Source organism: Pseudarthrobacter sp. NamE5 (assembly GCF_005796225.1).
Lineage (GTDB): Bacteria > Actinomycetota > Actinomycetes > Actinomycetales > Micrococcaceae > Arthrobacter.
In genome coordinates, this window is record NZ_VAHO01000010.1 from 1 (window position 1) to 112,100 (window position 112,100).

The 112,100-nt window shown below is 65.5% G+C and carries 106 protein-coding genes and 3 pseudogenes (1 of these 109 running past the window's edge); 61 read left to right on the forward strand and 48 right to left on the reverse strand.

The window, feature by feature from the left end; all coding sequences use genetic code 11:
• The first annotated feature begins 173 nt into the window (after positions 1 to 173).
• The 6 genes from FDW84_RS12655 to FDW84_RS12680 are packed head-to-tail and all read left to right on the forward strand — an operon-like array spanning position 174 to position 5,625.
• The gene (locus FDW84_RS12655) at positions 174 to 986 is read left to right on the forward strand and encodes a glycosyltransferase family 2 protein (protein WP_138609899.1); all 813 of its coding nucleotides are present in this window, start codon (positions 174 to 176) and stop codon (positions 984 to 986) included.
• Positions 983 to 2,266 (forward strand): lipopolysaccharide biosynthesis protein, encoded by a 1,284-nt coding sequence (locus tag FDW84_RS12660; RefSeq protein ID WP_240721501.1) that lies wholly within the window; start codon positions 983 to 985, stop codon positions 2,264 to 2,266. The genes FDW84_RS12655 and FDW84_RS12660 overlap by 4 nt, the downstream gene beginning before the upstream one ends.
• Positions 2,263 to 4,041 (forward strand): glycosyltransferase, encoded by a 1,779-nt coding sequence (locus tag FDW84_RS12665; RefSeq protein ID WP_138609900.1) that lies wholly within the window; start codon positions 2,263 to 2,265, stop codon positions 4,039 to 4,041. Before FDW84_RS12660 ends, FDW84_RS12665 begins: the two co-directional genes overlap by 4 nt.
• Complete coding sequence (locus FDW84_RS12670; protein ID WP_138609901.1) at positions 4,038 to 4,382, forward strand: hypothetical protein; 345 nt, start codon at positions 4,038 to 4,040, stop codon at positions 4,380 to 4,382. The genes FDW84_RS12665 and FDW84_RS12670 overlap by 4 nt, the downstream gene beginning before the upstream one ends.
• On the forward strand, positions 4,367 to 4,582 hold the full coding sequence (locus FDW84_RS12675) for a hypothetical protein (protein ID WP_138609902.1): 216 nt from the start codon (positions 4,367 to 4,369) through the stop codon (positions 4,580 to 4,582). Before FDW84_RS12670 ends, FDW84_RS12675 begins: the two co-directional genes overlap by 16 nt.
• Positions 4,579 to 5,625: a metallophosphoesterase family protein gene (locus tag FDW84_RS12680; protein WP_138609903.1), complete on the forward strand. Its 1,047-nt coding sequence runs from the start codon at positions 4,579 to 4,581 to the stop codon at positions 5,623 to 5,625. The genes FDW84_RS12675 and FDW84_RS12680 overlap by 4 nt, the downstream gene beginning before the upstream one ends.
• A 93-nt stretch (positions 5,626 to 5,718) precedes the next feature.
• Here the strand turns inward: FDW84_RS12680 and FDW84_RS12685 are convergent, their stop codons facing one another.
• The 3 genes and pseudogenes from FDW84_RS12685 to FDW84_RS12695 form a co-directional block, all read right to left on the reverse strand.
• Positions 5,719 to 6,378, reverse strand: a complete 660-nt coding sequence (locus FDW84_RS12685; protein WP_138609904.1) for a NeuD/PglB/VioB family sugar acetyltransferase — start codon at positions 6,376 to 6,378, stop codon at positions 5,719 to 5,721.
• Between the two features lie 44 nt (positions 6,379 to 6,422).
• Positions 6,423 to 7,013, reverse strand: a pseudogene (locus FDW84_RS12690) (DegT/DnrJ/EryC1/StrS family aminotransferase); the annotation flags it as partial.
• 238 nt (positions 7,014 to 7,251) lie between these two features.
• Positions 7,252 to 9,960: a LuxR family transcriptional regulator gene (locus FDW84_RS12695; protein WP_240721502.1), complete on the reverse strand. Its 2,709-nt coding sequence runs from the start codon at positions 9,958 to 9,960 to the stop codon at positions 7,252 to 7,254.
• A gap of 495 nt (positions 9,961 to 10,455) precedes the next feature.
• On the opposite strand from FDW84_RS12695, the gene rpsF reads away from it, so the two are divergent.
• From rpsF to FDW84_RS12725, 6 genes are all read left to right on the forward strand, one after another.
• Positions 10,456 to 10,761 (forward strand): 30S ribosomal protein S6, encoded by a 306-nt coding sequence (rpsF, locus tag FDW84_RS12700; RefSeq protein WP_138609906.1) that lies wholly within the window; start codon positions 10,456 to 10,458, stop codon positions 10,759 to 10,761.
• Positions 10,762 to 10,836: 75 nt separating this feature from the next.
• On the forward strand, positions 10,837 to 11,409 hold the full coding sequence (locus FDW84_RS12705; protein ID WP_138133575.1) for a single-stranded DNA-binding protein: 573 nt from the start codon (positions 10,837 to 10,839) through the stop codon (positions 11,407 to 11,409).
• Positions 11,410 to 11,535: 126 nt separating this feature from the next.
• Complete coding sequence (gene rpsR / locus FDW84_RS12710) at positions 11,536 to 11,775, forward strand: 30S ribosomal protein S18 (protein WP_003800144.1); 240 nt, start codon at positions 11,536 to 11,538, stop codon at positions 11,773 to 11,775.
• A gap of 17 nt (positions 11,776 to 11,792) precedes the next feature.
• Entirely contained in the window at positions 11,793 to 12,245 is a 453-nt protein-coding gene (gene rplI, locus FDW84_RS12715) for a 50S ribosomal protein L9 (protein ID WP_138609907.1), read from the forward strand.
• 112 nt (positions 12,246 to 12,357) lie between these two features.
• Positions 12,358 to 13,209 (forward strand): PhzF family phenazine biosynthesis protein, encoded by an 852-nt coding sequence (locus FDW84_RS12720; RefSeq protein ID WP_138609908.1) that lies wholly within the window; start codon positions 12,358 to 12,360, stop codon positions 13,207 to 13,209.
• A 91-nt stretch (positions 13,210 to 13,300) separates the two neighbouring features.
• Positions 13,301 to 13,927: an FMN reductase gene (locus FDW84_RS12725; RefSeq protein WP_138610027.1), complete on the forward strand. Its 627-nt coding sequence runs from the start codon at positions 13,301 to 13,303 to the stop codon at positions 13,925 to 13,927.
• 11 nt (positions 13,928 to 13,938) lie between these two features.
• Here the strand turns inward: FDW84_RS12725 and FDW84_RS12730 are convergent, their stop codons facing one another.
• The gene (locus FDW84_RS12730; protein ID WP_138609909.1) at positions 13,939 to 14,508 is read right to left on the reverse strand and encodes a hypothetical protein; all 570 of its coding nucleotides are present in this window, start codon (positions 14,506 to 14,508) and stop codon (positions 13,939 to 13,941) included.
• A gap of 2 nt (positions 14,509 to 14,510) precedes the next feature.
• On the reverse strand, positions 14,511 to 14,786 hold the full coding sequence (locus FDW84_RS12735) for a hypothetical protein (protein ID WP_138609910.1): 276 nt from the start codon (positions 14,784 to 14,786) through the stop codon (positions 14,511 to 14,513).
• A 656-nt stretch (positions 14,787 to 15,442) separates the two neighbouring features.
• On the opposite strand from FDW84_RS12735, the gene dnaB reads away from it, so the two are divergent.
• Positions 15,443 to 16,825: a replicative DNA helicase gene (gene dnaB / locus FDW84_RS12740; RefSeq protein WP_138133581.1), complete on the forward strand. Its 1,383-nt coding sequence runs from the start codon at positions 15,443 to 15,445 to the stop codon at positions 16,823 to 16,825.
• A gap of 34 nt (positions 16,826 to 16,859) precedes the next feature.
• On the opposite strand, the gene FDW84_RS12745 is transcribed toward dnaB, so the two are convergent.
• The 3 genes from FDW84_RS12745 to FDW84_RS12755 all read right to left on the reverse strand — a co-directional run bounded on the left by FDW84_RS12745 (position 16,860) and on the right by FDW84_RS12755 (position 23,209).
• Complete coding sequence (locus tag FDW84_RS12745; protein WP_138609911.1) at positions 16,860 to 17,855, reverse strand: acyl-CoA thioesterase; 996 nt, start codon at positions 17,853 to 17,855, stop codon at positions 16,860 to 16,862.
• A gap of 124 nt (positions 17,856 to 17,979) precedes the next feature.
• Complete coding sequence (locus tag FDW84_RS19935) at positions 17,980 to 22,374, reverse strand: rhamnogalacturonan lyase family protein (protein WP_305775691.1); 4,395 nt, start codon at positions 22,372 to 22,374, stop codon at positions 17,980 to 17,982.
• 400 nt (positions 22,375 to 22,774) lie between these two features.
• Positions 22,775 to 23,209, reverse strand: a complete 435-nt coding sequence (locus FDW84_RS12755) for a DoxX family protein (RefSeq protein ID WP_138609912.1) — start codon at positions 23,207 to 23,209, stop codon at positions 22,775 to 22,777.
• 108 nt (positions 23,210 to 23,317) lie between these two features.
• Between FDW84_RS12755 and FDW84_RS12760 the strand changes: the two genes are divergently transcribed.
• The 3 genes from FDW84_RS12760 to FDW84_RS12770 all read left to right on the forward strand — a co-directional run bounded on the left by FDW84_RS12760 (position 23,318) and on the right by FDW84_RS12770 (position 25,839).
• Positions 23,318 to 24,670, forward strand: a complete 1,353-nt coding sequence (locus tag FDW84_RS12760; RefSeq protein WP_371419168.1) for an MATE family efflux transporter — start codon at positions 23,318 to 23,320, stop codon at positions 24,668 to 24,670.
• A 117-nt stretch (positions 24,671 to 24,787) separates the two neighbouring features.
• Positions 24,788 to 25,378 carry a hypothetical protein gene (locus FDW84_RS12765; RefSeq protein WP_138609913.1) on the forward strand — a complete coding sequence of 197 codons (591 nt, stop codon included), beginning with the start codon at positions 24,788 to 24,790 and terminating at the stop codon, positions 25,376 to 25,378.
• 101 nt (positions 25,379 to 25,479) lie between these two features.
• Positions 25,480 to 25,839 (forward strand): hypothetical protein, encoded by a 360-nt coding sequence (locus FDW84_RS12770; RefSeq protein ID WP_138609914.1) that lies wholly within the window; start codon positions 25,480 to 25,482, stop codon positions 25,837 to 25,839.
• 32 nt (positions 25,840 to 25,871) lie between these two features.
• Here FDW84_RS12770 and FDW84_RS12775 read toward each other — a convergent pair whose 3' ends face one another.
• Positions 25,872 to 26,417 (reverse strand): CGNR zinc finger domain-containing protein, encoded by a 546-nt coding sequence (locus tag FDW84_RS12775; protein ID WP_138609915.1) that lies wholly within the window; start codon positions 26,415 to 26,417, stop codon positions 25,872 to 25,874.
• A gap of 72 nt (positions 26,418 to 26,489) precedes the next feature.
• On the opposite strand from FDW84_RS12775, the gene FDW84_RS12780 reads away from it, so the two are divergent.
• Positions 26,490 to 27,566, forward strand: coding sequence for an EamA family transporter (locus FDW84_RS12780; protein WP_138609916.1), 1,077 nt, complete (start codon positions 26,490 to 26,492; stop codon positions 27,564 to 27,566).
• A gap of 132 nt (positions 27,567 to 27,698) precedes the next feature.
• Here FDW84_RS12780 and FDW84_RS12785 read toward each other — a convergent pair whose 3' ends face one another.
• The gene (locus tag FDW84_RS12785) at positions 27,699 to 27,962 is read right to left on the reverse strand and encodes a WXG100 family type VII secretion target (protein ID WP_138609917.1); all 264 of its coding nucleotides are present in this window, start codon (positions 27,960 to 27,962) and stop codon (positions 27,699 to 27,701) included.
• Positions 27,963 to 28,198: 236 nt separating this feature from the next.
• Between FDW84_RS12785 and FDW84_RS12790 the strand changes: the two genes are divergently transcribed.
• A complete protein-coding gene (locus FDW84_RS12790) occupies positions 28,199 to 28,471 on the forward strand; it encodes a DUF2277 domain-containing protein (RefSeq protein WP_138609918.1) in 273 nt (90 codons plus the stop codon).
• Between the two features lie 9 nt (positions 28,472 to 28,480).
• Here FDW84_RS12790 and FDW84_RS12795 read toward each other — a convergent pair whose 3' ends face one another.
• The 6 genes from FDW84_RS12795 to FDW84_RS12820 all read right to left on the reverse strand — a co-directional run bounded on the left by FDW84_RS12795 (position 28,481) and on the right by FDW84_RS12820 (position 33,917).
• Positions 28,481 to 30,763, reverse strand: coding sequence for a heavy metal translocating P-type ATPase (locus tag FDW84_RS12795; RefSeq protein ID WP_138609919.1), 2,283 nt, complete (start codon positions 30,761 to 30,763; stop codon positions 28,481 to 28,483).
• A 26-nt stretch (positions 30,764 to 30,789) separates the two neighbouring features.
• The gene (locus FDW84_RS12800) at positions 30,790 to 31,029 is read right to left on the reverse strand and encodes a heavy-metal-associated domain-containing protein (RefSeq protein WP_138609920.1); all 240 of its coding nucleotides are present in this window, start codon (positions 31,027 to 31,029) and stop codon (positions 30,790 to 30,792) included.
• Between the two features lie 58 nt (positions 31,030 to 31,087).
• Positions 31,088 to 31,438, reverse strand: a complete 351-nt coding sequence (locus FDW84_RS12805; RefSeq protein WP_138609921.1) for a metal-sensitive transcriptional regulator — start codon at positions 31,436 to 31,438, stop codon at positions 31,088 to 31,090.
• A 287-nt stretch (positions 31,439 to 31,725) separates the two neighbouring features.
• The gene (locus FDW84_RS12810; protein WP_138609922.1) at positions 31,726 to 32,241 is read right to left on the reverse strand and encodes a universal stress protein; all 516 of its coding nucleotides are present in this window, start codon (positions 32,239 to 32,241) and stop codon (positions 31,726 to 31,728) included.
• A gap of 47 nt (positions 32,242 to 32,288) precedes the next feature.
• Entirely contained in the window at positions 32,289 to 33,038 is a 750-nt protein-coding gene (locus FDW84_RS12815) for a class F sortase (protein WP_138609923.1), read from the reverse strand.
• Between the two features lie 141 nt (positions 33,039 to 33,179).
• Entirely contained in the window at positions 33,180 to 33,917 is a 738-nt protein-coding gene (locus FDW84_RS12820; protein WP_240721503.1) for a hypothetical protein, read from the reverse strand.
• A gap of 295 nt (positions 33,918 to 34,212) precedes the next feature.
• Between FDW84_RS12820 and FDW84_RS12825 the strand changes: the two genes are divergently transcribed.
• The 3 genes from FDW84_RS12825 (at position 34,213) to FDW84_RS12835 (ending at position 35,887) form a co-directional block, all read left to right on the forward strand.
• Positions 34,213 to 34,413, forward strand: coding sequence for a hypothetical protein (locus FDW84_RS12825; protein ID WP_138609924.1), 201 nt, complete (start codon positions 34,213 to 34,215; stop codon positions 34,411 to 34,413).
• A gap of 87 nt (positions 34,414 to 34,500) precedes the next feature.
• Positions 34,501 to 35,607, forward strand: coding sequence for a WD40/YVTN/BNR-like repeat-containing protein (locus FDW84_RS12830; protein WP_138609925.1), 1,107 nt, complete (start codon positions 34,501 to 34,503; stop codon positions 35,605 to 35,607).
• Complete coding sequence (locus FDW84_RS12835) at positions 35,600 to 35,887, forward strand: MoaD/ThiS family protein (protein ID WP_138609926.1); 288 nt, start codon at positions 35,600 to 35,602, stop codon at positions 35,885 to 35,887. The genes FDW84_RS12830 and FDW84_RS12835 overlap by 8 nt, the downstream gene beginning before the upstream one ends.
• A 92-nt stretch (positions 35,888 to 35,979) precedes the next feature.
• On the opposite strand, the gene FDW84_RS12840 is transcribed toward FDW84_RS12835, so the two are convergent.
• The 6 genes from FDW84_RS12840 to FDW84_RS12865 form a co-directional block, all read right to left on the reverse strand.
• Positions 35,980 to 36,216 (reverse strand): hypothetical protein, encoded by a 237-nt coding sequence (locus FDW84_RS12840; RefSeq protein ID WP_138609927.1) that lies wholly within the window; start codon positions 36,214 to 36,216, stop codon positions 35,980 to 35,982.
• 123 nt (positions 36,217 to 36,339) lie between these two features.
• On the reverse strand, positions 36,340 to 37,569 hold the full coding sequence (locus FDW84_RS12845) for a pyridoxal phosphate-dependent aminotransferase (RefSeq protein WP_138609928.1): 1,230 nt from the start codon (positions 37,567 to 37,569) through the stop codon (positions 36,340 to 36,342).
• A gap of 51 nt (positions 37,570 to 37,620) precedes the next feature.
• Complete coding sequence (locus FDW84_RS20060; RefSeq protein ID WP_371419170.1) at positions 37,621 to 37,722, reverse strand: helix-turn-helix domain-containing protein; 102 nt, start codon at positions 37,720 to 37,722, stop codon at positions 37,621 to 37,623.
• Between the two features lie 48 nt (positions 37,723 to 37,770).
• A complete protein-coding gene (locus FDW84_RS12855) occupies positions 37,771 to 38,097 on the reverse strand; it encodes a DUF2975 domain-containing protein (RefSeq protein WP_240721504.1) in 327 nt (108 codons plus the stop codon).
• 204 nt (positions 38,098 to 38,301) lie between these two features.
• On the reverse strand, positions 38,302 to 39,996 hold the full coding sequence (locus tag FDW84_RS12860; RefSeq protein ID WP_138609929.1) for an alpha-amylase family protein: 1,695 nt from the start codon (positions 39,994 to 39,996) through the stop codon (positions 38,302 to 38,304).
• Positions 39,993 to 41,033 carry a TIGR03885 family FMN-dependent LLM class oxidoreductase gene (locus FDW84_RS12865; RefSeq protein WP_138609930.1) on the reverse strand — a complete coding sequence of 347 codons (1,041 nt, stop codon included), beginning with the start codon at positions 41,031 to 41,033 and terminating at the stop codon, positions 39,993 to 39,995. The genes FDW84_RS12860 and FDW84_RS12865 overlap by 4 nt, the downstream gene beginning before the upstream one ends.
• 178 nt (positions 41,034 to 41,211) lie before the next feature.
• Between FDW84_RS12865 and FDW84_RS12870 the strand changes: the two genes are divergently transcribed.
• Entirely contained in the window at positions 41,212 to 42,135 is a 924-nt protein-coding gene (locus FDW84_RS12870) for an AEC family transporter (RefSeq protein ID WP_138609931.1), read from the forward strand.
• A 67-nt stretch (positions 42,136 to 42,202) separates the two neighbouring features.
• Positions 42,203 to 43,279, forward strand: a complete 1,077-nt coding sequence (locus tag FDW84_RS12875) for an ATP-dependent DNA ligase (RefSeq protein ID WP_138609932.1) — start codon at positions 42,203 to 42,205, stop codon at positions 43,277 to 43,279.
• A 29-nt stretch (positions 43,280 to 43,308) separates the two neighbouring features.
• Here FDW84_RS12875 and FDW84_RS12880 read toward each other — a convergent pair whose 3' ends face one another.
• The 4 genes from FDW84_RS12880 to FDW84_RS12895 are packed head-to-tail and all read right to left on the reverse strand — an operon-like array spanning position 43,309 to position 48,270.
• Positions 43,309 to 44,928 carry an ATP-binding cassette domain-containing protein gene (locus FDW84_RS12880; protein WP_371419169.1) on the reverse strand — a complete coding sequence of 540 codons (1,620 nt, stop codon included), beginning with the start codon at positions 44,926 to 44,928 and terminating at the stop codon, positions 43,309 to 43,311.
• On the reverse strand, positions 44,925 to 45,755 hold the full coding sequence (locus FDW84_RS12885) for an ABC transporter permease (RefSeq protein WP_138609933.1): 831 nt from the start codon (positions 45,753 to 45,755) through the stop codon (positions 44,925 to 44,927). The genes FDW84_RS12880 and FDW84_RS12885 overlap by 4 nt, the downstream gene beginning before the upstream one ends.
• Positions 45,748 to 46,689, reverse strand: a complete 942-nt coding sequence (locus tag FDW84_RS12890; protein ID WP_138609934.1) for an ABC transporter permease — start codon at positions 46,687 to 46,689, stop codon at positions 45,748 to 45,750. Before FDW84_RS12890 ends, FDW84_RS12885 begins: the two co-directional genes overlap by 8 nt.
• Positions 46,690 to 46,713: 24 nt before the next feature.
• On the reverse strand, positions 46,714 to 48,270 hold the full coding sequence (locus FDW84_RS12895; protein WP_138609935.1) for an ABC transporter substrate-binding protein: 1,557 nt from the start codon (positions 48,268 to 48,270) through the stop codon (positions 46,714 to 46,716).
• Positions 48,271 to 48,528: 258 nt separating this feature from the next.
• Between FDW84_RS12895 and FDW84_RS12900 the strand changes: the two genes are divergently transcribed.
• The 5 genes from FDW84_RS12900 (at position 48,529) to FDW84_RS12920 (ending at position 52,925) form a co-directional block, all read left to right on the forward strand.
• Positions 48,529 to 48,843 carry an MmcQ/YjbR family DNA-binding protein gene (locus FDW84_RS12900; RefSeq protein ID WP_138609936.1) on the forward strand — a complete coding sequence of 105 codons (315 nt, stop codon included), beginning with the start codon at positions 48,529 to 48,531 and terminating at the stop codon, positions 48,841 to 48,843.
• A 207-nt stretch (positions 48,844 to 49,050) separates the two neighbouring features.
• Positions 49,051 to 50,220: a Re/Si-specific NAD(P)(+) transhydrogenase subunit alpha gene (locus tag FDW84_RS12905; RefSeq protein WP_138609937.1), complete on the forward strand. Its 1,170-nt coding sequence runs from the start codon at positions 49,051 to 49,053 to the stop codon at positions 50,218 to 50,220.
• On the forward strand, positions 50,220 to 50,540 hold the full coding sequence (locus tag FDW84_RS12910; RefSeq protein ID WP_138609938.1) for an NAD(P) transhydrogenase subunit alpha part 2: 321 nt from the start codon (positions 50,220 to 50,222) through the stop codon (positions 50,538 to 50,540). The genes FDW84_RS12905 and FDW84_RS12910 overlap by 1 nt, the downstream gene beginning before the upstream one ends.
• A complete protein-coding gene (locus FDW84_RS12915) occupies positions 50,537 to 51,910 on the forward strand; it encodes an NAD(P)(+) transhydrogenase (Re/Si-specific) subunit beta (protein ID WP_138609939.1) in 1,374 nt (457 codons plus the stop codon). The genes FDW84_RS12910 and FDW84_RS12915 overlap by 4 nt, the downstream gene beginning before the upstream one ends.
• 94 nt (positions 51,911 to 52,004) lie before the next feature.
• Positions 52,005 to 52,925, forward strand: a complete 921-nt coding sequence (locus FDW84_RS12920; RefSeq protein WP_138609940.1) for a diacylglycerol/lipid kinase family protein — start codon at positions 52,005 to 52,007, stop codon at positions 52,923 to 52,925.
• Here FDW84_RS12920 and FDW84_RS12925 read toward each other — a convergent pair.
• The 6 genes and pseudogenes from FDW84_RS12925 to FDW84_RS19755 form a co-directional block, all read right to left on the reverse strand.
• A complete protein-coding gene (locus FDW84_RS12925) occupies positions 52,909 to 53,655 on the reverse strand; it encodes a maleate cis-trans isomerase family protein (RefSeq protein ID WP_138609941.1) in 747 nt (248 codons plus the stop codon). The genes FDW84_RS12920 and FDW84_RS12925 overlap by 17 nt on opposite strands.
• An 8-nt stretch (positions 53,656 to 53,663) precedes the next feature.
• Positions 53,664 to 55,091, reverse strand: a complete 1,428-nt coding sequence (locus FDW84_RS12930; RefSeq protein WP_138609942.1) for an amidohydrolase family protein — start codon at positions 55,089 to 55,091, stop codon at positions 53,664 to 53,666.
• Between the two features lie 33 nt (positions 55,092 to 55,124).
• Positions 55,125 to 55,925 (reverse strand): aspartate/glutamate racemase family protein, encoded by an 801-nt coding sequence (locus FDW84_RS12935; protein ID WP_138609943.1) that lies wholly within the window; start codon positions 55,923 to 55,925, stop codon positions 55,125 to 55,127.
• Positions 55,925 to 56,605 (reverse strand): GntR family transcriptional regulator, encoded by a 681-nt coding sequence (locus tag FDW84_RS12940; protein ID WP_138609944.1) that lies wholly within the window; start codon positions 56,603 to 56,605, stop codon positions 55,925 to 55,927. The genes FDW84_RS12935 and FDW84_RS12940 overlap by 1 nt, the downstream gene beginning before the upstream one ends.
• A gap of 79 nt (positions 56,606 to 56,684) precedes the next feature.
• Positions 56,685 to 58,037, reverse strand: a complete 1,353-nt coding sequence (locus FDW84_RS12945) for an MFS transporter (RefSeq protein ID WP_138609945.1) — start codon at positions 58,035 to 58,037, stop codon at positions 56,685 to 56,687.
• Positions 58,038 to 58,335: 298 nt separating this feature from the next.
• A pseudogene (locus tag FDW84_RS19755) lies at positions 58,336 to 58,742 on the reverse strand (amino acid-binding protein); the annotation flags it as partial.
• A 161-nt stretch (positions 58,743 to 58,903) separates the two neighbouring features.
• Between FDW84_RS19755 and FDW84_RS12955 the strand changes: the two are divergent.
• Positions 58,904 to 59,967: pseudogene (locus tag FDW84_RS12955) on the forward strand (FUSC family protein).
• A gap of 82 nt (positions 59,968 to 60,049) precedes the next feature.
• Here the strand turns inward: FDW84_RS12955 and FDW84_RS12960 are convergent.
• A complete protein-coding gene (locus FDW84_RS12960; protein WP_138609946.1) occupies positions 60,050 to 60,601 on the reverse strand; it encodes a TetR/AcrR family transcriptional regulator in 552 nt (183 codons plus the stop codon).
• Positions 60,602 to 60,672: 71 nt separating this feature from the next.
• Between FDW84_RS12960 and FDW84_RS12965 the strand changes: the two genes are divergently transcribed.
• Positions 60,673 to 61,728, forward strand: coding sequence for an FAD-dependent monooxygenase (locus tag FDW84_RS12965; protein WP_138609947.1), 1,056 nt, complete (start codon positions 60,673 to 60,675; stop codon positions 61,726 to 61,728).
• 188 nt (positions 61,729 to 61,916) lie between these two features.
• Here FDW84_RS12965 and FDW84_RS12970 read toward each other — a convergent pair whose 3' ends face one another.
• The gene (locus FDW84_RS12970; RefSeq protein WP_138609948.1) at positions 61,917 to 62,420 is read right to left on the reverse strand and encodes a GNAT family N-acetyltransferase; all 504 of its coding nucleotides are present in this window, start codon (positions 62,418 to 62,420) and stop codon (positions 61,917 to 61,919) included.
• 153 nt (positions 62,421 to 62,573) lie between these two features.
• Between FDW84_RS12970 and FDW84_RS12975 the strand changes: the two genes are divergently transcribed.
• The 3 genes from FDW84_RS12975 (at position 62,574) to FDW84_RS12985 (ending at position 64,404) form a co-directional block, all read left to right on the forward strand.
• On the forward strand, positions 62,574 to 63,083 hold the full coding sequence (locus FDW84_RS12975) for a MarR family winged helix-turn-helix transcriptional regulator (RefSeq protein WP_138609949.1): 510 nt from the start codon (positions 62,574 to 62,576) through the stop codon (positions 63,081 to 63,083).
• 194 nt (positions 63,084 to 63,277) lie between these two features.
• On the forward strand, positions 63,278 to 63,481 hold the full coding sequence (locus FDW84_RS12980; RefSeq protein ID WP_138609950.1) for a hypothetical protein: 204 nt from the start codon (positions 63,278 to 63,280) through the stop codon (positions 63,479 to 63,481).
• Positions 63,478 to 64,404, forward strand: a complete 927-nt coding sequence (locus tag FDW84_RS12985; protein WP_138609951.1) for a serine/threonine-protein kinase — start codon at positions 63,478 to 63,480, stop codon at positions 64,402 to 64,404. The genes FDW84_RS12980 and FDW84_RS12985 overlap by 4 nt, the downstream gene beginning before the upstream one ends.
• On the opposite strand, the gene FDW84_RS12990 is transcribed toward FDW84_RS12985, so the two are convergent.
• Positions 64,401 to 65,078, reverse strand: a complete 678-nt coding sequence (locus FDW84_RS12990) for a histidine phosphatase family protein (protein WP_138609952.1) — start codon at positions 65,076 to 65,078, stop codon at positions 64,401 to 64,403. The genes FDW84_RS12985 and FDW84_RS12990 overlap by 4 nt on opposite strands.
• Positions 65,079 to 65,188: 110 nt before the next feature.
• Complete coding sequence (purB, locus tag FDW84_RS12995; RefSeq protein ID WP_138609953.1) at positions 65,189 to 66,631, reverse strand: adenylosuccinate lyase; 1,443 nt, start codon at positions 66,629 to 66,631, stop codon at positions 65,189 to 65,191.
• A 183-nt stretch (positions 66,632 to 66,814) separates the two neighbouring features.
• Here purB and FDW84_RS13000 point away from each other — a divergent pair, with 183 nt between their 5' ends.
• Both FDW84_RS13000 and FDW84_RS13005 read left to right on the forward strand, forming a co-directional pair.
• Positions 66,815 to 67,117, forward strand: a complete 303-nt coding sequence (locus FDW84_RS13000; protein WP_138609954.1) for a hypothetical protein — start codon at positions 66,815 to 66,817, stop codon at positions 67,115 to 67,117.
• On the forward strand, positions 67,117 to 68,490 hold the full coding sequence (locus FDW84_RS13005) for an alpha/beta hydrolase (RefSeq protein ID WP_138609955.1): 1,374 nt from the start codon (positions 67,117 to 67,119) through the stop codon (positions 68,488 to 68,490). The genes FDW84_RS13000 and FDW84_RS13005 overlap by 1 nt, the downstream gene beginning before the upstream one ends.
• Before the next feature lie 101 nt (positions 68,491 to 68,591).
• Here FDW84_RS13005 and FDW84_RS13010 read toward each other — a convergent pair whose 3' ends face one another.
• Positions 68,592 to 69,017, reverse strand: a complete 426-nt coding sequence (locus FDW84_RS13010; RefSeq protein WP_138609956.1) for a phage holin family protein — start codon at positions 69,015 to 69,017, stop codon at positions 68,592 to 68,594.
• Positions 69,018 to 69,272: 255 nt separating this feature from the next.
• Here FDW84_RS13010 and FDW84_RS13015 point away from each other — a divergent pair, with 255 nt between their 5' ends.
• From FDW84_RS13015 to FDW84_RS13045, 7 genes are all read left to right on the forward strand, one after another.
• Positions 69,273 to 70,643, forward strand: coding sequence for a pectate lyase family protein (locus tag FDW84_RS13015; protein ID WP_138609957.1), 1,371 nt, complete (start codon positions 69,273 to 69,275; stop codon positions 70,641 to 70,643).
• A complete protein-coding gene (locus FDW84_RS13020) occupies positions 70,643 to 72,556 on the forward strand; it encodes a pectinesterase family protein (protein ID WP_138609958.1) in 1,914 nt (637 codons plus the stop codon). Before FDW84_RS13015 ends, FDW84_RS13020 begins: the two co-directional genes overlap by 1 nt.
• A 144-nt stretch (positions 72,557 to 72,700) precedes the next feature.
• Positions 72,701 to 73,819 carry a histidinol-phosphate transaminase gene (locus FDW84_RS13025; RefSeq protein ID WP_138609959.1) on the forward strand — a complete coding sequence of 373 codons (1,119 nt, stop codon included), beginning with the start codon at positions 72,701 to 72,703 and terminating at the stop codon, positions 73,817 to 73,819.
• A 150-nt stretch (positions 73,820 to 73,969) separates the two neighbouring features.
• Positions 73,970 to 75,220, forward strand: a complete 1,251-nt coding sequence (pdhA, locus tag FDW84_RS13030; RefSeq protein ID WP_138609960.1) for a pyruvate dehydrogenase (acetyl-transferring) E1 component subunit alpha — start codon at positions 73,970 to 73,972, stop codon at positions 75,218 to 75,220.
• Complete coding sequence (locus FDW84_RS13035) at positions 75,220 to 76,200, forward strand: alpha-ketoacid dehydrogenase subunit beta (protein WP_138609961.1); 981 nt, start codon at positions 75,220 to 75,222, stop codon at positions 76,198 to 76,200. Before pdhA ends, FDW84_RS13035 begins: the two co-directional genes overlap by 1 nt.
• A 22-nt stretch (positions 76,201 to 76,222) precedes the next feature.
• A complete protein-coding gene (locus FDW84_RS13040) occupies positions 76,223 to 77,755 on the forward strand; it encodes a dihydrolipoamide acetyltransferase family protein (RefSeq protein WP_138609962.1) in 1,533 nt (510 codons plus the stop codon).
• Between the two features lie 26 nt (positions 77,756 to 77,781).
• Complete coding sequence (locus tag FDW84_RS13045) at positions 77,782 to 78,399, forward strand: phosphatase PAP2 family protein (RefSeq protein WP_138609963.1); 618 nt, start codon at positions 77,782 to 77,784, stop codon at positions 78,397 to 78,399.
• Positions 78,400 to 78,441: 42 nt separating this feature from the next.
• Here FDW84_RS13045 and FDW84_RS13050 read toward each other — a convergent pair whose 3' ends face one another.
• From FDW84_RS13050 to FDW84_RS13075, 6 genes are all read right to left on the reverse strand, one after another.
• A complete protein-coding gene (locus tag FDW84_RS13050; protein WP_138609964.1) occupies positions 78,442 to 78,783 on the reverse strand; it encodes a hypothetical protein in 342 nt (113 codons plus the stop codon).
• 155 nt (positions 78,784 to 78,938) lie between these two features.
• Positions 78,939 to 79,367, reverse strand: a complete 429-nt coding sequence (locus FDW84_RS13055) for a universal stress protein (protein ID WP_138609965.1) — start codon at positions 79,365 to 79,367, stop codon at positions 78,939 to 78,941.
• A gap of 44 nt (positions 79,368 to 79,411) precedes the next feature.
• A complete protein-coding gene (locus FDW84_RS13060; RefSeq protein ID WP_138609966.1) occupies positions 79,412 to 80,704 on the reverse strand; it encodes an aminotransferase-like domain-containing protein in 1,293 nt (430 codons plus the stop codon).
• A 47-nt stretch (positions 80,705 to 80,751) separates the two neighbouring features.
• Positions 80,752 to 81,447 carry a GerMN domain-containing protein gene (locus tag FDW84_RS19760; RefSeq protein ID WP_240721505.1) on the reverse strand — a complete coding sequence of 232 codons (696 nt, stop codon included), beginning with the start codon at positions 81,445 to 81,447 and terminating at the stop codon, positions 80,752 to 80,754.
• 263 nt (positions 81,448 to 81,710) lie between these two features.
• Complete coding sequence (gene ligD / locus FDW84_RS13070; RefSeq protein WP_138609967.1) at positions 81,711 to 82,955, reverse strand: non-homologous end-joining DNA ligase; 1,245 nt, start codon at positions 82,953 to 82,955, stop codon at positions 81,711 to 81,713.
• A gap of 116 nt (positions 82,956 to 83,071) precedes the next feature.
• Positions 83,072 to 83,629: an NAD(P)H-dependent oxidoreductase gene (locus FDW84_RS13075; RefSeq protein WP_138609968.1), complete on the reverse strand. Its 558-nt coding sequence runs from the start codon at positions 83,627 to 83,629 to the stop codon at positions 83,072 to 83,074.
• A 126-nt stretch (positions 83,630 to 83,755) separates the two neighbouring features.
• On the opposite strand from FDW84_RS13075, the gene FDW84_RS13080 reads away from it, so the two are divergent.
• The 6 genes from FDW84_RS13080 (at position 83,756) to FDW84_RS13105 (ending at position 91,973) form a co-directional block, all read left to right on the forward strand.
• Complete coding sequence (locus tag FDW84_RS13080) at positions 83,756 to 84,370, forward strand: TetR/AcrR family transcriptional regulator (RefSeq protein WP_138609969.1); 615 nt, start codon at positions 83,756 to 83,758, stop codon at positions 84,368 to 84,370.
• A gap of 355 nt (positions 84,371 to 84,725) precedes the next feature.
• Positions 84,726 to 85,709, forward strand: coding sequence for an ABC transporter permease (locus tag FDW84_RS13085; protein ID WP_138133637.1), 984 nt, complete (start codon positions 84,726 to 84,728; stop codon positions 85,707 to 85,709).
• Between the two features lie 2 nt (positions 85,710 to 85,711).
• Complete coding sequence (locus FDW84_RS13090; protein ID WP_171046779.1) at positions 85,712 to 86,701, forward strand: ABC transporter permease; 990 nt, start codon at positions 85,712 to 85,714, stop codon at positions 86,699 to 86,701.
• The gene (locus FDW84_RS13095; protein WP_138609970.1) at positions 86,698 to 88,932 is read left to right on the forward strand and encodes an ABC transporter ATP-binding protein; all 2,235 of its coding nucleotides are present in this window, start codon (positions 86,698 to 86,700) and stop codon (positions 88,930 to 88,932) included. Before FDW84_RS13090 ends, FDW84_RS13095 begins: the two co-directional genes overlap by 4 nt.
• Before the next feature lie 52 nt (positions 88,933 to 88,984).
• A complete protein-coding gene (locus FDW84_RS13100) occupies positions 88,985 to 90,703 on the forward strand; it encodes an ABC transporter family substrate-binding protein (RefSeq protein WP_138609971.1) in 1,719 nt (572 codons plus the stop codon).
• Positions 90,704 to 90,884: 181 nt separating this feature from the next.
• Complete coding sequence (locus FDW84_RS13105; protein WP_138609972.1) at positions 90,885 to 91,973, forward strand: Gfo/Idh/MocA family protein; 1,089 nt, start codon at positions 90,885 to 90,887, stop codon at positions 91,971 to 91,973.
• Here the strand turns inward: FDW84_RS13105 and ald are convergent.
• Complete coding sequence (ald, locus tag FDW84_RS13110) at positions 91,970 to 93,088, reverse strand: alanine dehydrogenase (RefSeq protein WP_138609973.1); 1,119 nt, start codon at positions 93,086 to 93,088, stop codon at positions 91,970 to 91,972. The two genes, FDW84_RS13105 and ald, sit on opposite strands and share 4 nt — an antisense overlap.
• A 234-nt stretch (positions 93,089 to 93,322) precedes the next feature.
• On the opposite strand from ald, the gene FDW84_RS13115 reads away from it, so the two are divergent.
• Complete coding sequence (locus FDW84_RS13115; protein ID WP_138609974.1) at positions 93,323 to 94,543, forward strand: PucR family transcriptional regulator; 1,221 nt, start codon at positions 93,323 to 93,325, stop codon at positions 94,541 to 94,543.
• Positions 94,544 to 94,568: 25 nt separating this feature from the next.
• Here FDW84_RS13115 and FDW84_RS13120 read toward each other — a convergent pair whose 3' ends face one another.
• Entirely contained in the window at positions 94,569 to 94,976 is a 408-nt protein-coding gene (locus tag FDW84_RS13120) for a helix-turn-helix domain-containing protein (RefSeq protein WP_138609975.1), read from the reverse strand.
• A gap of 50 nt (positions 94,977 to 95,026) precedes the next feature.
• Between FDW84_RS13120 and FDW84_RS13125 the strand changes: the two genes are divergently transcribed.
• Positions 95,027 to 95,827 (forward strand): alpha/beta fold hydrolase, encoded by an 801-nt coding sequence (locus tag FDW84_RS13125; protein ID WP_138609976.1) that lies wholly within the window; start codon positions 95,027 to 95,029, stop codon positions 95,825 to 95,827.
• A gap of 6 nt (positions 95,828 to 95,833) precedes the next feature.
• Here FDW84_RS13125 and ptsP read toward each other — a convergent pair whose 3' ends face one another.
• Positions 95,834 to 97,519: a phosphoenolpyruvate--protein phosphotransferase gene (gene ptsP, locus FDW84_RS13130; protein ID WP_138609977.1), complete on the reverse strand. Its 1,686-nt coding sequence runs from the start codon at positions 97,517 to 97,519 to the stop codon at positions 95,834 to 95,836.
• 160 nt (positions 97,520 to 97,679) lie between these two features.
• Here ptsP and FDW84_RS13135 point away from each other — a divergent pair, with 160 nt between their 5' ends.
• The 7 genes from FDW84_RS13135 (at position 97,680) to FDW84_RS13165 (ending at position 105,738) form a co-directional block, all read left to right on the forward strand.
• Positions 97,680 to 98,408, forward strand: a complete 729-nt coding sequence (locus FDW84_RS13135; protein ID WP_138609978.1) for a TetR/AcrR family transcriptional regulator — start codon at positions 97,680 to 97,682, stop codon at positions 98,406 to 98,408.
• 79 nt (positions 98,409 to 98,487) lie between these two features.
• Complete coding sequence (locus tag FDW84_RS13140; RefSeq protein ID WP_138609979.1) at positions 98,488 to 100,596, forward strand: PTS mannitol transporter subunit IICBA; 2,109 nt, start codon at positions 98,488 to 98,490, stop codon at positions 100,594 to 100,596.
• Entirely contained in the window at positions 100,596 to 101,759 is a 1,164-nt protein-coding gene (locus FDW84_RS13145) for a mannitol-1-phosphate 5-dehydrogenase (RefSeq protein WP_138609980.1), read from the forward strand. Before FDW84_RS13140 ends, FDW84_RS13145 begins: the two co-directional genes overlap by 1 nt.
• A gap of 219 nt (positions 101,760 to 101,978) precedes the next feature.
• Positions 101,979 to 102,929 carry a siderophore ABC transporter substrate-binding protein gene (locus FDW84_RS13150; protein WP_138609981.1) on the forward strand — a complete coding sequence of 317 codons (951 nt, stop codon included), beginning with the start codon at positions 101,979 to 101,981 and terminating at the stop codon, positions 102,927 to 102,929.
• A gap of 22 nt (positions 102,930 to 102,951) precedes the next feature.
• Positions 102,952 to 103,959, forward strand: a complete 1,008-nt coding sequence (locus tag FDW84_RS13155; protein WP_138609982.1) for an ABC transporter permease — start codon at positions 102,952 to 102,954, stop codon at positions 103,957 to 103,959.
• Positions 103,952 to 104,980: an iron chelate uptake ABC transporter family permease subunit gene (locus FDW84_RS13160; RefSeq protein ID WP_138609983.1), complete on the forward strand. Its 1,029-nt coding sequence runs from the start codon at positions 103,952 to 103,954 to the stop codon at positions 104,978 to 104,980. The genes FDW84_RS13155 and FDW84_RS13160 overlap by 8 nt, the downstream gene beginning before the upstream one ends.
• Positions 104,977 to 105,738 (forward strand): iron ABC transporter ATP-binding protein, encoded by a 762-nt coding sequence (locus tag FDW84_RS13165; protein WP_138609984.1) that lies wholly within the window; start codon positions 104,977 to 104,979, stop codon positions 105,736 to 105,738. The genes FDW84_RS13160 and FDW84_RS13165 overlap by 4 nt, the downstream gene beginning before the upstream one ends.
• 155 nt (positions 105,739 to 105,893) lie before the next feature.
• On the opposite strand, the gene FDW84_RS13170 is transcribed toward FDW84_RS13165, so the two are convergent.
• Both FDW84_RS13170 and rraA read right to left on the reverse strand, forming a co-directional pair.
• The gene (locus FDW84_RS13170; RefSeq protein ID WP_138609985.1) at positions 105,894 to 107,333 is read right to left on the reverse strand and encodes a sugar porter family MFS transporter; all 1,440 of its coding nucleotides are present in this window, start codon (positions 107,331 to 107,333) and stop codon (positions 105,894 to 105,896) included.
• A gap of 218 nt (positions 107,334 to 107,551) precedes the next feature.
• On the reverse strand, positions 107,552 to 108,049 hold the full coding sequence (rraA, locus tag FDW84_RS13175; RefSeq protein ID WP_138609986.1) for a ribonuclease E activity regulator RraA: 498 nt from the start codon (positions 108,047 to 108,049) through the stop codon (positions 107,552 to 107,554).
• Positions 108,050 to 108,172: 123 nt separating this feature from the next.
• Here rraA and FDW84_RS13180 point away from each other — a divergent pair, with 123 nt between their 5' ends.
• The 4 genes from FDW84_RS13180 to FDW84_RS13195 form a co-directional block, all read left to right on the forward strand.
• On the forward strand, positions 108,173 to 109,459 hold the full coding sequence (locus FDW84_RS13180; protein ID WP_138610034.1) for an MFS transporter: 1,287 nt from the start codon (positions 108,173 to 108,175) through the stop codon (positions 109,457 to 109,459).
• Positions 109,460 to 109,598: 139 nt separating this feature from the next.
• Positions 109,599 to 110,207: a TetR/AcrR family transcriptional regulator gene (locus tag FDW84_RS13185; protein WP_138610035.1), complete on the forward strand. Its 609-nt coding sequence runs from the start codon at positions 109,599 to 109,601 to the stop codon at positions 110,205 to 110,207.
• A 278-nt stretch (positions 110,208 to 110,485) separates the two neighbouring features.
• Positions 110,486 to 111,685: an NAD(P)-dependent malic enzyme gene (locus FDW84_RS13190; RefSeq protein WP_138609987.1), complete on the forward strand. Its 1,200-nt coding sequence runs from the start codon at positions 110,486 to 110,488 to the stop codon at positions 111,683 to 111,685.
• A gap of 95 nt (positions 111,686 to 111,780) precedes the next feature.
• Positions 111,781 to 112,100 carry the 5' portion of a DUF456 domain-containing protein gene (locus FDW84_RS13195; protein ID WP_138609988.1) on the forward strand. Its footprint extends 184 nt past the window's final position, so 320 of the gene's 504 nt are visible here — the first part of the coding sequence; it begins with the start codon at positions 111,781 to 111,783; its stop codon lies beyond the right edge, outside the window.

Consider the following 112,100-nt stretch of genomic DNA (forward strand, 5'->3'; position numbering starts at 1 on the left):
TCACTTTGCAGCGAAGGGGCTTGTGCTGGACAAAGCGTTGAACGGACGTCCGTGCCACCTGCTGCAAGTGCCGTCCGCATATTCGGCGGACGAGGCGTCGGATGATATTGTCCGGCACCTTGAAGAGCTGCTGCCGTCAGTCCTGGACGACCAGGCCTGAGGGGTGAGAGACAGTGACTCACAGCCCTGCCCAAGTCACCGCCGTCGTTCCCGCCCGCAACGCGGAGCACTTGCTTCCGGGCTGCCTGGACGCCCTGCGTCGGACCGGCGTTGCCGAGATCATCGTGGTGGACGGTTTGTCCACGGACCGGACAGTCGAGATCGCACGGGCGGCCGGTGCCCGGGTCCTGAGTGACGAGGGTCGCGGCCTGCCCTGGGCCCGGACTTTAGGGGTTCGAAACAGCAACACCCCTTGGGTCGTGCTCGTCGACGCGGACGTCGTCTTCGCACCCACCGGGGTGGCGGACCTGCTCGCGGAGCTGGTGGAGGACGGCTACGACGCCCTCCAGGCCGGCCTGGAAAGTGTCGCTGGTCCGGGTTACTGGGGACAGGCGCTCGCCCATCACCACCGCACCGGACGGAGCCGCAACTGGTTCGGGCTCGTAGCAACTATCGTCGACCGTGAACTTATGTTGAGTCTGGGTTTCGACGACTCGTTCAAGTCCGGCGAGGATATCGAGCTGCGCTGGCGGATGCGGAACGCAGGGCTGCGAACGGGGGTGTCACGGCGCGTCGCGGTTGAACATCGCTTCGCCGCCGACGACTTCGACTTTGCACTGGACCAGTTCATGATGGACGGAACGGGACTGGGCAAGATGATCCGCAAGCACGGCTGGCGTGGTGCGAGGCTCGCGCTGCTTCCCGCCGCCGCGGCAGTCCGGGGTAGCGCCCTGAGCCTCGTCAAGGGCCAACCCCGGTGGTTGCGTTACTACGCGGCCTTCTGCTGGTACAACTACGCGGGCGTGGTCAAGGGCATCTCCTCGTGAGTATTGTCAGAGGAAAACCCCCCCTGGACGGCATGCCCGTCCGGCACTCCGCCCTGCGCAGCTCATTCGGCCTCATTCTGGCCAAGGGCGCCCAGACGGGATCGGGTTTCGCCTTCTGGGTGGTGGCCGCGCACGCGGCGACCGACCGTGAGGTCGGGCTCACCACGGCAGCGGTCTCGGCAGTTTTGATCTGTGCACAGCTGGCGGTGCTGGGCGCCGGGTCGGCAGTGATCGTTTCAGTGGGGCGGGGTGAACCTCCCGCCCGCGTGCTGGACGCGGCGCTCGCCATTGTGGCTGTAGCCAGCACGGCTCTTGCCCTCGGGTACCTCGTGCTGGAGGCGGTCGTGGCCCCGGAGACGGCATCGGTATCGGTGCTCTTTTGGCTCATGTTCATTTTTGCCGCCGTCACCGGGACACTGGGCACCGTGCTGGACCAGGCGCTCGTGGCGCTAGGGCGCGGTGCCAGTGCGACCCTGCGGTACACGCTGGGCGGCCTGGTTTCACTTGGGGCTGTGGCAGTGGTGGCTTGGCAGGTGCACCGTTCGTCGGCGGACGTGCTGATGGCGTGCTGGACCGTCGGCACGGCCCTGACGTGCTTGGTCGGTATGATTCAGCTGAGAAGGCTCGTCGGCTACCGGCCTCGTCCGTCACTGCATCCGGCACGCGGCCGTCCGCTGCTGGCACTGGGCATTCCAAACCAGCTCCTCACCCTCACCGAGCGCGCCCCCGGGCTGCTGTTGCCGCCCCTGCTCGCGCATATGGTGGCACCGGAAGCCGCTGCCTACTGGTATCCGGCCTGGATGATGGCGTGGGCTGCCTACACAGCGCCCATGCTGATGGGCATTGTTCAGTTCTCCGAGGGTGTCCGGGAGCCTGCCCGCCTCGTCTCGACTACGTGGGCGACTCTCCGCTGGTCGCTCGCGATAGGAGGCCTGGCTGCCGCCGTCCTTATCGTCTTCGCCCGCCCGCTGCTCCATCTGCTGGGGCACCGGTACGCCGAGGCATCAACAGACGCGCTCCGGTGGCTGGCCGCCGGCGTGGTTGCCTATGCGGTGCTCCAGGCCTACAACGCTGTGTGCCGGGCCCGTGGCCACTACGTTGAGGCCATCACGGTGGGCGTGGTTCTTGCAATTGCCCTCTGCGGCTCAGCACTGTCCGCCGCCGAAAGGGGTGCCAGCGCCATGGCCCTGACGTGGCTGGTAGTGCTCTCAATCGGAGCCCTGGCGGTCGGCCTTCGGCTGGTCACAGTCCTACGGCGCGTTAAACAGGAGGTAACATGACCAGCACACTTGATACGCCCAACCGCACAGAGCGGCGCTGGAAGACCCGTGACCTGTGGCTCTCGCTCGCGGGCCTCGTGTCGCTGGCCCTTGCCGTGGGGGCCGCCGCCTCTGTGGTCCTGCCCGTAAGCAGCGATCTGGGACTTGCGGCTGTACTCCCTTACCCGTACTGGGTGGGGGTCCTGCTGCTGAACGCCACCTTCTTCGTGGCGCTGCGGGGGGACGCCACGGGTCCAGCGAGCCGCCCTGTCATGATGTGGCTCCTCGCGGTGCAAGTGATCGTGCTTTTTGGGGTCGCAGCGCTCGTGACAGATGTCCCTCGCGGTGAGGTGGCTTTCCGTCACCTGGGCATTGCCGACGCCCTCAGTGACATGCAGCGGGTCGATCCGAATATCGACGCGTACTTCAACTGGCCGGGCTTCTTCGCCCTTTTGGCGACGGTGCTTGAGGCAACCGGTCTCGACCCGGTGACCGTTGCTCTGTGGGCACCTGTGTTCAATGTGGGTCTGTGGCTCGCTGCCGTGGCCGTGATCACCGGTTATCTGACCCGGGATCCGCGGCGGCGTTGGCTCGTTTTGTGGCTCTTCTGCCTCGGCAACTGGCAGGACCAGGACTACCTGTCCCCGCAGGCCTTCGGCGTCTTCCTGTACTTTGTCGTGGTTGCGATGCTCGTCGGTCCGTTGGCCGCCCGGTCCGACAAGTTCCCCGGTTTGCGACGTGCCGCCCTGGCTGCCTGGTGGCGGGGGCGGTCACCGGCCGAGCCCCGCCCCGGGCACCGGGTGGGCGCTCTCGCCGTGGTCCTCTTGCTCATCCCGGTCATCACCGCGAGCCACCAGCTGACGCCCTTCATGCTGCTCATTGTCATTACCACTCTCACCCTGAGCGGACGTGTGTGGCCCAGCCGCCTGCCCCTGATCGCCGGCGTCGTGCTGGTGCTCTGGCTTGTCTACCCCGCGAGTACTTACTTGGCCGGGCACCCGCCCATTGAGGACGCAGGACTGCAGATTGCGGCTGAGGCGAACGTCGTCGAGCGTGTGAGCGGGACTGCCGGGCATCTGCTCGTGGTGCAGCTTCGGGTCGTTCTCACAGTTGTGCTGTGGGTGCTTGCCGCTGTGGGGGCGGTGCTCGCCTGGCGCAGAGGGCGCCTCGACATGAGGGTGGTCCTCCTCGCCGTTTCCCCACTGCTGCTCTTCCCCGCACAGGCGTACGGCGGCGAAATGCTGATCCGCGTTTCTTTGTTCGCGCTGCCCTTCATCGCCTTGCTGGCCTGCTCGGTCCTGCTTCCGGGAGACGGCAGCACACAACCGTCTCCGCGGGCGGCGGGAGGCCTTGCGCTCACCTGTTTCCTGCTGGCCGTGCTGACAGTGACCGGCCGGTTCGGAAACGCCCAGTATGACGTCTTCACCGACAGTGAGATGGATGCAGTCGCCACCGTGGAGCGTCTCGCGCCTCCTGGCTCGACAATCCTCTCTGCTGCCCATCCGACGCCCTGGCGCAGCGATTCCTACCTCGAACACCGGTACCGGACGATGGATGATCTGTGCCAGGAGGACTTCACGACGGCGACGTGCGGTCCGATCGTCTACAACTACGCTGCGCAGAACCCGAACGGCGCCCACTTGCTCTTCATGCGGTCGACAGAGGCGAGTGTGGTGCTACAGGGTGACAGCAGCACCCAAGGATTCGCAGAGTTTGAGGAGTGGCTTAGCATGCAGAACGGCGTGGAGCTTGTATTCAGTAACACGGATGCACGCATCTATCGGGTGACGCCATGAGGAGTGTCAGTCGGCCCACCGCCGCGGTCGGCCTCGCGGCCGTCGCGCTGGCGCTGGTAACGCTCTTGGGGCTGCCGACACCGCTGCAGGCAGTGGCGGTGACAGTCGTCCTGGTGCTGCTCCCGGGGCACGCGCTTGCCCGGCTCACCCAGGTGACCGACCTCCCGCTCGCCGCGCTTCTCGTGCCGGCGCTCGGCCTCGCCGCGCTGACGGCTGTGTCCACGACGATGTTCTACCTCGCCGTGTGGTCGTGGCAGGCGTGCGTCCTCACGATGAGTCTTATCACCGTGCTTGCGTGCGTCGCACGCGTACGTCAGGAGGCAAAATGGCAATTGAGTTGATCGACATTGCGGGACTGTTAATGGCTGCCGTCCTGCTCGTCACCCTCGTTACCCTTGAGGTCCGGCATGCCGGGCCGGACCTAGGGCAAGCCACCCGCCCAAGGCACTTCGGCCAAGCTGCGGGCCGCATTGCCGTCGCCGTCTTATGGATAGTGTGCCTGCTCCTCTTCCTTCCACGCCTGCTGGAGCTGCTCACGTGAACCGGGCAGTGCGGTGGTTGCTCCTCAGTGATCTCCACCTCGGCATCTCAGAGGAGGACCCGCGGCGCCCCGGCAAAGTGCTGCCTGGGTTCCTTCGCCGCGAGGTGCTTGCAGCCTCCGGTTCGCAGCAGCATGTCGTTTTCGTCGGGGACACCTTTGAACTTGTCAGTCTGGGGGAGGACGAGAGCTTGGCCCGGCTCGAGTCCATCCTCACCCGGCACCCCATGACGCTCCAAGCTTTGAAGGCGTGCGCGGCGGGGGGTGTGCAGCTGCACTTTGTATGCGGTAACCACGACGTGGAACTGGCCCGGCCCTCGGTTGCCGCCCGCCTGTCGGCGCTGCTGTCACCCGCCGGGCCCAGCCAGGTCCGGGTGCACCCCTGGTTCCTGCACGTGCCCCAGGTGCTCGTGGCCGAGCACGGGCACCAACACCACGCGCTGCACCGGATACCCGAGGTCCTCCGCACAGCAATCAACGGCACGGACGGGCTTGATAAGCCACCGCTTGCCGCGTGGCACAGCTATCCGCCGAAACCACGTCTGAGCCGTGCCGGGGCCCTTGCGCGGGCCTGCCTGGCGTCGGAGCGCGCGGAACGTCGCGTCCGAAAACTGGGGTATGACGAGCTGTTGCAGACCGAGTCGCTGCGGCTCGCGCTCGACGGGGCGGCAGTCCGGGACCTGGCACGCCTGTCCCGGTTCCGGACCGTGTCGGCGCTCCCGGTCGCAGCGTCACGCATGTTGTTAGGAGCTGCCGGGCTCAGAGCCACCGGTGAGGACGCCCCTCCGGCAGCGGGCCGGGTTGCACGTACCCTTGAGGCATATGGTTCCGGCGTTGCCTGGTACATCTCGGGCCACACCCACAGGGCCCTCGAGTCGGAAATCCCTGCTTCGCCCACCAGATACGTCAACACCGGCACGTGGTCTTCGGACGTCCGTGGTGGCGGCCCTGACCAGGCCGACCGCGGCGCATTTCCGTATGCGGTGGTTGAGGTTGCCCCCAGCGGCGCTGTCACCGGTGGTCTGCGGTACTGGCGTGCGGACTGAGCAGTACGGCGTGCGACGTGGCCGGCGTGGCGGCGCTGCACCTCCCGCGATACGGATCGGAGGGGGCCCGGCATCCAGTTGAAACGGGCGCCCTCATCGTCCATTCCCCAGGCCGAACGCGTCCGGGTCGATTGGGTGGGCCGGGACGCCTACCCAGGTCTCGCCGTCGGGGACATTGCTCAGTACGGCGGCACCCATGCCGACGGTGGCGTACTCCCCCACCGATGTCCGTTCCCTGACGCTGGAGTTCATGCCCAGATAGGCCCCCCGCCCGATCCGTACCCCTCCGCCCACGGACACCCCGGCGGCGAACGTGGCGAAGTCCGCCACGTCGTCGTCGTGGGTGAAGGTCACTGAAGGCATGGCCACCACATGGGACCCCAAGGTGACCGAGGCCGTCAGGGTTACGTTCCGCAGAAGGATGCTGCCGCGCCCGATCCTGCACCCCTCGGGGGGCTGCACGGTGGGGTCTATTGCCGTGGCGTAGCGGGCCTCGTGCAGGCCCATGACTGTCAGGCGCTCCACCACCGCCTCCCTCGCCCTTCCGGACGCGATACATACGAGGACAAATGCGTGTGTGTACTTGGGGGCATCATCGATGCTGCCAAGGACCGGCGCGCCATCTACTGTGACGCCCGCCATTTCCTTGTCGTCATCGAGCAGGCCCACGACGTCATACTGGCCACTGCCGCGCACCATGGCCAGGACCTCGCGGGCCAGGCCGGTCGCTGCGATGAGGATGAGTTCACTCACGGCCGCGCTCCCGCGGCCGCACGGATGCACGTCATAACCCGCTCCATCCCGCCTTCACCCGTGGTGAGGATTTTGCCCTCGTGGAACGACCACACGGCCGCGTCCGCCCAGGTGCCCACAGGCCTGTCTCTGTAGCGGGAACCTATGGCGCAGGCGGCGTCTTCGATGATGGTGATCCCGTGCCGGTCGCACAGCTCGCGGATCGGGTCCAGGTCAACCGGGACGCCGCCCTGATCCACCACGATCACAGCCCGCGTGTCCGGCGTGAGCGCTGCCCGGATAGTTTCCGCGGTCACGTTGCCCGTGGCCGGGTCAACATCGCAGAACACCGGACGTGCACCGACATACGTCACTGCATTGGCGGTGGCAATAAAAGCAAGGGAAGGCACGACGACGTCGTCCCCGGCGCCGATGCCGGCCACCACCAGGGCGAGGTGCAGCGCAGTGGTGCAGCTGGACGTCGCTACGGCGTGAGGAACCTCCTGCGCGGCGCTGAAGTCCGCTTCGAACTGCTTGACCTTCGCTCCCTGGGTTATCCAGCCGGAGGCAAGCACCTCTGCAAGGGCCCTTGCCTCCTCCTCACCGAGCCAGGGCTTCAAAACGCTGATCCGGGCGAGGGCTGCTTCCGTGCTCACCGGGCACCCACTTTCCTTGTCATGACGATGAGTCCCGCCCAGCGCGTTGGGACCCGGCAACTGGTGCCTCGACCATGATTACCCCTTCCGCATGTGCCCACTGTGCTCAGGCTGTGATGCAAAATTACTCCGGCGAAGCTGGCTATGGCGGGGAAAGCCAAGTCTCTGTGGGCGCGTGGACTGAACAGTGTGGAAACTGCGGGTACCTGCGGTGATGGCGCAATTGACCCAGGCTCGCCTAGAGGACGGGCATGACGTATGGCTCGCGCGCCGTAGCTTCCTTACCTGCTGCCAGGGCGGTCAGCTGGGCGCGTGATTCCACGCCCAGTTTTCGGTAGATGGCAGTGAGGCGCACTTCCACGGTCCGGACGGACACGTAAAGCTTGGCTGCGATTTCCTTGTTCCGCATCCCTCGCGCCACCATTTTTGCCAGTGCCCATTCATGGTCAGCGAGCATGAGCACGGCGGGGTTGCCAGCGGCGGGCATGGGCTCCACTCGCTCGTCCAGCAGCAGGGAATCCACTTGCTGGGTCCAGGCATCGGCTCCGGCTTCGTCGAACATCACTTTCGCGCGCAGCAGCCCGTCCCGGGCTTCGCGCAGCCGGCCGAATGCACCCAGGCGTTCCGCGTAGCAGAGGGTTGTCCGGGCCCTTTCCAGCACGGCCTGGCGTGAGATCCTGCCCTCCAGCGCCTGGTTGAACAGCTGCAGGGACTGTTCACCGTCGGCCAGCATGGCCCGGCTACGGGCAACAGCGGACATGAGCCAGGGTGAGCGCAGGCCCACCGAACGGCTCTCTAAACGGGCAAGCGCCTGGGTGGCTTCCTGGTGCCGTCCCAGCCGAACGAGAACCTCCACCAGGTCCGCCTCGCATCGCAGCAGGGTGGGGTTGCGGAAGACCATGCCGATCTCAGCAGCCCGGGACAACTGCGCGAATGACTCCGCGAGGTTGCCGCGTATGAGAGCAAAGTGCCCTTGGTACGCGGCCAGTTGGGCAGCGATAGCCGGATGGCTTTCAGGGCCGGAGGAATGCTGCGCCTCCGCCACATGTACGCGTGCCAGCGCTTCGTCACCCAAAGCGTGCGCCCGCCACACCCGGAACATGTGCCGCATCCCGCGATGGTATTTCGTCTCCGGCTCAGAAAGTTCCAAGTCTTCTATGAGTTTGATTGCCTGCCGGACATTACCGGCGCGGATCTCGTTGTCCACCGCAAGGAAGGCTGCGGTTTCCCGCCAGATGGTGTTGTTCGCGTCACTGGAGTTGCCGACCATGGTGAACGCCTCCCGGGCGAGCTCATGGTGTTCCGCATAGCTCAGGGAGCGGCCCTGGACCAGGAGCGCCGCCACCGTGTCACTTCCGCCAGCCTCGTGGTTACGGCCCACCTGTTCCGTGTTTCCGCCGATGGCCTCAATGAGTAGCCTGGCGCGTCCCATAATCTCCAGGCAGTCCAGGGACGCGGAATTTCGGAACTTCTCGCTGTACTGCAGCAGGTTGACTGCGTCCTCCAGCTCCCAGCGCTCTGCGTAGTAGAGGGAACCGATGGCCAGCAGCCTTGAGGCGAATCCGCGATCGTGCTGGCCGAAATCCCTCACCAGGCGCAGCACCAGGCTGGAGCGTACCGAGGCTCCCTGGATGAACTGGATCTGGAAGGCAAGTCCGGTCAGGCGAAGGACCAGGGCAGGGTTATTCGTTAACCGCTGTGCCCAGGCCAGGTAGCGCTTTGCGTAGACAAACTCACCCCTGTTGAACAGCAGTTCAGCCAAGGTGGCGAGACGGACGGCAGTACCGGCCTCCCAAGGGTTGATGGTAAGGGCACGTTCAATGTATTCGACGGCGAAGGTGATTGCCCCGGTGCGGATGAGGTCAACGGCGAGCTGGAGGAGCCCGAACGGCGTCTGCCGCTCTAACGCGGTAAAGCTGAGGTGCCACCGCCGGGCATAGCGGTCGGTGGTACCGGCCGCTTCCGCGATAGCCCGGTGGTTGGCCGTACGCAGTGACGGCGTCATCGCCGCGAAGATGTAACCGCGGAGCAGCTGGTCCTGGATCCGAACATGTGATCCGGCCCTGCTGACCAACCCGGCGGCCAGGAGTTCATCAATCCCGGGCCACAGCTGGTCGCAAATCTTTTCCAGCGTCGCGATGTCGCTCCGGTAGGACAACGAGAGGAGGTCCAGCACGCGGCGGGCGTCCTGGGTCAGCCCTCCTACTGTCGCAGCGAACTCGGATTTGAAGCTGCCCTTGCAGGGCAGTGGCACCGGAAGTGCATATTTCCCTTCCGCCTGCCGTTGAAGCAGGCAGGTGTAGAGCTCGACGGCGGCGAGCGGGTTGCCTTTGGTCGCGGCGGCAACCGTATGGACGGCGGCTGTAGCGGTCTGGGGTGCCGGGATTGACTCGAGCATCCGGACGGTGTCGTTGTAGCTCAAGGGCCTCAGTTGAAGGGTTGGCAGGCCCGTGAACCTGCCGTCATGAGCTTCTTCACGCATGCTGACGATCAGCGCGGTGTCGGTTCGGGAAAGGCGGCGCGCCAGGTATCCGATCACCGCTTGGCTGCTGGGATCCAGCTGGTCAGCGTCGTCAATGACAATGACCATCCTTGAAGACGAGCGCTGTTGCAGGCCGCTGAGGAGCATCGCGGAGGCCGTGGGGACGTCGATGGCGCTGGCGGAATGACGAAGCAGCTCGTCGGCAAAGCGGTTGAGGGCGGGAACCTCGATTCCGCTCAGGAGTGCTGTCAGGCCGGAGAACGGCCAGTCGGATTCTGATGCGCTTGCCCGCAGGAAGACATTCGGGTAGTCGGAGAGCCTTGGGATCTCAGACAACAGCGATGTTTTTCCCACCCCACGCATGCCTACAACGGCAAGTGAGGACTCCTTGGGCCCCCGGATCACGGAAAGGATCCGCTCCAGCTCCCTGCTTCGGCCAACTAACGACATGTGGTCCCCATCCATCGAAGAAGGAGACCTGTATCCCTTTGTCAAGTGCCGGTCCGCTTAGCGCGTCCGTAACGGTACCCAGCCGTTGCTTGCCAATATAGCTTCGATCCACAACGCGCACCAGAGACATCTGGGGTTCGAATATCCCGTGGAGCATGGAAGTTCCTCGTTGCATTCACCCCAGTCATTGCGGGCAGCCGCCGCCCAGCCGCACTGATGCTGCTGATGCGGCCAGTCCTTCAGGGGTCCTGGGTACGGTCCCGGTCCGGCTGCATGCTATCGGGCGGGCAGTTTTCCACATACAACCCCATGCTCTACCCGCCCGCAACGGTGGCGGTTTAGGCTCGAAGTCAAGCGCGAATCGCCTATCCGGTCCATATGCACTAAGATATTGAAGTCTGTGCTGCGTCCTGCCTCCGTTCCGTCGGCGGGGCTTCGCACGGTATCGCAAATGAACCTCCTGTTACGGAAATGCCGTAACCGCTTAGCCCAAAGGAGGTGGGTTCACATATGCGTCCTTACGAATTGATGGTAATCATCGACCCCGAGGTCGAAGAGCGTACCGTTGAGCCGTCGCTTCAGAAGTTCCTGAACGTCATCACCAACGATGGTGGAACCATCGAAAAGGTTGACATCTGGGGCCGTCGCCGTCTGGCTTACGACATCAAGAAGAAGTCTGAAGGTATCTACGCCGTGGTGAACTTCACCGCCAAGCCGGAAACCGCCAAGGAACTTGACCGCCAGCTGTCTCTTAACGAGACCATCATGCGCACCAAGATCATCCGCCCTGAAGAGCAGAAGGTTGTTGCTGAGTAATTTCAGCACCGAACTTCATTCTTTACCCCGCAGGAAACGCACTCTTCACCCAAGGCTCGAACAAGGAGGCAGTAGATGGCAGGCGAAACCACCATTACGGTCATCGGTAATCTCACCAATGACCCGGAATTGCGGTTCACACCGTCCGGTTCGGCAGTAGCGAACTTCACCATCGCTTCCACCCCGCGCACCTTTGACCGTCAGTCGAATGAGTGGAAGGACGGGGAAACCCTGTTCCTCCGCGCTGCCGTCTGGCGTGAAGCAGCCGAGAACGTCGCCGAGTCCCTCACCAAGGGCATGCGCGTGATTGTCACCGGCCGCCTGAAGAGCCGTTCCTACGAAACCAAAGAAGGCGAAAAGCGCACCGTCATCGAGCTTGAGGTCGACGAAATCGGCCCAAGCCTGCGCTATGCCAACGCCAAGGTCAACCGTACCCAGCGCTCCGGCGGGGGTCAGGGCGGCTTCGGCGGCGGCAACAGCGGCGGCGGCTTCGGGGGAGGCAACCCTGGTGGAAACCAGGGCGGCAACTCCGGCGGAGGATGGGGCGGCGGCAACCAGCAGGCTGCACAGGACGATCCCTGGGCAACGCCCGGAGTGTCCAACGCAGGCGGCTGGGGCAACGGCCCGGATTCTGAACCACCCTTCTAAAACACTAATTAAGGCCCGACGCCGGGACCGCAGCGGTTGCCTTTGGCACCTGTGCGGATGCCGCCGTCGGACCACCACCATCCCGTGGATTACGATCCACGGGCTCCCTAGAATAGGAGCTCCACGATGGCTAAGGCTGAACTCCGTAAGCCCAAACCAAAGTCCAACCCCTTGAAGGCCGCTGACATCACTGTCATCGACTACAAGGACGTAGCATTGCTGCGCAAGTTCATCTCCGACCGCGGCAAGATCCGCGCCCGTCGCGTTACTGGCGTTACGGTGCAGGAACAGCGCAAGATCGCCCAGGCGATCAAGAACGCCCGCGAAGTTGCCCTGCTGCCTTACTCCGGCGCTGGCCGCGGCTAAGGAAGGGATTAACTAACATGGCAAAGCTCATTCTGACCCACGAAGTAACCGGTCTCGGTGCTGCTGGCGACGTTGTTGAGGTCAAGGACGGTTACGCACGTAACTACCTGCTGCCCCGCAACTTCGCCCTGACCTGGACGAAGGGCGGCGAAAAGCAGGTTGAGTCCATCAAGGCTGCCCGCACTGCCCGCGAGCACGCTTCCCTGGAAGATGCTCAGAAGCAGGCTGCCGCACTGCAGTCCAAGCCCGTCAAGCTTGTTGTCAAGGCCGGCGAAACCGGACGCCTGTTCGGCACCGTCAAGCAGGGCGACGTTGCTGCTGCCGTTGAGGCCGCTGGCCTCGGCAGCATCGACAAGCGCAAGGTTGAACTGCCCGTGCACATCAAGTCCGTTGGTTCATACCAGGCAAACGTCCGTCTGCACGAGGATGTTGCTGCTGTCATCGAACTCGACGTCATAGCAAGCAAGTAGTCTTTAGGCCAACAGCCCTGACTGCACGGGAGACCCCCGCCGCCGGACACCGGCAGCGGGGGTTTTTTGTGCGCCGCGTGCTGCCAGTCACTGGCGGTGATAGCCTGCACCGGTGACTTCCGAAGCCCCCCGCAGCCGCCCCTTCCACCAGGTCGATGTCTTCTCCAGTGAGCCGTACCGCGGCAACCCGCTTGCCGTCGTCGTGGATGGCGAGGGGATGACTGCCGAGCAGATGCAGCAGTTCGCCAACTGGACCAATCTGTCCGAAACCACCTTCCTTTTGCCCCCGACGGATTCCCGCGCCGACTACCGGGTCAGGATCTTCACCGGCAATGAAGAGTTTCCCTTCGCGGGCCACCCCACACTGGGTTCGGCACACACCTGGCTCGAGTCCGGCGGCATGCCCCAGTCCGATGGCTTTCTTGTGCAGGAGTGCGCTGCCGGCCTTGTCCGGGTGAAGTCTGACGACGGCCGGCTGGCCTTCGCGGCACCGCCACTGACGCGCTTTGGTCCCGTGGATGAAAGCCTAAGGCGCCAAATTGGGGCGTCCCTGGGGCTGCCTGATGCCGAGCTGCTGGACGCCTCATGGTTGGTAAATGGCCCCGAATGGATCGGTGTGCTGCTTCGTTCCGCCCAACAGGTCAGGGCGCTCAAGCCCGATTTCGTGGCCATGGGGAGCCTGAAGCTCGGTGTCATAGGCCCCGAACAAGGGCCCGCTGGCACCGATTTCGAAGTCCGCACCTTCATCCCAGGCGATGCCGCCCTGGAAGATCCTGTCACCGGCAGCTTCAACGCCGGTGCAGCGCAGTGGCTGATCGGCAGCGGACGAGCGCCCAAGCAGTATGTTGCTGCCCAGGGAACCATGCTGGGCAGGGCGGGCCGGGTACACATCAGCGCCGAGGGCGGGGACATTTGGATAGGCGGTGACTCGACCACCTGCATCCGCGGGTCGGTGCTGGTGTAGTCGGGCCGGGAATACCCGCGGCCTCCCAACAGTTCAGCTAATACATGCATATGCATGTAGCATGAGATTGAACGAGCCACAGGAGAATGTCATGGAAGCCCGCCGCATCACCGTCCTATCCGCCGGACTCGGCGTACCGTCCTCGAGCCGCCTGCTGGCTGACCAGCTGGCTGCCTCGGCCGAGCGGCAGCTGCGCGACGCCGGCTTCAGCGTGAGCGTGGATGTGGTGGAACTTCGTGACCTGGCCGTGGACATTGCGAACAATTTCGTGACCGGCTACGCTGCACCCCGCCTGGCCGAGGTGATTGCCAGCCTGGAGGCCTCGGACGGCATCATCGCGGTCTCGCCGGTCTTCAGCGCATCCTACAGCGGGCTGTTCAAGTCGTTCATCGACGTCCTTGATCCCAAGTCGCTGGAGGGGAAGGCCGTCCTGCTGGGCGCCACCGGCGGCACGGACCGGCACCAAATGGTTTTGGACTACGCCATGCGCCCGCTGTTCAGCTACCTCCGCACCAGGATGACTGCCACGGCCGTCTTTGCCGGGCCCCAGGACTGGGGGACCACGGACGACGGCGATTCGTCGCTTGCAGAGCGGATTGACCGGGCTGCCGGAGAGTTCAGCCGCCTCCTCGAGGGCCCTCAGCCGGGCCGCAAGCCCGCCCCCATGGAATCCCTGCCGTTCGAGCAGCTGCTGGCCGGGATTTCCGGGAACGGCTGACGGTTTCAGACCTAGTCGTCCAGCAGCTCGATGAATTCCCTGGCCTGCTTCATGGAAATATCAGAGTGCCGGGTGAGCGCAGTGGCGGCAGCCTCCCTGTCCCCGTTGCGCGCCAGGGTGCGGATCCGGCCGTAGATTTCGTCGTTCAGCATGTTGCTGCTGACCTCACGGGTCACATCACCTTTGCTGGCGATGGCGCGGTAGCGGTACGGGAACCGCTGGGGGACATCGTCTTCGTCATCGGCTTCTGCGGGAGGAGCCTCCGGGCCCCGATAGGGCTGGGGGTGTGCTGCCAGGGCTCCGACGGCGTCGCGTGAGGCGCGCAGCCCGTCGCCGGTGACTTCGTAGTACAGCTTGATGGCCGCCATGGCCTGGCCTTGCGCGATGAGTGCATAGAGACGGCGGTGTTCCTCTTCCGAGAGCTTCGCGGCCGCCGCGCGGGCGAGGTCGGCCTGGTTAGCGGCCGGTGTTGGAGGCACCGAGTCGGCAGTTGCCTGTCGCCGGGCCACCGCCCGTGCCGCGACGATGACTCCAGCAGCCACGGCCAGCAGGATGAGGACAGGGACCACAAGCGATTCCATTTTTAAGGCCGTTCTCTGTACTTCCTGGCCGTAGCCAGGTCTGATTGCATCGCCTGGACGTTTTGGCTTGGCCGCGTCTTGGCCTCCAGCCGGGTCCGTGCAGCCATAGCGGCCTGGACCTGGGCGGCGTAATGCCGGGCCGAGCGGTCGGCCAGGTCACGCTGGTATTTTTCGGCATCGGACACGCCTGAACTGCGCGGGCTGAGGGCGGTGGCCAGCCCCCAGATGAGCGCCACCAAAACGATTGCCGGCAGCAGCACCAGCAGCAGTTCGCCCATATATAGAGCTTATGCCAGATCCCGTTTATCCACAGCAATATGCATGCCTCGGCATAGGGGCGGGGTTCGCGGGCAGTGCGGTCCGCTGCCGGCATATTCCGGTGGTGGCCCACCTGTGAATGAGCTGGGTCACGGCTCCTTGGGACGGCACCACGTGACCTTGGCGCCCCCATGGCCTGTGGATGAAATTCTGTGGAAGAAATATTTACTCCACATGCTTGGGTCAGTGTTTCCGCAGGTCAGACGACTAGAGCCAGACAAACTTTTTTTCTTTCCACAGCCTTTCCCACAGGCTGTGCACAAGCTATGCCGCCTACTGCACAGGTTGTCCACAGGCGGGCCGGCATGCTGGCTTGGTGGCTGGAGCGAGGGGGGCTAGCGTAGCGGGGTGCCTGTTATTCAGGGTTCCCAAGATCCCGGACCGGTGCTGAAACGGCACTCCCACGGAACTGCGGGAACCCGAACAAAGGCCTGCTGTGGAAAAGCTGTGGATGGTGGGGATAACTCTCGGTGTTCCAGCCAGGCACGGCCGGCGCCCTGCAGTGTCTGAGCCCGCTGGTACACCTGAAGAGGCAGCGGGGCACGGCTTGCGGGCAACGCCACAGCAGGATGGTTAAGTACCGGGCGGGTCCCGGATCACAGGGAGGACGGCAGCTTTGTCAATCGCGCATCTGGACCCGGTCGAGGCAACCCGAGGATCGGATGCGAGCCGGAAGCCGCCGCAGGACATCGCCGCGGAGCAGTCCGTCCTGGGCGGCATGATGCTGTCAAAGGACGCAATCGCGGACGTTGTTGAGATCCTCCGCGGCCAGGACTTCTACCGTCCCGCCCACGAGACGATTTACGAAGCCATCATCGACCTCTATGGCCGGGGTGAGCCCGCTGACGCCGTTACAGTCTCCGATGAACTGACGAAACGCGCCGAGATCAACAGGATTGGCGGGCCGGCCTACCTGCACGAGCTGATCCAGACCGTCCCCACAGCGGCCAACGCCGGGTACTACGCCGAGATCGTGGCCGAGCGCGCCGTCCTGCGCCGCCTGGTCAATGCCGGCACCAAGATCGTCCAGCTGGGATACGGCTCGGACGGCGAGGTGGAGGACCTGGTGAACCAGGCCCAGGCTGAGGTCTACGCGGTGGCCGAGCGGCGGACCGCCGAGGATTACGTGGTCCTCAAGGACGTCATGGAGTCCACGGTGGACGAGATCGAGGCGTCCGGCCACCGGGGTGAGGGCATGACCGGCGTTCCCACAGGTTTTTATGAGCTTGACGAGCTGACGCACGGGCTTCACCCGGGCCAGATGATTGTCATTGCTGCCCGCCCCGCTGTGGGTAAATCCACGTTCGCCCTGGACTTTGCCCGCTCCGCCGCCATCAAGAACAACCTGTCCACGGTGATGTTCTCGCTGGAAATGGGCCGCAATGAAATCGCCATGCGCCTTCTTTCCGCAGAGGCGACCATCGGCCTGCAGGACCTGCGCAAGGGAACCATCAAGGACGAGCAGTGGTCCAAGATTGCCACCACCATGGGCCGGATGAACGATGCCCCACTGTTCATCGACGACAGCCCCAACATGTCGTTGATGGAAATCCGCGCCAAGTGCCGCCGCCTGAAGCAGCAGCATGACCTCAAGCTCGTCATCCTCGACTATCTTCAGCTGATGAGCTCCGGTAAGAAGGTGGAGTCGCGCCAGCAGGAAGTCTCCGAGTTTTCGCGTGCGCTGAAACTGTTGGCAAAGGAGCTGCAGGTGCCGGTCATTGCGCTGTCACAGCTGAACCGCGGCTCGGAACAGCGCCAGGACAAGCGGCCCATGGTCTCGGACCTTCGTGAATCCGGTTCCATCGAGCAGGACGCTGACATGGTCATCCTGCTCCACCGCGAGGACGTGTACGACAAGGAGTCACCGCGGGCCGGTGAAGCCGACATCCTCGTGGCCAAGCACCGTAACGGCCCCACCAAGGACATCGTGGTGGCCTTCCAGGGCCACTACTCCCGGTTTGCCAACATGGCGGCTGACGCCGGCGGGGGCGGCTTCTAGCCAGGCCGTCCATGCCGGGGCCAGGTGGCGAGCTTCAGCCGGCAGCGGGGGCTGGGTCCGAAACCTGTTCCAGCAGATGGTTGGGCAGGCGGTTGCCCGGGGCAGTCCCCCGGATCTCCAGCAGCTCCCTGGCATGGGCGTGCAGCTGCTTGTCCTCCTCGCTGACCGGCACCCAGGCGGGGACAGGCACGGAGTTGCCCTCGTCGTCGCGCGCCACCATGACCGTCAGGCAGTAGGTGGTGAGGTTCAGCTCGCGGCTCTTGGGGTCCCCCGAGCGGACGTGCACGGCAATGTGCATGCCCTTGCTGCCCGTGTAGACCAAACGTGCCTCCACCTCAACCACGTGGCCGATCAGCAGCGGCCGGTAGAACCGGACTCCGCCGGAGAACACTGCCACGGTATCCATCCCGCAGTAGCGGGTGGCGCACACGTAGGCGGCCTCATCGATCCACTTCATTACGATTCCGCCGTGCACTTTACCGCCCCAGTTCACGTCAGTGGGCGCGGCCATGAAGCGCAAAACCACCCGCTCGGCCGTGCCGGCGTCGGTATATTCCTGCCGGTTCATGGCTTCCACAATCTGCTCGCGGACCTTGATCCGGGCCAGGGCATGGTCCCGTTGTTCGATTTCCCCGGCGCTTACCGGCTCGAACTGCTTGACCGGGATCGGCTTCCCGTCCTCGCCCACCGCCACGAAAATGACCATGCACTGGCTCCGCATGGTTGCGGGGCCGCCCTTGGGATCCCCCGAGGAAACCACGGTCCGGATATGCATCGAGGAGCGTCCGGTGTAGACGATGGTGGCCTCAACCTCCACCATGTCGCCGCTGTTGACGGGATCAGCAAAATGGATGTTCCCCACGTAGGCGGTGACGCAGTATGACTTCGCCCAGCCAACTGCTGCCGCATACGCCGCCTTGTCCACCCACTCCAGCACCGTTCCGGCATCCACGGAGCCGCTGTGGCCCACGTCCGTGGGGGCGGCCAGGAAGCGAAGGGTCACGGAATTGGTGGCATGGGTCTCGGTCATGCTGCGATCATACTGAGGCGCAGTGTTACCGGCGGGTTGGAGTCAAGCAAGGCCGGCACGTTCCTGCCAACGCCACTGCCCCGCCCGCCGGGCGGCGGACGGGGCAGTGGAACCATCAGCGGTGTTAGCCGGCGGTGCTGTAAACGATGTCCGGCTGGCCCGGCAGCTCCATTCCTTCCCCGATATAGAAGCCGGGGTGCGGCGGCTGGTTGTACGAGATGTTCTCGCGTGCAACGGAGAGGCGGTACACCGGATCATGCATCAATGTCCGCAGCCGGACCTCGGTGCCGGCAGTGGTGGTGTAGATCCGCAGCTCGGTGCTGTCGGCCGAGGGCCATGCGATCTCCTCGCGCCAGTCACCCAGGAGGTCCGCCTGGATGGCCGGGGTCCCCTTGGTGCTGTTGTTGGACTTGGCACCCGTGGCGGTCAACAGGCGATCGGTGGATCCGGTGTTCCAGTTCCACTTGCCGATACTGGGTGTGCCGGAGTTCGTGGCAGGGTTCCAGTCGTGGTCCACGATTTCCCGCAGCAGGTCGCCGTCCCACCAGGCGAGGAAGTTGGCTGCCGGGATGGTGTTGGCGATCAGCTCGCCCTTGGCTGAACGAACTTGACCAACCGTGGAGTTCCAGGCGGCGTCGCCGCCGATGGCCCAACCTTCGGCGCCCGCGTGGCGGGGGTCGATGTCGCCGGCAGCTGCGCGCCCCGTGTCTTTGGCGGCCGGGATGCTCCAGATCACTTCACCGGTCCGTGAGTCGCGGAAAGTTGCGCCCCTGTTGCCGCTCGACCCCATATCCTCGTGCGCGGCGAAGGTCTCCAACCCTGGGCGGGAAGGATCCAGGTCGCTCGTGTGGATGGCGTCACCGTGGCCAAGGCCGGTGTTGTACAGCGGTTTGCCATTGTCATCGATGGTCATGGAGCCGAAGACGAACTCGTCCTTGCCGTCGGCGTCCACATCCGCTACTGACAGGTTGTGGTTGCCCTGGCCGCGGTACTGCGGGCCGGCAGCATCGGAATCGAAGATCCAGCGCTTGGTGATCTTGCCGCCCGCCAGGTCGTACGTGGCCAGCACGGTCCGGGTGTAATAGCCGCGGCTGAACATCATGGAGGGCCGTTCGCCGTCGAGGTAAGCAACGGCCCCCAGGAAGCGGTCCACACGGTTGCCGTACGTATCGCCCCAGGCCCCGACATCGCCGCGGGGCGGGTCATAGGCCACCGTGTCCATGACGGTGCCGGTGGCCCCGTGGAAGACCGTCAGGTACTCGGGGCCCGTCAGCACGTACCCGCTGCTGTTGCGGTGGTCGGCACCGGCGTTCCCGATTACCGTTCCCGCACCGTCCCGGGTGCCGTCCGCCGTCTTCAGAGCCACCTCAGCCTTGCCGTCACCGTCGAAGTCGTAGGCAAGCAGTTGCGTGTAGTGGGCACCGGCCCGGATGTTCGGGCCCATGTTGATGCGCCAGAGTTTGGTGCCGTCCATCTTGTAGGCATCGACATAGACCGTTCCCGTGTAGCCGGCCTGGGAGTTGTCCTTGGAATTGGACGGGGACCACAGCTGAAGGATCTCATAGCTGCCGTCGCCGTCGAGGTCGGCAACGCTGGAGTCGCCTGCAGAGTAGCTGTACGGCTGCCCGTCCTTCGTGTAGTCGTCCGCGGGCTTGTCCAGCTTGATGGACAGGTAATCCTGCGCCATCGGCGTGAACTCGGAGGTGGAGTGTTCGCCGCCGTTGCCCACGGTCTTGATGACGTACTTCGAGGACTGTGTTCCTGCGGGATCCAGGAACGTGGTGCTGCTGCGGATCGGCTCCTCGGTGAGCTGGACGCCGTCGCGGATCACGTGGAAGCCGATCTGTTCGGGGTCAAGGCCCAGCATCCGCCAGCTCACGCGGACTCCGCCGTCAGTGAGCAGGGCAACAGGAGCGCGGTCCAGCCGCTCCATCTGCCGGTTCACCACATTGACTTTTTCGGTTCCCACAACCGGGGAAGGTGCGGACTCGCCGCCCTTGTTTACCGTGGTGACCCGGTAGTAGTACTTGATAGTGGTCAGAACGGTGTAGTCCGTGTAGTTCACCTCGGCGGCGCGGCCCACAAAGTCGAAGGGTCCATCAGGAGAGGTGGAGCGATAGACGTGGTACGCGGCGGCGCCGGCCACCTTCTGCCACTTGAGGGTGACGCTAGTCTTTTCCACAGCCTTGACGTCCACCTTGCCTGTGGCTGCCGGGACCGGAGTGTCCGGGTCAACCAGGGCTGTTTCCACAGTGTTGGAGGGAACTGATTCAAGCCCGGTGTTGTCCAGGGCGGTGACGAAGTACTTGTATTTCAGGCCTGCGTACGCGGTGGCATCCCGGAAGGACGGAGCCGTGACGTTTTCCCCGATCAGCTGCGGCTCAGCCTCGTAGGAAGCTTGGCGGAACACCTTGTAGCCGGCGGCGTCGGTCACGGGGTCCCAGGCGAGGTCCACCGTGGGAGGTTCGGCTCCTGCATCCACAGAGACGGTGTGCAGGTTGGTGGGGCCGACCAGCAGCGGGGTAACCTCCAGGCCGTTGAGGCGCTGGCCGGAGCCGCTGATGGCCAGGTTCAGCTGTCCGTCAGAGACCAGGACCTGGTTGATGATCTTGGTGGCCGAGGATGCCCTGCTCGAGGTCACCTGGCCGTAGGGCGTACCCTCTGCGGCTACGTCCGTCCGGGTGGAGCCGATCCAGTCGCTGTGGTAGGTCTTCAGGGCGTAGGTGCCGTTGGGCACGTCGAGCTGGAATTCGAAGCTGGAGCCGCTGAGGACAAAGTCGCGCAGCAGGTTACTGGTTACGGCCCCGCGGTCCCGGTCGCTGAGCACCGAGACGTCCTTGAAGCCGAAGCCGCGTTCAGGAGTGTAGGGCATGGTCCGGTTGACCTCGGTGTAGCCGGCCTCCAGCGGCGCTCCCACCGGCCCGAAGTCAAACTTGTACTTGGCCTGTTTCGTGGTCACCGTGAGAGTGTCGCTGGGTTCCGAGAGGCCCTTGCCGTTCATGGCAGCCACCCGGACGTGGTAAGCAGTGCCTTCGGCGAGTCCGCTGAGGTTGGTGGTTGGCACGGTGGCGGTAGTGGTGAGTTTGTAGGCGCTGTCCGGTTCCGCAGCCAGCTTCCGGTACACCTTGTAAATGTCGGCGCCTTCAACAGGCTGCCACTTGAGCAGGGCGCCCGCGTTGGAGACGCTACCGGCCACCAGGTTCTGGGGCTTCGCAGGAACGGACGGCGGCGGCGCGATTTCCTTGACGCGCGATGCCAGCGGAACGCTGAGCTGCTTCACTCCGCTGGCAACGAGGCGGGCAATCTGGATTGCGCCGTATTCCTGGAAGTGGGTGTTATCGACGGTGCCCGCAGGACGGTTGGGGTAGACGCCTGCATCGACGTGGAGGAAGACAGACTTGGTATCCTCCGGGCCGATCTGGTCGTAGTAGGCCCGGCTTGACGCCGAGAGGTCCACCAGGGCCACGTTCTCTTCGGCCGCCAGTTCCTGCATCTTTGCCACGTACTCAGGGAAGCTGACGCGGAACTTGCCGGTGGCCTCGTCGAAGTCACGGCGCCCCACGGGGGTCACCAGGATCGGGACGGCGCTGCGCTGGCGGGCGCCGTGGACATACGTCCGAAGGTACTCCTTGTAGTCCGCGGGGGAGGCGTAGCGGTCGTCCACACCGACGGTCGCGTCGTTGTGGCCGAACTGGACCATCAGGTAGTCGCCGGGGTTAATAACCCGCAGAATTTCATCCAGCCGTCCCTGGGTGATGAAGTTTTTGGAGCTGCGGCCTCCGATGGCGTGGTTCTTGAAGGAGACGCTGCCCTCGAAGTAGCGGTCGATCATCTGGCCCCAGCCGGCCTGGGGTGCAAATCCGGGGTCGTAGGTCTGCACGGTGGAGTCACCCGCGAGGTAGACGCCGGGGTCCGTAGTGGCAGCCCGGGGAGCCCTTGCAGCGATCACCAGCGAGTTGATCTTTGCGGCCGTCCCGGTGAAATCCAGATTGAGCTGGCCGTCCACAAGGGAGATGGGGAACTCCATTTCCAGGTACTGCCCCGCAGGCCGGTCCGTGAGCTGGACCTTGGCCATCTTCTCCGCGGTGATGGCAATGTTGGTGGCTTCCGTGGCGTCACCGGCGATCAGCTTGACCGTGTAGTCGCCGTTCGGCAGGTCCACCAGGAAGGTGCTGCCCTGGGCCTGGACAAAGTCGGAGCGAAGGGAGTCTCCGGTGCCCCGGTCAACGCCGGAGGTGACAGCGGTATCCGTGAAGCCGAATTTTCCAGTCGGGGAATACTGCGTGCCGGCGCTTACCGCGGTGTACCCGTCCGCTGTGGCGCCCGGACCAAAGTCGAACTTGAAACCACTTCCCACCGGCGGCAGTGCCGTGTCGGCGTGGACCGGGGGCAGCCCGGCCAGTGCGATGGCAGCGGAGGCGGCCACGGCGGTGGCGGCTTTGGCTCCGGAGTGGACGAAGCTCCGCCGGGGTGGCTGGCCCTCCGGTTGAACAGGGATAGCTTGCGGTGGTCTGGTCACGGACATCTCCTTCGATGAGCGGTGGCAAGGCAGCCCGGCCATGGCTTGGAACGTTTCAACAAAGGCGCTCGCTTCCCCTGCGTGCGCGTTGGTGTGGCATTCCCGGGAGAGACCCGTGTGAACCTGAGACCTGGATGCGGTGATGCAGCTCGCACTGCACTAGAGATGGTTTATCAGCAGCGCCGCCCGGTTGGCAAGCGTTTTCCCAACTTTCCCGAACTTCGCCCGAATGACTGGAACTCGTCCGGGAGACCCTAGCGGGACGGCGCCTGGACGACGTTCCGGCGAGCTGGCGAAACCAACGACGGCAGCCCGGGCCGGTGCTCGCACCTTCGGTGCCGGTTAAACAGCGACGGCGGCCGGGCACCGAGACGCCAGGCCGCCGTCGAGCAGTAATTGGCTAGGCCAGCGCCGCCAGCTTGGAGTTGCGGCGGCCAAAAAGGGCGCGGTCCACGGACAGGCGGCCGGCGCCGGTAAGGGCCAGGGCGAAGGCCGCAGCGGCGAGAAGCAGCACCAGCTCGTAGCCGCCATTGGCGGCGAAGACGCCGGCGGAGGCGTGCACCAGGAGCAGGGCTCCCAGCATGTCCACGGCCAGGAGGGCGGCGACCACCCGGGTCAGGATCCCCAGGATCAGGGCGATGCCCCCGGCCAGTTCCAGCACGGCAACCGCAGGTGCCGCTATTTCTGCTGCCGGCACACCCATCTTGGCGAACGACGCCTGGGTGCCCGCGATGGTCCATTCGTTGAACTTCTGCCAGCCGTGGGCTGCGAAGAGGAAGCCCAGGACGATCCGTAGGACGGTGATGGCGGTGGTGGTAAGTCGTGATTGGTTCATCGTTCAAGTCTCGCGGATAAATAGTTGAAGAGTCAACTATCAGCGTCACAATGTGTCCCTTGTCATGCGCAGGCGGCTGCCGGCAAGAGGGCGGCTAGGCTGGGCATCGTGCCCCACTTGCCTGTCCCCGCTGCTGCTGCGCCCGCCAAGGGACATGGCCGCGAAATCCTCCGGCTGGCCATCCCTGCCTTTGGTGCGCTGGTGGCTGAACCGCTGTTCCTCCTGGCTGACTCGGCCATAGTGGGCCACCTTGGCGTTGCGCAACTGGCCGGCGTCGGGCTGGCGTCCGCCGTGCTGCACACCGCCGTCGGCCTGATGGTCTTCCTGGCCTACTCCACAACACCTGCCGTTGCCCGCGCCGTCGGTGACGGCCAGCTGGGCAAGGCGCTCGCGGCAGGGCGCGACGGCGTGTGGCTGGCCCTGCTGCTCGGCCTGGTTCTGGCGGCGGCCGGCTTCGTGGCAGCCGAGCCCCTGATCGGTCTCCTGGGAGCGGAGGGCGAAGTGCGGACCTTTGCCGTCGACTATCTCCGCTGGTCCACGCCCGGGCTGGTGGCCATCCTCCTCATTTTCGCCGGCACCGGGCTCCTTCGCGGGCTCCAGGACGCCCGCACTCCGCTGGTGGTGGCCACAGCCGGCTTTGGTCTTAATATCGTCCTGAATCTGTGGCTGGTCTACGGTCTCGGGTGGTCTGTCACAGGTTCGGCGGTGGGTACCAGTGTGGCCCAGTGGGTGATGGCCGGCGTCTACCTAATCATTGTGAGGCGCAACGCTGCCGGGTACGGCGTGGGCTTGCTTCCCAGCGTGCGGGGCATGCGCAGCATGGCGCGGGTGGGGTCATGGCTGATGCTGCGCACCCTCAGCCTCCGGATTGCCATCCTGGCCACAGTGCTGGTGGCCACCGCGCAGGGGGCCGTCAACCTTGCCGCCCACCAGCTGGCGATGACGATTTTTTCCTTCCTGGCCTTCGCCCTGGACGCCTTGGCCATCGCGGCCCAGGCGCTGATCGGCAAGGAGTTGGGGGCTTCCAACCCAGTCAAGGCCAAGGTCCTGACCCGGACCATGATCCGGTGGGGAGTGGGCTTCGGTGCAGTCACGGGTGCCCTCCTGGCGCTGGCCGCCCCGTGGGCCGGTGCGCTCTTCACCTCCGATCCCGAGGTGCAGCGGGTCCTGGCCCTTGCCCTGTGGATCCTCGCCGCAGGCCAGCCCATCGCCGGCTTTGTCTTCGTGCTGGACGGCGTTTTGATTGGCGCGGGGGACGCAAAGTACCTTGCCCTGGCCGGGGTGATCAACCTCGCAGCCTATGTGCCGTTGCTGGCAGCCGTGGCACTCTCGAATGCCTCGGGCGGGCCCGGGCTCGGCTGGCTGTGGGCGGTCTTTGCCCTTGGCTACATGGCCGCCCGCGCCGTGACCCTTGGCCTCCGTGCCCGATCCGACCGTTGGATGGTGCTGGGCTCTGCGTAGGGCCAGCCGGGCGGGACCCCCGCAGCACCGTGCGCCACGACCCGGCGGGGGCTGGGCAGGAACAGCGGGGGCAGGAACCAAGTTCTGCCAGGCACACGCCGCCACTAAACTGGATTGGTGACGCAACCAAGGACACCAGCAGGAACTGCTTTCGATTCCGGCCCCCGGCCTGACCTCTGGAAGCCGGTCCTGCTGCGCGCCGTGGCAGCCCTGCTGTTCGGCGCCGTAACCATCTTCTGGGCTGCTCCATCGGTGGAGGTCATGGGCTGGGCCGGCGGGCTCTACCTGCTGGCCACCGGCGTGCTCCTGCTCCGGGGCATTCCGGCAACTGGATTCCAGCGGGACGCCGCGCCGGGCAAGATGCTGTCCGCTGCGGGCGCGGTGCTTGCCGGGGCTGGGCTGTCTGCGGTGCTGCTGCACGGGGACCTGCTGTTCGGCGTGGTCGCGGCTGTGGGCCTGGGTGTTGCGGGGGCGCTGGAGCTTTTCTGTGGACTGACGCAGCGCGGCCGGCATGTGCTGGCCCGGGATTGGATTACCTCCGGAGCCATAGGCCTTGGCACTGCTGCCATCCTGCCGTTTTTCATCCATCTGGGGGCGCACGCCCTGCTGGGAGTGGTCGGCGGAGGAGCAATTATCACGGGTGTCCTGTGGGTCCTCTCGGGCCTGACGCTGCGGCACGATGCCCCAAGGACCGCGCAGAAGCCGTAAACTAGGAGAGCGCGGTTCTACTCCTTGTAGAAAATTGGCCGGGCAAACACCGCAACACGTAAACCAGGACGGCCCCGTGCCGCCTGCAGGGAGGAATTACCGTGGCAGACCAGCATCCAGGAAAACCGCGCGATCTGCGGACCTCGGTGAAGGGCCCGCTGATGTTCTCCGCGTTCTTTGCCGTGATCGCCTTTGTGGCCGTCCTGATCTTCGCTTCCGGGGGCAGTGCACGTGCGCCCCGTTTCGACCTGGCTTTCACCTCCGCCGGCATTGCGTTCATCGTCACCCTCGTGATTGCCGCGATGCTGTCCATGAGCTACAAGGACAACGCTGAACACCTGGGCAAAGGATCCGGCGTGAACCTCAGTTCAGCGCGGAAACCGACCCACGGGTTCGGGCCCGCCGGCCATCAGGACCCGCCTTCCCCGGCCGACGGTCCGGATGCCCGGAGCGGTCACTAGCCCCGCCGCATCACGCGCCGGACCTGCCGGCCCTACCCGGCGGCCGCCTGGCGTGCGCGGTACGCAGCGACGTGCGCCCGGTTGGCGCAGTTGCCGGTGTCGCAGTACCGCTTCGACCGGTTCCGGCTGAGGTCAAGCACCGCTGCGTTGCAGTCCTCAGCCTCACAGGTGCGCATCCGGTCCATCTCCTTGCCGCGGATCACGTCGGCCAGTGCCATCGCAGCTTCCGTGCTCATCCTGTGGACCAGGGGAGCTTCCGGTGTGGTGGCGTGCAGGTGCCAGTCCCACTGGTCGTGCTTGACCAGTTGCGGCAGCGCCCGTGCCTCGCGCAGCAGGCGGTTCACCGTTTGGACGGCGGCATCTTCATCCGCCGTCCATAGTTCCGCGAGCTGTTGGCGCAGCTGACGCACGCTTGCCAGCTCCTCCCCGTCCCGGGTGCGGGAACCGCTGAAACCTTCGGCCGCCAGGAAATGGTCCAGGTCTTCCGGAGTGGCAAGCGCCTCGCTTCCGTTCGCGGCTGAATTGACCAGGTTCACCACAGTGCGCAGCGCCACCTCGGTGTCAGGGGCAAAAACCATCTTGACTCCTTACAGTGCCGTCGCGTACTGTCATGATCATAATCCCACTTTACTCCTGACAGGAGGCGATCAATGTCCGCTGCCGCCAACAGCACGCCCAGCCAGGCGCCCGCGCGCAGGAGCAGCTTCCTCGCCTCCGGCCTGGGGGTGGCCCTGTTCTCCTCCGCCGTCTTCGGCCTGTCTGGATCGTTCGCCAAGTCGCTGCTCGAAACAGGATGGTCTCCGGGAGCGGCGGTCACTGCCCGGCTTACCGGGGCCGCCCTGATCCTCGCCGTGCCGGCGCTGCCCGCCCTGAAAGGACGCTGGCACCAGCTCCGGAACAACTGGATGACCATCGTGCTGTTCGGCCTGATAGGGGTGGCAGCCTGCCAGTTGTTCTACTTCAACGCCGTGGCCAGGCTCTCCGTTGGCGTGGCGCTCCTGCTTGAGTACCTCGCCCCCGTGATCATCGTGCTGTGGCTGTGGGCCGCGAGCCGGAAACGGCCCCGGGCGCTGACCTTCGGTGGAACCCTGCTCTCGCTGGGCGGCCTGGTCCTGGTCCTGGACCTCACCGGCGCCGTCACTGTGGATCTGGTGGGGGTCCTGTGGGGCGTTGCCGCCGCAGTGTGCCTCGCCATGTATTTCTTCATAACCGCCAAGGAGAACGACACCCTGCCGCCCATCGTGCTGGCCTCCGGCGGGCTGCTGGTGGGTGCCGCAGTGATGTGGCTTGCCGCAGCCACGGGGCTGCTGCCAATGGCGTTCAGCACCGCGGACACCAGGCTGGGTCCCTGGGTTGCACCATGGTGGGTTTCCCTGGCCGGGCTGGTGGTCCTGGCAACGGTACTGGCCTACGTGTCCGGGATAATGGCCGCCCGGGCGCTGGGTTCCAAGGTTGCATCCTTTGTGTCATTGACCGAGGTCCTGTTCGCCGTGATCTGGGCTTGGCTCCTGCTCGGTGAGCTGCCGGGGGCCATCCAGCTCCTCGGCGGCGTACTGATTGTAGGCGGAGTAATCCTGGTGCGCCTCGATGAACTGCGGGGGCCGGCGGCCGTGACTGAAGAAGGGGCCGCTGCAGACACGGGCAAGTCGCCGGGGGCAGGCAAGGCGGCGGCACTTCCGGCGGCGTCACCGCTGGAGCACGCGAACGACGTCGAACCCGTACCTTAAGTGGGACTGGCCGCCGTTCGTGCCGCAGCAGCGGAAGAGGGCAGTAATTAATCGGGAAGGGGACCGGACACCATGCGGGTGTCCGGTCCCCTTCCCTGCACGGGCACTGCCAGGGCTGTGCAAGCCGTAAGGTCAGCGGGACGCGTTGTCCTGCTCCTCGGCGTTCTTCCTCGCCTGCGTGCCGGCTTCCTTCAGTGCTTCTGCAACTTTGGTCAGCATGGCGGTGTGGGTGCCGGACCACTCATTGCGGAACTTGTCTGCGTCCGGCCCCTCCCAGTTCGTGCTGCTCAGGGCCTTGGTGAGAGTGGACTTCTGCGTCTCGATTTCGGACGCACCTGCCTGAAGCTTGCTGCCCAGCTGACGAAGCTGCTGAACGTCTGCACCCCAAATAGCCATCAGTTTCTCCTTGTGTGGTCATTGGAACCGAACCAGATCGGCGCCCCCAGCGGTCCCCGGCTGATCCGGAAGATCCATTGCCTAAACCTACCCGGCCTTCAAGGACACCGTCGATGGGCACCACTGCCCATGGCGAACTCCCCAAGGACGGCGCCCCCATGGACAGGGTGCCGGACCAGTGCTGCAACCTGCAGGAGGGGGTCGATCCCAGGCGGTCCAGAGCCTAGCATTGCACTATGTGCCGGAACATCCGAACCCTCCACAACTTCGAACCGCACGCCACCTCCGAGGAAGTGCACGCCGCCGCACTGCAGTACGTGCGCAAGATCAGCGGCAGCACCAAGCCGTCCAAGGCGAACCAGGAAGCCTTTGATGAAGCAGTCCACGAGATCGCCCACATCACCCAGCACCTCCTGGACTCCCTGGTCACGCAGGCCCCGCCCAAGGACCGGGAATCCGAGGCGGCCAAGGCCAAGGCGCGGGCAGCTATGCGGTACGGCGCAGCCTGACGCCTCCGCCTACCTGCCGGCGGGCTGCTTTCCGAAACTCCGCAGCCTGAGCGAGTTGGCAACCACGAGGACCGAGCTGGCGGCCATGGCGGCGCCTGCGATCATCGGGTTGAGCAGGCCGAGGGCGGCCACCGGGATGCCCACGGCGTTGTAGAAGAACGCCCAGAAGAGGTTTGTTTTGATGGTGGCCAAGGTCCGGCGGGACAGTTCGATGGCCTGCGCCACCTGGGCGAGGTCGTTGCCCATTACGGTCAGGTCGGCCGCTTCGATGGCAACGTCCGTACCGGAACCCATGGCAATTCCCAGATCCGCCTGCGCCAGGGCGGCAGCATCGTTCACGCCGTCGCCCGCCATGGCCACGATGGCTCCCCCTGCCTGCAGCCTTCGCACAGCCTCGACTTTCCCCTCCGGCAGGACCCCGGCATAGACGTCATCCTTGGCAATGCCGACGGCGGCCGCCACCTGCGCTGCCACGGCAGCGTTGTCGCCTGTGAGCAGGACGGGGCGCAGGCCCAGCCGCTTCAGGCGTTCAACGGCGGCGGCGGAACCTTCCTTGACGGTGTCGCGGAGGCTGATGATGCCGGCAACGGCGCCGTCCACGGCAACCCAGATGGCAGTGGCTCCTGTGGCTTCCGCCAAGGCGAGCTCCTGCTGTTGCCCGTTTGTCAGGATGATGCCGTTCTCCTGCAGCCAGCCCGTGCGCCCTGCCGTGACGTGCCTGCCCTCAACGGTCCCCGAGACGCCGCCGCCCGGCGCTGACCGGAAGCCCTGTACGGCCGGAAGCGGGCCGTCGTCGTCCGTTTTATCCGCTGCCGCAGCAGCAATGGCGTGCGCCACCGGATGCTCCGACGCCGCTTCCACGGCACCTGCCAGCCGCAGCACCTCCCGCTCCCGGAACCCGTTGAAGGCGGCTGTAGCGTCAACCGCGAGGATGCCGGTGGTCACCGTACCTGTCTTGTCCAGGAGGATGGTGTCAACGGTCCGGGTGTCCTCCAGGACCTGCGGTCCCTTGATGAGGATGCCCAGCTGGGCACCGCGTCCGGTTCCCGTCAGCAGGCCCACCGGAGTGGCGAGTCCGAGCGCGCAGGGGCAGGCAATGACCAGGACGGCGACGGCCGCCGTGAATGCCGGGCGCAGGTCACCGCTGCCCAGGTCCGGTCCCGCGAAAAGAAGCCACAGCACGAACGTCAGCGCTGCGATGGCGAGGACCACCGGAACGAAGACGGCGCTGATGCGGTCCGCCAGCCGTGCGATGGGTGCTTTGCCGGTCTGGGCCTGGGACACCAGCCGTGCGATCTGGGCCAGCGTTGTATCGGAACCCACCCGGGTGGCACGCACCAGGAGGCGGCCCGAGGTGTTGATGGTGGCGCCGGTGACTTGGCTGCCCGGGCCTACTTCCACCGGCACAGATTCGCCGGTTACCAGGGAGGCGTCCACGGCGGAATTGCCGTCCGTCACCACGCCGTCGGTGGCGATCTTCTCCCCGGGGCGCACCACCAGGACATCGCCCACCTGGAGTTGGCCGGCGGGGATCCGCTGTTCGCTGCCGTGCCGCAAAATGGTGGCATCATTGGCGCCCAGGTGGAGCAGGGCCTGCAGGGCGTCGCCGGCTTTCTGCTTGGCGTTGGCTTCCAGGTACCGGCCCAGGAGCAGGAAAGTGGTGACGACAGCGGCCACCTCAAAGTAAAGGCCGCCCGTCTCCATACCCTCCATGCCGGGGTGCTCCGTCATGCGGGGATCTGCGAGCAGCTGCCAGCCGGAGAACAGGTACGCGGCAGCAACGCCTATGGATACCAGGGTGTCCATGGTGGATGCCAGGTGCCGGGCGTTGATGGCGGCTGCGCGGTGGAACGGCCAGGCGGCCCAGGTGACCACCGGCAGTGCCAGCAGTGCCGCCGCCCAGCCCCAGTGCGGGAACTGTGCTGCGGGGACCATGGAGATAAGGAAGACGGGCACGGTCAGTAGTGCCGCCAGGATCAGCCGGGGGCGGAGCTGCGCTGCTCCATGGGCATCAGCATCTTCAGCGGCTCCGGCACCGGCTGGCGGCTCCGGAGTGCGGACCGCAGCCTTGTAGCCCGCAGCGTTGACGGTATCCACCAGCTGCTGGTCTGTGATGCCGGCGGGAACTGTTACGGAGGCTGACTCCAACGGAAGGTTTACCGAAGCGTGGACGCCGTCGATCTTGCCGAGTTTTTTCTCCACCCTGTTGACGCAGGAGGCGCAGGTCATGCCTTCAATGTCCAGTTCCACCACCCGGATTCCGGGATCGTGGAGAAGTTCCTGTTTGCTCATCGGGCTCCCCGAATACAATGCCGGTGCTAGGCCCGATTGGCGACGACCAGGTAGCCGGCCTCGGCCACGGCCTCGCCGATTTCCGAGGGTGACAGTTCCTTGCTGGAAGTGATGGTCACGGTGGAGATGCCTCCGGCGTTCAGGTCCACGTCCACTGCTTCGACCCCCGTCAGGGCCTCGAGTTCTTCGGTGACGGCCGATACGCAGTGTCCGCAGGTCATCCCGGAAACGCTGACGGTAGTGGTGGTGGGGGAGGTGGTGCTCATGGCTTGCTCCTTGCTGGCTTGCGGGGGGTAATCGGCTGATGGTGGGTGGACGGTCGGTTCAGCGGAGCAGGCGGCCGATGGCATCGGCTGCTTCCTTGACCTTCGCGTCGATTGTTTCGGCGCGGACCGCAGGGTCAGGTTCAGAAGCGGCGCCCACGACGCAGTGGCCGATGTGCTCTTCCACCAGGCCGAGGCTTACCGCGTGCAGGGCTTTGGTGACGGCGGATACCTGCGTGAGGATGTCGATGCAGTATTTGTCCTCGTCCACCATGCGCGCGATGCCCCGGACCTGGCCCTCGATGCGCTTGAGCCGGCGGAGGTAGGCCTCCTTGTTTCCGGCGTAACCGTGCTGCGCCAGGTTTGACGCCCCGTGCGGGGCGGGAACAGCCTCTTCTTCTGTCGTACTCATATATCGAGAATATACCCCCCGTGGGTATACCGCAACGACCCCTAGGGGGTATCAGCATCCAGTGCACCCCCCGCGTGGTTCCAGGACACAAAAAAGCTCCGGAGTGCGTTATTGGGGGATACGCACTCCGGAGCAGTTCTTGGGCAGGTTCCGGCTTCCATCTGCTGTAACCGGCCTGCTTGAATCAGCTTAGTGGCTGGCAAAGCCGTCCGCCACCCTGCGGAATAACTACTTTCGCTTTACTTTCCATGGCCATATTCAGGGGTTGGACAGCCCGGCGGCGCGGATCACGGCCGGTCCTCATGGGCTGGCCTCCGGTAAGGGACCACCAGGACCGGACGGCTCTGGTGATGGGTCAACCATCCCGCCAATGAACCGTTCAGCACCTCTGCCAGCCGGTGCGAAAACCCCCGTTCGCTGGTACCCACTATGATCATGGGCGCGTTGGTTTCCTCAGCGAGCTGCGCAAGGGCCCGTGCCGGATCTCCCGCAAGCGTCCGCAGTGTCCATTCCACGCCCGCTGTTCCTGCGGGCACTTTCGCCACCGCAGCTTCTATGACTGCGCTGAGCTCCGCTGTCAGCCCGCGGATTTCCTTGTCATCATCCGGGTGCAGGGAGAGCCGGTGGGCCGACCGGGCCGGATCCCAATCCACGAGGTAACTGGCCTCGTAGACGTAGGCGCAAAGCAAGGGGGCGCCCATCCGTGCGGCAAGGGTTGCTGCCGTCTGCAGCACCTCAGGGTGCTGCCTGGGGGTGACGCCCACCAGGAGTGGGGGCGTGCCACTGAATCCTTTTGACGTCATAGCTCATTGTCCTCTTCAGGGAAGTCCATTAGACAGGTCCCGCGGCGCTAGCTAACGGCGGGTGAAGCGGTGACAACCACATTCTTTCCCCATGGGTCCTCTGTGTAGCAGCTGATCAGGACCAGCCGGTTAGGCAGCATCTCCCAAATGGGGCTTTCCTTCAGGCTCGATTTCAGGTAGGTGGTGACGCTGTCCACCTGGTACTCGATGGTGCCGGCCGCGGTATCCACCTCGAAGCGCTCTCCCACTGCGGCCGCCGAGCTCAAGTGGTTGAACGGCGCCTCAGCACCGTCCCAGCTGTGGCCTATCACGTAGGTGGTGTTCTCTGAGCCATCGCCGGGGCTGCCGAAGGCGGTGAGCCAGTAACCGTCCTTGGTAGCAGGCGGCACGATGGTCTGGCTGGCCCGTGCGGTGTTGTCCAGTTCCAGGGGGTGGACCGGAACGTGGAAGTCGGCGGACGGATACCGGATCCGGAGCGGTGCTGCCGCCTGGGGCAGGGCGGGCTCCGGCAGGGCACCGGGAGGAGGGCCGGCAGTTGCGGCAGCGGCCAGGGCCGTGTCCGTTTTCGCCAAAACGGGCTGTGCTGACGGAGCTGCAAGGTCAGCGGGCTCGATGGTGCGCGCTGATTCCACCGCTGACCGGCCAGCAGGCGACTGCGGCTGGTGGAACAGGGGCGCCCCGAAGGTGATGGACAGGAAGGCCAGCACGCCACAGAGGAGGATGGCCACGTCTCCCCGGTTCCAGCGCCGTCGGGGATGTTCAGCTTCTGCCGCGTGCCGGCTGAGTGACTCGGCCATGGTGCTCCTTCCAGGTTTGCGGTGCAAAGGAAGGAAGGCGCCCCGCCGGGCACTGGCGGGACGCCTTCCTTGTCAAGGGGCTGTGGTTGCGCGGTGCCTTGGAGGCAAGGGCCACGAGCCGGGCTTTGCTGACAACCGGGGTTATTCGGCGGTCATGAAGGGGCGCGACTTGCGGCGGACTGCCACTGCAGCTCCGGCAGCCGCAAGTGCTCCGAGGCCCGCCAGCCAGGACGGGGCGCTTTCAGAACCACCGACGGCGGTCTGCGCGTTGTAGCCCTGATTGGTACCCCGGCTTGTGGCTGCCGGGGCAGTGGAAGAACGTTCCGGTGCCTGCTGCTTGGCGGTAGTCCGTGGTGCAGGAGCAGCGGCCGGTGCCTTGCTTGTGGGGGCGCCGGCTTCGGGAAGCTTGGCAGGCGGGACGACGGCGGCAGGAACTTCTGCCGGTTGCCCCACCACCGGGGTGACAGCAGGTGTGTCCACCTCCGGCACTTCAACGGTTGCGGGGGGTTCCTCCTCAGCCGGAGGCTCCTCGACGGGCGGATCCACCGGCGGATCCACGGGCGGGTCCACGGGCGGTTGCTCGACCGGCACGTCCACCTCCGGCAGTGTCTCGCCTGGCGGCAGCTGCGCGCATTTATCGACGTAGAGAAGCTTGCCCGCGTCGGTCCAGTTCTTGCCCGGCGTTTTCGATGTCGGCGGAATGATGTCCAGCGGGTGCTGGTCGTGACCGTTCAAGCCGTTGATGTTGAATTCCATCGCCTTCCAGCTGCTTCCGTCGCTGTGGCAGACAATGACTGTTTCAGACGCTGCCAGTGCAGGTGCCGTGAGGCCGATCAGCCCCAGCCCCACCACCCCCAGCGTGGCGAAGGTTCGTTTCATGATTTCTCCCCAGTTCCTTGTGTGCAGCGGGCCGTGGTGGGAAGGGGCCAGCGGTTGCGCCGATTGCCCCAACAGCACGGTCAGCTTGCTTGAGTTTTTAGGCTAGGCAGGCGCGATGGGGGCGGTCCTGAGTAGGGGATACTCGTTTTTTCCCGCTCCTGGCTGGGCGGGTTACTTGCGGGTACCCACATTGTGGCGATACCACCTGCACTGGCTACTTGCGGGCAGGCGATGTACCTTGTCCGCGGACCCGCCCCGGCCTAACGTTGGAGCAAACGAAAGGTGCGTGGAAGCCATGGAAATTTTCATGTGGTGGCTGGACCTGGACCTGGCCAGCAAGGAATGGCTGCGGGAGAACCTCCGTGCCGAGGAGCTGCCCCTTTTCGTGCTCCAGGGAATTGCGGAAGCGGGTGGACCGCATCCGGACAAGCCCACAGGGATCCTTACCGACGCCGACTGGGATTTCATCGAAACCCAATCCGAGTTCGTCGACTGACGCACCTTCCGGGCCTGGTTCCCGCACTCCGGCGTTCCCCCACATTGGTGAAGAAAACCGTTGCGGGCCGCCCGGGCCGGTGGTTGCATGGTGGGCATGGCAACCGCAGAGAGTTTTGTCTTGGCGATCGGCACGAAAAAAGGCCTGTGGCTGGCCACCAGCCCGGACAGGCGCCAATGGTCCTTCAGCGGCCCCCACTTCCTCATGAGCGAGGTCCCCAGCGTCGGGATCGACACCAGGGACGGCCGCACCCGGATCATGGTGGGGGTCCGCAGTGAGCATTGGGGGCCCACCGTTGCCCATACCGATGATTTTGGCGCCACCTGGTCCGAGCCCGAGCAGGGTGCCATCCGTTTCCCGGAGGACACCGGAGCGGCTGTGGAGCGAATCTGGCAGATTCACCCGGACGGGGAGTCCCGTCCCGGAGTGGTGTGGGCGGGCGCGGAACCCATTTCAGTCTGGAAATCCACCGACGGCGGTGAGCACTTCGAGCTGAACCGCGGGCTCTGGGACCATCCGCACCGCAGTGAATGGGGCGCCGGCTACGGCGGCGCAGCAGCCCACTCGATTGTGGTCCATCCGGCGGGGGACACGGTTCACGTGGCCATGAGTACCGGGGGCGTTTACCGGTCCCTCGATGGCGGCACCTCCTGGGAGCCGCGCAACCGCGGCATTTCCGCGTATTTCATGCCGGACCCCAACCCCGAGTTCGGCCAGTGCGTGCACAAAATTGCAGCGGACGCCGCCGTCGAAGGCCGCCTCTATGCCCAAAACCACCATGGGGTCTACCGCACGGATGACAACGCGGACACCTGGAACTCCATTGCCGAGGGCCTGCCGGCCGACTTCGGCTTTGTCATGCTGACCCACCCCCGCCGGGAGGGTACGGCCTGGGTGGTCCCGCTGAAGGCTGACGGAGAACGTATCCCGCCGGGCGGTGAGCTCGCCGTCCACCGCACTGATGACGCCGGGTCAACGTGGAGGAGGCTGGACTCCGGCCTGCCCACCGGGGAGTACAACAGCGTGCTGCGCGATGCTGCCTCCGTGGACGCAGCCGAGCCGGCAGGAGTGTATTTCGGAACGCGCGGCGGGACTGTCTACGCAAGCGCGGATGAGGGTGAGACCTTCCAGGAGGTGGTCGCCCACCTTCCGGATGTGCTCTGCGTGCGGGCAGCAGTGGTCACAGATGCCTGACATCACGGTGGTGCTTCCCAATGTCCTGCAACCCCTGGCCGGCGGGCAGTCCGTCCTGACTGCGCCCGCTGAGGGGCCGGTAACCGTGGGAAAGCTGCTGGATTCAGTGACCTCGGACTTCGCAGTGCTCGCCCGGCGGCTCCGTGACGAGACAGGTGCTTTGCGACGCTTCGTGAACGTCTACGTGGACGGGGACGAAGTGCGACGGCTGCAGGGGCTGGACACCGAGGTTGCCCCAGGCCAGGAGGTGCTGGTCATCCAGTCCGTGGCTGGAGGTTAGCCTGAACGGCAGGGGCCGAGGCTTCGGCACGGCGGGTAGCCCTTACTGGCTACACCCGCCATAGTCGCTTCCAGCCATGGGGAACTCAGCGTTCAGGCCAACCGCCAGACGCTGCATTCGTCCGTATTGATCGCCTTGCGCAGGCCGGTGGGCCGGTCCAGGATCCACACGACGCCGATGCCCGGGGCTGTCTCCTGGACACTGCCGCGGCGGATCACCACGTCGTCGTAGGATGGCCCGACGGAGAGGCGGGCTTCTATCTCGTCGCCGCGGTGGAGCTGGTCCAGGGCGCGGACTCTGGTTACATGAGGTGTCGCTTTCTGCTTCATGGGGGGCTCCTGGCTGGGGCTGGTGCCGGCTCTTGCCTGCAGAATCAAGTGTGCCTACGCAATGTTGCGCCGGGGTTTCCTCACGGTTAGGTGCCGGTTAGTTCTTCGCGCCGGAGCTGTTTCCTAGGGCAGCTCCAGGCTGGCGCGGTAGGACGCCAGGAACGTGGAGATCCTCCGCACCGCCTCGCGGATGTCCAGCGCGGTGGGAAGGATGACGAACCGGAAGTGGTCCGGCGCCGGCCAGTTGAAGGCCGAACCGTGCGAGACGAGGATTTTCTGGTCCTGCAGCAGGTCAAGGACAAACTGCTCGTCGCTGCTGATGGGGTAGAGCTCGGGATCCAGCCGTGGAAACAGGTACATGGCTCCGGCCGCGGGCACGCACGTTACGCCGGGGATGGCCGTCAGCAGTTGGTGGGCAAGGTCCCGCTGTTCCCGCAGCCTGCCGCCGGGACTCACCAGCGCCTCGATGCTCTGGTAGCCGCCCAGGCACGTCTGGATGGCGTGCTGGGCGGGGACGTTGGCGCACAGGCGCAGGGACGCAAGCAGTTCCAGCCCCTCCCGGTACGCGGCGGTGGCGGTGAGCGGGCCGGTGACTGCCACCCAGCCGGCCCGGTAGCCCGGCATCCGGTAGGCCTTGGACAGCCCGCTGAATGTAAGGCAGCAGACATCCTCCGCCACAGAGGCAGTGTGTATGTGTTTGGCGTCCTCGTACAGCACCTTTTCGTAGATCTCGTCCGAGAACAACACCAGGTGGTGCTTGCGTGCCAGCTCCGCGAACTGCTCCAGGATGTGGCGCGGGTAGACGGCCCCGGTGGGGTTGTTGGGGTTGATGATCACAATCCCCTTGGTGCGGCTGGTGATCTTCGCTTCCACGTCGGCCATGTCCGGCCACCAGTTCTCCGCCTCGTCGCAGAGGTAGTGCACGGGCTTGCCGCCGGTCAGGGTGATGGCCGCCGTCCAGAGCGGGTAATCGGGTGCCGGCACCAGGATCTCGTCGCCGTTTTCCATGAACGCCTGGAGGCACATCGAGATGAGTTCGCTGACGCCGTTGCCGATGAAGATGTCCTCCACGCCGATCTGCATCAGGCCGCGGGTCTGGTAGTACTGCGAGATGGCGGTGCGGGCGGTGAAGATGCCCTTCGAATCGCTGTAGCCCTGCGCTCCGCGCAGGTGGTGGATCATGTCCACCACCACGGACTCCGGTGCTTCCAGCCCGAACGGCGCGGTGTCCCCCAAGTTCATCTTGAGGATCCGGTGCCCCTCGGCCTCCATGTTCTTGGCGGCCTGGAGGATGGGTCCGCGGAGTTCGTAACGCACGTTCTGGAGTTTGCTGGAGTGCTGCATGGGGCGCATGGTTGATTTTTTCACAAACGCAGCACGCGCGCCGGTGGTTCGTCGACTGCCTTACGGCTTCTCCGCCCCTTCGGCGCCAGTGCTTTCGGCGGAAGCGCGGTCGGGGACCCACTCGAGGAGGTCCCCCGCCTGGCAGTCCAGGACCCGGCACATTGCGTCCAAGGTGCTAAATTCCGACGCGCTCGGCGAACTCCCCCACGCTCATCTTGCGCTTGGCGAGTTCCGCAGCAGATCCCGCATCACCACAATCAGGAGGACCAACACCGCACCGATCAGCGTGATGCCGATCAACACCGAAGGGGTCCCGGGATCGCGCAGTTCAGGGGTGAAGTAGATGTACGCGACGAGGGAGGCTGCCATGACCGCCAGCAGCAGCCATGCCAGGACGAACGTCCACGTGATCACGTCGACCCACCGCAGCGAGGCCGGGGTGAAGATCCGGTGGCGCTGGACGAGGGTCAGCAACCGCCAGACGCACACGATCACCACCTGCAGGCACAGGGCCTCCAGCTCCCAGAACAGCAGCATAGGCCACCGCCAGGGGTCGAATGCAGGCCCCTCACGTGGTGAAGAGAAACTCGCCGGGAAATGACATGACCTGGGCGACCAGCAGTCCCAGGAACACCATGACCAGCAGGACCCGCAGGGGGATGACCAATCGATACGCGATAAGCATTGAACCATAGTCGGTTCATATCTATCGAAAGTCGATATAGCATACAAGCCCCAGCGTCAGGGGGTTGGCCGGTCACCTTTTCGGTGCAGGCGGAACCAGCGGTGCCCGTACCGTCCCAGCTCCAGGGAGAAGCCGCCGTTGGGCTCCAAGGCGATATTGTCGCCGTCGAACAGGTCCAGCAGCATGGCATCCGTGTAGGCCTGGGGCGGACTGTCCTCCCCGCCTACCCTTGCGCTGACCTTCACCGTGTCCTCGCCAAAGTTGTGCAGCAAAACCATCGTGCCGCCGTCGGAACTGCAGGTATGGGCAAGCACCGCGGGCTCGGGCTGGGCGATCACGGCAAATTCACCCCAGCCCAGCTCAGGTGCCTCCCGGTAACGCGCGATCAGCGCGGCCATGAAGGTAAACAGCGATTCTGGGTCCCGCTTCCCGGCCGCGGCGTTGACGTGCTCGGGCCCGTACTCGCCGCGCACCAGGGGCGCCACCAGCTCTGCGGCATTGGCATTGGAGAACCCAGCGTTCTTTTCGCTGTTCCACTGCATGGGCGTGCGGACCGCGGCGCGGCTTTTTTGCCGGAGGTCCTCGCCCATGCCGATCTCCTCTCCATAGAAGAGCACGGGTGTCCCGGGTAGGGAGAACATTAGGGAGTACACCATCCGGAGGTGCTCCGGGTCGCCGCCGAGCATTGGCGGCAGCCGGCGGCGCAGCCCCCGCCCGTAAATTTGCATGTCCTCCTCCGGGCCGAACGCCGCGAACACTTCCTGGCGCTCGCCGTCGGTGAGCTTGTCCAGCGTCAGCTCGTCGTGGTTGCGCACGAACATGGCCCACTGGTTGTCCGGGTGGATCGGCGGCCGGCTCTTCAGCGTCTCCACCAGTGGCCGGGCATCCTGCCGCGCCAGCGACAGGTAAATGTGCTGCATCGACATAAAGTCGAACTGCATGTTCAGCTCGTTGCCCTCCGGCCCGCCGAAGTACTCCAGCTGCTCCTTGTACGGCAGGTTCACCTCGCCCAGCAGCACCGCGCTGCCGTTGCGCCGGCTGACGAAGCTGCGCAGCGCACAGAGGTAGGCATGCGGATCCGGGTTGGCGGCCTCGTCCTTGGGCTGGCCCCGGGTTTCCAGGAAGAACGGCACCGCGTCCAGCCGGAACCCGTCCAGGCCCAGCTCCAGCCACAGTCCCATGGCCTTGGCAATCTGGTCGCGGACCTGCGGGTTGGTGACGTTCAGGTCCGGCTGGTGCTTGGCGAACATGTGCAGGTACCACTCGCCCGTGGCCTCGTCCCGGGTCCACAGCGAGTCCTCCTCGCCCGGGAACACCACCTCGGACGACGTGTCCGGGGGAGTGTCGCTCCGCCACACGTAATAGTCCCGGTACTTGTTGTCAGTGGATTTCCGGGCCTCCACGAACCAGGGGTGCCTGTCCGAGGTGTGGTTCACCACGAAGTCCGCGATCACCCGCATGCCCCGGTCCCGGGCGGCGCGGATGAACTCCACCAGGTCTCCGAGCGTCCCCAGCCGGGGGTCCACCGTGAAAAAGTTGGTCACGTCGTAGCCGTCGTCGCGGTCCGGCGACGGATAAAACGGCATCAGCCAGATGCAGGTCACGCCGAGGGCGGCGAGGTAGTCCACCCGCTGGGTGAGGCCGGCGAAGTCACCGGTGCCGTCGCCGTCGTCGTCAAAGAACGTCTCCACGTCCAGGCAGTAGATGACCGCATTCTTCCACCACAGGTCCGACGTTTCGGCAAGCCTCATGCTGAAGCGTCCGACGCCGGCTCGGCAGCGGAGGCAACCAGCTGCGGTTCGGCGGGGGCGCCTGCGGAGGTTGTGCCGGGGGTGCGGAGCTGCGGGAGGACCTCCGCGGCGAACGCGTCGATAAAGGGAGCCTGTTCCTGTCCCACGAAGTGCAGGTAGAGCTCGTCAAAGCCCAGCTCGGCATATTCCGACAGCCACTCCACGTGCTGTTCCAGGCTGGCCGAAATATTGACCGTTGTGCGGACCTGTTCTTCGGTCACGTGTTCGCCCACGAGGTCGAAGTGTTTAGCGGTGGGAAGATCCCAGGGGATGGGAGGCTGGTAGGTGTTGGTCCGCCACTGGTCCAGGGCGACGGCAACCGCTTCCTGTTCGCTCCCGGCCCAGGACAGGTGGACCTGCAGGATGGCCTTGCCGCGGCCTCCGTTGTCCCGGTAGGCGGCCAGCATGTCCCGCAGCTTGTCCGTCGGCTGGTTAACGGTCGCCAGGCCGTCCGCCCAGGCCGCGGCCCGCCGCGCCGTAGCAACGCTGACGGCGGGAGCGATCAGCGGCGGCGGGGTTTCCGGGACATCCCAAAGCCGCGCCTGCTCAACCGTCACCAGCCCGCGGTGGGTGACTTCCTCGCCGCGGTGCAGGCGCCGGATCACGTCCACGCATTCCTCCAGCCGGTGCTGCCGGATGTCCTTGGCAGGCCACCCGTCACCCGTGATGTGCTCGTTCATGTTCTCGCCGCTGCCCGGCGCGAACCAAAAGCGGTCCGGGAACATGCTGGCGAGTGTGGCGGAAGCGTGGGCGATGATGGCCGGGTGGTAGCGCTGGCCCGGCGCCGTGACCACGCCGAAGCGGAGGTCGGTGGTGGCCAGCGCGGCCCCCAGCCAGGACCAGGCGAATCCGGAGTGGCCCTGCCGGGCAGACCAGGGCTCAATATGGTCCGAGCACATGGCGGCATCGAACCCTGCCTGTTCCGCGTGCTGGACGTCCTTGAGCAGTTGGGCGGGGCTGATCTGTTCGTGTGAGGCGTGAAAGCCGACGGTAACCATCGTTAACCTCTACCGTCCCGGGTGGTGAGGTGTCGAGGGGTTTGCCTTTAACGCGGCGCCAAGGCGGGCAGCCGTGCATCGACCCAACAACTTGTCAGATAAGTTTGAGACTTGTAATACTGCGCTTCCGGAACTTCTTGCTCCTGCGCAGGCGGCGGAAGGGAAGGAAGTACCAATTGTGGGCGGTGTGCTGATCGGGCTGGCGGTGATCGGCGTCGTCATTGCCGTGGGATACATCGCCGCACGGTGCGGACTGGGCGGGGAGCCGACGGTTTCCGCGCTGACCCGCACCGCGTTCTTCATCACCAACCCGGTGCTGCTGTTCACGGTGGTGCTGGAGTCAGACCTCAGCGTGGTGTTTTCCGCCTACGTGCCGCTTGCCCTGATCACAGCGGCCGCCACCGCCTTGCTGTATGTGCTGGCCAGCAGGCTGTGGTTCCGGCGACCCCTGGCTGAAACCGCCATCGGGGCCATGGCCAGCTCCTACGTCAATGCCAACAACATCGGCATCCCCATCACGCTCTACGCCCTGGGCGATGCGACCCCGGTGGCCCCGGTGCTGCTGGTCCAGCTCCTGCTGTTCGCCCCGCTGGTCCTCACCCTGCTGGACCTGTCCGGGACCAGGAAGTTTTCCCCCCGGCTGTTGGTCACGCAGCCGTTCCGGAACCCCATGATCATCGCCTCCCTGCTGGGCGTGATCCTCGCAGCGTTCAACGTGGAACTTCCGGATCCGGTGATGGCGCCGCTGACACTCCTGGGCGGAGCCGCCGTCCCGGTGGTGCTGCTGGCCTTCGGTATGTCCCTGCATGGAACGCGGATGCTGCAAAGCGGCGGGCATACCGCTGAAATTCTTACCGCCACCGCACTCAAGTCAGCGGTGATGCCGGCAGTGGCGTTCGTTGTCGGTCGCTTTCTCTTCAACCTGGACCAGCACATGCTCCTGGGGGTGGTGCTCATGGCAGCCCTTCCGTCGGCCCAGAACGTATTTCTGTTCGCCGGCAAGTACGGGCGGGGTGTTGCGGTGGCCCGGGAAACCATCTTGCTGTCGACCGCGGCGGCTGCCCCGGCGCTGATCCTGATCGTCTGGCTGTTGGCGGGCTGAGCTCTTCTGGCGGGCTGTGCCGCGCCGGTCTACCGCCGGGGGCCGTGGCCGGGCAAGAATGGGCAGCATGGAACTTCCCGTGATGCCCCCCGTCCCGCCCATGCTCGCCAAGGCCGTCAGCGGCATCCCGGAAGGCGACCTCAGTTATGAGCCGAAGTGGGACGGGTTCCGGTCCATCATCTTCCGTGACGGCGACGAGGTCGAGATCGGCAGCCGCAATGAAAAGCCGATGACCCGCTACTTTCCTGAGCTCGTCGAGGCGCTGAAGGAAAACCTGCCGCCCCGGTGCGTGGTGGACGGTGAAATCATCCTGGTCGGGTCTTCCGGGGACCGGCTGGATTTTGACGCCCTTCAGCAGCGCATCCACCCCGCCGCGAGCCGGGTGAAGCTGCTGGCTGCCCAAACGCCGGCCAGCTTTGTGGCCTTCGACCTGCTCGCCCTGGGCGACGACGACTACACGGGCAGGCCTTTTACCGAGCGGCGTGCTGCCTTGGAGAAGGCGCTCGCGGCCAGCAAGGCCCCGGTGCATCTCACCGCCGCCACCACGGACAAGGACACGGCCGAACAGTGGTTCCAGCAGTTCGAGGGCGCGGGCCTGGACGGCATTGTGGCCAAGCGCCTGGAGGGCAGGTACGAGCCGGACAAGCGGGTGATGTTTAAGACCAAGCACGAGCGGACGGCCGACTGCGTGGTGGCCGGCTACCGGCTGCACAAGAGCGGGCCGGATGCCATAGGTTCGCTGCTGCTGGGCCTCTACAAGGACGACGGCGGCCTGGCCAGCGTGGGCGTGATCGGCGCCTTCCCCATGAAGCGGCGGAAGGAACTGTTCCAACAGCTCCAGCAGCTGGTCACAGATTTCGACGACCACCCGTGGGCCTGGGCCAAGCAGGAGGAAGGCGAACGGACCCCGCGCAATGCCGAGGGCAGCCGCTGGAGCGCCGGCAAGGATCTGTCCTTCGTGCCGCTGCACCCGGAACTCGTGGTGGAGGTCCGCTACGACCATATGGAAGGCGACCGGTTCCGGCATACCGCCCAGTTCAACCGCTGGCGGCCGGACCGGGACCCTGAGTCATGCACCTACGCCCAGCTGGAGGAACCGGTCAACTTCGACCTGGCGTCAGTGCTGGAGACCGGCCGGCCGTAGCGGGCGGTGCTGCCGGGGGGGGCGGGCTCCTAAGGCTTGGCTGCCTCCAGCACCGTCCACAGCCCGTCTGCGCGGCAGGGGATGGAAGCCGACACCAGCGCCTGGCTGTGCTCGTGCTGCGGTGCCGCGAAGAAGTCTTTGGTCTCTGCCACCTCCACCACCTGCCCTTCGAGCAGGACGGCCACCCTGTCGCACATGTACCTGACCACGTCCATGTCATGGGAGATGACGATCAGGGACAGGTTGCGTTCGCGCTGCAGCCGCAGCAGCAGGTTCAGGATGGTGCGCTGCGTGAGGGCATCCAGTGCCGAGGTTGCTTCGTCGCAGATCAGGACCTGGGGTTCCAGCAGCAGGGCGCGGGCAATCGTCGCCCGCTGCAGCTGGCCGCCGGAGCATTGGCCGGGCCTTTTATCCAGCAGTGACGGGTCCAGCTCCACCTCCTGCATCGCTGCCGCGATCCTTGCGGCACGCTCCCCAGGCGAAAGTTCCCGGTGCGGGAGCAGCGGCGCCTGCAGGCTGGTGCGGAGTGTCATCCTCGGGTCGAAGGCGCTGTGCGGTTCCTGGAACACCAGCTGCACGGCGGTGGCTTCACGCGGCCCGGCGGCATCGAGCTGCCGGGCAATGGAACCGGTGCTTGCAGCTTCCAAGCCAACAATGGCCTTGGCGAGGGTGCTCTTGCCGGAGCCGGACTGGCCGAGCACCCCCAGGATTTCACCCCGCCGCAGGGCCAGTGAAACGTCGTGTAGTGCAGCATGCCCCAGTTTCCGCCGCGGGCCGAAATGCTTGCCCACACGGTCCAGCACCAGGATGTCGCGTTCCCTGGAAGGGGGACGGCGGCGGGACTCCGGTGCCAGGCGTGCGGCAGCCAGCAGCTGGCGGCTGTAGTCCGTCTTTGGCCGGGTGAGCAGCTCACCCACCGGGGCCGCCTCCACGATGGAACCCGAGTTCATCACCAGCACCCGGTCCGCGTAGGCCGCGACGGAGGCAATGTTGTGGGTGATGTAGAGGATGCCCAGCCCGCGTTCCTTGCGTTCCCTGTCCAGCAGTTGCAGGATCTGGCGTTCCAGCACCTTGTCCAGTGCCGACGTCGGTTCATCAGCCAGCAGCATCCCGGGCTGCCCGGCCAGCGCCACGGCCGTCATGGCGCGCTGGGCCATGCCGCCGGACAGCTGGTGCGGGTAGGCGCGGATTCCCTTGCCCGGATCGGCGAAGCCCACCTCCTCAAGGAGCTCCAGGGCCTTGGTGCGCGCCTTGCCGCCCCGCAGGCCCGCGTGGAGGCGCAGGGGCTCCTTCAGGTGCTGTTCGATGGTCCGGTTCGGATTGAACATCCGCTTGGGCTGCTGGAACAGCATCCCCAGCCTGCCGCCGCGGATGGAGTTGAGCTGGTGCTCGGGGGCCTGGACCAGGTCTAGGCCGTTCAAGGTTATGGAGCCGCCAGTAATGTCCAGGCCGGGCGGCAGCAGGCGAAGGCAGGACATTGCGGTCAGCGTCTTGCCGGAGCCGGAACTGCCCACCAGCGCAACGAACTCCCCCGGGTCGACGGACAGGGAGACGCCGGAGAGCAGGCGCTTCCCGGGAGCCCCACCACCTGCACTTGCCTGCCGCACCTCCAGCCCTTCCAAAACCAGGCGCGTTCCCACTGGGCTCACTTGTCCGCCGCCTGGGGCATCAGAAGCGGCGCCGCCGCAATGTGGGCTGCGCGCTGGCCGATCAGGGTGACGCAGAGGGCCACGGTGAAAATCACCAGGCCGGGGGCGAGGATCCCCATGGGCGCGCGGTCCGCAAAGGGCTGTGCCGCCGCCAGCATGGAGCCCCAGTCGGACTGCGGCGGCTGGACGCCGAGGCCCAGGTACGAGAGGGCCCCCACGCTGATGAGCAGGTGCCCGAAGCGCAGCGTTGCCTGGCCGAGGATGGGCGCGGCGAGGTGGGGCAGGACGTGCCGGAACACAATGAATGACGGCGGGCAGCCTACCACCCGCGCAGCGTCCACGAAGCCCCGGGCGGAGACGTCATAGGCCAGGGTCCGGGCCAGCCGGGCGAAAGGCGTCCAGCCGGTGACCACGAGGGCGAGCAGCAGCGGACCGAAGCCGGTGCCAAGCGCCGCAACGATAAACAGGGCAACCACCATTTCCGGCAACGCAAGCAGGACGTCGTTGCTGCGGGTCAGGAATTCGTCCACCCACCCGCGCCGCCTGGCGCTGAGGATGCCGATGGCCACGCCCAGAAGGCAGGTCAGGAGGGTGGCCAGCGCGGCTACGGACATGGAAAACCGGCCGCCTTCGAGGATCCGGCTCAGGGTGTCCCTGCCCAGGTTGTCCGTGCCCAGCCAGTGCGCGGCCGAGGGCGGAGCCAACCGTTCGGCCAGGTTCTGCTCGGCCGGCGGATAAGGCGAGATCCATGGGGCCAGCAGCACGGCCAGCACTATCAGGGCAAGGACAGCAGCGGCCAGGGTGGTCACTGTGAAGCGGTTACGCAAGGGTTCCTCCTACTGTCCTGCTGAGGAACCGGTGGACGAAGTCGGCAAGCGTGGTCACGCCGACGGCGAGTGCCACCACAACCACCACCCCGCCCTGGGCCAGCGGAATATCGCTGTTGACGACGGCGTCGAACAGGAGCCTGCCCATGCCGGGAACGGCGAAGATTACTTCCACGATGACCGATCCGCCCAGCAGCCCCGCGAACCACACGGCAAACAGGGTGGACAGCGGCACCAGACCGTTCGGTACCACGTGCCGGAGGATGGCCTGGCCCTGGCTGAGCCCCCTGGCCCGCGCGGCCGGGACGTGCTCGGCGGCGGCCGCGTCAATGATCCCCGCCCGCACAGCTGACGTGAAGAAGCTGATGGGCCGCAGGGCCAGGGTCAGGGCCGGCAGCACAGCGGAGGAGAGGTCATTCCAGCCCGCCGTTGGCAGGATGGAGAGCTTCAGTGCGAAAACCAGCACCAGCACTGGTGCCACCCAGTATTCCGGCATGGCAATCAGGGCCTGGGTTATGGCTGTGATGGCTTTGTCGGCTGTGCTGCCGGGCCGCAGCCCCGAGATGATTCCGAGGGGGAGCGAGAGTGCCGCCGCCAGTCCCAGGGACATGAGGACCAGGCTGAGCGTGACCGAAAGGGCCGGCAGCACCTGCTCCGCCACCGGGGTGCGACTGACGAAGGACAGGCCCATGTCGCCGCTGAAAAAGTCCGCGAGCCACCGAAAGTACTGCACCGCCAGTGGATCGTCCAAACCCAGGCTTTCGCTGAGGCCCTGCACTGCTGAATCGTCGATGGCGTCACCCGCCACCCGGGAGCGGATAATCTTCCGGACGGGGTCGCCGGGCGTGAAGTATGGGATCAGGAAGACCGCAAAGGAGGACACCAAAACGGCGGCCACCAGGGTGGCCGTCCGTTTGGTGATGAACTGCAGCATATGCGGCTGGTTTTGCGGCGCGGACTAGGAGGCGGCCTTGGCCGTCTTCGCGGTCAGGACGTAGCGGGACAGCGGGTCCTGGACATAGCCGAGGACGTTCGTGCGGGTGGCATCCGTGGCCTGTTCGTTCACCAGCCAGGCGTTGACCGCCTGGTCCTGCAGGATCTGGCCTGCCGCGGCGTACAGCTTGTAGCGCTCGCCGGTGTCCAGGGTCTTGGCCGCTTCGGCGATGATCCGGTCGTATTCGGGGTCGCAGAAGTGGCTCAGGTTGTAGGTGCCCTTGCAGGTGTAGTCGGCGGTGAGGAACCCGATGGGGTCGGCGATGTCGATCAGCCGGTTGCGCTGGCTGAGCAGCATGTCGTAGTTTCCGGCCAGGACGTCAGGCTCCGCGGAGGCGTATTCCTTGGACGTGATGGTGACGGGAATGCCGATGGTCTTCAGGTTTTCCTGCACGACGGCCGCAACGTCCGCGAACTCCGCGCGCTCCACGATGGCGATGATCTCCAGCGGGCGGTCCGCGGTGTAGCCGGCGCCGGCCAGCAGCTTGCGGGCTTCCTCGAGGTCCTGCACCTGCTGGTCCTGCTTGTCCCCCGCCCAGGGCTCGGACGGCGCGAACGGCCCGGTTGCCGGCAGGGCTGCGCCTTCGTAGACGCTGGCAGCCAGGGCATCGAGGTCCAGCGCCTCGCGGATGGCCTTGCGGATGTCAACGTTGTCCAGCGGGGCGCGCCCGTTGTTCATGTACATGGTGGCAGTGCGGGGCGAATCGGCACCCAGCACGCTGACGCCGTCGGCAGCTTTGAGTGCCGCGAGGCTGGCAACCGGGATGGACAGCGAAATGTCTGCTTCGCCGGTCTGCACCTGGGCGGCCCGGGTGGCGCCGTTGGTGATGAAGCGGATTTCTGCCCCCGCAAGCTGGACCTCTCCACCCCAGTAGTTCTCGTTGCGGTCCAGGGTCAGGGACTGCTTTGCCTTCTCCGAGACGGGAGTGAAGGGCCCGGTGCAGTGCCCGAACGGGTCCAGGCCTTCAGGCTTGTAGGCGGCCGGCGCCAGGATGCCGGTGTTGACGCTGGCCAGGCGGTACGGGACCAGCGGGTTTTCCGCCGGAGTGCTGACGCGGACGGTCTGGGCGTCCACGGCGGTGATGCTGCTGATCATGGTGCGGTTAAAGGCCCGGGCGGGGACCTTGGCGTCCAGGACGTGGTTCAGGGCTGACACGACTGACTCTGCAGTGAGGTCTTTGCCGTCCTGGAATTTGACGCCTTGGCGGATACTGAAGTCCCAGTCCAGGGGCGAGGTCTGCTTCCACTCGGTGGCGAGTGAGGGCAGGACCTTGCCTTCGGCCTGGTTGAAGGTGGTCAGCGTCTCCAGGCACCCGGACAGGGAAAGGATGTAGGCGGCATCGGACTCGACGGCCCAGTTTGCCACCGGCGCCCGGAAGTTATCCACTACGATCCGCTGGCTGGTGTCGGCCACGGCGGTGGGCTGCACGGCCTGGGTCTGGGTGCCGCTGAAGCCGCAGCCGGCCAGGGTAAGGGTGGCCAGTGCTGCCACAAGGACGCGGGGCCGGAGGAACGAGCGCACAAAAAACCACCTTGCAGGGCTGCCTCGGGGAAGGCAGGAATAAAAGAAGGGAACAACTTAGGATAGCCTTCCCTTGCTGCAAACCGTGAATCGATGAAGCGCCTGCTCGGGCCCGGAAGCGCGGTCCATGGTGCCCCGGCCAGACCGGGACGCCTGCCGCCGGTGCGCACGCCCAGGGCTACCTGCGCAGGGACAGCCTCTGCGGATCCAGCCGGAACTTCGTTGCGCAGCGCGGTACAAGGCGGTCAGACTGTGGCCATGGCCACGGAAGACGACGTCCGCAGGATCGCACTCGCACTGCCCGGCGTCACCGAACGGCCCAGCTGGGGCCAGCCCGCCTGGTTCGCCAAAACATTGATTGCCCGGATCTGGGAACCAGGCGTCCTCACCGTCAAAACCCAGGAGCGGGAGGCACTGGCGGGAATTGAACCGGCTACCTACTTCTGGACCCCGCACCACGAACGTTCTCCCCAACTGGTGCTGGTCCGGCTGGACCGGATCGACGAAAAGCTGCTGGCGGAACTGCTGGAGGATTCCTACCTGATCGCCGGCGGGCGAACGGGCAAGCCATAGCCCCGGAGGTGCTGGGAGCCTTCGTCGGTGAGACCCCAAGATTACCGTTCTGCATCCAAGCACGCCGCCCTACTCCCACAGCAACGGTGTGGGCCATAGACTCTAGCCAATTACGTGCAGCAGTGACGCTCCGCGGCTCCTGATCCAACGGATCCAGGCCCTGCCGGGGCGGCGCTGCCGCACCCGTGCTGCGAGGGGAGTCGGCGGGTGGAACTGGGCATTCCGCGGGAACGCCGTGAGGGTGAACGGCGGGTCGCCGCCACCCCGGAAACGGTGAAGCAACTGGTGGCCCTTGGCGTAGAGGTGCTCCTGGAGGCAGGCGCCGGTGCTGCTGCCGGACATCCGGACTCCGTCTACCGCCAGGCCGGAGCAAACATCGTTGAGGAACTGGACCTGGCGCAACTGGATGTCCTCGCCCACGTCCGGCCCCTCGACCCGGACACCGCCGCCTCCCTGAAAAGGGGCGCCGTCTCGGCAGGCCTGGCGTCGCCGTCGTCCGAACTGCCAACCGTGCAGGCGCTCGCCGATGCCGGCGTCACCGCCTTCGCCCTTGAACTGGTGCCCCGCATCTCCCGGGCGCAGTCCATGGACGCCCTCAGCTCCCAGGCACTGGTGGCCGGCTACCGCTGCGTCCTCGAAGCGGCCATCCGCCTGCCCCGGTTCTTCCCGCTGTACATGACTGCCGCGGGGACGGTGCCGCCCGCGCGGGTCCTGGTGCTGGGCGCGGGCGTGGCGGGCCTGCAGGCCATCGGCACCGCTAAACGGCTGGGTGCGCGCGTCTTCGCCAACGACATCCGTCCCGCCTCCGCTGACGAGGTGGCCTCCATGGGCGGCACCTTTATCCGGCTGGACCTCGAAACAGCGGAAGCGGCCGGCGGCTATGCCCGCCAGCTCAGCTCCGACGCCGGCACCCGCCAGCGCCAGCTGCTCGCACCGCACGTGGCCCAGGCGGACGTTTTGATTACGACGGCGGCTGTCCCCGGCAGGCGCGCCCCGCTCCTGGTCACCACGGAGATGGTGCAGGGCATGCGGCCCGGGTCTGTGGTGGTGGATCTCGCCGCAGAGTCCGGCGGCAACGTGGAGGCAGTGGTTCCCGGCCGGGACATTCCCGTGCCCACCGCGGATGGCTCCGGTTTGGTCACCCTCGTAGGCCTGAAGGACGCCCCCTCCGCCATGGCGTCCGACGCTTCCCGTCTGTATGCCAAGAATGTCGCCAACCTGTTGGCCCTGATGATCCGGGACGGCGCCCTGGCACCTGATTTCGATGACGAAGTCCTCGCGGGCGCGTGCCTGACACATGACGGGACGGTACGGCACCAGCCGACGGCGGAGCTGCTGGCCGAGCGGGCCGGCAGCCGGCGGGAAGGAGTGCTCTGATGGACGGGATGAGCCTGCTGACCATCACGGTCCTGGCGGTATTTGTCGGCTTCGAGGTGGTGTCCAAGGTCTCCAGCACCCTGCACACGCCGCTGATGTCCGGCGCGAACGCCATTCACGGGATCATCCTGGTGGGGGCCATAATTGTGGCCGGCCAGGCAGGAGACCCGTGGGTGCTCGCGGTGGCCCTCCTCGCCGTCGTCCTCGCCACCGCAAACCTGGTGGGCGGCTTCGTGGTGACGGACCGGATGCTGCACATGTTCCACGCCCGGAAAGAGGTAGGGCGCAACCCATCCGCCGGGGAGGTGGAAGGGAAATGACCCTCCTGGACCCCGTCTGGACCGCGCTCCTGTACCTCGTTGCCGCCGTCTGCTTCATCCTTGCGCTGCGCGGGCTCAGCTCCCCGCGGACCGCCCGAAGGGGCAACCTCATCGGCGCACTCGGCGCGCTGATCGCCGTCGTCACGGTCTTCCTGTCCGCCCGGCTCGAAAACATCCCGTGGATCCTTGGTGCCATTGCCCTGGGGTCAGCCGTGGCTGCCCCGGTGGCGCGGCGGGTCAAAATGACGCAGATGCCGCAGCTGGTGGCGCTGTTCAACGGGGTAGGCGGTGGCGCCGCTGCCCTGGTGGCGCTCCTGGAACTCAGCCACGCGGACAATCCCTGGGTGCGGCTGGCCATCGTGTTCACGCTCCTGGTGGGTGCCGTTTCGTTCGCCGGTTCCGGGGTCACGTTCGCCAAGCTCCAGGAACTGATGACCACCCGCCCGGTGGTGTTTCCCGGTCTTCCCGTGGTGATGGCGGCGGTGCTGCTCGCCGCGGTGGCGGCCGCCGCCGTCGTCATTGCCAGCGGGTACCTGCCGCTCGCGGCGGTGCTGCTCCTGCTCGGCCTGGCCGCAGGCATCCTGCTGGTACTGCCCGTGGGCGGCGCCGACGTTCCCATCGTGATCTCGCTGCTGAACGCCTTCACCGGCCTGGCTGTGGCAGCCTCCGGCGTGGTGCTCGGCAACGTGCTGCTGGTGGTGGCCGGCACTCTGGTGGGTGCCTCCGGCACCATCCTCACCCGTGCCATGGCGGCCGCCATGGGCCGCAGTGTCACCGGCATCCTTTTCGGCGCGTTCAGGGGAGGTTCGACGGCGGGATCCACTGCGGTGAGTGAGCGTCCGGTGCGTTCCTCCAGCGCCGAGGACGTTGCCGTGCTTCTTGGCTACGCCCAGCGCGTGATCATTGTCCCCGGCTACGGCCTGGCCGTCGCCCAGGGCCAGCACACGGCCGCGGAACTCGCCCAGGCCCTGGAAAGCCGCGGCATCGAGGTGGACTTCGCCATCCATCCCGTCGCCGGCCGGATGCCAGGACATATGAACGTGCTCCTGGCCGAGGCCAACGTGCCCTATGAGTCGCTTAAGGAGATGGGTGAGATCAACCCGGAGTTCAAGACCGCCGATGTGGCGCTTGTGGTGGGCGCGAACGACGTCGTGAACCCTGCGGCCAAGACCTCCTCCGGGTCCCCCATCTACGGGATGCCCATCCTGGAGGTGGCGGAGGCGCGGCAGGTGGTCTTCCTGAAGCGTTCGATGCGTCCGGGGTTTGCCGGGATCGAGAACGACCTGCTGTACGAGCCGCAGACGTCCCTGCTGTTCGGTGACGCCAAGGACTCCCTGGCCCAGGTGCTGGGGGCGGTCAAGTCGCTTTAGCTGCTCCTCTTCCAACCCACTTGCTTCGAACCCCGCCCGCGGCAGGCTAGTCTTTTTTCAAAAGCAGCCTTTCTATCCGCCACTGAAGGACGCCATGACTGCCAACAGCTTTACTGCCCCCCAGCGCGCAGCCATCATCATCAATCCGGCCAAGACGGTGGACATCGACGTGAAGGAGCTTGCAGCCCGTCACGCCGCTGAAAACGGGTGGGGTGAGACGCTGTGGTTCGAGACGACGCTCGAGGATCCTGGCGTCGGCCAGGCCAAGGAAGCTCTGGCCCAGGGAGCCGACATCGTCATCGCCGGCGGCGGTGACGGCACGGTCCGCTGCGTGGCTGAGGTGCTGGCCGGGGGCGATGTCCCGATGGGCCTGCTGCCGCTGGGCACCGGAAATCTGCTGGCCCGCAACCTCGGCATGGACATCACGGACTTCGACGCCGCCATGGCCGGAGCCCTGGCAGGGACCGAGCGGAAGATCGACGTGGTCCGTGCACGCCGGAGCGATCCGGACCTGGAGCAGCTGTTCCTGGTCATGGCCGGGGTGGGGTACGACGCCACGATCATGGCCGACACCAATCAAGAGCTGAAGCACAAAGTTGGCTGGCTGGCCTACGTGGACGCCGGCATCCGCAACCTGCCGGGCAAACCGGTCAAGGCCACTGTGGTGATCGATGGCAGGAGGGCCGTGCAGCGCGGGGTCCGCAGCGTGATGGTGGGGAACTGCGGCAAGGTGCAGGGCGGCCTGGAGATCTTCCCCGAGGCCAAGATGGACGACGGCCTGCTGGATGTGGCCGTCCTGGCCCCTCACCACGGAAGGCTTGGCTGGCTCTCCGTGCTTGCCGGGATGATCGGCAAGGGCCGGGGCAAGGACACCGCCGTCGAGTTCTTCCAGGGCAAGACCGTGGAGATCATCCTGGAGCACAAGGACGACTACCAGCTGGACGGGGACCACGAGGGCCAGGGCAAGCACGTCCTGATGACCCTGGACCCCTCGGCGCTTACCCTGCGGATGTAGCTTTCTGCGCCAGCAGCCGGCCCCACTGCCCGTCCAGCAGCGGGGCGCCGGCCAACTTCAGGGAATGCCACAGCGTCACTGCCACCGAATCCAGCACCGGAACTCCGGTGCTTTCCTCGATCTCGGCCGTGATGTTGGCACCGTAGAGGTTGGTGCAGAGGTAAACCAGGGCGTCCGGGGCCAGGGCAACCAGTTCGCGGGATCCCGGCCGCATTTCGTCGTCGGTCACCCGGGCAAAGGACTCGTTGTCACTGAGGCCCAGGGCCCGGTGGTCAACCGTCTTGATCCCTTCCCGCTCATAAGACGCAATCACCTGATGGTTGACGTCCTCGGTGTACGGCGTGAACAGGCCGACCCGCTCGGTGCCGAAAGCCCGGAAGGCCGCAAGGTAGGCCAAGGTGGAAGTGGTGGCGGGGATTCCGGTGGCACCGGTGATCTCCCGGACCAGGTCCTGGTCATGCTCCGCTCCCAGCCAGGAGCCGGAGGTGCCGTTCCAAGCGATGACATCGACATCCGCGGTAGCCAGCAGCCGGGCGGCCTCGCGCATGGCCGCCGGATCGAATTGCCGGTCCGAGGAATCGTCCAAGGCGATCCTGGTGACGGGAATGCGGGTGAAATGGACGGTCACGTCCGTCCTGTCACCCAGAATCCGGTAAGTCTGGGGTTCCAGGCAGGTGTTGGAGGACGGGACGATCATGCCGATCCGGGTAGGACGGGTTGCTGATGGCATCGGTGCTCCTAAAGGGCTGCGGCGCGGGCCGCACCGGTGGGAAGGGTGGACTGGTGGTCACGGAAGCCGTTGCGGGCCACAAAGCGACCGGCAGCGCCCGGATCGTGGAAGCCCTGGCCGTCAAGCACCACCCGGCCAGAGGAGACGACGACGGCGGGCCAGCCGGTCAAGGCCTTTCCGTCAAAGGGTGAGAAGTCAGTTCCCATGTGCAGGGCGGCGCCGTCCACAATGCGCTCCTCGGCAGGATCGAAAATGACCAGGTCGGCGTCGTAACCTTCGGCGATGCACCCCTTGCCGGGAATGGCATTGATCCGCGCCGGGCCTGCCGAGAACGCCTCCACGAAGTCCTCAACGCTGGCGCCGGCGGAGGACATGGCAGTGAAGGTGACGGGCATCCTTGTTTCCACCCCGGGCAGGCCGTGCGGCATGGCCCGGACGTCATCAGTGCGCTCGCGTTTCTGGGACAGGTCATAGCAGGAGTGGTCGGAGGACATGGCGTGGATCGCGCCTGACGCCAGCCGGTCCTTTAGCGCGGCCACAGTTTCCGCATCACGCATGGGCGGGCAGCAGGCGAACCACTCCGGGAACTTCGAGCCGTAGACGGAATCATCCAGGGTGACATAGTGCGGGCAGGTTTCCGAGTAGGCGTCCAGCCCCCGTTCCCGGGCCTCGGTGACCAAATCCACGGCGCCCGGGGTCGACTGGTGGACAAAGTAGACCGGAGCGCCGGTGTATTCGGCCATGGCCAGTGTGTCCTTGACCGAGACCTCCTCAGCCAGTCCGGGCCGGGTACGGTGCAGGTGTTCGATGCCGATCCGGCCGTCCTGGGCGTGCTGCTCGGTGCAGTCGGTGATGATGGGGTCGTGTTCCGCGTGGATGTAGGTCAGCCCGTCCAGCCGGACCATCTCGCGCATGACCTTGAGGATGGTGTCCCCGTCCGCCATGGTGGTGCCACGGTTGGTGGTGTACATCTTCACGGAGCGCACGCCTTCGGCGGCAAGCTGCTCGAGCTGCCACGGCACTGTTTCGTCCCAGCTGATCACGGCTCCGTGGAGGGCAACATCGCACCTGGATTGCGCGGCCAGTTCCTTTTTGTGCAGGACGGCGACGAGCGGAGTTTCTTGGGCATCACGGGGAATGCCGAAGTCGATGATGGTGGTGGTGCCGCCCCACAGGGCTGCGATGGAGGTGGTGCGGTAATCGTCCAGGGTGCGAAAGCGGCCGGTCACCTGGGCAACATGGCAGTGGCCGTCCACGCCGCCGGGAACCACCAGCCGGCCCTCGGCGTCGATAGTCCGGGCGGCGGGGGGAGCGGCTTCCGAGGTGTCGACGAGTCCGGCGATCAGGCCGTCCTGGACCACGATGTGGGCATTCTGGCGGCCGAAGCTGTTAACCACGGTGGCGTTGGCAATGACAAGGTCTGGCTGGCGGGACATCGGTGTCCTCCTTCTGAAGTGAAGCTTGCTGGTCTAGGCCGAGGGAGCTGTGGCTGCGCCGGCGTATGTGGCGCTCGCCTGTGCGGCGGTAAGGGCGGCGTCGAGGTTTTCACTGAGACCTTGGCGGCCTTTGACGGGTGGCGCAGCAAAGGCGCCTGCGCGGTGCAATCCGGACTGCAGCCCCACCACAGCCTCGGCCATTCGGATGCCGGCGGAGATGCCGTCCACCACCGGCACGGGGATCTGTCCGGTGACTTCCCGGGCCAGCCCTGCGAGCGGCGCTCCTGCCAGGATGACGACGTCGGCTCCGTCCTCCGCCACGGCCTCCCGGCTGAGTGCCAGGAGGGTTTCCCTGAAGTCCTGCTGGACGGAGCCGATGCTGTTAAGGGACTCGTTGATGGACCTGATTGAGGCAAGCCTTCCGGCCAGGCCGAACCGCTCCACGCAGTCGCGGTACCAGGGCTTGATGCGGTCCGAGATGGCAATGATGGAGAACCGGTGGCCCAGCACGGCGGCGGCGCAGAGTGCGGCCTCGGTGATGCCGACGACGGGAACTTCCGCCAGTTCTTTCAGTGCCGGCATGCCTGGGTCGCCGAAGGCTGCCACCACTACCCCGTCTACGGGCTCCGCGCCGTGGCGGGTGTACTCGGCAATAAGTTCTGCCACGGCCCCGGCTGCGATGAGTGATTCGAAACGGGTCTCGATGTACTCCACGCCGTGGGCCGCGGTGCGGACCACCAGTTCCGTCCCGGGACCTGCGGAGCGGAGGGCCTCGGATTCAATCAGGGCGGTGACATCGTCGCTGATGTTGGGGTTAATGACCAGGAGTCGCATTATTTCTTCCGGTGGAGTTGGGGTTCAGTTTTCTGGAAGTCTTCCGGGAACTGCTCGCGGTATTTGCCGATGTGGGAAGCCGACTGTGCCGCTGCACGGTCTGGGTCGCCACTGGCGATTGCGGCATACAGTTCGCGGTGTTCCCGGATGAGCTCCGGCAGGTCGCTGACGTGGCGGAACAGCCAGTGCATGCGGCCCTGCAGTGGTTCCAGGGCTGACTTCAAAAAGTTGTTGTCAGCGATGCGGGTGATGGCATCGTGGAATTCGCTGTTGGCCCGGTGCGCCTCCATAACGGCGCCCTTGGTGAGGAAGGTTTCGGCGCTGTCCAGGAGGCCCTCCAGGTAGGCAAGGTCCTTTTTGGTGGCCCGTTTCGAGGCAAGCCTGCAGGCCAGTACCTCAAGTGACTGGCGGACATCGAAGAGGTCCTCCACGTCCTTGGGGCTAAGCGTGCTCACTTCGGCGCCGCGTGCCCCGCGGTCACTGATGAGCCCCTCCTGGCGGAGCATGCGCAGGGCTTCCCGGACCGGTAGCCTGGAGACGGAGAATTCCGCAGCCAGGTCGCGTTCCACCAGCCGCGTGCCGGGAGCGTAGTGTCCTTCGAAGATCCGGGTGCGGAGCGTGTCCCGGACAGTTTCCCGGAGGGGGCGTTCCTTGTCCTGGGTTTCTTCTGCGGTCAGCATGGTGCTCCATTCGGATACTTGGTGTGACACGGATCCCGGCAGCGGGGGCGCGGATTGCATGTTGCCTTGGATGGCTAGCTTAGACAGGTAGCCGCTTGTTGTAGTTCAGCGTCAGGACGGAGGCGCCCATCACCACTGCGGAGCCCACGAAGTACAGCAAGGCCCAGGTGTAGGAGCCCGTTGCGCCCACAATGAGTCCGACGGCAATGGGGGTGACGAACCCTGAGATGTTGCCGCTGAAGTTCATGGCACCGCCCAGCACTCCCGCGTTGGTGCGTCCACCCAGGATGGAGGGGATGCTCCAGAACAGGCCAACCCAGCGCAGGAAGAACATGACCAGCGAGAGCAGCACTACTGCGGTGGTGGGGTCCGGGACCACCGTGACACCCACGAGCCCGCCCACCACCACTGCACTCGAAATGCCCAGGAGGGTACGCATGACGCGGTTGGCCGAGGCGCCGGAGGCGCGCCATTTGTCGGCGATTGTGCCGCCAATGATTTCACCCACGAAGCCTGCCCCGAAGATCACGAACGTTGACCAGCCTATGGTTTTCAGGTCGAAGCCCTTGGCCTGGGCCAGGTAGAGCGGGCCCCAGGTCAGCAGGCCGTAGAACACGCCGTTGAATCCCAGCCAACCGAAGCACATGGCCCAGAAGGAACGGAATTTGAGGTAGGGGAGCAGCGCCCGCTTGCCGTGGCTGCCATCGAGCCTGGCTTCGGCGTCCTCGGCCGCATGAGACGCTTCGATGTAGGCAGCCTCGGCCTCGTTGACGCCGCGGTGTTCCCGTGGGTTGTCGCGAACGTACCACCAGACAGCCAGGCCCATCAGGACGGTGGCGGCGCCGGCGATGACAAAGGCCATGCGCCAACTGCCGGTGGAGGCAATCAGGCCTGCGATGATGATGCCGCCGAGCCCGGCGCCAAGGGGAGCGCCGGCGTCAAGGATGGTGGCACCGCGGCCGCGCTCGGACTTGTGCATCCAGATGGCGTTGAGCTTTCCGCCCGCCGGCATCACGCCGGCCTCGGTGACGCCGATGCCCATGCGGGCGATGAACATGCTGAGGAAGCCGCCGGCCATGCCGGAGGCGGCCGTGGCTGCACCCCAGCCCACGCATGACGCGGTCATGACCTTGCGGGGTCCGAACCTGTCGATCAGCCAGCCGACCGGGATCTGCATGAGTGCATACGTCCAGAAGAAGGCAGAGAGGAGGAGGCCCACCAGTTCGGGGGCAAGATTGAACTCCTGCTGGATGATGGGGAGGGCCACCGAAATGGATCCGCGGTCGATGTAATTGACGGCAACCAGCACCAGCAGCAGGAGGAACAGTTTCCAGCGGACCGCGGTGCGCCGTTGCACGCCGTCCTTCCGGGACGTTTCGTCGGTGGAGGTGCCTTTAGCTGACGCCGTTGTTTCGGTTTTTGGGATGGACACAGCTTCTCCTTCACGGGGAAGTTTACGGATAGGGGGAATTGCCAAGGGGTGGGCGGCCCGGCCTGCAGGGGCACGGACCGCGGGAATGAAAGAAGGGGCATGCAGCCAGCGATCCGGAGCGCCGGATATGCAAGTTTGGGATCCCAATTTGGGATCCCAAAATCAAAGGTAGGAGTGACACACGCCACTGTCAAGGCTTTTCGCTGTTCCGGCCGTGCAGCCCACCTAAATTCGAATTGTGACTGCCCCTTCCCAACCAGGTAGCAGTAGATGTCGTTATTCGGGCTGAAAACGACATTCACTGCGACCTTGTTGGGCAGGGCACCGCCAGCCTGTGCGCCAGGATCTCGGCGAGCTCGGCCAGCCGGTGTGCGCGCTGATTCCGCAGGGGTGAACGGTTCGCCGGGGCGGGCAAAGGTGATGGGGCCGTGCCATGCGGTGGGAATCTTCGGGCGGGTGCCGCCGTTGTCCGCCTCCATCGAAGCCTCGCCGGGAGCCAGGATCCGCGCCTGTGGTGGGCCAGACGTGCGGACTGGTGCCGCCGCCGTCGTGCAGGGCATCGAGAAGCCCGCGCTCGCCAACGTCGCCCGGGGCCGAAAGGACGAGCTCGTCCAGCACCCCGCCTGCTACCGGATGGACATGGATGCTCAGGATGTTGATCTCAGTACGGGCCAGGCCCGGGTGGCCGCGTTCGGTGCGGCGCGCTTCTTGGCTCAAGCATCAGCCGGAGCTGTTTCGGCAGTATTGCGTGCCGGTTCCATTCACGGGGACGTCAAGGCAGGCTTCGGAAGCCTGCAACGTAGGATTTAGCAGGAACGTCAGCGCGGCCGCCCGCCAGAAGTCCCCCCGCCCCAGGAAGGCGTCCCGTGAAGATGCTCGCTGAGATGTTCAGTATGGCCCCGGCCAACCTGGACCACCATCCGGCCCTGAGGTGCGCGGTGGGTGTGTTCGTGCCGCTCTTTACCCTTGTGCTGCTGGGCCGGCTGGACCTCGCCATCTTCGCGTCCTTCGGCGCATTCACGGGAATCTACGGCCGCGGCGAAACGCACGGCGTCCGCTTCGCACTGCAGCTGCGGGCCGGCCTGCTGATGCTGCTGGTCATCTTCCTCGCCACGCTCGCCGCCCGCGCCGGCTCCGCCTCGGGGCTGGACGCACCCGGCAGCACCTGCATCCTGGTCTTGGCCACCACGCTCGTGGCGGGCGGCTGTTCGGTGGCCATTTCGTGGTTGCGCCTGCGGCCGGCGGGATCCCTGTTCCATATCTTCGCCTTTGCGGCCATCGCCTCCATTCCCAACCAGCCCCCGTTGTGGGAGGCCATGCTGGTAGCCGTCCTCACCACGGGCTTCAGTCTCCTGGTCGGGTTCTCCTCACGGGTGCTTCCCGGCCGCCGGACACCATGGTCCGGCCCCTGCAGATCCGGCGCACCCCGGCGGAAAAGCGAGCCGCGTGGCTTGAGGGCGCCGGCTATTTGATGGCCGCCGGGCTGGCAGGGGCCCTGGCTACGTGGGCGGGGGAGTTGCTGGGATTCGGCCACAACTACTGGGCCATGGTGGCGGCCGTGGTGCCCCTGGTAGGCCATACCACGCGGCACCGCGTCCACCGCGGCATGCAGAGGATCGTCGGCACCATCCTTGGTTTGGTGGTCATGGCGGGGATCCTGCTGCTGGACCTGCAGCCCTGGCAAACCGTGCTGGTCATGGCGCTGTGCCAGTTCGGCGCCGAGCTGTTCATCATCAGGCAGTACCTGTTAGCCCAAGTCTTCGTTACGCCCCTGGCGTTGATCTCCACGCTCCTCGTGGTCCCGTCTTCTCACGGAATCCTGCTCCGGGACCGCATCATTGAGACGGTGATCGGGGCCGCCGTCGGCATCGCGGTGGTGCTGGCACCTGAGGCATGGCGCCGTTTCCGAGCGCGTACGACGCCGGCCTGATCAGCCAACGCACCTATACGGTCCAGCGAATGCGACGCCGCCCGCGCACGCCAGCTGGGCGAGCTGAACTGACGGCGGGTGGTCAGGAGGCAGGATCAGGGCCCAGCAGCCGCCGGACTGCCGCGGCGATGGCTGCTGTGTCAGGCTGCTCGTCCCGCCTTACGGTGAGCAGGTGGAGCATCAGGCCGTCGCCGTAGTCCGCAACGTCCCGTGCCCGTGCAGCTGCGTCCGGCATGCCCATGGCGGCCAGGGTATGCTCCAGGCCGCCCACCAGCAGGTGATGGCCGGCAGTCACAGCCTCCGGCCGGTCCAGCGAAAGCGCCATCCGGGCCCGGGTGATGCCTGCGTGCTTCCCGGCCAGAACGAGTACCATCGCGGCCAGCTGACCTGACAGCTCCGCGATGTCTGCCGGCGGGCCGGCAGGAGCGGTGTTCCGGAGGAGTTCGGCGTCCAGTTCCAGCAGGCGGTCCAGCACCGCATCCACGAGGGCGGTGCGGTTCCGGTAGTAGTTCGACGTCGTCCCCTCGGCGAAGCCGGCCGCGGCGTCGACCGCCCGGTGGGTCAGGCCCTTCATCCCCTTGCCTGCCACCAGGCCCAGGGCGGCATCCAGCAGTTGGGCTCGGCGGTCGGGCATGCAGCCAGTCTAGTGACCAGTTCTCCTGCACTCTCATTCCATTCCACTACAAAAGTAGTAAAATCGATCCCATGACGAAGATTTCAATCGTCGGTGGGGGAATTGCAGGACTTGCCCTGGCCGCCTGCCTGGATCCGAACCGCTTCGAGGTGACCGTCATCGAGAAGCGGCCTGAACTGCCCGCCGTCGGAAATGCGCTGGGAATGTGGCCGCACGCTCAACGGGCGCTGGAGCGGATCGGCATCCTCGATGAGGCGCGTGCTGTCAGCCCGGTGCTCGGCACCGGAGCGGTCCGCAACGCCAAGGGTGATCCCTGGATAAGCGTCCACGCCGGCGAGATGTTCGGCATCTCCCGGGTTGACTTGATGCGCCTGCTGGACGCCGCTGTGCCACAGAGCGTCCGGCGGGTTACGGTCCGCGCACGCGAACTGCCCTCCGGCGGGGGATTGGTGGTTGGCGCTGATGGCGTCCACAGCGTTGTCCGCCGTGAGGCCTGGGGCGCCGCCACAGCTGCCCGCCTAACCCCATACCTTGCCATCCGCGGGATTCTTCCCTTCCCTGTCAGCCAGGACGAAGTGGGAGAGTACTGGGGGCGCGGCGACCTGTTCGGCATGGCGGCTGCCCGGGGCGGGTCGTTCTGGTACGCCAGCTACCGGTCCGGGCTTGGGCCCTACGGCATTGATGAAGCGTCGGTCCTGGAACAGGCCCGGGAGCGCTACGGAGGCTATGCGCCCGCCGTCCGTCGGGCTCTGGCCGCAGCCACTCCCGGGGAGTGCCTGGTCCAGCGGCTGTGGACGGTTCCGCGGCTCGGCTCCTATGTCCGCGGCCGCGTTGTGCTCGTCGGCGATGCCGCCCACGCCATGTTGCCAAGCTTGGGCCGTGGCGCCTGTGAGTCGTTGGTGGACGCAGTGACGCTGGCCGACCTCCTTAACATGCTGCCCGAAGACCAGGCCCTATGGGCCTATGACCGGCAGCGGCGCTGGCGGACGCGGGCCCTGAGTTTGGCGTCCTCGGCCATGCTGCAAGTCTCCATGACAGAGCACGCCCAGCCCCTCCGTGACCGCCTGCTCAACCTGACCCGACGGCGGAACACGCCCGCCGCCGTCGGGAGCGGTACTGCTGCCTGAGCAGTGCCGCAGTCAGCGAACCGGGGCAGATGGCAGCTTGCTGTCCTCGCCCGATGCGGAAGCGCCGGCAGGCGGGGGAACGGCGGCGGTAGATGTTGGCCACGGGGTTGGTAATGTCCTGCTTCTGCAACTCAGAGGACTTGGACACCGAGAGGTACGTCCCCGGGTTTCCACTGTGACGGGGGCACCTACGCCATGGCGGTGTGGGCGGCGCTGCGGGCATTGATGCTTTTGGCGTAGCAGTAGGAGTTCCTAACCCCGATGTAGGGCCCGAAGTTCGGTACCGCCTCAAAGCCGGAGTTCTGGTAAAAGTTCCGTCCGTCCGGCTGGGCCGATCCTGCCTCCGCCTTGATCCGCGTGATGCCCTGCTTGAAGGCTTCGGCCTCCAGGGCGGCCAGGATCGAACTCGCCACGCCTGAACCGCGGGTGTACGGAAGGACGTACAGCCGCTTGATTTCAGCGGTGGTGGCGTCAATCATCCGCAGGCCGCCGCATCCCACGGGCTGGCCCGATCCCTTGTCATAGGCCACGAGGAACACCGCGCAGTCAGCGCCCGACGGCGGCGGGCCGGGTTCGTGGTTCGGCGTTCCGAAACGGGCGTCAAGTTCGGCCTGTTGGGCCCGGCGCAGATCCGCGCCAACAGGGTGGGACCAGGGCACTTGCCGGATGTTCAGCCGCGGGTTGGTCTGCATTCTGCCTCGATTCGCCGAAGGGTTATGCAGACTTAGGCTAGGAGGAAGCGGTTACGCCGGTGTTTCCAGCCGGTTAGGACCTCGATAACCTCAAGGAGTGGCTTTTGCCAACTCACTTGGCTGTCTAGTTATTAGCTGGTCTAGGATGATCCCATGGGTTCTACGGGTAATGAAGGCTCCGGCTATTGGTACGGGCCGGACGGTCAACTGGATTACAGTGCTGCGGTACTGAAATCCCTGCGCGACTACCGGACTGCCGAAACGGCGGTGCGGCGTTCCACCCGTGACTCCATGGGCATGGGTGAGACGGATATCCTCGCCCTCCGCTATCTTTTGCGGGTCGAGGCGTCCGGCAAGGCGGTGGTACCCAAGGACATAAGCCAATTCTTGGGGATTACAAGCGCTTCCACAACCTCGCTCATTGACCGCCTGGTGGCCAGCGGCCACGTCCGGCGTGAGGCCCATCCAACTGACCGCCGCTCCGTGGTGGTAGTGCCCACTGTTGAGTCCGACCGGGAGGTCCGTGTCACGCTGGGTTCCATGCATCGGCAGATGATGGCAGTGGCCGAGTCCCTCACCGCGGATGAAGCCCGGGTCGTCATCGAGTTCCTTGAGCGGATGACGGAAGCGCTTCAGCATGGCCATCATGAAAAAAGTAACTAGCCGGACTAGCTAGACGCACTAGCAATATGTATGCTTACGATTAATCCCGTAATTTCCTGACCTTCGGAGTCGTGAGCATGTTGATGACCTTCACTGAGCTTTTTCCTTCCGGGTCGCCGGAGTGTGCCACTTTCAACAGCCCCCGGCGCGCCACCGGCACCGTTAGCAGCCCGGCTGTCCACTGCGGAACAACCATGGAACTGGTTACTCCCGCTGTTGGCCCTGCCGCCGTCGATTACACCTTCGGGCCCGAGGAAACCACCGTTCAGCTTCCGCCTGTATGGCGCTGCGGATGCGGCTTCCAGCTCGACGCCTGGATTCAGTCCCCCTACGCTCACGGGCCGCAGGGTGGAGCGGCTGAGCAGGGCGCCCGACATTTCATGGCGCTCTCCGCATGACCTCGTCCAACCCCGCGACCCTGCAAGGGCCTGCCGACCTCACTCAGCCCAAGACCGTCGTGGCCGGCCGGTACCAGCTTAGGGACCGCCTGGGCCGCGGCTCACTTGCCGAGGTTTTCCGCGCCGTGGACCTCGATGGGGGACCGGATGTGGCGGTCAAAGTGGCTGTGGGTGACTCCGCGAAGCACTTTAGCCGGATCAGCAAGGAAGCCGCGGTCCTGGCGGCCCTGCAGCACCCTTCCATCGTCAGGTTCATCGGCCATGGGGTTGTGCCGGGCGGTACGGCGCTCGCAGGACGTCCCTTCCTGGTGGAGGAGATGGCCCTTGGGGGAACCCTCTCCGAGGCCGTCCGCACCACCGCGTACCGGCCCGCCGTTGTGGCAGCCTGGGCCCAGGGGCTCTTTGACGCGCTGGCCCACCTTCACAGGCAGGGGCTGGTCCATCGCGACATCAAGCCGGCCAACCTGATGCTGAGCGGCCTGCGCCGGAGCCCTGTGCGCATTATTGATTTCGGCATTGTGGCCCCTGCCGGTGCAGCTCCAGAGCCCGGAATCTCGTCCGGGACGGTGCACTACATGAGTCCGGAACAGGCATCTGGGGGACCTGCACGTCCGTCCTGGGACGTGTATGCCATGGGTTTGGTCCTCCTGGAACTCCTCACCGGAACCAAGGCGTTCCCCGGCACGGCGATAGAGTCACTCGTGGCCCGGACCCTGCGGAGCCCGCACGTTCCGGACTCCCTGGGGCCGGGCTGGTGTTCCTTCCTCCACTCATTGACGGCGATGGACAGCGCAGCGCGCCCGACGGCGGCGGAGGCCGCGGGCATGGCCGCGCAGCTTGTCCCCGCAGCGGCAGAAGAGGCGTTCAGTCCCTGCCGTAAGATGGCAGTTTTTCCGGCGCGCAGGATCCGGCAGCTTATTTAAGCCCCTTTGACGTCCCTGCCGGTAGGGTCTTCCGCCGTTGGATCGGCAAGAGCGAGCCCGCCCACGGGGCTCCCATCCCAGTGAATCAGTTTCCACCCGCTGTCCGGATCGCCTTCCAAGGCCACGATTCCGGTGTTCGCCAGCACATGCCGCGCGGCGAATTCATGGTCAGCGTCCTCAGCGCGGCGTCCGGCCCAGGTACGGATGGCCGCACCGTGGCTGACCACCGCGGCCGCCTCGTGTGGCCCGTCAAGCGCACGGTCCACAACCCGGCGGATCGCAGCGTCAAAGCGTTCAAAAAAGGTATGCCCGTCCGGACCTGCCGGCATTCTTTGGTCAAGGTCCCCGGCGGCCCAGGAAAAAACCGTTCCCATGTACCGCTTGTGGGCTTCGTGGTCGATCAATTTTTCCAGCGCCCCGGCCTCGATCTCGTGCAGGCCATCAAGCACCTCCACCTCCAGCCCGTGCACGCGGGCAAGCGGCGCCGCCGTGATTTGAGTCCTGATCAGCGTGGACGCATACAGGGCACCGATGGGCTCTTCGGCAAGCGACCGGGCCATGGCCTCTGCCTGCCGTTCACCCAGCTCCGTTAGCCCCGGCCCCGGATGCGCCGTATCCAGCTGGCCGAGCACGTTACCGGGGGTCTGTCCGTGGCGGATGAGCAGCAACTTCATGCTTCCAGTTTCCCACCCCATGGACCGGGGGTGGCCCCGGGAAAGACGAAGGCGCCGGACCCACCCGGGCCCGGCGCCGCCGTCGTAATTTCCTTGCTGTACCGCGCGGACTACTTGAGGTGGTCCACCAGCTGGTCCGCGATGCCCGTGTACTTGCCAGGTGTCAGCGCGAGCAGCCGTGCCTCGGCCTCGGGCGAAAGGCCGAGGCTCTGCACGAACTCCTGCATGCGGGCCGCATCGACGCGCTGGCCGCGGGTGAGGTCCTTGAGGCGTTCGTAGGGATTTTCCATGCCTTCGACGCCGGCGATCGCCTCGGCGCGCATGACCATCTGGATCGCTTCGCCCAGCACCTCCCAGTTGGTGTCCAGGTCTCCGGCCAGGACGTCCTCCGCAACGTCAAGGCGCTCCAGGCCCTTGGAGACGTTGGAAATCGCCAGCAGTGAGTGGCCGAAGGCCACCCCGATGTTGCGCTGGCTGGAGGAGTCCGTGAGGTCCCGCTGCCAACGGGAGGTGACGAGGGTGGCGCCCAGGGTGTCCAGCAAGCCGTTGGAGATCTCCAGGTTTGCCTCCGCGTTCTCGAAGCGGATCGGGTTGACCTTGTGCGGCATGGTGGAGGAGCCGGTGGCGCCGGCAACAGGGATCTGCGCGAAGTAGCCGATGGATATGTAGCTCCAGATGTCCGTGCAGACGTTGTGCAGGATGCGGTTGAACCGGGCGACGTCGGCGTACAGCTCCGCTTGCCAGTCGTGGCTCTCGATCTGGGTGGTCAGGGGGTTCCAGGTCAGTCCCAGCCCTTCCACGAAGGACTTGGACACCTGCTGCCAGTCGGCGCCGGGAACGGAAGCAACGTGTGCGGCATAGGTGCCGGTGGCTCCGTTGATCTTGCCCAGGTACTCGGTCTTATCGATCCGGTCCAGCTGGCGGGTCAGGCGGTGCGCGATCACCGCAAGCTCTTTGCCGAGCGTGGTGGGTGTGGCGGGCTGGCCGTGTGTGCGGGACAGCATGGGGACTGCCCGGTTTTCGCTGGCCATCGTGCTGATTTGGGCCACCAGGCTGCGTGCTGCGGGCAGCCACACGTCCTCCACAGCACCCTTGATGCCCAGCGCGTAGGACAGGTTGTTGATGTCTTCGGACGTGCAGCCGAAGTGCACCATGGCGGTGAGGTTTTCGATGCCGATCGCAGGAAGGCGGCGGCCAATGTAGTACTCAACGGCTTTGACGTCGTGGACTGTGACGGCCTCGATGTCGGCCAGCTCGGCCACTGAACCGGCGTCGAATTCGGTGACGACTGCGCGCAGCTGGTCCTGCTGCTCCTGCGTCAGCCTACCGGCGCCCGGGAGCACATTGTTGCTGGTCAGGTGGATGAGCCATTCAACTTCCACTGCCACCCGGTCCCGGTTGAGCGCAGCTTCGGACAGGTAATCCACCAGGGGCGCCACGGCGGACTGGTAACGGCCGTCCAGGGGTCCCAGCGCGATTTTATCCGGGGACGCGGCGAGGGCCAAACGTCCTGAGGGCGTACGGGTGTCAGCTGTGGCGGCAGTTTCAGGCATGTGCTGATTCTTTCACGAACTCCACCGCGCCCTTAAGCGGCAACCCTTCAGGTTACTTGTCCACATAGCCGACGGCGGTCCTTCAGCCCAGGGAGGCCCCTCCGTACCGTCGTGGAAAGGGTATGCGGCAGCAGGGAAGGGAAGGGGTGCAGTGGGAACGGTGAAGGCGGGGTGGAAGCGGCCATGAGCGTCGAGCTTGCAGGCCCGGATCTGCGCAGCGACATGCTGCGCGCCGCCCAGGTGGACCGGCTGGCCGCTCGGGTCGCCGGCTGCATGGCCAGTGCAGAGGAGGTCTTGGCAGGCTTCACAGAGATACAGCTGCTTCGGTGGGAATCACCGGCTGGGCGGGCCTATCGGGACGCTGTGTCACTGCAGGCTGCCGCCCTTCAGCGCTGCCTTGAATCGCTGGGCGCAGCAAGGCTTGCCGTGGAACGGCACAGCCAGGAAACCCTGGCGGCCGGGTGCTCCTACAATGGCATGTCCTGATGGCCGAGGTTACGCCGTCAGGCAGCGGAGGTTCGCTGAGGCTCTCGGGCCCGGCACAGGATGGTCCGCTCATGGTCCGGGGTGGCGTGGGCGGCATCAGCTTTCAGCTGGAAGAGCTGACGGGCGGCGCAGAAAAGCTGGACCAGCTGGCAGGAAAACTCTCAACTGTTGAGGTCGAGGTCCGCCGGATCTGGGAGGACCTGATTCCTTTCCACGACCTCCCCAGGTGGACCGGATCGGTTGCTCTGGGCGCGGTGGGCGAGTCGGAGCGGAACCTCAGGGCGGTGCGGACAGAGCTGGAGGGGATCAGTGGCAGGGTCCGGGCCTGCAGGCAGGAGTATGAGAGGGCCGAATTTCTGGCCGGCGCCGCCAGGTCCATGGGGCTGGTCAGTCTTGAGGATATCCGCAACTCCTGGTCCAACTTGATGATCACCGGCCGCCCGGACGAGAAGTTTGCGGAAACTCTGGTTGCCCGGTTGGGCATGGAAGCGTCGGATATCAAACGGTTGACACAGCAGGAGCGCTGGGGTTCGAAAGGGCCGGACAAGGCGGGAGTGCCCGCGCCATGTCCCCTCGTACTGCGCCGCGAGGAAACGGTACGTGTTGACCTGGATGCCTCCCCTGCCGGGCTGTTGGAGCGCATCCGGCGGATAGATGCACGCGGTGCGGGTTTCATCGAGGTCATCGAGGTACACAACGGGGCGGACAACGCGTTTGTTGTCGTCATCCCGGGTACGCAGCCTGCCCTCCTCGGTGCGGGCGGGGAGAACCCCTTTGACGAGGCCGGCATAGCGGAAGCAATGTTCAACGGGTCAAGGGAATTGACTCCGGCTGTCCTGCAGGCACTCCGGGAAGCCGGCGCGGAGCAGGGGGACCCCGTGGTGGCAGTGGGTTACAGCCAGGGCGGCATCCATGCTGTGAACCTGGCTGCGGACCCGCGACTGCTGTCCGAGTATGACCTGCGGTACGTTCTGACGGCAGGTTCGCCGGTGGCCGGGGTCGACCCGGCCCCGGGAGTCCAGCTGCTGCACCTGGAGCATCGGGCGGACTGGGTGCCCGGCGGTGACGGTGCGCCCAATCCCGAGACCAGGGACCGGATAACAGTCTCCACCACCAACACGCTGAAGACCGTGGAGGGGGAGGGAGGGCTTGGAATGGGCCACGGGCTCGCCAACTACCAGGACGCCGCACGGCGGGTGTCAGCCAGCGATGATCCATCCCTGGTTGCCTCCACCGGGGCGCTGGCCGCCGTGTTGGGAGCAGGCGGCACCGCGACGGCTACGAGGTTTTCCCTGGCCCGGACACATCCTGCCGCCCCGGTCCCCGCGCAACCTGATCCCCGCAGGCTCGAGCGGGGACATGCGGGGCGGTAGGGAGTCCGGCGTCGGGCGAGGGGCGGTTTGGTTGGGGTGCCGGTAAGGAAGTGCTGCTAGGGAAGCGCCGATAGGACGGGCGGCTGGGCCTTGAAGCGCAGCTACCGGCGGACTCCGGTGAGCCGGCCGGCCACCAGCGAGATCAGGGTGATGATGATGGCCCCGAGTACCGCCGTCCAGAAGAAGGAATCGATGGAAAAGCGCACCGGAGTGAACGTGCTGATCCACGCCGTCAGGTACAGCATGGCGGCGCTGATGACGATCGTGAAGAGACCCAGTGTGAGAATCGTGATCGGCAGTGAGAGGAGGCTGACCAAGGGGCGGATAAAGGCATTGACCAACCCGAAGATCAGGCCGATGAACAGATAGGCCAGAATGCTCCCTGCCACATCTGTTCCCTGCGAGACACCGCTCCGTGCAACCGCATCTGTTGTTGCCGCAGTGGAGATCTCCAGGCCTGGCAGGATCCAGCTGGCAATCCACAGGGCCAGTCCATTGATGAGGACCCGGCCAATGAATAAGCGCATGGGCCTATGTTTGCACACCCATTTGGGCCGCGCGGCAGGACAGTTGGCCAGCAGGATTTTTCGGCGCCCGTGCCGGGCTAAGCAGCTGATGAAGGCACCGTCACGGCAGCGTGACAGCCAGCGCGGTGGAAATGTCAAAGATCAACAAAACCCTTGACAGCCGGAAAGCGGTTTCTCATAGTAGAGAAATCGCTTTCTTATGTGTCGTGCTGACGGCACCGAAGCGTGGTTCATTCCAATGGAGGAAGAGAGATCATGCGTCACCCAAAGCCATCAACGTCGGTATCCATCGCAGCGGCGGTTGCGCTGCTGCTCGCGGCACCCGCCCCATCGTTCGCGTCACCGCCACCTCAGGCCGATCCGACAGCCCAGACGGTCCGCCAGCCGCTCGAACGCCAGGTGCTGCCCGCCAACGACGGCTGGGCAGCCGCCGGGCCGGGAACCACCGGCGGAGCGGGCGCAACTGATGATCGTGTTTACGACGTTTCAAACCGGAGCGAACTGCTGGCAGCTTTTGCCAGCGCAGGCTCAGAGCCGAAAATCATCCGGATCCACGGCGACATCCAGGCCAACGTCGGCGCAGATGACGCTCCCCTCAGCTGTGAGGACTACGCCAGCGGTACCGGATATTCCCTGGCACAGTACCTGCACGATTTCGATCCCACCCGTTATGGGACAGCCAAGGAGCCTGAGGGCCCCCAGGAAACTGCCCGGCGGCTGGCGGCTGCAAAGCAGGCTTCCACCATCCGCTGGGACATCCCCAGCAACACCACCATCGTGGGGGCCGGCCCGGACAGCAGCATTACGGGAGCAGCCCTGCGGATCAACCGGGCGCAGAACGTGATTTTCCGGAACCTGACCGTGCGCGACGCAGCCGACTGCTTCCCGTCCTGGGACCCCACGGACGGCGCCACCGGCAACTGGAACAGCGAGTACGATCTGCTGCAGATCATCAACGGCTCCACCAACGTCTGGGTGGACCACTCACACTTCACTGATGCCCCCAACCTGGACAGCGCACAGCCCAGCTACTTCGGCCGGCCCTACCAGGTCCATGACGGCGCCGTCGACGTCACGAACGGCTCCGACCTGGTCACCTTGTCCTACAACCGCTTCTCTGAGCACGACAAACTGCTCCTGATCGGATCCACCGATTCCACCAACCGGGGTGACGTCGGCAAACTGCGGGTGACCATCCACCACAACGTGTTCGAGAACGTGGGGCAGCGGGCACCCCGGGTGCGCTACGGCCAGGTGGACGTCTACAACAACCACTTCAAGACCGCTGCCGGCTCAGAGGTGCCTTACGGCTACACCTTCGGCGCCGGCGTGGAATCACACCTGCACGCGGAGGCAAACGCCTTCACGATCCCTGCCGAGATCCCGGTGTCATCGCTGATCGCCCATTTCAAGGGCAAGGTCATCACCACCACCGCGAACGCGGTCAACGGCAAGATTACGGATCTCAGGGCGGAGTACAACGCAGTTGCTCCCGCTGACCGGCAATTGGCCCCGGACAACACCTGGACCCCCGCGCTGCGGACCCACGTGAACGCCGCCCAGGCCGTTCCCGCCCTCCTGGCGGACGCCGTCGGACCCATCTTTACGGCTGGGGGACACCGCTGATGCGCCGTTTCACACCCAGCCGCCGTTCACTCCTGGCGGCGGTGGCCGCCGGTGCAGTCACAGCCGCTGCTGGACTCGCGGGCCCGGGAGCGGCTGCTTCGCACGCGACGGCCCGTCCCGTTGTTGCCCCACGCCCGGGCCGTCCCAAGCCGGTGATATTCGTCGTGGGCGATTCGACATCCTCCGCCTACCAGCACTCGGAACGTCCCCGCGCCGGCTGGGGGCAGGCACTGCCGCTGCTGCTGGGGCCACAGGCCGCTGTGTTCGACTACGCCTGGTCCGGCGCCTCTTCCAAGAGCTTTGCCGACGCCGGCCTGTTGGATGAGGTGCTGGACATGCTGCAGCCCGGCGATTACCTGCTCATCTCCTTTGGGCACAATGATGAGAAAGTCCAGGATCCGGCAAGGGGCACCGATCCGCAGACCACCTTCAAGGAGTATCTGCAGAAGTACATCGGCGGTGCTGCAGAGCGCGGTGCGCGGCCCGTGCTGGTGACGCCTGTGGAGCGCCGCCGGTTCAGCGCCCTGGGTGTTGCCCAGGATTCCCACGGCGCTTACCCGCAAGCGGTCCGTGAGCTGGCGGCAGCCACGGGAACACCGCTGGTGGATCTCACCGTATTGTCGAAGGACCTCTGGCAACAGCTTGGTGCGGAAGGAACCAAATCCCACTTTCTCTACGCAGCGCCGGGCCAGTATCCGCAGTACCCGGAAGGGGTTGCCGACAACACCCATTTCCAGGCCGAAGGTGCCCTGGCAGTCGCGCGGCTGGTGGCCCGCGAACTGCAGGCCCACCAGACAGTGCCGCCGGGGTACTTCCAGTTCCTAGATGCAGGGCTGGACGCGCTCAACGGGATTCACTGGCCCAGCGAACGGCCGGTGGACAAGCCCCTGGTCCTGGAAGTCGGGTCAGGCTCGGCATTCGCTACGGTTCAGGCGGCAGTGGATGCCGTGCCGGCCGGGAGCACCCGGCGCACCCAGATACGCATAGCCCCCGGAACCTACCGGGGAACCATCAGGGTGCCGGCAAACAAGCCGAGAATCTCCTTTATCGGGCTGGGTGAAAAACCCGAGGACGTCGTGCTGGTCTACAACAACGCCTCGGGTACAGCCAAGCCGGACGGCACCGGAACCTTCGGCACGGGCGGAAGTGCCAGCGTAAGGATTGACGGGCCGGATTTCATGGCCTCCAACCTCACTTTCAGCAATGACTTCGACGAGGCTGCGAACCAGGATATGAGGAACCGGCAGGCGGTGGCTCTCTTCCTCGCCGGGGACCGCGCCGTCCTGCGCAACGTCCGCTGCCTCGGCAACCAGGACACCCTGCTGATCGACTCCCCGGCCCGCGGGGTGCAGTCACGCTTCTTCTTCCGTGACTGCTACGTGGAGGGGGATGTGGATTTCATCTTCGGCCGGGGAACGGCAGTCTTTTCCGGCTGCGAGATCAGGTCCCTGGACCGCGGCTCGGCCACGAACAACGGCTACGTCTCGGCCGGCAGCCTGAACGTCCAGATCAAACACGGCTACCTGTTCACACGTTGCCGGTTCGTCTCGGCTGCCGCGGCCGGCTCCGTGCACCTGGGCCGTCCCTGGCACCCCAGCGGCGATGTTGACGCCATTGCCCAGGTGCTGGTCCGGGACTCCTGGCTGGGTGCCCACATCTCCGGCGCTCCCTGGACTGACATGAGCGGCTTCTCCTGGCAGGAGGCGCGCTTCCATGAGTTCAACAACAACGGTCCGGGATCCCGCATCACCGCCACCCGGCCGCAGCTCGACCCCGCCCTCGCTGGGGAGTTCACGCTGGAGGAATACCTGCGTGGCACGGACGGCTGGGCTCCGCAGCTGGCGGGTACCAGGGCAGACAGCACCCAGGAGATGGCGGGGACGGCCGTGGCGGCAGGAACAGTCACCCGCTGACCTGTGCTGAAGTTGGGGCGGCCTGCCGGACGCGTCCTGTCCACTTTTGTGCCGGACAGGACGTGCCGGCAGCCCCAATCCCCGCGGAGCACCCCCTGAACGCCCCTTCTTCCCTCCCACGGCGGGAGAAGTAGGCTGGTTTGCATGACCTCATCTGAGACCGTGACGGGGGGTATCCAGCCCCGCCCTGTGGTGGCCCGTTTACCGCGCTATGCTGCCGGCAGGCCGCCCGCCGCCGTTGCCGGCCTGACCAGTTACAAGCTGTCTTCCAATGAGAACCCGCTGCCTCCGCTTCCGGCAGTTGTCGAGGCCATTGCCCAGCAGACCGATTTCAACCGCTATCCGGACCCGCTCAGCAGCGGGCTCCGCGCCGAGCTGTCAGGATTCCTGGGTGTTCCCGCGGACGACATCGTCACCGGGGCAGGCAGTCTGGGTGCGCTGAACCAGCTCCTGGCAACCTTCGCCGGGCGGAACGACGACGGCACGGCCGACGAGGTGATCTACGCCTGGCGCTCCTTTGAGGCCTACCCCATCAGCGTTGGCCTCGCCGGTGCCGACAGCGTGCGGATACCCGTCACCGCCGATGGGCGGCATGACCTCCCGGCGATGGCCGCCGCCGTAACTCCACGTACCAGGATGATCCTCCTCTGCACCCCCAACAATCCCACCGGCCCGGTCCTCCGAACAGCCGAAACCGAGGAGTTCATCAGGGTCGTGCCGCCGCATGTGGTGGTGGTGATCGACGAGGCCTACCAGGAGTTCGTGCGGGCGGAAGGCGCAGTGGACGGCATTGCCATGTACCGGAAGTATCCCAACGTGGTGGTGCTCCGGACCTTCTCCAAGGCACACGGCCTCGCCGGTCTCCGGGTGGGCTACAGCGTGTCCAATCCTGGGCTCACGCAACATCTCCGGGTTGCCGCAACGCCGTTTGCCGTGTCCCAGATCGCCGAAAAGGCCGCAACCGTTTCGCTGCAGAACTACCCCCAGGTTGTAGAAAGAGTACAAAGACTGGTGGAGGAGCGCGATCGCGTTGTGGCGGGGCTGCACAGCCTTGGGTGGGCCGTTCCCGATGCCCAGGGAAACTTCGTGTGGCTGGACCTGGGTGCCGAGAGTGCCGATTTTGCAGCGCTGGCAGGGGCCAGGGGACTGTCGGTCAGGGCGTTCCCCGGCGAAGGCGTCAGGGTGAGCATTGGCGAGGAACAGGCGAATACCAGATTCCTCCAGCTGTGTGTGGACTATACAAGGGCGCCGCGGCGTTCCTAGCGGTTAACAAGTAGCTCGCCCGCTACCTACTGAAGATAAAGTTAGGATCAGTACAGCAATATATATGCCGCGCCGGGAATTCATTCCTCTTAAGGCATATATCCCAGCGACATTTGCACTGCATCCGCATGCGGCAAGCAAGGAGACGGTATGGGTACACATCTGCCTTCCACCGAGTTCGACGGAACAGCGGAAGACGACCAGCGCGAGGCTGATGCCGAGGCGGTCATGGGCCAGCCTCCGGCGGAGATGGTCCAACTCCTGGGTCCGGACGGAAAGCTCGGTTTTGATCCCGTTTTCACCGAATACGCTGAGAAACTTACGCCGGAAGCGCTCCGCGGCTTGTATTCGGATATGGCGGCAATCCGTCGGTTCGATGTCGAAGCCACGGCCCTGCAGCGCCAGGGCCAGCTCGCGCTCTGGGTGCCGCTGACCGGCCAGGAAGCTGCGCAGATCGGCTCGGGCCGCGCAAGCCAGCCACAGGACTACATCTTCCCCACCTATCGCGAGCACGGTGTCGCATTGACCCGCAACGTGGACCTCGCGGAACTCCTCCGCCAGTTCCGCGGAGTGTCGAACGGGGGCTGGAACCCCCAGGAAACCAACTTCCACCTTTACACCCTGGTCCTCGCTGCCCAAACGCTCCACGCGGTGGGTTACGCCATGGGGATCCAGCGCGACCAGAAGCTGTCAGCCGCGGAAAAGCCCGGGCAAGGGCAAGGCAAGGAGAGCGCAGGCAAGGAAGCCGCCGTCATCGCATACTTCGGTGACGGCGCCAGCTCCGAGGGCGACGTCCACGAGTCCATGGTGTTCGCCTCGTCCTACAACGCCCCGGTGGTGTTCTTCTGCCAGAACAACCACTGGGCCATTTCGGTGCCCACCAACGTCCAGACCCGTGTACCGCTGTCCAATCGGGCCAAGGGGTACGGCTTCCCCGGCATCCGCGTTGACGGGAACGATGTCATTGCTGTGCATGCCGTTACGGAATGGGCGCTGGAACACGCCCGCCAGGGCAAGGGCCCGGTCCTGATCGAGGCCTTCACCTACCGCGTTGGCGCGCACACCACCGCAGACGATCCCACCAAGTACCGCCGGTCAGCGGAAGAGGACGCCTGGCGGGCCAAGGACCCGCTGCTGCGCCTTGAGAAGTACCTGCGCTCCGAAGGCCTGGCGGACGACGCGTTCTTCGCGAAGGTGAAGTCCGACGGCGATGAACTCGCCGCTTACGTCCGGCGCACCACGCACGACCTCGAAACCCCGGACATCCGCTCCGCCTTCGCCAACACCTACGCCGAAGCGCACCCGCTGGTTGCGGAGGAACTGGCATGGTTTGAGGAGTACACCGCAGGATTTGCCGGGGCCGAAGAGCCGGCCGGCCAGGCAGCAAAGGCGGGCCACTGATGACCACGATGACCATTGCGAAGGCCATTAATGAAGGCCTTCGTGCCACGCTCAGCGGCAATCCCAAATCCCTCCTGATGGGGGAGGACATCGGCCCGCTGGGGGGCGTGTACCGGGTGACGGACGGACTGATCGGCGAGTTCGGTCCGGACAGGGTGGTGGACACGCCGCTGGCGGAATCGGGGATCATCGGCACCGCCATTGGCCTGGCGCTGCGTGGGTACCGGCCGGTCTGCGAAATCCAGTTCGACGGGTTTGTCTTCCCCGGCTTCAACCAGATCACCACGCAGCTGGCCAAAATGCACGCCCGCAGCAACGGCAACCTGACGGTCCCGGTGGTCATCCGCATCCCCTACGGTGGCGGCATCGGCTCGGTGGAGCACCACTCGGAATCTCCTGAAGCACTCTTCGCACATACCGCCGGGCTCCGTATCATCACCCCGTCCAACGCCCACGACGCCTACTGGATGGTGCAGCAGGCCGTGGACTGCCTGGACCCCGTGATCATCTTCGAACCCAAGCGCCGCTACTGGCTTAAGGGTGAAGTGGATGTCACTGCACCGGGCGTTGCCGATGACCCTTTCAAGGCCCATGTGCTCCGCAGCGGAACCGACGCTACCGTTTTGGCGTACGGTCCGCTGGTTCCCGTTGCCCTCGCGGCCGCCAACGCCGCGGAAGAGGATGGGCACAGCGTGGAAGTCATTGACCTGCGGTCCATCTCGCCGCTGGACTTTGACACGGTCACAGCATCGGTGCAGAAGACGGGGCGGCTGATCGTGGCCCACGAGGCACCGACATTTGGCGGCATCGGCGGCGAGATCGCTGCACGGATCAGCGAACGCGCCTTCCATTCCCTCGAAGCGCCGGTGATCCGCGTGGGCGGATTCCACATGCCCTACCCCGTGGCCAAGGTGGAGGAAGACTACCTCCCGGATATTGACCGCATCCTTGAGGCGCTGGACCGCTCGCTTTCCTACTGAGGCTTTCCCAACCGAGGACACCATGACTCTGAACAAGTTCAACCTGCCGGACGTCGGCGAGGGCCTGACCGAGGCGGAAATCGTTTCCTGGAAGGTAAAGCCGGGCGACGCCGTCGCCGTCAATGACGTCCTTTGCGAGATCGAAACGGCTAAATCGCTCGTGGAGCTGCCTTCCCCCTTCGCCGGGACTGTCACGGAGCTGCTCGTTCCCGAAGGGGTGACCATCGACGTCGGCACGGCCATCATCAGCGTGAGTGATAACGTCGCCGGCGACCCCACGCCTGCGGACACCCGCGCTCCTGAGACTCCCGTGCAGCCGCTTTACGGAAAGCTTCCGGAGACCGGCGGCGGCACAACAGACGGTGCCTCCGCCGCGGAAAGTTCCCTGGCCGGCGGTCCGTTGGTGGGCTCCGGTCCCAAGGCAGACGCCGTTAAGCGGCGGCCGCGGATTTCGAGGGGAACAACTATCGGCGGCGCCGCGGGCGACCTGTCCGTCAACGCGCCGGAGGTGGAGCCTGTCCAGCCCCGGACGCCAGCGGAAGTGTCTGCAGCGCCGGGGATGCCGGCAGGAGACACACAGGCCCCCGCGGAAACCGCAAGCGCAGCCCCGGTGGATAACCGTCCCACGCTCGGCGGCACCATCACAGGGCTGGTCAATCGGGTCCTGGCCAAGCCTCCGGTCCGCAAGATTGCCCGGGACCTGGGGATCGACCTGGCAGACGTGGTGGCCACCGGACTCCGCGGCGAGGTGACGCGGGAGGACCTGGTCAGCTACCAGGCGCAGCGGGACGCGGAACTGGACAAGGCGGACGGATTCTGGGGCAAGGCGGGCAAGCCGCAGGACCAGCGGAATGAGCGGATTCCCGTCAAGGGTGTCCGCAAGGCCACGGCCAAGGCCATGGTGGATTCCGCGTTCTCGGCACCGCACGTGAGCATCTTCGTGGACGTGGATGCCAGCCGCACCATGGAGTTCGTCAAGCGGCTCAAGGCGTCACGTGACTTCGAAGGCATCAAGGTGTCGCCGCTGCTCATCCTGGCTAAGGCCGTGATCTGGGCCGCTGCCCGGAACCCCAGCGTCAATGCCACCTGGGTGGACAATGCGGACGGAACCGACGGCGCTGAGATCCATGTCAAGCACTACATGAACCTGGGCATCGCCGCAGCCACTCCGCGGGGCCTTATGGTGCCCAACATCAAAAACGCCCAGGACCTGTCCCTGAAGGAGCTGGCCCAGGCCCTCAACAACCTGGCCGTCACCGCCCGCGCCGGCAAGACCAAGCCCGCTGAGATGCAGGGCGGCACGCTGACCATCACCAATATCGGTGCCTTGGGCATTGATACCGGCACCCCCATCATCAATCCCGGTGAGGTTGCCATCGTTGCCTTCGGCACCATCAAGCAGAAGCCGTGGGTCCTGGACGGGGAAGTAATTCCGCGGTGGATCACCACCCTCGGCGGCTCCTTCGACCACCGCGTGGTGGACGGTGACCTGTCCGCCCGCTTCATGGCCGACGTCGCAGCCATCCTTGAGGAGCCGGCGCTCCTCCTCGACTAGTGCGGGGGCTCAGGGGAAGACTGGACGTGAGAACCAACAGCAGCACCATCAGGGTGAAGAACAGGACCGCCAGGTGGCTGAGTGAGGTGTTGCAGCCCCCTGTGGTGGTAAGCATCCAGCTGCTCATCAGCCCCCTGACGCAGCCGGGCTTCCCGGAGACCGTGGGCTACGGTGCGCTGGCGGCCCTGTTCGTGTGCGTGCTTCCGCTGTTCCTGCTGCTCGTGCTGGTGCGGCTCGGAAAAGTGACGGACCACCATGTCAGCGACAAGCGACAACGCGCTCCCGTGCTGCTGATGGCGCTTGCTTCCATCCTGGCCGGCCTCGTGGTGCTGGGGGCGGCGGGCGCGCCGGAGAGTGTGGTGGCCATGGTGCTTGCCGTGGTGGCGGGAGTGGTGGTCGTAGCGGGGGTGAGCCCGTTTTGGAAAATCAGCGGGCATGCTGCCGCGATGTCCTCATCAACGGTTATCGCCGTCCTCATGCTCGGGCCGGCCTGGTCTCCGTTGCTGCTCCTGATACCGGCTGTTTGCTGGTCGCGCGTAGTGCTGCGTGCGCATTCGGTAGCCCAGGTGATCGCCGGCTCGCTCTTCGGCGGCATTGTCATGGCGGGAATCTGGTGGGTGCTGCAGGGCTGGATGGTGGTTTAGGCCGGAGGCACCCGCACCGCTGTAAAGCTGCGTATTCCCGATCTAATACGCTGAGTACGGGTTGGCTGTCAGCATCTCCAAAGTGGCCGGGTCGGCGGTAGCGCCCAAAACCACTGCGGCTCCCGCCATCAGCACGCCCATCGCCGTTGCCATACCTGCCCAGGCGGTCAGGAGCTTCCAGTCCTCCCGCAGCACGCTGCCCACGGTCTCGGGAAGCTTGATGCCGGGTGCGATGAGGTTGGGCGCGCTGTCGACGCTGCCATCGTCCAGCCAGGCCACTACCTGGTCATTGTCCCGGTCGACCCGCATGGAGCAGATGTGGTTGCCGTGGCGGGCCAGGAGGATGTCGTGGCCTGCAAGGTGGCGGCGCTGGAGAGTGATCAATGGTGCCCCTTGATGGTGGTGGATGCTGAGTGTCCGCGCCGTTGGGGCCGTATTCAATCTTATCTTCGTGCGCAGGGCGAAAGCCCTGGAAAGGCCGTGAGAACAGACACCCCCACAGCGACGTGCGCCACCAGGGGGAATGTCCGCGGTAACTGTTAGTCGGCGTCGTAGGTGTTGGCGATGTAAACGTCGCAGGGAGCATTGTGGGCAACACTGTTGGCGACGCTGCCCAGCACCCTGCCGATGCCGTGCATCCTGCGGTTTCCCACCACGATGATCCGGGCTTCCGTCCGCAGCGCTTCCTTGATCAGCGCATCCGCCGGCCTGCCGCGGGCGGCGGAGTAGGTGATCTTGATGTCCCTGCCCAGCGAATCCGCGACCGTACGGGCAACATGCTCGGCGGCATCGGCGTCGGACACTATCCACTGGTCGCTGCCGCTGCCGAAGACCTCCGTGCGGTCGCTGTCGAAGGCCGACACCACATGGAGGGAGACGCCCAGGGCGGCTGCGAGATCCCGTGCCGCTTCCGCTGCCTTCTTTGCCGTGGCGCTGCCGTCCACGCCGACAAGTACCGTGCCGCTCATCCCTGCTCCCTTTGCTTGGTCCTATGGCACTGTTCAGGCCTACGCTACAGTGCGGCGATGGCTTCCTGAAGCACCGGCGCAAGGCGGCGAACCCCTTCGGCAATGGCCTCGGGCGGCACCGCGCTGAAGGCAAGGCGCAGCTTGTTGGACGGCTCGTCCGACGGCGTGAAGGCGGCTCCCGGAATAAACACCACCCCCGCCTCGATCGCCTTATGCAGTAGGGGATACGTGTCCACACCTTCCGGGAGCGTCACCCAGACGAAAAAGCCGCCTTCCGGGCTGGTCCAGGTGGTCCCTGCCGGCATATGTTCCGCCAGGGCTGCAAGCATGGCCCTACACCGCTCGGCGTACAGGCTGCGGTACGTCTCGATCTGGCCCTTCCAGTCGTACTCGCGCAGATACGCAGAGATGAGCATCTGGTTGAACGCCGGCGGGCACAGAGTCACCGATTCCGCTGCGAGGTAATACCGGCGCTGCAGGTGTTCGGGAACCAGGGCCCAGCCGATGCGCAGCCCTGGCGCGAAGATCTTGGAAAAGGAGCCCATGTAGATCACGTCGCCCGGGTTGCCGGCCCGAAGCGGCGGAAGGGGCTCCCCGCTGTACCGGAGCAGCCCGTACGGGTTGTCTTCGACCACCAGGATATTAGCGTTGCGGCATATGTCTACAACCTGCTGGCGCCGGTTTTTGGCGAGGGTTATTCCTGAGGGGTTGTTGAAGTTGGGAATGGTGTAGAGAAACTTGATGCTTTTACCGGCCAGCTGGAGGGCTGCGATCTTTGCCTCCAGGAGCTCGGGGACCAGGCCCGACTGGTCCATTTCCACACTTACCACCTGGACCTGGTACGCCTCGAACGTGTTCAACGCGCCCACGTAGGTTGGGTCTTCAACCAGCACCACATCGCCAGGGTTGCAGAAGACCTTGGTGGCCACGTCCTGGGCGGACTGCGAACCGGCGGTGATCACCACGTTCCGGGGCAGGGCATCATGGATGCCTTCCGCGGCCATCACTTCACAGGTCTGGTTCCGCAGCTCTTCCGAACCTTGGCCGCTGCTGTACTGCAGCGCAGTAAGCCCGTCCTCCGCGATGATCCTGGCCGCGGTGGCGGCAAGCCGGTCCAGCGGGAGGGACTGCAGGTAGGGACTCCCGCCCGCCAGTGAGACGAGCCCCGGGCGCATGGAGATGTCAAAAACATCCCGCACCGCTGACTGGCGGATGTTTGCGGCGCGTTCAGAGAACAGCTCGTCGTGGCGGTGGGCGGAAGTAGCCGCCCGCTCGATGGCATCAATGGCTTCGGCCGGCAGCGTCCCTGCTGCGGCGTCCAGTGTTTCGTGGCTCACATCATCAGGATACAGCGGAGAGTTGTCTTCAAAGCAACATCCGTTGACTAGCCCAGCGTCAACGCCTCCGTCAGGGTACGCCCGTTGACGTAGATTTCTGCGCGGATGGCACCGACTGAGGCCAAGGCTGTCTGGGTCAGCTGGGCTTCCATCCGTGGAACATCGCAAGTGCCCCCGGGCCTCAGGACGCCCGTCAGGTATACCGTCACCGTGGTGCCGTCGAAGCTCCCGGCGAGGAACTTCAGCCGTGATTCGGACAAGGCGTTGTAGGCCGTTGCACCCCCTGCGGAGTGAACCGCTTGCTGCGGCGCGTTCAAAAGTGCTCCGATGGCTGCGGCAAGCGGCTCCTCGCCCGCCCTGCTCTCCTGGGCGAATCCCACCAGGCTGTCGTTGCAGCCAAACCGCACGCCGTGCTTGCCGCCGTCGTCCAGCAACACGTAGTAAGCCGTTACCGTGGCCGCCGCGATCCTGTCGCCGGTTGCGGGGCCGGGGCTACCGGCTGCCGGCGACTGCGGCGCCGGGTCCGAGGGGGACGGTTCGGTAGCCGGAAGGGAACCCCCTTGCCCGCTTGGGGCGGGAGTGCCTGTGCCATGAGCGTCCGCATCATCGGGATTATCGCGATCTCCCGCTCCGTCCGGCGGGGACGGTGGAGCGGAGGTTCCAGGCGGGGCTGCGTTTTGAGGCTGCGGTACCGGGGTCAGGGACGGCGGCGCGGCGGCCGGCGTACTTCCAGTGATGGCCATGGGAGCGGAAGAAGCCGGCGCTGGTCCGCGGACGTCCTGGATTGAGCACCCGCCGAGGCACAGCGGAAGCGCCAGGCTGGCTGCCGCCGCCCGCCGCGCTGCCCTGCCTTTTTCTGAACTCGACCCTGCCCGCATGCCTGCACCGCAATCCTGTTTCCGGTCCGGTGGATTAACGTTACGGCCCGCCGCAACTGGGCGAAAATGCCGGGACAATACCGGTTGGGACAAGAGTTGGTCACGGCGGGAACCCGTGCGCGGGGACGTCAGGGCGCCGGTTGCCCCGGCCACTCCCTGCCAGCCCACGGGTCGTAGTCGGCAACCAGTTCCTCCTGTGGGGGCCGGTCCGGCTCGGGGACGTGCTGCAGGTTCACGCGGACCCGGTACCAGAGCGAGCTTGATCCGCGCATCCCGTCCACCAGGACGTCGGCGGGGTGCAGGGCCGGAACCAGGTCCGCGTGCCGGGACTTCCATTCGTCCAAGGCGGCCAGCGCCTCGGATTTGGTCTTGGTGCGGGCCACCTCGATGAGCGGCATCACGGACTGGCGGCGGCCCGACCCATCACCCCCGCGGGGAGGTTTCTCGGCGGGGCCGAGTTCGGCTGCCAGCGCCAGCAGGCCTTCCAGCGTGCCGGCCGCGTCGTCAATCCCCTCGTGGGGGTCGCCCATGTCAGCGAACCGCCCGGGCACAGTGCGGACGGTGAACTCCTCCGGGCGGGCTGAACGCACCTCGTCCCAGGTGAGCGGCATGGACACGCGGGCATCCGGCAGGGGGCGGACCGAGTACGCAGACGCCACGGTGCGGTCTTTCGCGTTCTGGTTGAAGTCGACAAACACGCTCTCGCCGCGTTCCTCCTTCCACCACCGTGCCGTGGCCAGGCCCGGAGCGCGGTTTTCCACCTCCCGGGCAAGGGTTTCGGCTGCGAGCCGCACATCGCGGAAGGACCACCGGGGTGCGATTCGCACCAGGATGTGAAGACCCCGCGAGCCGCTGGTCTTCGGCCAGCCCACCAGCCCCACGTCATCCAGGACTTCGCGCGCCACATGGGCGACATCCACGATCTGGGACCAGTCCACCCCCGGCATCGGATCAAGGTCCACCCGAAGCTCGTCCGGGTGCTCAAGGTCCTCCGCACGCACGGGGTGGGGGTTGAGGTCGAGGCAGCCAAGGTTCACGACCCATGCAAGTCCTGCGGCATCCCGGATAACCGCCTCTTCAGCTGAAGTCCCCGATGCATAGCGGAGAGTGGCCGTATCAATGAAGTCCGGATGGTTCTCGGGGACCCGCTTCTGGAAGAACGGTTCGGCGTCGATGCCTTTCGGAAAACGCTTGAGCACCATGGGCCGGCCGCCTGCGCCGCGCAGCGCGCCGTCCGCCACTGACACGTAGTAGCGCACCAGGTCCAGTTTCGTAAGCCCCGGCCCCGGGAACAGCACCTTGTCCGGACTGGAGATGCGTACCTCTGCTCCCGATATCTCCAGGATCTCTGCCGGCGCCTTCGAGGGGTTCATTCCGCCACGCTAGCAACGATCGGACCGCGCAGCCAGAACCAAAGGGGCGGCCCGATAGGCAGCAATGCCCCGGCCCACCTTGGGCGCCGGGGCACTGACGTCAGGGAGTGCGGTGGCTATGCCGCCGGCTGGGAGGCAGCGAGGGCGTCGAACACGCCCTTGATCTGCTCCACGACCTCAGCGTCGTCCTTGGGGTGGATTTCGGCAAAACGCACCATGGAACCCGGAACGGCCAGCTTGACGTCTTCCAGCACCTGGGCACCGGCGATGCCTGCAGCCTTGCGGGCCTCGTCCTGGGCCCAGACGCCGCCGTACTGGCCGAAGGCGGTTCCGACGACGGCCGTCGGCTTTCCGGCGAGGGCTCCGGCGCCGAAGGGGCGGGACAGCCAGTCGATGGCGTTCTTCAGTGCTGCGGGGACGGTGCCGTTGTGCTCGGGGGTGACCAGCAGGACAGTATCAGCCTCGCTGGCCGCGGCGCGCAGAGCGGCGGCGGCGGGGGGAACCTGGCCTTCGACGTCGATGTCCTCGTTGTAGAAGGGAATGTTGCCGAGGCTTTCGTGAATGACGACGTCCACCTGATCGGGTGCATTGAGCTGGATCGCTTCGGCGAGCTTCTGGTTGGTGGATTCTGCCCGGAGGCTGCCGACGAGGGTGAGGACAGTGCTCTTGGTCATGGGAACTCCTTGTGTTGGGTCCGCGGGAGGAGCCGCGGAGGGTTCGAGAGCTGAGGCAATTGCTGCCTTCACCAGGGTAAACGGACTGTGGTCCGCTTCTTATTCCCAAGGGCTAGACTGGGGAATGTGAGCTTAATCCCACCGGGACCGGGACCGGGATCGGCGCAGCGGCTTGGGGCTGAACGCAGCGACGCCCTGCGGAACCGTGAGCGCCTGCTGTCTGCCGCCCGTGAACTAATCAGTGAATGTGGGGCGGAAGGCCTGACGATGGATCGGTTGGCCGAGCAGGCGGGAGTGGGCAAGGGCACCGTCTTCCGCCGGTTTGGCAGCCGCGCAGGGCTGATGCAGACGCTCCTTAGCGAGTCGGAAGCTGAGTTCCAGGCCCGCTTCATGTTCGGACCGCCGCCCCTGGGGCCGGGCGCTCCGGGCCTGGAACGCCTCATTGCCTTCGGCGCCGGTCGCATTGGCTACGTCATGGAGTATGGGGACCTCGCCCTTGCCGCCGACAGTGCTTCCCGTGGGCTGGCCGAAGTTCCCGCTGCGGCTCTCTGGCAGCGCCATATTGAGGTCCTGCTGCGGGAGGAGGGTTTTGAGCCGGAACCCTGGCTCATGGCCGGTTCCCTGGCATCCACCCTTGACCCGGCCCGGCTGTTAAGGCTGGCCCGGGGCCACGGCGTGACGGTTGACCGGCTGGTTGCATCCTGGACGGATCTTGTCACGCGGGTTGTCGGGGCCGCGTAGATTACGTCAGCCGCTACCGTACGTCCAGTCAAATCAACTTCACAGAACTATTCATAACGATCTGATACGGCCGCCCGCTTTTCCGGGCATTCTCCCGCAAATTCGGGTGCGGCTTGTGATAGTTTCCTCTGGAATGTGACCCGCGACATAGTCCACCCGGATTGCCTGCCAAGGCCGCGGGAAGCCAGCCACCCGCTGGCAGAGGACCCAATGAAGCGGCACAACCCCCGCTGATCCGGGGATAACGGAAGGATTCAGCACGTTGATTGTTGATATGCCCAACACCCAGACACACCAATGCAACGCGCAGTTTCCCTCCCCCCGGCATATGGCGGCGAAACGGAAATAACCCTCCATGCTCAGGTATCTCGCCAAGCGCGGCATTACGTATATTTTCATGATTTTCCTGACCACCTCGGCGGGATACTTTCTGGCTGTCAGTTCCCTGAAACCGGCTCTGTTGGAACAGGAGCGAATTCCCCGCCCCACTCCGGAGCAGGTAGCCAACTCCATGCGCCTGAAGGGCCTCGACCCGGACCTCAGCCCCTGGGAACGCTATGTCGAATGGCTTACGGCGATCGTCACCCGCTGGGACTGGGGCCGCAGCCCCAACGGTGCCTACATCAATGCTGAATTTGGCGACCGCGTCTGGATCTCCACCAGGCTCTTCCTTGCCTCGATCATCCTGACCCTCGTCATCGGGGTTGCACTGGGCGTCTACTCGGCCGCACGCCAGTACAAGTTCCAGGACCGGGCCATCACCTCGTATAGCTACCTCGCCTATATCGTGCCCGCGCCCATCGCCTACTTCCTGGTGCAGTTGGGCGCCATCAGCATCAACGAGACCGTGGGGGAGCGGATTTTCTTCGTCACCGGCATCTCCACACCGGGCATCCAGCCGGGCTGGGCCCAGTTCGTGGACATGTTGGCGCATTACGCGGTTCCCACCGTCGCCATCACCCTCGTGGGGTGGGGCTCCTACCAGATCGCCCAGCGCCAGTACCTCCTGGACAACGTCAACGCGGATTTCGTCCGGACGGCCAGGGCAAAAGGGCTTACCCGGAACCAGGCTATTTCCCGGCATGCACTGCGGGTCTCGTTCATTCCGGTAGCCCAAAGCATCGCCTTCACCATCCCGGCCATCTTCGCCGGCGGTTTCTTCGCGGAGAAGATCTTCGCGTGGCCCGGCGTGGGGTCGTGGAGCATCGACGCCATCTCGCTGCAGGACGTCAACGCCGCCACCGCCACGCTGGCCTACGGTTCGGTCATTTTCGCCCTCGGCGCCATCCTGGCGGACTTTGCGACTACCCTTGTTGACCCGAGAGTGCGGGTGCAGTAACCGTGACCAACCTTAATGCCGTCGACCCGGCCGCCGTTGCCCAGGACGCACATCTGGAGGGTGCCGACGTCGTCATCGGCAAAAACACCATCATTTTCCGCCGCTTCATGCGGAACAGGACGGCCGTGGCGGGCCTGGCCATCTTCCTTGCCTTGACCCTTTTCTCCTTCATCGGCGGCTATTTCACGCCGTGGGACAAGGAAACCATCGACCCCTTCAACATCGGCATGCCACCGTCGGCTGAGCACTACCTCGGCACGTCCCAGGCGGGTATTGACCTCTATGCAATGACGGTGGAAGGCACCAGGATCTCCATCCTGATCGGACTCATCGTAGGGCTGGTCTCGGTCCTTGTTGCCGCTGTCTACGGCTGCACCATGGCCTACTTCGGCGGCAAGGTGGACAAGGTGATGCTCTTCATCCTTGAAGCGCTCATCATGATGCCGGCCCTCCTGGTGGTTGCTGTGGCCACCAGCGGCGGAGGGGAAGGGCTCAAGCGGGACCTGCCCTCATGGCTGCTGCTGATCATCGTGCTGTTGGTCTTCAGCTGGATGGGCACCGCCAGGCTGATCCGTTCACTGTCCATGTCCCTGATGCAGCGGGACTTCGTCAAGGCAGCCCAGTACATGGGCATCCCGGCCCGCAGGATCGTCTGGCGGCATCTGGTCCCCAACATCGGATCGCTCCTGGTCCTGGACATCACCCGCGGCGTCACCGGCGCCATCCTCGCCGAGGTGGCCTTTTCCTTCATCGGCATCGGCATCAAGGTGCCGGACGTCAGCCTCGGGGTTCTTATCGGCGGCGCCACGTCCCAGGTGCAGACCTTCCCGTGGATGTTCTGGGTACCGCTGGCCGTCATGTTCCTCCTCACCGGCTCCCTGGCCATGATGAATGACGGACTGCGCGACGCCTTCGACCCGAGCTCGAGCTCCAGCGGCAGCGCCACAAAACGCAAAGCCCTCAAAACCCGTGTGAAGAGGAACGCGTCATGAGCAGCGAAATAACCACCGGGGCGGGCCACACCCAGCCGGACGTGGAGCGGTTGCACGTGGCGGGCCTGCACGCCCCATCGGATGCTGTCCTGTCCGTCCGGGACCTGAACGTCCGCTTCAACACCGAGAACGGCGTGGTCCACGCCGTGCGCGGAGTCGACTTTGACCTGCTGCCGGGAAAGACGCTGGGCATTGTGGGGGAGTCCGGGTCAGGAAAATCCGTCACCTCGCTGGCCATCATGGGCCTTCTGCCGTCCACGGCCGAGGTATCCGGCTCCGTGATGCTCAAGGGCAGGGAACTGCTGGGCCTCAGCGATAGGGCCATGTGTGAATACCGCGGCAATGAACTGGCCATGGTCTTCCAGGACCCGCTGTCCTCCCTGACACCGGTGTACACCGTGGGAGCGCAGATCCTGGAGGCGCTCACCATCCACAACCCCACCATGAGCAGGCAGGCTAAAGAAGCCCGCGCCGTCGAACTCCTGGCCATGGTGGGCATCCCCAGCCCCAAGGAACGCCTCAAAGCCTTCCCGCACGAATTCTCCGGCGGCATGCGCCAGCGGGTGATGATCGCCATCGCCATCGCCAACAATCCGCGGGTCCTGATCGCGGATGAGCCGACGACGGCGCTGGACGTCACCATCCAGGCCCAGGTGCTGGAGGTGCTGCATACTGCGCAGGAGGAGACAGGTGCCGCCGTCGTGATGATCACACACGATCTCGGCGTGGTTGCGGGCATGGCGGACGACATCATGGTCATGTACGCCGGCAAGCCTGTGGAGACGGGCGCGGTTGACGATATCTACTACAACCCCCGGATGCCCTACACCATGGGCCTCCTCGGCGCCGTTCCCCGGGTTGACGTTGCAGAGAAATCCTCGCTGGTCCCCATCGAGGGCATGCCGCCTAACCTGATCCACGCTCCCACGGGCTGCTCGTTCGCGCCCCGCTGCCCGCTGGCGTCCGACGCGTGCCTGGCGGGCGAGCCGGCGCTGGCTCCGGTGCCGGGGAGCGCCCTCCACCGGGCCGCGTGCATCAAGTCCGGCTCCCTCGGCGGCGACGTGGATGTCCACGATGTTTTCGCCGCCCCGCCCGTACCGGTATCCCGCTTTGATGCCGTTCCGCGGGAGAAGCGCTCCACTGTCCTGCAGCTCAAGGACGTCCGCAAGCACTTCCCGCTCACCAGGGGTGCCCTGCTCAAGCGCCGCATCGGCACCGTCAAAGCCGTGGACGGCCTGAGCTTCGACATCCGCGAGGGGGAGTGCTTCTCCATCGTGGGGGAATCGGGTTCCGGCAAGACCACCACGCTGCTGGAAATCATGGAGTTCCACAAGGACCAGGACGGCGAAGTGCTGATCGGCGGGATCAGCAACAAGCAGGCCAATGATTCGCGGACGAAGAGCGCCATGCGCCGGGAACTGCAGATGGTCTTCCAGGACCCCACCGGCGCCCTGGACCCCCGCTTCACTGTTTACGAAGTCCTGGCCGAGCCACTCCAGAACGCTGGCATGGACCGGCAGGCCATCAAGGCCCGCATCATGGAGCTGATGAAGCTGGTGGGACTGCAGCCGGACCATGTCAACCGCTTCCCCAACCAGTTCTCCGGGGGACAGCGCCAGCGGATCGGCATAGCCCGAGCATTGGCTGTGAACCCCAAGCTGGTGGTCCTCGACGAACCCGTGTCCGCACTGGATGTTTCAGTCCAGGCAGGGGTCATCAACCTACTGGACAAGCTCCGGGCCGAACTGGGCCTCAGCTATCTCCTGGTGGCCCACGATCTCTCAGTGGTCCGGCACATTTCCAACCGGGTGGCCGTCATGTACCTGGGCAAGATCGTGGAGATCGGCGAGGTTGACCGGGTGTTCGACAACCCGCGCCACCCGTACACCCGCGCCCTGCTCTCCGCCATCCCCGTTCCGGACCCGGAACTGGAACGCACCCGCGAACGCATCATCCTTCAAGGGGACCTGCCCTCCCCGCTGGACGCCCCCAAGGGCTGCAACTTCGCCACCCGCTGCCCGGTTTTCGCGGCACTCCCGCCGCTGAAGCAGGAGAAATGCCTGACCCTCGAACCGCCGCTGGAACCTGTGGCACCCTCGGCGGCCGCCCAGGCCCTGGCGGCGCATCCGCTGCCCGCCCCCGACCAGCGCTTCGCCTGTTTCTTTCCTGACGGAGAGATAGACGAGGACATGCTGGTGGTCCACGAACAGGCAGACCACCATGCACCCTAGGCTTTTCCGACCCATCACCAGCACCACCACCCGCACCAATGAAGGGAACACCATGAGGAATCTGAACAGGATCGGCGGAGCAGCAGCGGTTGCCGCAGCTCTGGCGCTGACGGCCTGCGGCGGCGGTGGCGGCTCCACCGGCCCGGAAACGGCCAAGGGGCAGGAGGCAGGCAGCGACCTGTCCAAGCTCATCAGCATCAACGAGAAGCCCGCCGCCGATCTTGAGCAGGGCGGGAAGGTCACCCTTCCGCTGGGCAACATCGGCCCGGACTTCAATGGATTCTCGAACAACGGCAACAGCGCGGACAACTCCGCCCTGCAGATCCCCATGAACCCCGTGGCGGTCAACAGCGGCGGCATCGGCGGCTGCTGGAAGCTCGACTTCCTGGGCAAGGCGTCCCCCAACCAGGACTTCTGCGAGTCTGTGGAGAATGAAGTAGAAGACGGTAAGCAGACCATCACCATCAAGGTCAACGAAAAGGCCACCTACAACGACGGCACCCCCATTGACGTCAAGGCCTTCCAGAACACCTGGAACATCCTGAAGAGCCCGGACGCGGGCTACGACATTGTCACCTCCGGTGCTTACGAGTTCGTGGAGTCCGTGGAAGCCGGCAGCAGCGACAAGGAAGTCATCGTCAAGACCTCCCAGCCGGTGTATCCGCTGGAGGATCTCTTCTTCGGCCTCATCCACCCGGCCGTGAACAGCCCCCAAATCTTCAACGAGGGCTTCAACGGTGAATTGCACCCGGAATGGATGGCCGGCCCCTTCAAGCTGGACCAGTATGACCAGGCGGCCAAGACCGTAACCCTGGTGCCCAACGAGAAGTGGTGGGGCAACAAGCCGGTGCTGGAGAACGTGGTGTTCCGCCAGCTTGAAACCAGCGCCCAGATCGCCGCCTTCAAGAACGGCGAGATCGACGCCATGTCCGCCAACACCATTTCCCTCTACAAGCAGCTCGAGGGCACCAAGGACTCCGAGGTCCGCCGCGGCCAGCGGCTCTTCGCCGGCGGCATGAACCTCAACGCCCAGCGCATCACCGACGTTGCAGTCCGCAAGGCCATCTTCGCAGCCGTGGACCGCGAGGCCCTTCGCAAGGTCCGCTTCAACGGCCTGAACTGGGAAGAGCCCAGCTCCGGCTCCATGATGCTCCTGCCCTTCTCCGAGTACTACCAGGACAACTACCCCGTGAAGGAAACCGGTCCGGAAGCGGCCAAGAAGGTGCTGACGGACGCGGGCTACACCGAGAACGCCAACGGCATCATGGAAAAGGACGGCAAGCCCGCAGCCTTCAAGATCAGCAACTTCGGTGACGACCCCACCACCCTTGCCTTCACCCAGACCCTGCAGAAGCAGCTGCAGGCCGGCGGCATGGATGTCGGCATCGACCAGCGCGCTTCGGCAGACTTCGGCAAGGTCCTGGGCGCACGTGAATTTGATATGAGCGTTTCCGGCTACACGGTGGGTGCGGACGCCACCTCTGCCGTGAAGCAGTACTACGACTCCAAGACCAACGAGAACCAGCTGGGCGACGCCGAGCTGGACAAGAAGATCGCGGACCTCGCCTCCATCGAGGACAACGCCGAGCGCAACAAGGCGGCCATGGAAGTCGAGAAGGAGCACATGGCGAAGTACTTCTCCATGGGCGTGGTCATGAACGGCCCGCAGATTTCCTTCGTCCGCACCGGCCTGGCCAACTACGGCCCGTCCCTGTTCCAGAGCCTGTCCCAGGTTCCGGACTGGACCACCATCGGCTGGGAAAAGAAGTAGCACTGCCCGCTTTGTTATGAAGGCCGGCACTCCCTGTGGACAGGGGGTGCCGGCCTTCCCCGTTCGCCCCCAAAAACCTGCAACCCTCTCTCACTTAACGCGGCTTCTCGGCCAACGCTCTCTCACGTTCAGCGCACTCCCGCCCGGTGCCCCCTGCACCGGGCCGGAGTAGCGTAGGAACATGACCGGAACTGAAGCTTCGCAGCGCACCATCCGAACCGCCGTCGTGGGCTTCGGACTGTCCGGGAGCGTGTTCCATGCTCCCCTGATAGCAGCGGATCGGAGCTACTCGCTGAACGTCATAGCCACCTCCGACGCCGGAAGGGAGTCCGCGGCCACCGAACGGTACGAGGGCGTAAAGACGGTGCCGGACGGCCAGGCTGTCCTTGCCCGTGCCCACGAGTTGGACCTGGTGGTGCTCGGAACACCGCCGGCCACCCACTATCCCCTGGCCAAGGCAGCGTTGGAGGCCGGACTGGACGTGGTGGTGGACAAGCCTTTCACCGTGACCAGCGCGGAGGGCCAGGAACTCATTGCGCTGGCCGGGGAGCTGGGCCGGGTGCTGACGGTTTTCCAGAACCGGCGGTGGGACGGCGACTTCCTGACACTGAGGAAGCTCATCGCGGCCGAAGCCCTGGGGAAGGTCAACCGGTTTGAGTCCCGTTTCGAGCGGTGGTCGCCGGCGATCGCAAAGGCCTGGAAGGCACGCGCCACGGCGGCCGACGGCGGCGGCACCTTGTTCGATCTCGGCAGCCACCTGATCGACCAGGCGCTCCAGCTTTTTGGCCCCGCCGCCGTGGTCCATGCCGAGCTGAAGGCGCGCCGGTCAGACGAGCGGGCGGACGATGACGTCTTCGTGGTCCTGCGGCATGAGTCGGGCGTTTTCAGCCACCTCACAATGAATATGCTGTGCGCCCAGCAGGGTCCCCGGTTCCGCGTACTGGGCTCCGTGGGCGGGTTCACCAAGAAGGGCGTGGATCCGCAGGAGCCGTACATTGCCGCGGGCGGGAGCCCCCTCGACGCTGACTACGGCGAGGAGGCCCCGGAGTGGGCAGGTCTCCTGGGCCGTGACGGCCACCTGGACGCCCTGCGCACTGAGCGCGGCGCCTATCCCGAGTTTTACCGCATTCTCGCGGCGAAGATCCTCGACGGCGGCACCACCTCAGCAGCGCCGCTCCCGGTGGATCCGGAAGACGCCGTCGAAACCCTGAAGCTTATCGAAGCGGCCCGGAAGTGGGCGCACTGCTTTGGGCCGGGCGTTTGCGATTAAGCAGTAACCAGTTCGTGCCAGTCCGCGACGAGTGGCAGGTTGTGCGCCTCGGACACGGAGTGGTGCGCCACGTGGCCGGCGGCGATGTTCAGGCCGGCTGCCAGGGCAGGATCACGGTCGAACGCGGCCTTGACGCCAAGGTTCGCGAGAGCCACGGCGTAGCGCAGGGTCACGTTGGTCAGTGCGTAGGTGGACGTGTTGGGTACGGCGCCCGGCATGTTGGCCACGCAGTAGAAGATGGTGTTGTGCACCTTGTACGTGGGTTCCTGGTGCGTGGTGGGGTGGGTGTCCTCGAAGCAGCCGCCCTGGTCCACTGCAATGTCCACCAGCACTGAGCCCGGCTTCATGCGTGCCACCAGATCGTTGGTCACCAGCTTGGGGGCCTTGGCGCCGGGGATAAGGACAGAGCCGATCACCAGGTCCGCGTCCACCACCGACTTCTCAATTTCGTACTTGTTGGACGCCACGGTCTTGAGCCTGCCCTGGTACTGGGCGTCGAGCTCGCGCAGCCGGTTGATGTTGATGTCCATGATGGTGACGTCGGCACCGAGGCCCAGTGCCATGGCTGCTGCGTTGGTGCCGGCCACGCCCGCGCCCAAGACGACCACCTTGGCAGGCCGGACGCCGGGAACGCCGCCCAGCAGCACACCCTTGCCGCCGGCCGGGGCCATCAGGGAGGCGGCGCCCACCTGGACGGAAAGACGGCCCGCCACCTCGGACATTGGGGCCAGCAGCGGAAGGGTGCGGCCCTCCTGGACCGTTTCATAGGCGATGGCGGTTACGCCGGAGTTGATGAGTTCGCGGGTGAGCTCCGGCTCGGCAGCGAGGTGGAGGTAGGTGAACAGGATCAGGCCCTTGCGGAAGCGGTGGTACTCCGCCTTGACCGGCTCCTTGACCTTCATGACCATGTCCGCGCGGGCCCAGACGTCGTCGGCTTCATTGACGATTTCGGCGCCGGCGATCGAGTATTCCTCATCGGTGATACCTGAACCCAGACCGGCACCGCGCTCCACCAGCACCGTGTGTCCGTTGCTGCGGAATTCGTGCACGCCGGCGGCGGTGATGGCCACCCGGAATTCGTTGTTCTTGATTTCTTTGGGGACGCCGATGATCATCGTGGGCTCCAGGTTCTCGGCTTGGTGAAGCCGGAAAGTGTGGACGGATTTCGTGTTTCAACGATAGATCCGGTTGTGAGCCAGCTGACAGGAAAGGCAGCCCGCCTTACTGAAGGAACCGCGTCACTCCGCGGTTTTCCTCGTTGCGCCATAGACATTTGTCTAGCCTCGAAGCGGCAAGTGTCGCCTCTTGTCCGTTCGTCCGGGAGGCCAGCGAGGCAGTACTGTTGGCGCATGCAGCAGCAGGGTGTTGAACAGCTGGTGGAGCAGGTGGCACAGAAGCTGGGCCGCGGCCTGTCCCTGGAGGACCTGGACGGGGTGCTGCTCGCGTACAGCTCCAACCAGTCGCATGCGGACCGTGTGCGTGTGAACTTCCTGCTGAGCAAGAAAGTGCCGGCGGACGTGAGCGCGTGGCAGCTTTCGCACGGCATCGCCACCGCTGTCCGCCCCGTGGTGGTTCCCGCGAACCCGAACCTGGGCATGCTGGGCCGCGTTTGCGTTCCGCTGATGGTCCGGGGCTTCCGTGTTGGCTATCTCTGGGTCCAGCAGGACTCGGAAGACGAAAGCCCGACGGCGATCCTCAGCCAGCTGCCGGCCGTCAGCCACGAACTCGAGATGCTGTCCGGCCTCCTGCTGGATTCGAATACGGCGGAGTCCGAATTCCGGCGCATGCGGGAGCGGGAATTCCTGTCGGCCTGCGCCGGGGAACCCAACGCCGTTGCTGCCATCGCGGGCTGGAACGAGATCCAGGGACGGGGCCCCTGGCAGGTGGTGACGGTGCTCGATGCCGAGGGCTGGGCAGGCGGGCCGGACCCCATCGCTTCCACCCTCATTCACCGCTCTGCCGCGCTCCAGGCGACCATCGGCGTCGACGCCGCCTTGTTCAGCGCCGGAACGGACACTCACGCAGTAGTCCTGTTCCGCGAATTGTCGGGCCGGGCGAACCACGCCCAGGTGCTGGTCCACTACCAGCTGGAGCTCGCGAAGCGTTCGGGGCGGCCGGTGCACCGGATCATTCTGGGTATCAGCGAGGGCTTTAACCGGCCGCGGGGTCTCGCCGGGGCCTACCGGCAATCCAAGCTCGCGGCCCAGGCGGCGGCCGTAGACCCGCAGCTTGGCGAACTCGTAGATTGCAGGAATACCGGCGTCTACCAGCTCCTGGCTTCGGCGGGCGGGGGAGCCAGCGCCTGGGCTGACTCGGGTTCGGTATACTTCCGGCTGCTGGAGGACCATGACCGCAACGGCGAGCTCATCCCGGTCCTGGAACTCCTGTATGACAACGACGGCTCAGTCCAGGATGTGGCCAGCAAGCTCCACCTGCACCGCAGCAGCATCTACAACAGGCTCGGCCGGATCCGCCAGCTGCTGGGCGTGGATCCCCTGAAGGGGATGGCCCGGCTGGAACTCCACGCAGCCCTGAAGATGCGGCGCTGGGCGGGCCGGCCCAGGATTTAGCGCCACGGGAAGTCTGCGGGGAGGGTCAGCCGTCCTTTTCTTCGGGATTCTCCGGGTCCCTCTGTGCGGCCTTTTTCTGCCCCTCCAGCCAAGCCATGATGGCCGCCCGCGGAATCCGCCGGTGGCTCCCGCGGTACTCCACGGGGATTTCGCCGCGGTCCGTCATGTTGCGCAGATAGGTGTGTGAGATGCCCGCCAGCTCCGCTGCCTTCGAGGTGGTGAGCATGTCCTCCACGCTGCTGACGGTCACGGCTTCGCCGCGGCTAAAGCGGTGCAGGAGGTCCACGACGGCGTCCCTTGCCAGGGGAGGCAGGCGGTGGACTGTGCCGTCCACGAAGACGGTGATGTCATCACTGCCGGCCAGTGCCCGGTGCAGTTTTTCCGCATCTTCGGCAGGAAGGGCGCCGGTGATCCGGGGAGCTATCAGTGCCATGCCCCCCAGCCTACCGGCGGCCCAGCGCTCCCGGGCGGTATGCTCGGCAGATGGCACTTGACGGCGGCATAGATGTGGAAGCAGGCGGATTACGGGGCAGGCTCTACGCCTCTGTCCGCCCGGAAGGCGGCCCTGACGGGCCCGAACACCCTGCCCGTCCCGCCTACGTCCTGCTCCACGGCATCGGGGTTTCCCACCGGTACCTGGCCCGGCTGCACCTTGAACTGGCCAAGGGGGCGGATGTCTACAGCTTCGACCTGCCCGGCTTTGGCCCTACTTCCCGCCCTTCCCGCCAGCTTCAGGTGGAGGACTACGCGGCGTTTATCACAGCTGTCCTATCGGATGCAGGGGTGAGTGGCTACATTGCGGTGGGGCACTCCATGGGCACCCAGTTCGCCGCGGAACTGGCGCTTAGGCAGCCGGAAGAAGTCGCCGGAATCGTGCTGATGGGCCCCGTAGTGGATGCCGGCAAAAAGTCTGTTCCGCAGCAGGCCCTGGCTTTGACCCGCGACGCCATGTTCAGTGAGTCGCTGTCCTGCAATGCGGTGGTGTTCAGCGATTACTTCCGCGCCGGACCCCGCTGGTACCTCACGGAGCTTCCCGTGATGATGGAGTATCCCATGGCGGAACGGCTGTCAGCAGTTACCCAGCCGGCCCTGGTGCTCCGCGGCACGAAGGATCCCATTGCGCGCAGGCCTTGGTGCGAACACCTTGCCGCCGTCGCGCCGCAGGGCGCCGTGGCCGAGATTCCGGGCCAGGGCCATGTCTTCCAGCACACCGCCCCCGGCATGGCCGCCGAAACCATCACCAGCTGGGTCCGCGCAGAAAACGGCTTCGGCGTCACCGCCTAAGCTCGATCAGAGCCCCAGTTCTTCCAGGACCGGCAGCTTCTCCCGCACCCATGCACGCGCTTCCGTGGCGCTCGGGGCGGAAAGGGCGAGCTTGGCCAGCTGCTGGGCCTCCTCCAGGGTCACCGTCTTCAGGACAGCTGCCACGGCAGCGAGGGAACGCGCCGTCATGGACAGCGTGCTCACCCCAAGTCCGGTCAGTACGACGGCGAGCGCAGGGTCCGCAGCGGCCTCGCCGCAGACGCCCACCGGCTTGTTGTTTCCTTCGGCGCGGGATCCTTCAACAGTCAGGCCCACCAGGCGCAGGACTGCCGGCTGCCACGGGGTGTTCAGGTTGGCGAGCGGGCCCAGCTGGCGGTCGGCGGCCATGGCGTACTGGGTGAGGTCGTTGGTGCCCAGGCTCGCAAAGCTGACTTCGCGGAGGATTGCTTCGGCGGTGAGGGCTGCTGAGGGAACCTCCACCATCACGCCGGGAGTCTTGATGCCGGCGTCGGCGCACATGGAGGCGAAGCGGGCGGCCTCTTCCGCCGTCGAGATCATGGGGGCCATTACCCATACATCCGCCTCGGACTGCTTTTCAGCCAGCGCGATGGCCTCCAGTTGGCGGTCCAGGACGCCCGGTGTGGTGAAGTCGGTGCGGTAGCCGCGGACACCCAGGGCTGGGTTGGGTTCAGTGGAATCGGTCAGGAACGGGAGCGGCTTGTCCGCTCCGGCGTCGAGGGTTCGCAGGACCACCTTCTTGCCCGGGAAGGCGTCAAAGACGCTCTTGTACGCGGCGGCCTGCTCTTCAACGCTGGGCTCGGTGTCCCGTTCCAGGAAGCAGAATTCGGTGCGGAACAGCCCCACGCCCTGGGCGCCCAGGGCTGCGGCCGCCCCCGCGTCCTTGCCGCCGCCCACGTTGGCGAGCAGCGGCACCAGGTGGCCGTCCGCCGTCGCGCCCGTGCCGCTGAACTCGGCCAGCAGGGAAGCGGTGGCTGCCCAAGCCTCTGCTGCGGCGCGGAGCGATTCGTCAGGGTCGGCGGTGACATTGCCGGCGGCGCCATCCACGTACACCTCGGTGCCGTCCGGAAGTTTGTCCACACCGACGGCCGCGACGACGGCGGGAAGGCCAAGGGAGCGGGCGATGATCGCGGTGTGGGACTGTGGCCCGCCGCCTGCTGTGACCAGCGCGAGCACCTTGTTGGGATCAAGGGTGGCGGTGTCCGCGGGGGCCAGGTCCTCGGCCACCAGAACGAAGGGCGTGTTGGACGCGGGGATCCCGGGCGCGGGCACTCCCCGGAGTTCGGCGACGATCCGGGCGCGCACGTCCAGGACGTCGGTGGCGCGTTCGGCCATGTAGCCGCCCAGGTTGTGGAGCATCTCCGAAACCGAAGATCCGGACTCCCAGATGGCGCGCTCTGCTGACGTGCCGCGCGCCACCAACTTGGCCGCGCCCTTGATCAGCATTGTGTCCTTGGCCATCAGAGCGGTGGCCTCCAGGACGGCCTTGCCGTCACCCGTTGCATGCGCGGCCCGGGCCTTCAGGTCGTCGTGGACTGCCTGGCTGGCTGCCTTCAGTGCTGCGGTGGCTTCCTCTGCAGTGGTGCCGGCCGGCAGCTGCTCGCCGGCAGGGGGTTCGCTGATCGGTTTGGGCATCTGCTTGACGGTGCCGATGACGCGGCCTGGACTGACGCCTACTCCTGGGAAGTTCTGCACTGAAGGTCCTCATTCTCTGCCGGTTGCCAGGCCCGCCGATCTGTCCGGCGCCTTGCCGGTCCGCCGAAGGACTGCTGCATCCGGAGGCGGGAAACGTGCCTGAAAAAATTGTATGTGATTCAGTTCATATAGCACTGCTATAGGTGCTAGGGTAGCGGTTATGAGTTTGGATGGCCAGCTTCCCCCCAAAATGCGGCTGCTCCGTGCTGCCGCGGAGTTGTTGGCAAACTCGGCGGGAGCGCCCGTTTCCACCCGCCAGATCACGCAGCTGGCGGGGGTATCAGCTCCCACCCTGTATCACCACTTCGGCGACAAGGAAGGTCTGTTCGACGCCGTCGTCGCCGCGGGTTTTGAAGAATATGTGGCGGGCGAAAGGGATTTCGCCCCCTCCGGACACCCGCTCGAAGACATCCGGAGGATGTGGGACAACCATGTCCAGTTCGGGCTCAACCAGCCGGAACTGTACCTGGTGATGTTTGGCAATATCCGCCCGGAAAGCCGGCCGGCCATCGTCGCAGATGCCGAGGCATTGATGGAGGAGATGCTGAACAAGGCAGCGGCGGCGGGCCAGCTGAACGTCCAGCCCCGGGAAGCAGCCAGGTCCATCCTGGCGGCCAACGTGGGCGTGACGCTGATGCTGATTGCGGAACCCGCCTCCGAACGGAACCTCGAACTGTCCACCATGACCCGGGACGCCATGATCTTTGCGGTGTCTGCCGAGCCCGCCAGCGGCGCGGCCCCGGGTGATGCCGGGAAATCTTCGGTGGTGGTGGCAGCGATTGCCCTGAACGCCGCACTTCAGGCCTCGCACTCTGACCAGCTCTCAAGCTCGGAACTCAAGCTCTTCCTCGAATGGCTCCACCGGATCTCCACCAGCCCGGCCGGCTGAACCCAGGCCACCCAGCAGTACGTCGTCGTAATCATCGGACCATCCTGCGAAGCAGCAGGACAGACGGTTAGGAAATCTCATGGCAACAGAGACAGTTGCAAAACCCCGCACCAGCGCGCGCGTGCACGTCCAAAAGTTCGGGACCTTCCTGTCCGGAATGATCATGCCCAACATCGGCGCGTTCATCGCCTGGGGCATCATCACAGCCCTCTTCATCGAAAAGGGCTGGCTGCCGGTGCCGGAACTGGGTGGCTTCGGCACCAACGCCGAGGGTGAAACGAACACCGGCCTCGTGGGGCCGATGATCACCTACCTGCTGCCGCTGCTCATCGGCTACACCGGCGGCAAGATGGTCTACGACGTCCGCGGCGGCGTGGTGGGCGCCATCGGCACCATGGGCGTGATCGTGGGTGCCGGCATCCCCATGTTCATCGGCGCCATGATCATGGGCCCGCTGGGCGGCTGGACCATGAAGAAGATCGACTCGATCTGGGACGGCAAGATCCGTCCCGGCTTCGAGATGCTGGTCAACAACTTTTCCGCCGGCATCTGGGGCGCGCTGCTTGCCATGCTGGGCTTCTACGCCATCGCACCGGTGGTGCAGGCCTTCAGCACGGGGGCCGGCAATGTGGTGCAGTTCCTCGTTGACAACGGGCTGCTGCCGCTCACCAGCATCTTCATCGAGCCGGCCAAGGTGCTCTTCCTGAACAACGCCATCAACCACGGCGTGCTCACCCCGCTGGGCGTGCAGCAGTCCCTGGAGCAGGGCAAGTCCATCCTCTTCCTGCTTGAGGCCAATCCCGGGCCCGGCCTGGGCATTCTGCTCGCGTACATGTTCTTCGGACGTGGAGTTGCGAAGGCCTCCGCACCGGGTGCCGCCATCATCCACTTCCTCGGCGGCATCCACGAGATCTACTTCCCCTACGTGCTGATGCGCCCGCTGCTCATCCTGGCCGCCATTGCCGGCGGCATGACGGGTGTGGCCACGCTGGCAGTCACCGGTTCGGGCCTGGTGGCTCCGGCCGCCCCCGGTTCCATCTTTGCCGTACTGGCCCAGACCTCCCGGGACAGTTACGTAGGAGTGATCCTGGCCGTCCTCCTGGCCACCACTGTCTCCTTCCTGGTGGCCTCGGTCATCATGAAGACCACCAAGCACAGTGACGAGACGGACCTCGGCGACGCCACGGCCCGGATGGAGCAGATGAAGGGCAAGAAGAGTTCTGTGGCCTCCACCCTGACGGGTGCGGGTGCCGGTGCCGCCACGGGCGGCGGAGTGGGAGTCCTCGCCGGGCCGGTGCGCAACATCGTGTTTGCGTGCGACGCCGGGATGGGCTCCAGCGCCATGGGCGCCTCCGTGCTGCGCAACAAGATCAAGGCCGCCGGCTTCGCGGACGTGAAGGTCACCAACGCGTCCATCGCCAACCTCCGCGACGACTACGACGTCGTGATCACCCACCAGGACCTGACCGAACGTGCCAAGCCGGCCACGTCCAGCGCTGTCCACTACTCGGTGGACAACTTCATGAGCAGCCCGCGCTACGACGAAATAGTTGATCTGGTCCGCGAAAGCAATATTGAAGGCGGCACGGTCCCGGGCACTGAGCCCGGCGAGGGGACGCCTGGCGGGGCATCAGCGGCAGGAACCGCGGCAGCGGCATCAGCCGGCGCCGCCACCCGCGGCGCTCACGCTGCTGACGCTCGCGTGGACGCCGCGCCCGACGCCGGAACGGCCACGGCGGCAGCAGGCACCGGCACTTCCGAGGTGCTCGCCCGCGAGAGCGTGGTACTGAACGGCTCAGCCACCACTCGCGATGCCGCCATTGACGAAGCCGGCAGGTTGCTGCTTGCCCGCGGCGCCGTGGACGAGGGCTACATCGCTGCCATGCACGAGCGCGAGCAGTCGGTGTCCACCTACATGGGGAGCTACCTGGCTATCCCGCACGGCACCAATGCGGCCAAGGACCACATCCGCAAGTCGGCGGTTTCGGTGATCCGCTACCCCGAGGGCATCGACTGGAACGGCAAGCAGGTCAAGTTCGTGGTGGGCGTCGCCGGCGTCAACAATGAGCACCTGCACATCCTGTCCTCCATCGCGAAGGTCTTCACGGACAAGCAGCAGGTCGCCCGGCTGGAGGCAGCGACCTCCGTGGATGAAGTCCTGGAGCTCTTCGGAAAGGTCAACGCATAGTGAAGGCTGTACATTTTGGCGCCGGCAACATTGGACGCGGGTTCGTGGGACTGCTCCTGCACGATGCCGGCTATGAGGTGGTGTTCGCCGACGTCGCCGAGGAGCTGATCGCACAGTTGGCAGCAGCGGACAGCTACCGTGTCCACGAGGTAGGTGAGGAGGCAACGGAACGGCTGGTGGGTAACTTCCGGGCCTTGAACTCCAACACCCAGGAAGCCGAGCTCATTGCGGAAATCGCGACGGCGGACATCGTCACCACCGCCGTGGGCCCGCATGTCCTCAAGTTCGTGGCTCCGGTGATCGCCAAGGGCATCGTTGCGCGGGAACCGGGGCTGGCCCCCCTGCAGGTCATGGCCTGCGAGAACGCGATCAATGCCACCGACATCCTGGCCAAGGAGGTGGCCTCCCAGCCGGGGGCCGCCGCCGGTGAGCTGGACGGCAAGGCAGTGTTTGCCAACACGGCGGTGGACCGGATTGTCCCGAACCAGGAACCGGGGCAGGGGCTGGACGTAACGGTGGAGACGTTCTATGAGTGGGTCATCGACCGGACCGCCTTTGGCGGTGACGCCCCCGCCATTCCCGGCGCCACGTTCGTGGACGACCTCTCGCCGTATATCGAGCGGAAGCTGTTCACCGTGAACACGGGCCATGCCTCCGCCGCCTACTTCGGCTACGAGGCCGGCCTGGAAAAGATCTCCGATGCCATGGCTGACCAGGACGTTGCCGAGGATGTCCGGGCGGTATTGGAGGAGACCAAGCAGCTCCTGGTGGCCAAGCACGGGTTCAGCAACGACGAGCAGGAAGCCTATGTCCAGAAGATCCTGGCCCGGTTCTCCAACCCGCACCTGCCGGATACCGTCAACCGCGTGGGGCGGGCCCCGCTCCGGAAGCTGAGCCGGCACGAGCGGTTCATCGGTCCCGCTGCCGAGCTCGCCGAGCGCGGCGTGGTGCCGGAGGCGCTCCTGGGTGCCATCGCCGCTGCCCTGCGTTTCGACGATCCGGCAGATACCGAAGCGACGGAGCTGGCCTCCATCCTGGCCGCGAGCAGCCCGGCAGAGGCCACCGCCCGGATCACCGGACTGGAGGAGGGCCATCCGCTGTTCAACGCCGTGGCAACGCTGGTGGAGGAGCGCCAGGCGGAGGTGGCCCGCACCCCCGCCTGAACCGCGGGAGGAACGCTTTCCCACTTCCTGTGGCTTTACTCCAACGCTCCTGCAATCACGACGCCGGCACTTACCCAAGTGCCGGCGTCGCCCTTTGTGATGTCTGCCACTTACGGCTCAAGCGGAGCCCTTCCGTTTTGAAGTTAGCCTTCCCTTACTTATAGGCTCTGGGCTATTAGGCAACGAAGTTGTGATGTATTGGCCGACTGGAGAGACAACGTGAAGAAAAAGCTTTCGAGCTACCTTGGGGCACTGGCTGCGGGAGCAGCGCTTTTAACCGTGACGGCATGCGGAGGAAGCGCGACGGCAACGACTGCCGCCGACGAAGCCAAAACCATCACCGTGGAGCACGCGCAAGGCACCACCGGGAACGTCCCGGTCAATCCGGAAAAGGTCTTCACCTTTGACCTCGGCGTTTTGGACACTTTGGATGCTCTGGGCGTTGAGCCTGCCGGCGTTCCGGAAGCCGCGTACCCGGAGGCCCTCAGCAAGTACGGCGACGACAAGTACGCCAAGATCGGGTCACTGAAGGAGCCGGACTTCGAAGCCGTCAGCGCCGGCGACCCGGACCTCATCATCATTTCGGGCCGCACCGCCGGGGCCTACGAGGAACTGAGCAAGATCGCCCCCACCATCGACCTCTCCATCGACGCGGCCAGCCCGATGGAAAGCTTTAAGGCCCAGACTGAAAAGCTAGGCACCATCTTCGACAAGTCGGCGGAGGTGGAAGAAAAGCTCGGTGCTGTTGACGCCACGGTGGATGAGACCAAGGCCAAGGCGGCCGGCGCCGGCAAGGGCCTGATCGTCCTGACCTCGGGCGGCGAACTGACCGCATACGGCGCCGGCTCCCGGTTCGGAATCATTCACGACGTCCTGGGCGTCCCCACTGCAGCGGACGTCAAGGTGGAGGGCAGCCACGGTGAAGCGATCTCCTTCGAATACATCAAGCAGGCCAATCCGGACATCCTCTATGTGATCAACCGCGACACCGCGGTGGGCACTGAAGGCTCCGCTGCGAACCCCATCCTGGACAATGAGTTGGTCCAGTCCACCAACGCCGCCAAGAACAACAAGGTGATCAACCTCGACCCCGCCGGCTGGTACATCGTGGGCTATGGATTGAACAACGTCCAGGCAATGGTGGACGCTGTCGCCGCCTCCGTAGCCTAGCCACACCCACGGTCCCATCACCATGACTGCCACCGCCGTGCGCCCACTTGCGCCGGCAACCCGCAGCCAGGCCCGCCACAGTGCAGGCCTGGCTGCGGCCGCAGTTGCGGTTCTTGTCCTTGCCGCCGGCAGCATGTTCGTCGGTGTCAGCGACGTGTCGCTGCCCGCGCTGCTGGCGGGCGACCAAGCCACGGTTGAGGTCTTCTGGATCTCCCGGGTGCCCAGGACGCTCGCAGTGCTCCTGGCCGGAATGGCGGTGGCTGTTGCCGGTTTGATCATGCAGCTGATGGCCCGGAACCGCTTCGTTGAGCCGTCCACGGTGGGAACCGTCGAGTCCGCCACCCTTGGCATCCTGGCGGTCACCGTCTTCGCCCCGCAGGCCCCGGTGCTGGTCAAGATGCTGACAGCGAGCGTATTCGCCCTGTTGGGAACAGCGCTCTTCCTGGCCATTCTGCGCCGGCTGCCCGCCCGCAACACGCTGCTCATACCGCTGGTGGGCATCATGCTGGGCGGCATCATCGCCGCCGTCACCACGTTTTTCGCGTACCGGTTCGACCTGCTGCAGACCCTTAGCAACTGGATGATCGGTGACTTTTCCGGCATTCTCCGGGGCCGGTACGAGCTGCTGTGGATTGTTGCAGCCCTGATGCTGGTGGGCCTGCTGGCCGCGGACCGGTTCACGGTGGCGGGCATGGGCCAGGACTTCACCACCAACCTGGGACTGAACTACGCCCGGACCATGCGCCTGGGCCTGGTCATCGTCTCCCTGATCTCTGCCGTGGTGGTCACCACCGTGGGCGCCGTACCGTTCCTGGGGCTGGTGGTGCCCAACATCGTGTCCCTCATCTTCGGCGACAACCTCCGCCGCGCCGTCCCCTGGACCGCCGTTTTCGGAGCCGCGTTCGTGCTGGTCTGCGACATCATCGGCCGCACCATCCGCTACCCCTATGAAGTCCCCGTGGGAATGGTGATGTCCGTGCTGGGCGCCATCCTTTTCCTCGTCCTGATCCTGAGGAAGCGCAATGCCTGAAGCGCTCGCCGTGAAACCGCGCCCGCCCAAGGCCCGCCCCAGCGGTATACCCCTGGGCAAGCGCGTCAACAAAGCCTCGCCGCGCCTTGTGCTTGGCATCCTGCTTTCGGTGGCTGCCGCCGTCGTCTGCCTCTTCCTGTTCTACGAACTCAAGGGCAACGTGGGCTACATCCTTCCGCGCCGCGCCACCAAAGTGGCGGCGATGCTGCTGGTGGCCGTGGCGGTGGGGGTGTCCACACTGCTGTTCCAGACGGTCACGGCCAACCGGATACTCACGCCGTCCATCATGGGCTTCGACTCGCTCTACATCCTGGTGCAGACCGTCCTGGCGTTTACCCTGGGGGCCGCCTCCGTGGTGGCCGCGCCGCCCACTTTGCAGTTCGGCGTCGAAGTGGTGCTGATGGTGGCGTTCAGCGCGCTGCTCTACCGCTGGATGTTCACCGGGGCGGCCCGTTCCCTGCACCTGTTGCTGCTGGTGGGCGTCGTCCTGGGCAGCCTGTTCCGCGGGCTGTCATCCCTGCTCCAGCGGCTCATGGAACCCAGCGAATTTATCATCCTGCAGGACCTGTTCTTTGCCAGCTTCAACAATGTGGACCCGGCGCTGCTGGGGGTGGCTGCCGTCATTATCGCCGTTGTCTGTGCGGCGGTGTGGCGGGCGCGGCACACCCTTGATGTCCTGGCGCTGGGACGCGAGGTGGCCATCAACGTGGGCGTGAACCACCGGAAAGTGGTGATGCGCGTGCTGTTGGCGTGTTCACTGCTGGTGGCCGTGTCCACCGCGCTGGTGGGACCGGTGACGTTTTTTGGGCTGCTGGTGGTGAGCCTGGGCTATCAGCTGTGCCGAGGATTCAGCCATGCCTGGCTGCTGCCCATGGTGGTGCTGATCGGAGCCATCGCCCTGGTGGGCGGCCAGCTGGTGCTTGAGCAGGTCTTCGGGTTCGGCACGGCCCTCAGCGTGGTCATCGAATTCAGCGGGGGCATCCTCTTCCTCTACCTCCTGCTGAAAGGCTCCCTGAAATGACCATCGCGGTCCGCAATGTCTCCAAGAGCTACGGCGGCCAGGCCGTCCTCGACGACGTCAGTTGCGTCATCCCGCAGGGCGGCATCACCTCGATCATCGGGCCCAACGGGGCAGGGAAATCCACGCTGCTTTCGCTGATCAGCAGGCTGCAGCCCCTCGAGTCCGGCGAGGTGTCGGTAGCCGGGCTGGATGTCGCTTCCACGGACAGCCGCGAACTCGCCAAGACAATGGCCATCCTGCGGCAGGAAAACCACCTCACCATGCGGCTGACCGTGCGGGACCTGGTGGCCTTCGGCCGTTTTCCCCACTCCGGCGGCCGCCCCACGGTGGAGGATCTCGCCAAGGTGGAGGAGGCCATCGCCCACCTGGACCTGACGCCCCTGGCGGACAAGTTCGTGGACGAGCTCTCCGGCGGGCAGCGCCAGCGCGCCTTCATCGCCATGGTCCTGGCCCAGGATACCCAGTACCTGCTCCTCGATGAGCCGCTGAACAACCTGGACATGAAGCACTCGGTGGAAATGATGCGGCTCCTGCGCCGGCTGGCCGACGAGCTGGGCAAGACCATCGTCCTGGTGGTCCACGACATCAACTTTGCGTCCTGCTACTCCGACACCATACTCGCCATGAAGGACGGCCGGCTGGTCCACCAGGGCAGCCCTCGGCAGATCATGCAGCAGGCCATGCTGCGGGATGTCTACGACATCGACATCCGGATCGAGGACATTGATGGCAACCGGATCGGCGTCTACTTCGCCTGACCCGCGGACCCTCCCTGACCTTTTGGTGACTCCCGCGTCCGTGACGGGTAACAGGCAAACCCTCCCTCACGGGAACAAGTGAGAGAGGGTTGCACCAAAAGCGGCGTTGAGTGAGAGAGGGTTCCACCAAAAGCGGCGTTAAGTGAGAGAGCGTCCTAGGCCTTGGCGGAGCCCTTTGCCACGAACAGCGTCTCCGCCTGCTCCAGGGACATACCGTTGGTCTCCGGCACCTTGAACATGACGAAGAAGAAGGACGCCGCCGCGAAGAGCGCATACATGGCGTAGGTCAGCGGCAGCGAGCCGGCCGCCATCACCGGGAAGCTGAGCGTGATCACGAAGTTCGCCACCCACTGCGCGGCCGCCGCAAGGCCCAACGCCCGGGCACGGATCCGGGACGGGAAGATTTCACCAAGCAGAACCCACACCAGCGGACCCCAGGAAGCACCGAAGCTAACCACGAAGACGTTGGCCGCCACCAGTGCCACCGGACCCCAGACGCCCGGCAGGGAAATCTCGGAGCCGGTCCCCACGGCGGAGGAGAACGCCAGGGCCATGGCGCCCAGGGACACCGCCATGCCCACGGAGCCGGCCAGCAGGATGGGGCGGCGCCCGATGCGGTCCACCAGGGCGATGGCCACCAGGGTCACCAGGATGTTGGTGACGGAGGTGGCGACGGAGATGGTGAGCGAGTCCTTCTCCTGGAAGCCCACGGCCTTCCACAGGGTGGTGGAGTAGTAGAAGATTACGTTGATGCCCACGAACTGCTGCAGGACGGAGAGGATGATGCCCACCCAGACCACTGCCTGCAGGCCGAAGGTCTTGCCGCGCAGGGACCCTTTCTGGCCGGCCAGTTTGTCTTCCTCGATGGCCTCCCGGATTTCGCGGATGTGCCGGTCGGTTTCCCCTTCCGGGACGATCGAATTGAAGACCTTCCGGGCTTCTTCTTCCTTGCCCAGGAACACCAGGAAGCGCGGGGACTCGGGAAGGGTAAAGGCGATCCAGCCGTAAACCACGGCGGGCAGGGCAGCGGCCAGGAACATCCAGCGCCACGCCTCGATTCCCAGCCAGTACGCCTGGTCAGCCCCACCGGCGCTGGTAGCCAGCAGCGCATCGGACAGCAGTGCGGCGAAAATGCCCGTGGTGATGGCGAGTTGCTGCAGCGACGCCAGCCGGCCGCGGACCTGCCGCGGGGAAATTTCCGAGATATAGGCAGGGGCGATGACCGAGGCTAGGCCGATGCCCAGTCCGCCCACCAGGCGCCAGAAAATGAGGTCCCATACGCCGAAGGCGAAGCCGGTGCCCAGGGCGCTGACCAGGAACAGCATGGCGCCCAGCTTCATGGCGGGGATGCGCCCGTAGTGGTCTGCCACCTTGCCGGCCAGGTACGCGCCCGCTGCGCAACCCAGCAGGGCGACGGCAACAGCGAAGCCGGTCACGGCCTCGGACAGCGCGAACTCGTCCTTCATTGCATCCACGGCGCCGTTGACTACCGACGAGTCGAAGCCGAAGAGGAATCCGCCCACCGCCCCTGCGAGCGCCAGCCAGATCACCCGCCGCGGCACCTGGGTGGTTGTCTGCTCCTGGGCAGTGGGCATGGTTCTCCCTTGGTCTGGGTTTGGGTGGATGCGGTGCGGACGTCGTCGGCTGCGGAACCGGCCCGGGCCGGCGCACACGCGCCTAACAGTGTTCCACGCCACCGCGCAGTGTTCCAGTTGAAACGCGCGCCCCGTTGGCGGACTCCCTGCCACGACCTCAAAGGAAGACGACGACGGCGGGACGTGCCGCCGTCGTCATCGCTCAGGAGACTTCCTGATTAACGCTCCACGAGGATCCCGTCCGGGTCGCACCAGATCATGGCTCCGCTCCGGATTGTCACGCCGTCGATCTCCACATCCACGTCCACCTCGCCGGCGCCTGCCTTGGCGCTCTTGCGCGGGTTGCTGCCCAGTGCCTTGACGCCCAGGTCCAGCCCAGCGATGGCTTCACGGTCCCGGATCGCGCCATTGATCACGACGCCGGACCAGCCGTGCGCCACGGCGCTTTCGGCGATCATGTCCCCCATCAGGGCAGTTCCCAGTGAACCGCCGCCGTCCACCACCAGCACGTCACCGTTTCCAGGGGTCGCCAGCGTGGACTTCACCAGGGCGTTGTCCTGGAAGCAGCGGATGGTCCTGACCTTCCCGCTGAAGTGCGAGCGCCCGCCGAGGGATTGGAACTGCAGGGACACGGAGGCCAGTTCCTCGCCCCGCTCGTCGTAAAGATCGGCAGTGTTGACGGCGGTGCCCTCCGTTGGCGTAGACGCTGCGTTCATCTGGTTCTCCTTGATCCCCGGGGCGGTTTCGTTAGAAGGCTTGCCGGTATGACAGGGCGGCACGGTTACGCCCACGATAGTCTGATTTTCATCGCCGTCAGCCTGTATCCGCGGGAGCACTTCATGAGCCTGTCCGAAACTCCCGCACCCCTGGAGCGCGGCGCCGGGCCGGACGGTCCGGCGGCGGCGCTCGCTGAGCCTACCCGGAAAGTTACCGCCAGGTGGGTCACCGGGCTGGTCCTGGTGAACGTGGGCATCAACGCCGCGTTCTTCGGCCCCATCAACGTGTTCATCGGCCAGCAGGCGATCAGCATCGACGAGCCCAGCAAGGAAGCAATCCTTTCCCTTGCCACGGCCTGTGGAGCGGCGGTCTCGCTGGTGGCCAACCCGCTCTTTGGCGCCCTTTCGGACCGCACCACCTCCCGCTTCGGCCGCCGGTCGCCATGGGTGCTGGCCGGGGCCGTTTTGGCAACGGCGGCCCTCCTGGCCATGTCCGGAGCCACCACCGTTGCCCTGATGGTGCTGTTCTGGTCCTTGGTCCAGCTTGGCGCCAACGCCGCCTACGCCGCCATCACAGCTGCAGTTCCGGACCGGGTCCCGGTGCCGCAGCGTGGGAAAGTCGGCGGACTGGCCGCCATGGGCCAGACGCTGGGAATCCTCACCGGGGCTGTCTTCGGCGCAGTGGTGTCCGGAAACTTCGTGGTGGGCTACTGGCTCTGTGCCGCCGCCCTGCTGCTGTCCGTGCTGCCGTACCTGTTCCACCGCAACGATCCGGTGCTGCCCGGCGGGGTGCTTCCGCGGTTCAGGCTGCTGGGCTTCCTGCGCGGATTTTGGATCAGTCCGCGGCTGTACCCGGACTTTGCCTGGGCCTGGCTGACGCGCTTCCTGGTCAACGTGGGCAACCAGCTGACCATCGTCTACCTCCTGTTTTTCCTCCGCGACATTTTGAATTATGGGGACCCGGCGGCGGGTGTGCTCGTCCTGACGGGTATTTACGCCCTGATGGTCATGATTACCGCGGTGGTGGCGGGGCCCTGGAGCGACAGGGCCGGCAAGCGCAAGCCGTTCGTCATTGGCTCGTCCGCCATCAATGCCATGGCAGGGATGATCATGGCCTTCTTCCCCGTCTGGCCGGGAGCCCTTGCCGGCGCTGCCGTCCTCGGCATCGGTTTCGGAGCCTACCTGGCAGTGGACTTCGCGCTGCTGACGCAGGTCCTGCCGCAGGCTGTTGACCGGGGAAAGGACATGGGGGTCATCAACGTGGCCAACTCCCTGCCCCAGGTGGTGGCGCCTTTCCTGGCTTTCGTGGCGGTTACCCACTGGGGCGGCTACCAGTCGCTGTTTCTCATTGCAGCGGCAATCGGCCTGCTGGGGGCTGTTTTCGTGGTGAAGATCAAAGGGGTCCGTTGACGCCTCCGGCCGCCCGGAGGTAAGCCGCCTGACCAATTACGTCATGATGCTGTGCCGTATAGTTGAACCGGACTGCCGGCGGTCCGCTATGGGGGCGGTCCTGGCTGCTCCACCATAGGAACACAACCCCGGAATGCTGATGCCCGACACCATTTCAGACCATCCGCCCATGGCCCCCAGGCCTTCCGCGCCACGCCAGCGGCACCGCTACACAAAGATCCTCGAAGCGGCAGGAACCTTTGCGCGCAAAGGCTTGGACTCGGTGGAACTTCCCGAAGTGGCGGCCAAGGCTGACGTGCCGTTGGGCACCCTCTACCGCTACTTCCCGTCACCCACCCACCTGATGCTGGCGTTGTACCGGCACCAGCTGGAGGAGCTGCAGGGGGCCGGACGGGCCACCGCATCCCGGTTCAGGGGCAGGGCGTTGGCCAACCTGGTAATGGAGATCTTCCACATGCGCGTCATGCAGCCGGCAGTGGAGCAGTGCCTCAGCCGCGGGGTCTACCTCCCGGACAGGGACACCACTGCGCTGCTGCGCGAGATCGACGCGCTGAGTGAAAAGGCCGTGGCTGCGGCGTGCGGTGACGCCACAGCGGCCCGGGTTCTCCTGCTGGCAGTCACTGGTCTGGTCCAGTCCGTACGAAACCGCAGGTTGTCCCTCTTTGAAGCCGAGGAGGACCTCAAAAAAGCCTGCGCCCGCCTCTCTCCGTCTGCAGAGTCCGGCTACACACTGCATCAAAGCGCGTAACCGGTCTAGTCCAATACTTGGTTAAATCAGGCATATAGGGGTGGCGTAGCTCACAAAGACCGCTGCTAAAACGTTGTGGCACGCAGTTGCGCCTGTCAAATCGCCACGTCAGCCGGTTTCGGCCACCTAGCATTGTCCACAGAGCAGCAGGAACAATCCTCCACGCTCCGACGGGCCCGCCACCCCTGGGTTTCCTGCCGCACCATTGCCCCCGCCTCAGCCTGCCGGGCTGGGCCCCATGAGCCGTGTGTCCACGGCGAGCACCAGGAGACAACGACGTGTCCATTGACGCAATCCCAACCATCGACAATTCTGCAGCGGCTGCCCTGACGGAAGAAGAGATCTTCGGAGCCCACCAGGGCGGGAAGCTCTCCGTCGGCACTACCGTCCCGCTCGCGAACAAGCGTGACCTCTCCATCGCGTACACCCCGGGAGTGGCTGATGTCAGCCGGGCCATCCATGCCAGGCCCGAGCTTGCGCGAACCCTGACCTGGGCCGAGCGCCTCGTGGTGGTGGTCAGTGACGGCACGGCAGTGCTCGGTTTGGGCAACATCGGGCCCAGTGCGTCCCTGCCTGTCATGGAAGGGAAGTCGGCCCTGTTCAAGACTTTCGGCGACCTGGACTCCATTCCGCTGGTGCTCAACACCACGGACGTGGACGAGATCGTGGAAACCCTGGTCCGCCTGCGCCCCAGCTTCGGTGCGGTCAACCTTGAGGACATCTCTGCCCCGCGCTGCTTCGAGCTCGAGGAAAAACTCATCGAAGCCCTGGACTGCCCGGTGATGCACGATGACCAGCACGGCACCGCCGTCGTGGCCCTTGCGGCACTCACCAACGCGGCCAAGGTGACCGGCCGTGCCCTGCAGGGGCTGCGGGTCGTGGTTTCCGGTGCGGGTGCGGCAGGCATCGCCGTCGCCGAAATCCTTCTGGCTGCCGGTATCAGCGACGTCGTCCTGCTGGACTCCCGCGGCGTCATCAACAGCAGCCGGGCCGACCTGGCCGCGGACACTGCCAGCAAGAAAGCTGACATCGCCGGCCGCAGCAACCCCCGCGGTGTCGAAGGCGGCCCCGCTGAGGCCCTTGCCGGCGCCGACGTCTTCATCGGCGTCTCCTCCTCCAAGCTGGACGAGGAGCACCTGAAGCTGATGAACCAGGATGCCATCGTGTTCGCCCTCTCCAACCCGGACCCGGAGGTGCTGCCAGAGGTCGCCGTCAAGTACGCCGCCGTGGTGGCCACCGGTCGCAGCGACTTCCCCAACCAGATCAACAACGTCCTGGCCTTCCCGGGCATCTTCCGCGGCGCCCTGGACGCCGGCGCCCGCCGCATCACTCCCGCGATGAAGCTTGCCGCCGCCTATGCCATCGCTGAACTGGCCGCGGAGGACCTTTCGGCGGACTACATCGTGCCCAGCCCCCTCGATCCGCGCGTTGCCCCGACGGTCACCGCTGCTGTCGCCGCTGCGGTAGAAGCGGAGTAGGGCCTTCCCAGCCAGGATGTACGACGGCGGCGCCTCCTTTGCACGGGAGGCGCCGCCGTCGGGGTTAAGCGGGCCCCAACCATAGACTGGGAGCCATGAACTCCGAAACCGTGGTGACCATCCTGTGCGGCCTGGCGATCTTAGTGGGCGTGGCGGGAACGGTCATCCCGGTACTTCCCGGCAGCATCCTCATCGGCGCAAGCCTTCTCGCCTGGGCCATCTGGGGCGGAGCCGGCACGGCAGGGTGGGTGGTGTTCGCGGTTGCCATGGTGTTCGTGGTGGCAGGGATGGCGGCCAGCGCCGTTTTAACGGGCAGGAAGCTCAAGCAGCATGCCATTCCCAGCCGAAGCATCGCTGCCGCCCTGGTGGCCGGTGTGGTGGGTATGTTCATCATCCCCGTCGTGGGCCTGTTCGT

Coding starts and splice junctions, on each gene's coding strand:
- FDW84_RS12915 (WP_138609939.1), top strand. CDS start 50,537: ATGACCCTCCTGGACCCCGTCTGGACCGCGCTCCTGTACCTCGTTGCC.
- rpsF (WP_138609906.1), top strand. CDS start 10,456: ATGCGTCCTTACGAATTGATGGTAATCATCGACCCCGAGGTCGAAGAG.
- FDW84_RS13010 (WP_138609956.1), bottom strand. CDS start 69,017: ATGCGCTTATTCATTGGCCGGGTCCTCATCAATGGACTGGCCCTGTGG.
- FDW84_RS13015 (WP_138609957.1), top strand. CDS start 69,273: ATGCGTCACCCAAAGCCATCAACGTCGGTATCCATCGCAGCGGCGGTT.
- FDW84_RS13170 (WP_138609985.1), bottom strand. CDS start 107,333: ATGCCCACTGCCCAGGAGCAGACAACCACCCAGGTGCCGCGGCGGGTG.
- FDW84_RS12935 (WP_138609943.1), bottom strand. CDS start 55,925: ATGCGACTCCTGGTCATTAACCCCAACATCAGCGACGATGTCACCGCC.
- FDW84_RS13135 (WP_138609978.1), top strand. CDS start 97,680: ATGAGTTTGGATGGCCAGCTTCCCCCCAAAATGCGGCTGCTCCGTGCT.
- FDW84_RS12860 (WP_138609929.1), bottom strand. CDS start 39,996: ATGAGGCTTGCCGAAACGTCGGACCTGTGGTGGAAGAATGCGGTCATC.
- FDW84_RS19760 (WP_240721505.1), bottom strand. CDS start 81,447: ATGGCCATCACTGGAAGTACGCCGGCCGCCGCGCCGCCGTCCCTGACC.
- FDW84_RS12825 (WP_138609924.1), top strand. CDS start 34,213: ATGGAAATTTTCATGTGGTGGCTGGACCTGGACCTGGCCAGCAAGGAA.
- FDW84_RS13125 (WP_138609976.1), top strand. CDS start 95,027: ATGGCACTTGACGGCGGCATAGATGTGGAAGCAGGCGGATTACGGGGC.
- FDW84_RS13095 (WP_138609970.1), top strand. CDS start 86,698: ATGAGCAGCGAAATAACCACCGGGGCGGGCCACACCCAGCCGGACGTG.
- FDW84_RS12705 (WP_138133575.1), top strand. CDS start 10,837: ATGGCAGGCGAAACCACCATTACGGTCATCGGTAATCTCACCAATGAC.
- ligD (WP_138609967.1), bottom strand. CDS start 82,955: ATGAACCCCTCGAAGGCGCCGGCAGAGATCCTGGAGATATCGGGAGCA.
- FDW84_RS13055 (WP_138609965.1), bottom strand. CDS start 79,367: ATGAGCGGCACGGTACTTGTCGGCGTGGACGGCAGCGCCACGGCAAAG.
- FDW84_RS13020 (WP_138609958.1), top strand. CDS start 70,643: ATGCGCCGTTTCACACCCAGCCGCCGTTCACTCCTGGCGGCGGTGGCC.
- ald (WP_138609973.1), bottom strand. CDS start 93,088: ATGATCATCGGCGTCCCCAAAGAAATCAAGAACAACGAATTCCGGGTG.
- FDW84_RS12665 (WP_138609900.1), top strand. CDS start 2,263: ATGACCAGCACACTTGATACGCCCAACCGCACAGAGCGGCGCTGGAAG.
- FDW84_RS12755 (WP_138609912.1), bottom strand. CDS start 23,209: ATGAACCAATCACGACTTACCACCACCGCCATCACCGTCCTACGGATC.
- FDW84_RS12695 (WP_240721502.1), bottom strand. CDS start 9,960: ATGGATGGGGACCACATGTCGTTAGTTGGCCGAAGCAGGGAGCTGGAG.
- FDW84_RS12800 (WP_138609920.1), bottom strand. CDS start 31,029: ATGAGCACCACCTCCCCCACCACCACTACCGTCAGCGTTTCCGGGATG.
- FDW84_RS12845 (WP_138609928.1), bottom strand. CDS start 37,569: ATGCGCCCCATGCAGCACTCCAGCAAACTCCAGAACGTGCGTTACGAA.
- FDW84_RS12830 (WP_138609925.1), top strand. CDS start 34,501: ATGGTGGGCATGGCAACCGCAGAGAGTTTTGTCTTGGCGATCGGCACG.
- FDW84_RS12965 (WP_138609947.1), top strand. CDS start 60,673: ATGACGAAGATTTCAATCGTCGGTGGGGGAATTGCAGGACTTGCCCTG.
- FDW84_RS12670 (WP_138609901.1), top strand. CDS start 4,038: ATGAGGAGTGTCAGTCGGCCCACCGCCGCGGTCGGCCTCGCGGCCGTC.
- FDW84_RS13180 (WP_138610034.1), top strand. CDS start 108,173: ATGAGCCTGTCCGAAACTCCCGCACCCCTGGAGCGCGGCGCCGGGCCG.
- FDW84_RS12840 (WP_138609927.1), bottom strand. CDS start 36,216: ATGAAGCAGAAAGCGACACCTCATGTAACCAGAGTCCGCGCCCTGGAC.
- rraA (WP_138609986.1), bottom strand. CDS start 108,049: ATGAACGCAGCGTCTACGCCAACGGAGGGCACCGCCGTCAACACTGCC.
- FDW84_RS13160 (WP_138609983.1), top strand. CDS start 103,952: ATGCCTGAAGCGCTCGCCGTGAAACCGCGCCCGCCCAAGGCCCGCCCC.
- FDW84_RS12910 (WP_138609938.1), top strand. CDS start 50,220: ATGGACGGGATGAGCCTGCTGACCATCACGGTCCTGGCGGTATTTGTC.
- FDW84_RS12930 (WP_138609942.1), bottom strand. CDS start 55,091: ATGTCCCGCCAGCCAGACCTTGTCATTGCCAACGCCACCGTGGTTAAC.
- FDW84_RS12970 (WP_138609948.1), bottom strand. CDS start 62,420: ATGCAGACCAACCCGCGGCTGAACATCCGGCAAGTGCCCTGGTCCCAC.
- FDW84_RS12675 (WP_138609902.1), top strand. CDS start 4,367: ATGGCAATTGAGTTGATCGACATTGCGGGACTGTTAATGGCTGCCGTC.
- FDW84_RS13000 (WP_138609954.1), top strand. CDS start 66,815: ATGAGCGTCGAGCTTGCAGGCCCGGATCTGCGCAGCGACATGCTGCGC.
- FDW84_RS13100 (WP_138609971.1), top strand. CDS start 88,985: ATGAGGAATCTGAACAGGATCGGCGGAGCAGCAGCGGTTGCCGCAGCT.
- FDW84_RS13040 (WP_138609962.1), top strand. CDS start 76,223: ATGACTCTGAACAAGTTCAACCTGCCGGACGTCGGCGAGGGCCTGACC.
- FDW84_RS13185 (WP_138610035.1), top strand. CDS start 109,599: ATGCCCGACACCATTTCAGACCATCCGCCCATGGCCCCCAGGCCTTCC.
- FDW84_RS12745 (WP_138609911.1), bottom strand. CDS start 17,855: ATGACCGAGACCCATGCCACCAATTCCGTGACCCTTCGCTTCCTGGCC.
- FDW84_RS13075 (WP_138609968.1), bottom strand. CDS start 83,629: ATGACCAAGAGCACTGTCCTCACCCTCGTCGGCAGCCTCCGGGCAGAA.
- FDW84_RS13105 (WP_138609972.1), top strand. CDS start 90,885: ATGACCGGAACTGAAGCTTCGCAGCGCACCATCCGAACCGCCGTCGTG.
- FDW84_RS13005 (WP_138609955.1), top strand. CDS start 67,117: ATGGCCGAGGTTACGCCGTCAGGCAGCGGAGGTTCGCTGAGGCTCTCG.
- FDW84_RS12975 (WP_138609949.1), top strand. CDS start 62,574: ATGGGTTCTACGGGTAATGAAGGCTCCGGCTATTGGTACGGGCCGGAC.
- FDW84_RS12980 (WP_138609950.1), top strand. CDS start 63,278: ATGGAACTGGTTACTCCCGCTGTTGGCCCTGCCGCCGTCGATTACACC.
- FDW84_RS12820 (WP_240721503.1), bottom strand. CDS start 33,917: ATGAAACGAACCTTCGCCACGCTGGGGGTGGTGGGGCTGGGGCTGATC.
- FDW84_RS12865 (WP_138609930.1), bottom strand. CDS start 41,033: ATGGTTACCGTCGGCTTTCACGCCTCACACGAACAGATCAGCCCCGCC.
- FDW84_RS12815 (WP_138609923.1), bottom strand. CDS start 33,038: ATGGCCGAGTCACTCAGCCGGCACGCGGCAGAAGCTGAACATCCCCGA.
- FDW84_RS12805 (WP_138609921.1), bottom strand. CDS start 31,438: ATGAGTACGACAGAAGAAGAGGCTGTTCCCGCCCCGCACGGGGCGTCA.
- FDW84_RS12925 (WP_138609941.1), bottom strand. CDS start 53,655: ATGCCATCAGCAACCCGTCCTACCCGGATCGGCATGATCGTCCCGTCC.
- FDW84_RS13120 (WP_138609975.1), bottom strand. CDS start 94,976: ATGGCACTGATAGCTCCCCGGATCACCGGCGCCCTTCCTGCCGAAGAT.
- FDW84_RS12875 (WP_138609932.1), top strand. CDS start 42,203: ATGGAACTTCCCGTGATGCCCCCCGTCCCGCCCATGCTCGCCAAGGCC.
- FDW84_RS12725 (WP_138610027.1), top strand. CDS start 13,301: ATGGAAGCCCGCCGCATCACCGTCCTATCCGCCGGACTCGGCGTACCG.
- FDW84_RS12780 (WP_138609916.1), top strand. CDS start 26,490: ATGTCCGCTGCCGCCAACAGCACGCCCAGCCAGGCGCCCGCGCGCAGG.
- FDW84_RS13025 (WP_138609959.1), top strand. CDS start 72,701: ATGACCTCATCTGAGACCGTGACGGGGGGTATCCAGCCCCGCCCTGTG.
- FDW84_RS13155 (WP_138609982.1), top strand. CDS start 102,952: ATGACTGCCACCGCCGTGCGCCCACTTGCGCCGGCAACCCGCAGCCAG.
- FDW84_RS13085 (WP_138133637.1), top strand. CDS start 84,726: ATGCTCAGGTATCTCGCCAAGCGCGGCATTACGTATATTTTCATGATT.
- FDW84_RS12960 (WP_138609946.1), bottom strand. CDS start 60,601: ATGCCCGACCGCCGAGCCCAACTGCTGGATGCCGCCCTGGGCCTGGTG.
- FDW84_RS13115 (WP_138609974.1), top strand. CDS start 93,323: ATGCAGCAGCAGGGTGTTGAACAGCTGGTGGAGCAGGTGGCACAGAAG.
- FDW84_RS13140 (WP_138609979.1), top strand. CDS start 98,488: ATGGCAACAGAGACAGTTGCAAAACCCCGCACCAGCGCGCGCGTGCAC.
- pdhA (WP_138609960.1), top strand. CDS start 73,970: ATGGGTACACATCTGCCTTCCACCGAGTTCGACGGAACAGCGGAAGAC.
- FDW84_RS12790 (WP_138609918.1), top strand. CDS start 28,199: ATGTGCCGGAACATCCGAACCCTCCACAACTTCGAACCGCACGCCACC.
- FDW84_RS13035 (WP_138609961.1), top strand. CDS start 75,220: ATGACCACGATGACCATTGCGAAGGCCATTAATGAAGGCCTTCGTGCC.
- FDW84_RS12730 (WP_138609909.1), bottom strand. CDS start 14,508: ATGGAATCGCTTGTGGTCCCTGTCCTCATCCTGCTGGCCGTGGCTGCT.
- FDW84_RS12890 (WP_138609934.1), bottom strand. CDS start 46,689: ATGCTGCAGTTCATCACCAAACGGACGGCCACCCTGGTGGCCGCCGTT.
- FDW84_RS12900 (WP_138609936.1), top strand. CDS start 48,529: ATGGCCACGGAAGACGACGTCCGCAGGATCGCACTCGCACTGCCCGGC.
- FDW84_RS12835 (WP_138609926.1), top strand. CDS start 35,600: ATGCCTGACATCACGGTGGTGCTTCCCAATGTCCTGCAACCCCTGGCC.
- rplI (WP_138609907.1), top strand. CDS start 11,793: ATGGCAAAGCTCATTCTGACCCACGAAGTAACCGGTCTCGGTGCTGCT.
- FDW84_RS13165 (WP_138609984.1), top strand. CDS start 104,977: ATGACCATCGCGGTCCGCAATGTCTCCAAGAGCTACGGCGGCCAGGCC.
- FDW84_RS12985 (WP_138609951.1), top strand. CDS start 63,478: ATGACCTCGTCCAACCCCGCGACCCTGCAAGGGCCTGCCGACCTCACT.
- FDW84_RS12855 (WP_240721504.1), bottom strand. CDS start 38,097: ATGCTGCTGTTCTGGGAGCTGGAGGCCCTGTGCCTGCAGGTGGTGATC.
- FDW84_RS12795 (WP_138609919.1), bottom strand. CDS start 30,763: ATGAGCAAACAGGAACTTCTCCACGATCCCGGAATCCGGGTGGTGGAA.
- FDW84_RS12940 (WP_138609944.1), bottom strand. CDS start 56,605: ATGCTGACCGCAGAAGAAACCCAGGACAAGGAACGCCCCCTCCGGGAA.
- FDW84_RS20060 (WP_371419170.1), bottom strand. CDS start 37,722: ATGTGCCGGGTCCTGGACTGCCAGGCGGGGGACCTCCTCGAGTGGGTC.
- rpsR (WP_003800144.1), top strand. CDS start 11,536: ATGGCTAAGGCTGAACTCCGTAAGCCCAAACCAAAGTCCAACCCCTTG.
- FDW84_RS12785 (WP_138609917.1), bottom strand. CDS start 27,962: ATGGCTATTTGGGGTGCAGACGTTCAGCAGCTTCGTCAGCTGGGCAGC.
- purB (WP_138609953.1), bottom strand. CDS start 66,631: ATGCCTGAAACTGCCGCCACAGCTGACACCCGTACGCCCTCAGGACGT.
- FDW84_RS12810 (WP_138609922.1), bottom strand. CDS start 32,241: ATGACGTCAAAAGGATTCAGTGGCACGCCCCCACTCCTGGTGGGCGTC.
- FDW84_RS12920 (WP_138609940.1), top strand. CDS start 52,005: ATGACTGCCAACAGCTTTACTGCCCCCCAGCGCGCAGCCATCATCATC.
- FDW84_RS12990 (WP_138609952.1), bottom strand. CDS start 65,078: ATGAAGTTGCTGCTCATCCGCCACGGACAGACCCCCGGTAACGTGCTC.
- FDW84_RS12775 (WP_138609915.1), bottom strand. CDS start 26,417: ATGGTTTTTGCCCCTGACACCGAGGTGGCGCTGCGCACTGTGGTGAAC.
- FDW84_RS12735 (WP_138609910.1), bottom strand. CDS start 14,786: ATGGGCGAACTGCTGCTGGTGCTGCTGCCGGCAATCGTTTTGGTGGCG.